The organism is Pusillimonas sp., from assembly GCF_029263785.1.
Classification (GTDB): domain Bacteria; phylum Pseudomonadota; class Gammaproteobacteria; order Burkholderiales; family Burkholderiaceae_B; genus Pusillimonas.
Genome location: NZ_JAJUFE010000007.1, coordinates 1 through 88,250 on the forward strand (window position 1 = coordinate 1; position 88,250 = coordinate 88,250).

An 88,250-nucleotide genomic window follows, 5' to 3' on the forward strand; every position below is an offset into this window, starting at 1 on the left:
CCTGGCCTGGCGCCTCGCCCAATGTGAGTGCAGGCGGTGCCGCCAACGGCCGTGGCGCAAGAAGAAGTGCAGCCCAAAGACCGACACCCACCGCAACTGCAAGCATGGCAGCGGCCTGAAGCAACCTTGGCCCCCGTTGGTACAGGAAGCTCGCGAAAGGAATTTTCTTTGAGACCATGGGCGACTATCTTAAAGGACATTGCCACAAGCTGAAAGTGCTTGTTGTACGGCGCCTCGGTCATATTCCTGTCCAAATCTTCAGTGAATATCGTAAATACCATTGACGTCGGCAATTGACGACAGGTAGCATGCATTCGACTTCATATGTATCCAATTCATTCTGCTGATTCACATATATTGGACATCGTTACATCCGCGTCCACGGTAATGCCCGAGCAACATGACAGGTAAAACGCAAACATCCAGAAGTACTCCACGCTCAACCGTCGAAGCCTCAGAATTTCGTGGTCATCCGCAACGTGGTTTTTCCCTGATTGAAATCATGGTGGTAGTCGTGATCATGGGCATCCTCGCCGCTCTGGTCGTGCCCAACGTCATGGACCGCCCGGATCAGGCCCGTGTCGTCGCTGCCAAACAGGATATCGGCGCCATCATGCAGGCACTCAAGTTGTATCGGCTGGACCACGGGCGCTATCCGTCCAACGAGCAGGGGCTTGGGGCCCTGACCGGCGGCCAGGGGAAGGGCACCTCGTATATGGACCGGCTCCCCGTCGACCCCTGGAACACTCCTTATCAGTATCTGAATCCGGGGGTGCATGGCGAAATCGACGTATTTTCGCTCGGCGCCGACCGGCAGCCTGGAGGCGAAGGTGTCGACGCCGACATTGGTTCCTGGACACGCTGACCCTGATCAGAAGGGGTTTACCTTGCTCGAGATGATGATCGTAGTGCTCATCATCGGCATTGCTACAACTTTGGCCAGCGTTTCGGCGTTTGGAAACAACACAGAAAAAGCCCTTCGGCAGGACGCCCAGAGGCTGGCACAGCTGTTTAGCGCGGCTCAGGTTGAAGCCAGGGCCAGCGGCCATGGCATTGTCTGGGAGCACGACCAGCAAGGCTACCGCTTCAGGCGGCTACCGCGCCGGATGATGTTGCCGGCACGGCTTGCTGCTCGGGCCCAGCAACCACAAGACGTCGCACTGGCTGGCGACTCCGTATTGCGGCCTCGCGAATGGTCCTCCAGAACTCCCGTTGAGGTCAGGGTCGAGCCGCAGGAAGTGCTAAGCTTCGGACCCGACTGGATCACCACTCCGGTCAATCTGGAACTTCGGACGGATGGCATTTCAATCCGCCTGCTCCGGCTGGGGAACGGCCGTTTCGTGGTACAGCAATGAAACGACACCAGCAGGGATTCACTCTTGTCGAAGTCCTCGTTGCCCTGGCTATCGCCGCTGTGGCACTGGCCGCTTGCGTGCGCGCGCTAGGCGTAGGGGCAAACGGAACCCGGGCGATGCAGGAAAGAAGCCTCGCCCAACAGGCAGCCGAGAACTTCATGGCCGAAAGTCGTCTGCAAGCTGTATTTCCAGCCACAGGCAGACGCACCGAAGCTTGCCCGCAGGGCCCTCTGGGATTTCGATGTGAACAAGTCGTACAGGCAACGCCCAACCCCGATTTTCGTCGCGTGACGATTCGGGTACGCCTCGGTAACGGACCAGTTCTGACTGAACTGGACGGCATCACTTCGAGGCTGCGATGAACACGACATTCCAGCGACAAGCAAGCGTCGAAACGTGCACCTCCTTTCGCGGTTCCAGACAGCAGTGTGCAGTGCAGGGCGATGCACCCGATCGGAATACCGTGCGTCAAACTAACGCTCGAGACAATACCGCTCAGCTTGGCTTCACGCTGATAGAAGTGCTGGTCGCCCTGACGCTGATGGCACTGGTCAGTCTTATTTCCTGGCAAGGTCTGGACGCGGTTCAACGTACCGGAGAGCGCCTGGATGAGCGCGGCGAAGAAACCCTGGCCCTGGTTCGTGCGCTGGGGCAGATTGAACGAGACCTGCTCTTGCATGCGGGTGAGGATGTGCTCGAACCCAGCCTGTCACCATTTCCCGGGGCTGATGACAACGATATAAAAGACGCTCGCGGGCGCTTGCCTGCGGGCATCCGCTGGGAGCCGGATCACGGTCTGTTCCTGGTGCGCTCGGCGGGCGACGGCCTTTGGCAGCGCTTGCGGTGGTATCTGGAAGACGGCCGATTAATGCGCGCTGCCGGCATTCCTTCCTATGTGCTTCCTTTACCTGAACCCAGCGCCCCGGTCGCTGTTCTGGAGCAGGTTCAGGGTCTTGGGGTAAGGATATGGATGCCTGGCGAAGGCTGGGTAGAACCACAAAACGAGGATGACGCCGGCACGGCGCCTCAGACACCCGCGCGACCCGGCGCCGCACAAGGAACGGCGGTCCAGGGGTTGGAAATCGCGCTATACCGACAGGGTGCTGCAAAAGACCCATACCGCAAAGTCGTGGTGTTGCCATGAGTTCACGCCTCACTCAACGCGGCATGGCAGTGATCGCTGCATTGCTGGTAGTGGTGGCGGCTTCGGCACTTGCCACATCAGTGATCGAACGCCAGGGGATCATGGCAAGTATCCTGATCTCTGAACGTGACCGGACCCAGGCGATCTGGCTGCTGAAGGGCGGACTGGACTGGTCACGGGTCATCCTCATGATGGACGCTCGCAGCAACCCGACCACCCGCCTGGATGGAATGTGGGCCTTGCCCGTTTTGGGTCTGCCCGTAGGGACTGCCGAAGACCCCGACCGCGCACTTTTTTCGGGTCAGATCGAAGATGAGCAAGCCAAGTTCAATATTTCAGAATTAGCCGAACGTGGGCGAATCGTTCCCGGCCAACTCGAAATGCTGGAGAATCTGCTGCGATGGCTAGATATCAATCCCGATCTGGCGCGAGCCATGGCTCACCGGGTTGCCCTGGCGCAGCCTGGCGAAAATGGCCTCCCCAAGGCAGTTGGATTGCGTAGCCTGGACGACTTGCGCGCATTGGAGGGGTTTTCGCAGACGATCATTGATGCGCTGCAGCCTTACATTACAGTGCTTCCGCCCGGTACCAAGATCAACGTCAATACGGCCTCCGCAGAGGTCCTGGCTGCAATCATCCCGGAAATTGGACTCGCAGGCGCACGAGAGCTGGTGGTGCAGCGTGATCGAGGCCTATGGTTTGTCAATCGTGGAGACTTCACGAACCGCGTCAGAACGACCACTGATGACGCCGCACAACGTATAAGCGTAAACAGCAATTGGTTTCGCGTCACGGGCGAGGTTACCGTAGGGGCTACCCTGGTCAGCCTGCGTGCTTTATTGCATCGCAGCAGCCAAGGCCTTGCTTCGGTCCGCTGGGTGACCTACTAATACTAATATGAAACAACATTTGCGCCTGGCCCTCCCGCCGCTCGATCAACTTGACTCCGAATCCCAAATCGCTTTCGTACTGGTCGATCGTCAGGGTCGCGTTGCCAGAGCAGGCGAACTTGCTCCCGCCCAACTGGCCGCACAATGCCCATCCGTTCCGGTCTACGCCGTACTGCATCCTGACGATGCAGTCGTCACACAAATTACAGTTCCGCCCGTATCATCTCAGCGTCTGAGTGCTGCGGTCCTGGGAAGCGTCGAACCCCTTGTGCTGTCAGACCTTGATCACCTATGTGTGGCACACAGCCCGCGCAACGAGCAGGGTGAAGTTACGGTAGCCTGGGCGACACGTCGCTCACTGGCGCAAGCCTGGTCAATGCTGTCCGGCGCAGGTCTTGACATCGCCGGAATCTATCCGCATCCGTTGGCTGTTCCTCAAACCGACGGACAACTGCAGAAGCCACTGGCCCTGCCCGCAGGACCACAGTGGCTGGCGCCACTGCCGTCCTGGTCTCTGGCCCACGATAGTCTGCGACCCGCGACGGCCAAAGGACGTTGGGGCAAAGCCGTCCGATGGGCCGGCTTTGCTGCAGTGGTCTGGATAGTGGGGTTGAACGTATACGCAGCCCGACTGCAAGGCGAAGTCAAGGCACTTGAGCACAGCCAGCAAGCCGCGGTGTTGCAGGCTTTCCCCGAGATTCCCATTGTCATTGACCCATTGCGGCAGGCACGAAATCAACTTGAGTCCTTGCGCCTGACGCAGGGCATCAGTGCCGACGATGACTTCATGCCTTTGGCTTTGGCAACCGCACAAGTACTCGAATTTGCCCAGAGCCACGTTCGCGCACTGCAATACGCCAATGGCGAGTTGATTCTTACACTTGCAGAAGGGTACGCTCCACCGGGAAACGAGGCAGCATTGGCTCAGGCTGCCGCCGCACAGCAGATAATGCTCGCGAAAGATGATGCGAGACCACATGTATGGCGTGCCAAAAGGGCAACCTCGATGTCGAATGGAGCTTCAGCCTCATGAACGCCCCGAACCCTTTTTCCGGAATAGGGCAGAGTGCCCGCATCAGGCTCGAGCCGATGGCCGGGCAAATCGCTGCCGCCTGGAAGCGTCTCAGCAATCGCGAAAGAAACCTGGTTCGCCTCGCATCGTGCGTCGGGGCCGTCGCCCTGATCTGGCTTGTGGGCCTGAAACCGGCGCTCGACGACGTTCAGAAGGCCAACGAGCGACTTCCTGTATTGCAGTCGCAATCCAGCCAGTTGGACGCCGTCATTCTCGAAGCGAAGACCCTGAACCGCAGTCGTTCAGGAACACTGACACCTTCAGAAACTGAAGAAGCGCTGCGCACCAGCCTGGTCACTGTAGGGCTGGACGGTCTGAGCGAAATCTCGGTCTCAGACGAGACCCCGGCCGGCTGGCAGATTCACTTCTCCAATGCACCGGCCAGTCGACTGATCCACTGGTTGGCCAGCCTGCCATATGTAGCACGGGTCAAGACGGTGAGTGTGGATCTGGCACGCAGCAATATTGATGGCCGCGAAAGACCCGGTCAGCTCAGCGGTACCGTCGTGCTTGCCATGCCGTCTACGGAGCCCCTATGACACGCGCTGCACGCACTACCGGGTATCTTGTGCTGATGGCCACGACGCTGGCAGCAGCGTTATGGGCATTGCCTGCCCGCTGGATGATGGCCTGGATTCCTGAAGCATCCCCGGTGAGAATCGTTGACGCATCCGGCACCATGTGGAACGCGAGTGCAACAGTGGCCATCGGAGTCGGTGGCCTGCGCCGTACACTTCCCGACCGGGTACATTGGAAACTGACATTCTCGGGCGGTCCGCAACTTGTCATTCGCCATCCTTGGCTTCAGGGTCCGCTCAAGCTTGCTCCCGGCTGGAGCGGCGTGCAATTGTCTGCCCAATCCTTGCAGCTTCCGGCAACCGCACTCACTGCTGTTCATGCCATATTCAACACACTTGATCCTGGCGGGATGCTTGTATTGTCGTGGCCCGACTTGACTATCGGACGTAGCGTTTCGGGTCAGGGCAACTCCCCGACGCTTCTGACAGGGCATTGGCGAAATGCTTCGTCTTCCTTAAGCCGCATCAAGCCCATGGGCGACTACACTCTGACGGTCAACAAGGATTCAGGCAGCACGATGGCGCTCGCACTACGCACCCGCAACGGTCCTTTGATGATGGAAGGATCTGGCGTCGCGTCGCATGCCGGGGCGCAATTCGACGGCAGGGCCTGGGTCGACGAATCGGCAAGCCAGGATACGCGCCAGGCATTGCAAGGCCTTCTGGCCGCCATCGGCCCCATCAATCCACGAGACGGCTCAGTTGCCATGAAAATCCGCTAGCCCCGCCACTGGACAAACCAAACCATGAAGACCCACCTGCAGCCATGACGATCTTCTTTCAAAACCACAGTCGCTTGTTCAACCTTCATCCGAAGCACAGGCTAAGGCCGGCTATGCTGGTGTTCGCCTTGGTGCTGGGTGGTTGCACTGCTACCGATACCCAACTGCAATCGGACCGATCGCCGCTGGTGGCGTATACAGCCGTAGGCAATGCCCCTCCCCAGGAAGCACGACGCTACGTCGATCAGCCTGGCACGCCTCAGCGTCCGCTCCCGCCCATTCAGGAAAGGCCGGCCTTCGATGATGAACCCGCCCAGCGTCCATCACTTGGAACTGCGGAGCAACGCACCACACTGAACTTCAACGAGGCCGACCTGCAAGGTGTCATACGTGCCCTGGCGCAGTTCACCGGACGGAATTTTGTTGTCGACCCCCGCGTAAAGGGACAGTTGACGCTGATATCAGACACCCCCGTCGACCCCGATACAGCGTACTCAATGCTGCTGGGCGCGCTGCGCATGCAAGGCTTTGCCGTCATCGATGTCGATGGCGTCAGTCGCGTCGTTCCGGAGGCAGACGCCAAGTTGCAGGGCGGCCCTGTCGTGTCGAGCGATCAGGCCGCCCGAGGCGGCGAGCTTGTCACCCGCGTGTTTCCACTGCGATACGAAAGCGCCGCAGCACTCGTGCCCATCTTGCGACCGATGGTGGCACCCAACAACACCATTGCTGCCCATGCCGGCAATAACACCTTGGTGATCACCGACTACGCCGACAACCTGGATCGCGTCGCGAACGTCATCGCCCGTATCGATACTCCCACGGCGATCAATACGGATGTCATTCCGATTCGATACGGTGTGGCACTGGACGTAGCCGCCCTGGCGCAGCAGATGTTGCAGGCACCAGGGGGTGCGGATACAGGTCAGCAAGGCACCACGATTGTGGCCGACCCACGAAGCAACTCAGTCCTGGTCCGTTCCAGTACCCCTGAACGACTCAAACTTGCACGCGATCTTGTTCGCCGTATAGACAGCCCTGAGTCACGTGCCGGCAACCTGCACGTGGTGTACTTGCGCAACGCGCAAGCCACTCAGTTGGCAGAAGTGCTTCGCGGCGCCCTGACAGGGCAGGGCGGATCCGGAGCGACATCGGGGTCATCGCTTCTTGACGGCACGCTGGACGAGGGTTCCATGCTTGAAGGTGCTTTCGCCGGCAGCCTGAATACCAGCACGTCGGGATCGACAGGGGCCGGCTCTGGGTCCCGTGGAAGCATGGGAACCGCCATGCCGGATTTCCGCGGAGGAAATCAGGCTGTGGCGTTCTCAGCCGGCGGAGCTACCGTTCAAGCTGACCCGACTACCAACACGCTTATTATCTCGGCGCCAGATCCGTTGTACCGCAGCCTTCGCGAGGTCATCGATCTCCTGGATCAGCGCCGAGCCCAGGTCCTGATCGAGAGTCTCATCGTTGAGGTCAATGCAGAAGACGCCGCAGAAATCGGAGTTCAATGGATGACGGGCGGCGACAGCATTGCCAACGGTGGCACCTCGTTCTTTGGTGGCGCGAACCTCGGGGGCACAGCTATCGCCAGCAATCTGTCCAGAAGCTACACGACCATCGACGCCCTGGGACCCGGCATGAGCCTAGGCGTGGTCAAGGGCACTGTGGACGTACTTGGACAACCTTTGCTGAATCTTGGTGTTCTGGCAAGAGCGATGCAAAGACAAGGGGGGGTCAACATTCTTTCGACGCCCAATCTGATGACCCTCGACAATGAACAGGCGAGCATCATCGTCGGTCGCACCGTACCATTCGTGACAGGCACCTATACCACTACAGGCGACGGCGCCAGCAATCCATTCCAGACAGTTCAACGTGAAGATGTAGGTCTGACATTGCGGATACGGCCGCAAATTTCAGAGGGCGGTACCGTCAAGCTGTCGCTATATCAAGAGGTCAGCAGCATCGACCCGAGCTCAGCCTTGCCCACCGCCGACTCCAGCGGCACCATCATCACCCGCAAGCGCGCACTCGAAACCAGCGTGCTGGTGGACGATGGCCAGATCATCGTTCTGGGTGGCCTGCTTGAAGACATTGTCGATGATTCCACTACATCTGTACCCTTGCTCGGTGACATCCCCGTATTGGGCAACCTGTTCAAGTACCAGAAGCGGGGACGCAGCAAGACGAACCTGATGGTTTTCCTGCGGCCCCACATCGTACGTACCCCTCAAGACAGCGCGAGCCTGACGCTTGATCGGTACAACTACATGCGTGCAGCGCAAGACAATTTGCCGGTACGCGCATCGTGGCTGGTGCCGGGCGCCGCGGCGGCCTCGTTGCCCGACATTCAACGTGACGCCGCCACCGGCCTGCTCGATTTGCGGAGCGCACCGCGAACCGAGCCCCGCGCCGATGGGCCTCAAGTGCAGCCCGTATCTGCACCCATGAGCGTACAACCGCTGGGAGACGGATCGCCATGATTTCGCGCCTGCCGTACGCCTGGGCTCGGGCCCAGCGCTGTCTGATCCAGACTGGCGCCGCGGGCGCGGCACTGACCATCTCCGAAAGGACCCCATCCTGGGCATTGGCCGAAATACGCCGTCGCCATGGTGCCTTGCCCGTTCGAACGGTCAGTGACGACGAGCTGGACACACTGCTGGCGGCTGCTTATGCACAAACCGGCGACGCAGCCGAGATCGTCGATGCTGCAGCAAATGAAATAGACCTTGATCGTCTCATGCAGGATATTCCCGAAGTTGAAGACCTGCTTGAAACCAGCGACGACGCACCTATCATCCGAATGATCAATGCATTGTTCACGCAAGCAGCACGGGACGGCGCCAGTGACATACATATCGAGCCATTCGAAACCCATTCGATAGTTCGCTATCGGGTAGACGGCACCTTGCGCGATATTGTCAATCCGCGCCGGGCCTTGCACAATGCACTGGTTTCCCGCATCAAGATCATGGCCAACCTCGACATCGCCGAAAAACGCCTTCCGCAAGACGGCAGAATTGCGCTGAGGGTAGGGGGGCGGCCTATAGATGTGCGGGTCTCGACCCTGCCTACCGGGCATGGAGAGCGGGCCGTGCTGCGTCTGCTGGACAAGCAGGCAGGACGACTCGAACTCGAACGATTGGGCATGGCTCCTGACGTCTTGCAAGGCCTCGACTCCCTGATCCGGCAACCCCACGGCATCTTCCTGGTAACAGGCCCAACCGGAAGTGGCAAGACCACCACCCTGTATGCGGCGCTGGGGCGCCTGGACGCTTCGACCACCAATATTCTGACAGTCGAAGACCCTATCGAGTATGACTTGCCAGGCATCGGCCAGACACAGGTCAATCCCAGAATTGATCTGACCTTTGCAAATGCATTGCGCGCCATCTTGCGCCAAGACCCCGATGTCATCATGATCGGCGAAATCCGCGATCTCGAAACCGCACAGATCGCGGTGCAGGCGTCGCTGACCGGCCACCTGGTTTTGGCTACTCTGCACACCAACGATGCGGTATCGGCCGTAACCCGCCTTATTGATATGGGTGTCGAACCGTTTTTGCTCGCCTCTACCTTGCGCGGAGCCCTTGCGCAACGTCTTGTTCGCAAGCTTTGCCCGCATTGCAAGACGCCCATGCCCGATGGTAGCTCGGCCTGGAAGCCTGGTGGCTGCCCGGCCTGCGGACACACGGGGTATAGCGGGCGAACCGGAGTACACGAGCTATTCGTCCTTGACGATACCCTGCGCGAAATGATTCACGCCGACAAGGGCGAGCAGGAATTGCGACGCGCCGCGCAGGCCGCCGGCATGCGCACGTTGAGCCAGGACGCCCAGCGTTGGGTGGGACAAGGCGTGACCTCGCGCGAAGAGGTAGCGCGCGTAACCCGCGACAGCTGACCGAGGTTGACACGCCATGCCTTCCTATCATTACGAAGCTGTCGATGCCACGGGGCGCAGTGACCAGGGCACCCTCGATGCCGACAGCGAACGCAGTGCCCGCCAGATCTTGCGTTCTCGCGGGCTGATACCACTTTCTGTAAAAGAGACGCGCAAGCGGGCAGGGCAGAGCTGGTCTGCCGGCTCCAAAATCAGCGACGCGGATCTGGGGTGGCTGACCCGACAGCTCGCCAGTTTGCTGGCTGCACGCTTGCCCCTGGAAGCGGCATTGCGCGCTACGCTTGAACAGGCCGAACGAAAACATGTCGCCCAGATCCTTGCCGCCGTTCGAGACGACGTCCGGGCCGGCCACCGGCTTGGCGACGCACTGGCCGCACATCCACGCGACTTCCCCGAAATTTACCGGGCCCTGGTCGACGCTGGAGAACAGTCTGGCGATCTTGCCCAGGTACTGGAAAAACTCGCTGATTACATCGAGTCCCGAGGAGCACTGCGAAACAAGGTACTGACAGCTTTCATTTACCCGATCATCGTTACCGTCGTCTCCATCGGCATTGTCATCTTCCTGCTGAGTTACGTGGTGCCCCAGGTGGTGGGCGCCTTCACCCAGGCTCACCAGACGCTGCCACTGCTCACGCGCATGATGCTGGCATCCAGCGATTTTGCCCGTGAATGGGGTTTATTGACCGTGGGGATTCTTGTGGCATTGTTCGCCCTGTGGCGACTGAGCCTGCGCAATCCCGCTGCACGTCTGGCCTGGCATGCCCGCGTTTTACGCCTGCCGGTATTCGGGCGTTACGCCCTGGGCGTTGACGTCGCCCGTTTCGCTGCGACCCTGGCCATCCTGACCGGCAGCAACGTTCCACTTCTTGACGCGCTGGACGCTTCACGACGCACACTGAACAATCGCAAACTGCAGGCGGCGGTAGATGAAGCCACCCATCGCGTTCGTGAGGGAAGTCCGCTGGCGCAGGCCCTTCAGGCACAGAAGGTCTTTCCCCCACTATTGATACACCTGGTGGGTAGTGGAGAGCGCACGGGCGAGCTGCCCGCCATGCTGGATCGTGCTGCCACTGTTCTGGCCACCGAACTGGAACGCCGTGCCATGACGATGACTGCCATACTTGAACCCCTGATGATCCTGGTCATGGGAGGCATCGTTCTGGTCATTGTGCTGGCAGTGATGATGCCCATCATCGAGATCAATCAGTTAGTGCAGTAAGCAGACAGGAAGTGCGCGGCGCGGGCGGGTGCGCGAAGCCTGATCCGTCGACCCCGCGTCCCGATCACTTCCTGGCGGCCAAGCCCAGGGCGATTCCAATACCTATTCCCATGCCAATGCCCAAACCAATATCGTCCTGTGCAACTCCGATGGCTGCGCCAATGGCAACGCCGATTGCTATCCATAAACTTGTCGACATGACTGTTATTTTTTGCTGAATGAACGCTTGGGACGGCAGCAAGCGGCGAACCTGCCTGTTTGCATAATGTGGTGCCGACGATGTGATATTGTTTGTCTGTCAACCTTTAACCACCACTTTTTACGGAGCCAGCCCATGAAAGGTTTTGTCGACGATATCGAAAAGCTGACAGTCGAAAACGATCTGTTTCGCAAAGTACTCTATACCGGTAAACACCTGCAGCTCGTGCTCATGACCCTTCAGCCGGGTGAAGAAATCGGCTCCGAAGTGCACGAAGGACACGACCAGTTTTTCCGCATTGAAGAAGGCAAGGGCGAAGTCGTGATAGACGGCAAAGCCACAGCCATCGAAGACGACGACGCCATCATCGTGCCGGCCGGTGCGGAACACAATGTCATCAATACCGGCTCCGAACCGCTGCGCCTGTATACGCTTTACGGTCCACCCGAGCATCGTGATGGTGTTGTTCATGCGACCAAGGCCGACGAAAAAGAAGAACATTTCGACGGCAAGACGACCGAATAGCAACGGTCCGGTCGGCGGCAACGAAAAGCGCACGCCGATTGAAAAGCCCACGCCCGCATTTGTGCGAATCGGCGTGGGCTTTTTTGCTTTTTTGATTTAAGTTTTGCTTTAAGGGTAGGCTCGATTCTGATTTGAAGGTAAAGCTCGAAGGGCTTGATGGAAGATGCAGATGAAATGGCTAGCCGCCATTCAAACAGACCAATCAAACAGGCCAATCTAAAAGAGGCCAATCTATGACTTTACATAATATACATTATGCGTCATTTGGCAATCGGGCCTTGGGGATTATCCTGGTCTTCGGCAGATCAAAAACGGCACGTACTACTTCTTCGATCAACCTTGCTAATGGGCTTCGCGCTCCCACAGCACGTCTGATCGTCCCGCCGCCTTGTTCAGGGCTCTGGCAAGCACGAACAAAAGATCGGACAGCCTGTTCAGGTACTGGACAAGCAACCGATCGGGTCTGTCCTGATCTTTGGTGAGATCTCCTGTCGCATCCACCAGAAGCGAAACCACCGACCTTTCCGCGCGCCTGCAGATGGTCCGGGCCATATGTGCCAGCGCCGCACTGCGCGTTCCACCGGGCAGGATGAATTCCTTGAGTGGGCCCAGCTCGGCGTTATACAAGGCCAGAGCCTTTTCAAGCGCCACTATTTGCTTTTCAGCCACTGCCGTGTGACCGGGAATGCACAGCTGCGCACCAACGTCGAACAGATCGTTCTGTACGCGACGCAATATCGCGTCAACTTCGGCCGGCAGTGACTCTGCACGCAGCAGACCCACCGCACTGTTAAGTTCGTCGACGTCGCCCATCGCCGCGACACGCGGCGCGTCCTTGCGGATGCGGCTGCCGTCGCCCAGGCCCGTGTCGCCACTATCACCGCCTCGGGTTGTGATAATTGTCAATCGAGTCGCCATTGTCCTGCCCGTAATCAAGATAATGGGCTCAGGATACCGCAGACTTTAAGGTGTTGCTGCAGGCATCCAATCAGCTCTGCAGCCCCGACATGATACGGACACCATTGGGCAGCGGGAAGGTTTGCTGAGATAATCCGCGTTTGGCCTGCTTCCTCGCCGGTACCGATAAAAAGCTTGTTCACGGCTAAAACCCTGTCCTCTCGATGCTTGTTGCCTCTGCAGTATTCGTACTTACACTTGTTCTCGTCATCTGGCAGCCAAGAGGGCTTGGCATAGGCTGGAGTGCGTCCATCGGCGCCGGACTCGCCCTGCTGACAGGCGTTGTGCAAATTCAGGACATTCCTGTAGTTTGGGACATTGTCTGGAACGCCACTGCCACCTTCGTGGCAATTATTGTGATCAGTCTGCTCCTGGATGAAGCCGGCTTTTTCAAATGGGCGGCCCTGCACGTGGGGCGTTGGGGGCGCGGCCGGGCCAGACGACTGTTCGTTGCCATAATCCTGCTGGGAGCATTCGTGTCAGCACTGTTCGCCAACGACGGAGCAGCGCTGATCCTGACCCCCATCGTCATGGCCATGCTGGTGAGATTGGGTATGACTCCGGCCGCCACACTGGCGTTCGTGATGGCCGCCGGCTTTATCGCCGATACCGCCAGCCTGCCCTTTATCGTGTCCAACCTCGTCAACATCGTGACGGCAGATTTCTTCGGGATAGGCTTCGGCCGCTACGCATCAGTGATGGTACCGGTCAACATCGTGTCTGTTGCTGCAACCTTGCTGGTTCTTGTTCTTTACTTTCGTTCAAGTTTGCCCGCCACGTACGACACGAAGCAACTGCGGCCACCAGCAGAAGCCATCCACGACGCCACAACATTTCGCGCAGGATGGATCACCCTGGGCTTGTTGCTGGCCGGCCTTTTCGGTCTGGAGCCGCTGGGCATTCCCGTAAGCGCTGTCGCCGCCGTCACCGCATTTTCACTTTGGATCGTAGCGCGCGCCAGCGGCATCATCGACACCAGAAAGGTCCTGCGCGAGGCCCCGTGGCAGATTGTGTTGTTCTCACTTGGCATGTACCTGGTGGTGTATGGCTTGCGCAATCAAGGATTGACCAACTACTTGGCGACTTTGCTCGACAGCTGCGCACAGTACGGACTTTGGGCCGCTACATTCGGCACGGGATTGCTGACCGCCCTCCTCTCCTCGGTCATGAACAATCTTCCCACTGTCCTTATCGGAGCCCTATCAATCGATGCGTCGGAAAGCCAGGGCGTGGTCCGTGAGGCCATGATTTATGCCAACGTAATCGGCAGCGATCTGGGACCAAAATTTACGCCCATTGGCAGCCTGGCCACCCTGCTCTGGCTTCATGTCCTGGCCGGCAAGGGAATGATGATTACCTGGGGATACTACTTCCGCGTCGGGGTTGTAGTGACGACACCCATCTTGCTGCTCACCCTGGCAGCGCTGGCTTTACGCCTGACACTCGGGGCCTGACCACCAAACCCCATACTGCACCACAATGAACGCCTATTGGCATCAGGAGTTCAGGCTACTATAGTGGACGCAGTCAGGACTTCAGGTCCGAGCCGTACGCCATAACCAGAAGGAGAACTCCATGAGCGATTCGAAAAAAACCATAACAGGCCATTCAACAACCGGAAGCGGCGCACCCGCGCCAAGCGATCGCAACACCTTGTCGGTAGGGCCGAACGGGCCGTTGCTGTTGCATGACGTCCATTTTCTGGAGCAGATGGCGCACTTCAATCGTGAAAAAGTTCCCGAGCGTCAGCCACACGCCAAGGGCGGCGGGGCGTTTGGCGTGTTTGAAACCACCGAAGACGTCTCGGCCTACACGCGTGCAGCGCTATTTCAAAAAGGTGTCAAAACCGAAATGCTCGCGCGTTTTTCCACAGTGGCCGGCGAAGCAGGCAGCCCTGACACGTGGCGGGACGTACGCGGCTTCTCGCTCAAGTTCTACACGACCGAGGGCAATTACGATCTGGTGGGCAACAACACCCCCATTTTTTTCGTGCGCGACCCCATGAAGTTTCCGCATTTCATTCGCAGTCAGAAGCGCTTGCCGGATTCGGGGCTTCGCGATAACCATATGCAATGGGATTTCTGGACCAGTAATCCGGAAACCGCGCACCAGGTCACCTACCTGATGGGCGAACGTGGCCTGCCGCGCACCTGGCGCCACATGAACGGTTATGGCTCCCACACCTATATGTGGATTAACGCCAAAGGTGAGAAGTTCTGGGTCAAGTACCATTTCCACACCCAACAGGGCATGGAGTTCTTCACGAACGAAGAAGCCGCACAGATGGCAGGAAAAGACGCCGACTTTCACCGCCGCGACCTGTTTGATGCCATTGCACGCGGCGAGCATCCAAAGTGGGTGCTATCCGTGCAGGTCATGCCCTATGCCGACGCCAAGACATACCGGATCAATCCGTTCGATCTTACAAAAACATGGTCGCACAAGGATTACCCGCTCATTCCCGTTGGCACAATGACGCTCAATCGCAACCCCGAGAACTTCTTTGCGCAGATCGAGCAGGCGGCTTTCTCGCCCGGTAACACTGTGCCGGGAATCGGCCTGTCACCCGACAAGATGCTGCTGGGTCGCGCCTTTGCCTATGCCGACGCCCAGCGCAACCGCATCGGCGCCAACTTCCACCAGCTGCCTGTCAACCAACCCAAGGTACCTGTCAACACGTATATGTTCGACGGACAAATGGCCTATCACCATAGCGGAAACGCCCCGGTGTATGCGCCGAACAGCCACGGCCGGCCCTGGGCGGACGACACGGGTGCCATGCCTGACGGATGGGAATCCGACGGCGAAATGGTACGTGCCGCCTACACCCTGCACGCCGAAGATGATGATTTCAGCCAGGCCGGTACGCTGGTGCGCGAAGTGTTCAACGACGATCAGCGCAGCAAACTTGTCGACCAGGTTGCCGGAAGCCTGTTGGGCGGTGTGCGCAGCCCTGTTCTTGAGCGCGCCATCGAATACTGGAAAAACATCGATGCCGATGTAGGACGACGCATCGAAGAACAGGTCTTTTCGGGACGCGGATCGGACCCTGCGGCCGGCATGGGCGACGCCTGAACCGGGTTTGGTGCGTTAATCTGTATCTGACTGATCTACTGCACGAGGGCCTTCAGCACGTTGGCCCCCGTGCGTTCTATATGCGAGCGCAGCAGCTCGCATGCGTCATCAGGCCGGCGCTCAAGAGTGGCCGAACAAATGTCCACATGCTCCTGACGTACGTCTCTGTCGATGGGATTTTCCGACAGGAATATCCGCCGATACCGGTCGTTCAGGTCGTGCAAGGTTTCGCAGAAGTGCAGTAACAAGGGCATGCTGCAGGCCGAAATCAGAGTGCGGTGAAACACAGTGTGGGCCTGTTCCCACTGGCTGACACCTTCCACACGCTCACGCTCTATCTTGTTCAGCCTGTGCAAGGACGCCAACACCTCTCCTTCCCAGGCGTCATCCCCTTTCTTGATGGCTTCACGCAAGGCGTAGCTTTCAAACTGCACGCGCAGGCGGATGACTTCGTCCAGATTATTTTCGGACACAGGCACCACGCGGTAGCCGCGTTGGTCCTCCATGGCTACGAATCCTTCAGCGCACAGGCGCGACAATGCTTCGCGCAAGGGGCTAAGGCTTACGCCGAACATCGACCTCAACTCGTCCAGTCGCAATTTGGCACCCGGAGCAAATTCGCCGTGCGCAATGCGCTCGCGCAACATGGCCGCAATGCTGCTGGCCAGGGTCGGAGTTGAGTCGGTCTTGGACATGAATAGTTAATTGATGAGTGACGCCACGGATTGACATGGATTATAAACCCCACTACATTAAATCGATATTAATGGCTGAAATCGAAATTTAAAAGGAATATCGATGGGAATCCAGGATACAGACCGCACTTTGCCGTCAAATCGCATGGTGTTCGAACTCCGACGCGACGAAGAGCGATATCGGCAATTCCAGCAAGACATCGAAGCCTCGATGGAACATTACGGCCTAAGCGAGGCCGAGCGCCAAGCCTGGCGAAATATGGACATATCAGGACTCGCGCGGCTGGGCGTGCATCCCTATTTCCTGCCCCAGATCAGCCGCCTGTTCAAAGGCGGCGGCTACAACCACAACAACAGCGACGCCGCCCGGCTCTACGCCGAAAAAATGGGTATCGTCTCGGAGGACAACTGAACATGGCAAAGCTCGTAGCAACTTTGGGCATCGCCCACGCGCCAGGCGTCACCGGCTGGATCGATCGGGCTCCCAAAGAGCAGCAAGAAGGCGTTTTGGCCGGATATCAGGAATTTCGGCGCCGCATGGAAGTTCTCAAGCCAGATGTCGTGATTGGCGTGGCCAACGATCATCTGCTGAATTTCCCCATGGAAAACGTCCCCGACTTCTGTGTCGGTATCGGCGATCACTGGAAAGGTCCGGCACCGTGGTTCAAGGACTGGCTGAACGTCCCCGATTACGAAATCAAGGGTCATCGCGAGCTGGGTCGCGCCCTGGTGCGCGAATCAGCCAAGGCTGGTACCAATCACGCCTTTGCCGAAGAACTGCTGTTCGACGACAACTGGTCGGTTCCGCTGAAGTTCCTTTTCCCGAAGTATGACGTGCGATTCGTGCCCATTCACATGAACTGCATCGTCCCGCCCCTGCCTACAGCAACACATTGCCTCGAGGTCGGCGCGCAGCTGGCACGCATCATCAAAAGCTTCCCAGGCGAAGAACGCGTCGTGTTGATGGCCACCGGCGGCCTGTCACACGATCCGGGTGGCCTCGATTACTTTACCGTCCACGAAGAATTCGACCGCTGGTTTATGGAGCTTCTCGAAACCGGAGACCTGGAAAAGGTCCGTAAAGAAGCCACCTTCGAAAAGATGCTCACCGGCGGTGACGGCGGCGCGGGCGAACTGCTGGCGTGGCTTGTTGCCATGGGCGCCGCAGCCGAGCAAGGCAATTCAAAGGCGGAAAGCGTTTTCTATGTGCCGTCGGTTCCGATGCGCTGCGGTATGGGTGGTTCGTACTGGGCTCTTCCGGAGGCTGCATGAACCCGGCGCAGACGACACTCGACGGAGCACTGAAAGAAGCCTTGCGTCCTGACGCATCGGCGTTGCTGGTCATCGACATGCAGAACGACTTCTGCGCACCCGGTGGCTACATTGATAAAGTCATGGGCAAGGATATCTCTGCGGTCGCCGGAATATGCGACAACCTGAAGCAGTTGGTGCAGACAGCCCGCTCGCGCAAGATCCCCGTCATCTGGATTGCCGCTGATTATTCTCACGACCGCATTCCGGCATCGATGCTGCGCAAACTCAGGCAACGCGGTGTTACCGCGGTATGCTGCGAGCCCGGCTCTTGGGGCGCCGACTGGTTCTGTGTCCGACCCGATGATGGCGAAACGGTCATCGTCAAACATAATTACAGCGGGTTCTCGGGCACAGATCTGGAATCCACCCTTCGCTCTCATAACGTCGAAACGCTGGTGCTCACTGGTGTACAAACGCAAATCTGCGTCGAATCCACCGCCCGCGAAGGCCATTCTCTGGGATACACCTGCGTCGTGCCCAAAGACGCCGTGGCGTCCCACACTCCTGATCTGCATGACGCCAGCCTGATGAACATGCAGTTTTTATTTGGCGAAGTCTGCGGCACGCAAGACATCCTGTCCGCGTGGTCCAGAACGCCCTCTTCCCTATCCACTAACTGAAAGAGCTTTACTGATGCTACCTAAACGAATCAATCTGGACGTTGTTCGCCAATCCATGGGCGAGTATGCGGACACCAAAAAGACTGCTGAAGAACGCGGCAAGATCTACGAAGACCTGCTGGGTTTCGTTCCACCGCGAATCGAAGCACGCGTGAACGTTACCGGCGCGCTTGACCCGAAAATGGTCGACCTGCAAGAGCAAATGCGCGAACACGCCATGTACCCCGAGAGCTTCGACGTCAAGACCACTCAGCTGATGTTGTTTGGCATGCTGCTGATTTCGCTTAGCGACGCTGCCGTTCTTCATGGCATTGCCGCCCGTCGGGCAGGCGCCACATGGAAAGAAATGCAGGATGTCGTCAATTTGACTTTCCTGTTCCGTGGTTTGTCGGCTGCCAACCGTGGCGCCGAAATTCTGGCCAACATTGCCGAGCGCGAAGCGGCACAAGAAAACAAATAAGTCGTCGCCGGTTTCAAGAACGTGGCGCTTTACGCGGCGGAGTATCTTCGCCACGTAAAGCGCCACTTCTATTTCGACACCGGCCAATCATGCGGCCATGAGATTCGGAAACTCAGTTTCCGGCCGCTGCATCATTGGAGTAGATCTTCACATATTCGAAGTCGCCCGGCTTGCTGTTGATGCCAACTCGCGGCGGGGCTATCCAGCTTGCATACTTTCCTGGCTCGTAGACCGGCTTCATCAGGGAGTTGATGAAATCGTGATCCGCTTCATTGCATAACCATTCGTCGCGACGCGCTTCGAATTCCTCTGCCGAGATCAGCTCACCGTCGGGAGTGATGCTGTGACCGGCGAACTCGCCAATCTTGCGGTTGAAGCCTTTATGGGGCTGCGTAAACCGGAAATTGATGCCGGCGTTGGCAATGATCTTGTTCCAGCGATCAATGCCGCCCTGACAATCCTTGATGTAATCATCCAGCAAACGACTGTTGATTGCGGCCAGCGCGGGCTGCTCTTCAGTGACGATCTCTCCACCGCGAACCGTCATCACCGGGTAGGTGTCGTTGGTCAGCACGTGATCATCATCGATACGGGTTTCTTCGTATCTGCCTTTCAGGCCGGCGCTATAAAGCTCGGCACCGTTGCTCGATATCTCGGAGCCAAACAGATCGCGTGTCACCGACATATGGAAGTTGGCCTTTCGTTGCAGGGTGGGCAGATCAATCACGCCCAGGGCGCGAATGGCATCAACGTCATAGGGGTCGGTGATACCCGCCGCGTTCATGGCCTTGACGGTGGCTTCGACGGTCCGCCCGACTCCGGTCTCGCCAACAAAAAGATGATGCGCTTCTTCGGTCAGCATGAATCGACAGCTGCGGGACAACGGGTCAAAACCTGATTGTGCCAAAGCCGCCAGCTGCATCTTGCCGTCTCTGTCGGTAAAGTAGGTAAACATGAAGAACGACAACCAGTCCGGGGTTCGCTCGTTGAATGCCCCGAGAATCCTGGGATTGTTCTTGTCCGCAGAACGACGCTCAAGCAAGGCCTTCGCTTCATCCCGCCCGTCGCGGCCGAAATACTTGACCAGCAGATACACCATGGCCCACAAGTGCCTGCCCTCTTCGACGTTTACCTGGAACAAGTTACGAAGATCATAAAGGGACGGTGCCGTTTGGCCGAGATAACGCTGCTGTTCAACGGAAGCAGGCTCGGTATCACCTTGCACCACGATCAGACGACGCAGTATCGAGCGATACTCGCCCGGAACCTCTTGCCACACGGGTTCACCCTTATGGCGTCCGAAGGCGATGGTCCTGCCCTCTTCCTTGGGCGCGAGCAGGATTCCCCAGCGATACTCGGGCATCTTGACGTGATCAAAGACCGCCCAGCCGCTTGGGTCTACACCGACGGCAGTGCGCAGGTATACCTCGGCGTCCTGAAATCCTTCAGGACCGGCCTCTTTCCACCAGTCAAGATAATCGGGTTGCCAGGATTCCAGGGCCCTTTGCAGTTGACGGTCGTTGCTCAGGTCGACGTTGTTGGGAATCTTGTCGTCGTAATTGACTTCCACATATCTGGTGCCGCGAATGGCTTCGCTTTCGCTCATGATGTTCTCCCGTGGGGGGTTCGTCACCCCGAAATACTTTCATCCTCTGCGGGTGGCCCCGCCCTTGGCTAAAACTGCAATTTGATGCATATTTCAGCCTGGATATGCATGATAGTGCTTTCAACAGAGCGAGCTTTGACAAAAATCAAACTTTTGATTCAAGGCTGTCAGCGAACCGGGAGCGTCTGATGGCCAGCGGGGGGTAAGAACACTGAAACAATGCCCCTTGCGCAATGCTCGTTTGAGTTATCTAGCGCGTCAGGGGATACCGTCTGGGGGTTCCAACTGGCAAAGTACCTGTCAGAGCCCCCCAGAGAACATGCTACACAGAGAATACTTCTACGCCGCAGCAGCCGGCCGCTCCCGCTCGAAATGACGATGATGCCCCAAGGCCGATACGAAGGTCTGGATTGCCTTGGCATCACTGTCTTGCGTGACGAAAATGCCCGGCAGTGCCTCGTCCTCAGCCGTAATCCCTGCCTTGCGCAACAGTTCTTCCGCATCTCGAGACACCCAAATCGTCTTGGAGTGAAAGAACTGATCAACCAGAAATTCACGCGCCTTGGGATCTGCGGCCAATAACTGCCCCGCCTTCTTTCCTCCAGGCACCACCATCCCGTCAAACAGAACACCGGGATGATTCTCCAGCGAAGCATCCGCATCGATGGCCTGCCCCGTCTCAGGAGCGACAGGTCCAATCCGAGGACCCACCAGACGGACTACGGCACCCTGCTCCTGCAGGCTACGTGTGACCTCCCAGACCATTTCACCATCCACGCCGTCTGCCACGAGCACAGCTACCTTCCGTGCCTGGATGCCCGCCTCGCCCGGCCGTGCCATCAATGACAGTGCCGGCGATACATCGACTTCGGCCTGGGGCGGCTCTGCCAGGGCGCGTGGCATCGGGTCGGGCAGTTCCATTCCCAATCCTTCGGCCACTTCGGCTGCCAGGCCCTCGGATGCATTGCGCAGCATGGACACCACGCGACGACGGACAGCGGGCACGGTGACCTTGCTCAATTCGAAGCGGAAGGCCTCGACAATATGGCGACGTTCGGCTTCCGACTGGCTGTTGTAAAACAGCGCAGCCTGCGCGAAATGCTCGGCAAATTTTTCCGGTTTGCCGCGTACTTCGTCCTGCTCCACCGGCTCGGGGAACGAGACAAAACCTGCTGCTCCGGCCTGGAAAGGACACCCGCCACCCAAGGAGTTTGGCTCGTAGGCCACGCGTCCGCGATGAATGGCCTGTCGATGCATTCCGTCGCGCTGATTGTTCTGGACGGGTGCCAAAGGCGCATTGATGGGCAATTCGTGGAAATTGGGTCCGCCCAGCCGGCTGATCTGGGTATCCACGTAGGAATGGATTCGACCTGCGAGCAAGGGGTCATTGGTGAAATCAATACCTGGCACCACATGCGCCGCGCAGAAAGCGACCTGTTCGGTTTCAGCGAAAAAATTATCCGGGTTGCGATTCAATACCATGCGGCCGACTGGCTTCAGGGGAACCAGCTCTTCAGGAATGATCTTGGTCGCGTCGAGCACATCAAAGCTGAAGCGCTCTGCATCGTCTTCGGAGAATGTTTGCACGCATAACTCCCATTCCGGATAGGCTCCCGCTTCGATGGCTTCCCAAAGATCACGTCGGTGAAAGTCGGGATCCGCGCCCGAGATCTTGACGGCCTCGTCCCATACCAGGGAGTGAGTCCCTTGTTTCGGATTCCAATGAAACTTCACAAACGTGGATTCGCCTTGCGCACTGACGAAGCGAAAGGTGTGCACGCCAAAGCCCTGCATGGTGCGATAGCTGCGAGGAATTGCCCGGTCCGACATCTGCCACATGAGCATATGCGTGGATTCCGGCATGAGCGACACGAAATCCCAGAACGTGTCATGCGCCGAAGCCGCTTGGGGCATGGCGTGATGGGGCTCGGGTTTTACGGCATGAACAAGGTCCGGAAACTTCATGGCATCCTGAATGAAGAACACAGGCATGTTGTTGCCCACCAGGTCCCAGATGCCTTCATCGGTATAAAACTTTACAGCAAAGCCACGGACATCGCGGGCGGTGTCCTTCGAGCCCCGCTCACCGGCCACAGTGGAAAACCGGACAAATACGGGTGTGATTTTTCCCGCCTCGGCAAACAGCGATGCACAGGTCAGATCACCCAGGGCTTCGTAGCATTCAAAATATCCGTGAGCACCCGATCCGCGGGCATGAACGACACGCTCGGGAATCCGTTCGTGATCGAAATGGGTGATCTTTTCACGAAGAATGAAGTCCTTCAGCAAGGCTGGCCCTCTCAAACCAGCCTTGAGCGAATTCTGGTTATCTGAAACCTTTACGCCCTGATTGGTGGTCAGGACTTGTCCGTCGGCATCGGCGCGCACGCGCGCCAAAGACCCGCCCACTGCGTTGACACCGGGGTTGGCGGGGCCATCCGTTTTCTCGCTGGCATTTTTTTCAGCCAGAGTGCTGCCCGTTGCATCTCGCGACGGGGGGTCGATGGCAGCACCAGCCGGCGGTGACAAGGCGTTGTCATGCCCGTGTTCGGCAGCTTTATTGGGGTTGTGCGGCATGCCGGACGCCAGTTGACCGACCGCCGCAGCCTTGGCCACGCCCTCCCCGGCCTGCGCAGCATTCGGGTCCGTGGCAGGACCGCTATCGGTCAGGTTATAACCAGTTTCCGCAGCCTGCGCGCCTTTTCCAGGCGTTGTCTTCTTGGCCATTTGCACTTCTCCTGATGTAGTGGATGCAGTGCGGCCAACGCCTCCATGGCAGTGATGCACACAGATTTGTTGGCCGCGAAGGACGCTTTGAAGAAGTGCCGCGTCGTGCTCTGACACTCAAGCCAGACAGTGCGGACCCATCGGCGCCCATTCTTGTTAGTGATTGCTGTCAAAGAAATCCTTGACCTCGCGTTCGGCTTCTTCCCGGGTTCTGCCGTAGCGTTCCTGGATCAAGCCCGCCAGTTGCTGGGCGTCGCCTTTCGTACGCGTGAGCTCATCGTCGGTCAGTTCCCCCCAGGCCGCTTTGGCCTTGCCGGAGAGTTGTTTCCATTGGCCTTCCAGTGTGTCTTTATTCATGATTGAACTCCTGTGAGAAAGTTTCGACGTATTGTCCTGACATGCCCAGATGCATGTGAGCGGATACATGTGCCGTGTTGAGATGGATGGTCCGGGCTTTCACCCTTCTCCGGCTCATGCATCCGCCGGTTGACTACAGCAAACGCCGTACCCGCGACCGCTTTGCAATGGCCAAGGTTGTTGGTAATCTGATATGCAGCGGCGGTGACTGAAGTCTCTCGTGCCGCTCGACCCGCATCCGCATCAGCCGCCAATAGCGGCCCCCTGCTTTTGGGAGTCCGAATGAAATACATTGATTATTACGATGTACTGGGCGTCCCTCGAGACGCATCGCAAGAAGACATAAAAAAAGCCTATCGGAAACTGGCACACCAGTACCATCCCGATGTCTCGAAAGATCCCGATGCGGAACGCAAATTCAAAGAGGTAGCCGAAGCGTACGCAACGCTCAAAGACCCCGAAAAACGCGCGGCTTTCGACAATCTTGGACGTCACCCCTCAGGAGAAGAGTTCGTACCGCCGCACCAGTGGCAGCAGCATTTCCAGGAAGGATCGGCCGATTTTTCGGATGTCGATCTGGCTGACCTGCTGGCCGCCTTTGCTGCCGCCCAGCGGGCCGACCGTCAAGAGCGCAGCCGCATGGCTGTAAACGGTCAAGACTTCGAAACCAGCATGCCGGTCACCCTGGAGCAGGCCTACTCGGGTGCCGAGGCGGATCTGACAATCTCCGTCCTCGAAGAAGACGAACGTGGCATGCCTCGGCGGGTACCCAAGACTTATCGCATTCGCATACCCAAAGGCGTTTCGGACGGACAGCGTTTGCGACTGCCCCAAAAAGGAGGCCCAGGGTTCAATGGGGGCCGGCCAGGCGATCTGTATGTCAGGATGCAGCTTCAGCCGCACCCAATTTTTCGGGCAAGCAATCGCGATCTGTATATCGATCTTCCGCTTGCCCCCTGGGAAGCCGCTCTGGGTGCAACGGTCGAGGTACCCACACTGGGCGGGCTGGTCGAACTTCGCATACCCGAAGGCACGGTGGCCGGCAGGAAGCTTCGACTTTCGGGTCGCGGCCTGCCCGATGCCTCAGGCAAACACGGCGATCTTTACGCCATTGCAAAAATAGACATCCCTTCAAAGCTCTCAGCGCGTGAGCGCGAACTGTTTCAACAGCTGGCTGCGGAATCCCGCTTTAATCCACGCTCGTTTCCGGAGGCACGCTCATGACCACTACGATTACTGAAAGCGTCTGGCTGAACACGTCGGACATTTGCTCGTTCGACCACGTCATCGAAGTGTCCGGACTAAGCGCCGACGAACTCCACGAACTGATCGACATGGGCATAATCCAGCCTTCGAGCTCCAAGGCCAATGCCCTGTTTTTCAGGATGGAATGCATAGTCATTGCGCGCAAGGCGCGGCAGCTGCGGGACGACTTCGAACTGGACACCCGTGGCTTGGCGCTGGCCCTCAGCCTGCTGCGCAAGATGGATGAGCTTGAATCCGAAATTGCACAACTTCGAGCGCGATTGATGCGATAGTGCGTGAAATTTTCAACTCAACGACGTGTCCAGCACCATCATCAGCACAAATCCCAGTATCAAACCGCCAGTGGCCCAGGCCTCATGACCTTGCCTGTGCGACTCAGGGATGATCTCGTGGCTGATGACAAATAGCATCGCGCCCGCCGCGGCTGCCAGGCCCCAGGGCAACAGTGCGCTGGATATGCCCAACACCATCACGCCCAACACTGCTGCCAGGGGCTCGATGAGTCCCGACAGCATGGCGATACAGGCCGAGAGACGCCGGCTATATCCAGCCGAGCACAATGCCAGCGCCACCACCATGCCTTCGGGTATATCCTGAATCGAAATGCCTGCCGCCAACGATTGGGCACCTACGGAATCAGTACCGGCGAAAGCTACCCCAATGGCGAGTCCTTCGGGGAAGTTATGCAGCATGATCGCCAGCGTAAACAGCCAGGCGCGGCGCATGGCGCGTTTGCGGCCCCCCTCCACACCCTTGACGAAATGCTCGTGAGGAGTCAGTTGGTCGATCAAAAACAATGCCCCTGCTCCCAGCAAGATGCCCAACCCGACCAGGCTGCTTCCTGCCCACGCGCTGGCACCCTGTTCTGCCGCAACGTGTAGCGCCGGCAATATGAGCGAGAAGCCACTGGCCGCCAACATGACGCCGGCACCGAAACCCATCATCGTATCGATGAAGCGCTGTGAGTAGGTCTGGGAGAACAGAAGTGGCAGGGTTCCCAGGGCAGTTGCCGCGGCCGCCGCCATGCCGCCCCACAGGGCACCGCGCATTGCCCAGTTCCCCGCCAGGATCTGCTGACAGACATGCAGGCCCAGCATGCACAGGACAAGCCCCATGACGACCCACAGCCATCGCGGGCCTCCAAAAGGAGACGTGCCGGCCTTTTGCTTGTCTCGGGTCAATGCAGCGGGTTCGTCCATTTTCATCCTGGGTTTTGCGTGAGCGCCTTTACAGGGGAGTTTCGTGTTCCTGGAGCATGCTTGAAAAAGCTCGGGCAGCCGGAGAGAGCGGACGCTGAGCACGCTTAAGCAGATATAGCGGCCTGCGAAAACTCTTTGCCCCGCCGATGTTCATGGTAGCCAGACGTCCCAAGGCGAGCAAGTCCTGCACGACAACCGCTGGCAGCATCGCCACCCCAAGGCCCTGCGAGACCGAGCGTGCAATACCCTCGTTGCTGCCAACTTCGATCAGATGGTTCCACTGCACTCCCTCGGCTTGCATGAGTCGTTCGGTGACCTCACGCGTGCCCGAGCCGGGCTCGCGGACCAGCCACCGTGCGGCCGAAAGCGTAACAGAATCCACAGCATCGACGCCTGCCAACGGGGTTTCGGGCCCAGTGACCAGCACGAGCGACTCTTCCCGCCAGTGCAAAGAGCTGACACCCGGGTCGGTCACCCCGCCCTCCACCACTGCTATATCGACTTCGCAGTCGAGCAGACCCTGACTGATGGCGGCGGTATTGCCTACTACCATCTGAAGCTCGATGTCCGGAAACCTGTTTGCGTACATGGCAAGGTGTGTGGGAAGCCAATAGCCTGCCACCGTAGTGCTAGCACCCACTGTCAGGGCGCCCTTTTTAATTCCGGTCCGGGCACCCAGATCATCAAGCGCAGCCCGCTCCAGCGCAAAGATTCCCCGGGCGTGTTCGTATAAGGCGCGGCCTGCCTCTGTCAGGCGTAAACCGCTCTTTGCACGCGCACCACCGCGTTCTATCAATGCCAGCCCCAGTTGACCTTCCAGTTCTCGGACGGCCTTCGACGCCGCAGACTGGCTGATGTGCAGGAGCTCTGCCCCGCGAGAAAAGCTGCCGCTTGTGGCAACCGTGAAAAAAATTCGAGTCAGATGAAGATTGAGTCGCATCACACACCCCATGAGTTTTACTCATGAAAATGGGAAAAATGGGTATTGGACTCATATTACTGGAAACTATAAGCTTACGCCCGAGAGTTTTACATATCCAAGGCCATTTCATGACGCAGTCGGCAGCAGCTTCACCACAACCCGCCCTCCTCAGCCAACCGGGTCTTGTTCCCGGACTTGTCCTTACCTTCGCACTTGCAGCCGGCAGCACAGGGTTGGCGAAATTGCCCTGGTTGTCGAGCGCGGGCTTGAGTGTGCTGACCTTGGCCATTATCCTGGGCATGCTCGTCGGGAACACAATCTTCCCTTCATTCGCGGATCGCGCCGATGCGGGCGTTGATTTTTCAAAGAACATCCTGTTGCGCACAGGCATTGTTTTCTTCGGCTTCCGCATCACGTTCCAGGATATTGCGCAAGTGGGTTGGGCCGGAGTTGTCATCGCTGCGCTTATCGTTGGTGGTACCTTCCTGTTGGCCGTAGTTCTGGGAACAAGGGTTTTCCGGCTGGATAAGCACACGGCAATGTTGATAGGTGCAGGAAGCGCCATATGCGGTGCTGCAGCCGTCATGGCTACTGAACCTGTGGTTAAAGGCAAACCGCAGCAGGTTACTGTTGCGGTCGCAACAGTGGTGATATTTGGCACATTGGCCATGTTTGCCTACCCGTTCCTTTTTTCGCTTTCAGGGCTCGACGATCTGGCATTCGGTGTCTATATTGGTTCCACCGTACATGAGGTTGCCCAGGTGGTCGCCGCCGGTGCAGCAGTCAGCGAACATGTAGCCGCGACGGCGGTAATCGAAAAAATGATTCGGGTCATGATGCTTGCCCCGTTCTTGCTGGTGTTATCGGTGATTGTGTCGCGCAATCAGTCCACGGCGTCGAATCGACGCATCGTCATCCCCTGGTTTGCCGTTCTTTTTATTGTTGCAGCCGGAGTCAATTCGTCGAATATTTTGCCTGCATCGCTGGTAGAAGGCATTTTGCACATAGACATGATGCTGCTGGCCATGGCCATGGCTGCACTGGGTCTGCGCACGCGATTCGCTTCATTGCGACAGGCAGGCCTGCGACCCATCCTGCTTGCAGCGACATTGTTTGCATTCCTGGTGGTCGGCGGCTTGGGGATCAACGTTGCGGTAAGTTCGCTGCTAGCCTGATTCCGGCTGCCTTTACGCAACTTTGAACATGTACCCCTGTTTGCGGAACTCTTCGAGCCGGTTATATAGGGTTTTGGGGCTGATTCCCAGGGCCATGGCGGTTCGACGCTTGTCGCCACCATAATAATCCAGGGTGGCCATGATTACGGCACGCTGTGCTGAATCAAGGGGTGTTCCAACCGAAATCTTGAGCAAGCCGTGCTTTACATCGGGCAGACGCGGCTGGACATTGGCGCTTAGCTGAGGTATCTCGACTTCGTCGTCGGCCAGGATAAATGCCCGCGTGACGGTGTTTTTCAACTCGCGGATGTTGCCCGGCCAGTGATAGCTTTCGAGCTGGAACAAGGCGTCGGGTGCAAATACCTTTTTTGTGCCTTCCTGCTCGTTAAGTTCGTTGAGAAAACGCTGCGCCAGGTAGGGAATATCGCTTTTACGTTCACGTAAAGCAGGTACGCGCACTGGAAATACCGCCAGACGATACAACAGGTCTGAACGGAAGGTATGGGCCTGGACGGCCGCCTTGGGATCACGGTTGGTGGCCGCGATAATGCGCACATTCACTTTTTTTTGCTCGGTACCGCCGACACTGAAATAGCTGCCGTTTTCGAGGACGCGCAGCAACTGGACCTGCACCGATAACGGCATTTCGGTAATTTCATCCAGAAACAGCGTGCCCATGTGAGCACGCCCGAAACAGCCTTCGGTACTGGTGACTGCTCCGGTGAAGCTTCCTTTCTCGTGGCCGAAAAGTTCACTTTCGGCCAACGATGGACTGATCGCGCCACAGTTGACCGCAACGAATGGCTGCTTGCGACGCGAGCTTCTGTCGTGAATGGCACGCGCCACAACCTCTTTACCGGTGCCGCTTTCACCTATGATCAAGACACTGGCAGAGGTGGGTGCCGCTTTGACAATTGCTCTGGCCAGCCGAAATGCTCCTGCAGAGTGACCGAGAAACCGTGAAGTTTTTATCATGAGTGAAGCCTGATTTCGAGCAAAAATGGAGCATTGTCGCCCCGCCTTCCGGTGGATGGTATGTCGAATGGTAAAACGTTACTGCTATTAAGAAAATAAGTATTAGTCAGGTAAACGTAACATTTCATACGTTACGAGTTGAATCCCGCCCAGCCCATGACAAGCCGAAGCAGGTGCGCCACGAGCGCAAGCGCTGCGACACCGATGGCCCAAAGAACTGCCATCCACCCCACGCGGCTGGCCCAGCGCCTTCTGCCACCCTGAAGATCGCCCATCAGTGATAGCCCTCGCCGTGCCTCACTTTGCCACGGAAGACATAATATGACCACCCGGTGTACATCAGGATAATGGGCATTATCAGCAGCGCCCCTACCAATGCAAAGCCCTGGCTTTGCGGCGGGCCGGAAGCATCCCAGATGCTGATGTCCGGCGGTATGATGCTGGGCCAGATACTGATGCCCAGTCCGCTATAGCCTAGAAATATCAATATCAGGGTAAGCACGAACGGCCCGGCGTGGGGTTTTTGGCCGAGCATTGCCAGCAAGTAGTATGCCGAGACGGCTACGAGTATGGGTACAGGTGCAAACCACAACAGATTCGGCATACTGAACCAGCGTTCACCAATTGCCGGATGCGCAACAGGCGTCCACAAGCTGATCACCACAATGACGCCGAGCAATGTAAAGGTCAAGGGCCGCGCCAGCGCGCGCATGCGGTCATAAAGCAGGCCTTCAGTCTTGAAGATCAGCCACGTGCAACCCAACAAGGCATACGCAACAATCAGACCCAGACCGGTAAAAATGGAAAATGGATGGATCCAGTCCAGCGCTCCACCGGCATACGCGCGGTCGACGACGGGCAAACCGTCGATATAGGCACCCAGCACCACGCCTTGAAAGAACGTCGCGCAAAAAGAGCCAAAAATAAAGGCCTTGTCCCACCAATGCCGTTTATCGGCACCTGCCTTGAATCGAAACTCGAAAGCAACTCCGCGAAAAATCAGCCCCAACAGCATGAAGATCAAGGGCAACATGAAGGCATGAAGGATGACGGCATACGCCAGAGGAAACGCCGCAAGCAGCCCCGCTCCCCCCAACACCAGCCAGGTTTCGTTACCGTCCCACACGGGGGCAACCGTGTTCATCATCACGTCGCGGTCGTGCTCATCGGGCATGAACGGAAATAATATGCCGATTCCAAGATCGAACCCGTCCATGATGACGTACATGAGGATTCCGAAAAGAATGATAATGGCCCACAAAAGTGGAAGATCGATACCCATCCTTATCCCCTTTCCTGGTTGGCCTTGCTGTGCTCGGCCGCGGAAAGCGGTCTGGCAGGCGTACGATGCTCTCCTGGCCCCCCTTCCTGCGGCTCATGCCTGAGCGGGCCGGTGCGTATCAGTCTCAGAATGTAGACAATACCCGCACCGAACAGAATGAAATACACGATAATGAACAGAACCAGCGTCAGGCCCACCTCGGCGGCATTATGAGGCGTGACGGCATCGGCCGTTCGCATCAGTCCATGAATAATCCAGGGCTGTCGCCCGATCTCGGTGGTATACCAGCCTGCGAGTATCGCCACCAGGCCGCTGGCACCCATGCAAAGCGCAAAGCGATGCAACCCCCGCTGCGCATATAAAGTGCCACGCCATCTGGCCACGGCACCCCACAGCGCCAGGGCGATCATCAACAATCCCAGCCCGACCATGATGCGGAACGTCCAGAACACGACTAATGAATTGGGGCGATCTTCGGGTGCGAACTCTTTCAGGCCCTTGAACTGACCACGCCAGCTATGCGTAAGGATCAGGCTTCCCAAATGCGGCACATTGACCGCGAACCGGGTGCGTTCCTCTTCCATGTCGGGCCAGCCAATCAAGGTCAGGGGTACCGCTTCGCCCGGCTTGTTTTCCCAATGCCCCTCGATGGCGGCTATCTTGGCCGGCTGGTGTTCAAGAGTATTCAGTCCGTGAAAATCTCCCACGACTGCCTGCAATGGCGCAACAAACAGCAGCATCCACATGGCCATCGAGAGCATCTTGCGTACAGCCGGATTGTCATTACCCCGCAACAAGTGCCATCCGGCGGACGCGGCGACCATTAAGGCCGTTGCCAGGTAGGCAGCTAGCGTCATGTGGATCAGCCGGTACGGAAAGGAGGGGTTGAGGATCACGGCGAACCAATCCACTGGTATTACCTGATTATTGACGATCTCGTAACCCTGCGGTGTGTGCATCCAGCTATTGGAAGCCAGGATCCACGTGGCTGATATCAGGGTACCCAGTGCCACCATTACGGTAGAGAAAAAATGCAGCCCGGGGCCCACCCGTTTCCAGCCGAATAACATTACGCCCAAAAAACCGGCTTCCAGAAAAAATGCGGTAAGAACCTCGTAAGCCAGGAGCGGGCCGGTTATGCTGCCGGCGAAATCAGAGAACGCGCTCCAGTTGGTTCCGAACTGATAGGCCATGACAACGCCCGAAACCACTCCCATACCGAAATTCACTGCGAAAATCTTGATCCAGAAATGATAAAGATCGCGATAAATGACGTTGGCAGTGCGCAACCAGCAGGCCTCGAGTACAGCAAGATAGCTGGCGAGCCCGATGGTGATGGCGGGAAAAATAATGTGGAACGAGATGGTGAAGCCAAATTGAATGCGGGACAACATCAAGGCATCGAGTTCCATTCCTGCGCTCCTGTAGGCGATAGAGACTGGTGTCAGTGCATGCTGGCAGGCCGACTGACTTACACACGCAAGACAACGTCGACAGCCAATCCCTGGGCCACACTATAGCGCCACTTTTCCTGGCAAACCAGACAACAGGCTCCTTTTGTAGATTTACTGGGCATTTGAGCGCCTCGGTCGCTCATGGGCATGTTGCTTGCCGCTGCACGTTGCAATGAAGGAGGCCATATGGCAGCAATGACGAACCTGGCCACGGTCGGAGGTCAACTGCGAGGCGCCGTCGCGTTCCCGCGGCGGCACGGCGCTACAGCACATGACCTCGCATCTCAGGATGCCCTGACCGAAAAGCTCGCCGCGATCCTCGGGCTTTCGTATTGGCAGAACTATCAGCCCGATGTTTCGGCAATCGTTAATGACGTTTATTACGTGCCTGCACACACACTGGTGCGATCCCGTTTACCTGAAGCCACCGACGCTTACATTCAAGCCATCGTGGATGACTTTCACTTGTTCGGAGGAGTCGTTCCTTACGAGTTCGTCGCTACAAAGTCGATCACGCACAGCCTGTTGCACGACGGCTCTGTGGCGCCTGAAGGATGGAGTCGGGAATTTGGTCGCGAAGTCGCTTCAGACACTCTGGCAGGCTTCACTGTCTTCACGATTTCCGAGGCGCGCATTGCGGGCGCACGGCTACTGGCACTAGGCCCGGCACGCATCAAGCCGGTTCAGGCCAGTGGAGGCCGTGGGCAGACCGTGGTGCACAATTTACGCCAGCTCGACGAGGCACTGGCGCAACAAGACGACAGTGAACTGGCACGGTGGGGATTGGTGCTGGAAGAGCACCTTAGCAATGTGGAAACCTTGAGCGTTGGCCAAGTTTGCATCGATGGGCTGACAACATCATATGTAGGTACACAATCACTGACGCCCGATAACGAAGAGCAGCTGGTTTATGGGGGGTCCACTCTGTTATGTGTACGCGGCAGCTATGACGAACTGTTGAAGCTTCGCTTGGCGCAACGGTATCGTCAGGCTGTATGCATGGCACGACATTACGATGCAGCCGCCCAACGCTGCTGGCCCGACCTGCTGGCATCCCGGCGCAACTACGACGTGGCTCTGGGAACGAACGCGCAGGGCCTGACCAGGATGGGCGTACTTGAACAAAGCTGGCGTGCCGGCGGGGCCAGCTTTGCAGAAGCGTGCGCATTGCAGGCCTTTCAAAACTCCGAACAACTGCTCGCCGTACAGGCTGCAACATTCGAGCGTTACGGCGCGTCTTTCGAGGCCCCCGCGCATGCACAGGTGGTCTACCGCGGCGATGACCCTGCCACAGGATTCATCACAAAATACGGCTTGATTGAACCCTATGGGAACCCTCAGTGAAACTGTCATGATCCCTGTCGAAGGACAGCAGATAGCAGGGACATTTCTTGAACCGTCCAACAAAGTCCCCGGAGTGCTCTTTGTCCATGGCTGGGGTGGCAGCCAGGATTTTGACCTGCGCCGGGCACGCGGGCTAGCCGGTCTGGGCTGTGTGTGCCTGACATTTGACCTGCGCGGGCACGCCGCCACACTGGAGCAGCAGCGAAGGGTTTCACGAGAGGACAACCTGCGGGACGTAATTGCCGCCTACGATCTGCTGGCCGCACACCCGGCCATCGACACTTCTGCCATCGCGGTTGTAGGCAGCAGCTACGGTGGTTATCTGGCCGCCATCCTGACCAGCCTGCGGTCGGTGAGGTGGCTGGCCTTGCACGTTCCCGCCTTATACCAGGACGACCAATGGAACTTGCCCAAGCGTCAGCTCAATCGCAAGAGCCTGGCCAAGTATCGGCTGGCCACAGTCGGTCCGAACGAGAATCGCGCCTTGGCTGCCTGCCGGCGATTCAAGGGTGATGTGCTGATTGTCGAAGCCGAACACGACGACTTCGTTCCCCATTCCACCATCATGAACTATCGGGCTGCTTTTCGGGAAGCACATTCGCTGACGCACCGCATGCTCGATGATGCGGACCATGGACTGACTCGCAAGGAGGCTCAGCGCTCGTACACGTCCATCTTGCTCAACTGGGCGACCGAAATGGTGGTCGGCGCACGCATTTCGTCGGGCCGGGTATGAAATTTGCCTGGTCAGGCGACATCAAGTCTGATGGAGCATTGCATGCCAGAAGGAACCGGGCAGACAGTCAAGGTATTGACCGTCAACGTACATAAGGGCTTTACCATATTCAACCGGCGCTTTGTCCTGAGCGAACTTCGCGATGCGATTCGCAGTACGGCTCCTGACATCATTTTTTTGCAGGAAGTTCTGGGTGAACACCACCGGCATGCTGCACGCCTTCATGGATGGCCCACCACTTCGCATTACGAGTATCTTGCCGACAGCATCTGGTCAGATTTCGCCTATGGGCGAAACGCCGTGTATCCGGCAGGCCATCATGGAAACGCGGTGCTTTCCAAATACCCTATCACCACCTACGATAATCACGACATCAGCGTCAGCCGTCATGAAGCCCGCGGACTATTGCACTGTGTCCTTGAGGCACCCGGAAATGGCTTGCGCCTGCATGCTGTGTGTGTGCATCTTGGCCTGCGCGAAACCCATCGCAGACGCCAACTGAGCAGCTTGTGCGAATTGGTGCGCAGCACCGTTCCCGAGGGCGAGCCGGTCATAGTTGCCGGCGATTTCAACGACTGGCGGCTAAAGGCAGGAAGACACCTGCGCGACTGCGGTCTTGTCGAGGTTTTCGCGCAGGCCGGTGGTCTGCCCATCCGCACCTTCCCGGCACGCTGCCCATTGTTGAGGCTCGACCGCATCTACGTCGGCAACGTGGCCGAGGCGCGTCCCGTCCCCATGGCGAGGCGTCCCTGGAACGGACTTTCAGATCATTTACCCCTGGTTGCGGAGGTGATCGTATGAACAGCCCATGGAGGGACGGCAACGAGTTTTTGCTGCTGGAAAATGGAGAAGCCTACTACCCGCGAGTCTTCGAGGCGATTGCCAGTGCCAGGACGGAAGTGCTCATAGAAACCTTCATACTTTTCGATGACAAGGTTGGTCGCGAACTGAGGAAAGTCGTCATTGACGCTGCGAACCGCGGCGTTCAGGTCGACATCACCGTCGATGGCTATGGCTCCGACACATTATCCGAAGAGTTCATAAAAGGCCTTGCAGACGCCGGGGTACGGTTGCATGTCTTCGATCCCCGGCCGCGCTTGCTGGGCGTACGGACCAACTTGTTCCGACGCATGCATCGCAAGATCGTCGCCATAGACGGCGAGATCTCCTTTATCGGAGGCATCAACTTTTCCATCGACCATCTTGCTGAATTTGGTCCTATGGCCAAGCAAGATTACGCCGTCGAGGTGCGTGGACCTCTGGCTACGGACATCGCCAACTTTGCACGCGGCATGTTGAAGGCGGCAAGGGTCGGGCGCCGCAGATGGCGTCGGCCGTCCCGTCTGGCTCCGCCAACCGGAGATGCCAGCGGGCGCCTGATCGTCCGGGATAACGATGCCAACCCGACAACCATCGAAAATGCGTATCGCGTAGCAATTCGTGCAGCGAGCACAGATGTCCTCATTGCCAATGCGTATTTCTTTCCCGGCTATCGTTTGCTGCGTGAGCTGGTCAATGCAGCGAAGCGTGGAGTAAAAGTGCGGCTGATCCTGCAAGGGGAGCCAGACATGCGTTTTGCTCAAAAGGCAGCCGAAATGCTTTATGACTACCTGGAATCGGCCGGAGTACAGATTTACGAGTATTGCGACCGCCCCCTGCACGGGAAAGTGGCTTGCATCGATGGTCAATGGTCAACTGTGGGGTCCAGCAATCTCGACCCTTTCAGCCTTGCCTTGAACCTCGAAGCCAATGTCATCATTCATGATCGGACCTTCAACAGGGTGCTTCGGGATAATCTCGAACAATTGATCGCGAATCACTGCCGCAGGATCGCAGAGCCCCGGGCTGAAAGAGGACGACTGCAGCGTCCATGGACCAGCGTTCTGGTGTTTCACTTTTTACGGCGGTTTCCAGCCTGGGCAGGCAGCCTGCCTGCTCATAAGCCACGGCTGGAAACAGTGAGTGTGGACACCATTACCGACGACGGCACCCAGGAGCCGGCATGACTTCACAATTTGCCCGAGCGACATTAAAACGGATTCGATGGCCGCTTGTTACCAAGGCTTTGACCGCCATCATGGTCGTTGCCGTCATCATCCTCCTGTTCAACCTGGCCCGTAAACTGGACTGGGGAGAAGTGTTGCAGTCAGCCCGCGGCATAGGCGCTCCCACGTTGGCACTCGCCATGGGCATAGCGATAGTTGGTCACCTGGTTTATACAACCTTCGACCTGCTGGCCAAGCGGTACGCCGGAACGCCGCTGCCCTTCTGGAAGGTAATGGGCATCTCGTCGCTCAGCTATGCCATGAACCTCAACCTGGGTGTACTGGTTGGAGGCGTAGCCATACGGTTCCGTCTGTATCATCGGCTTGGTGTTCGCGCGGCCATTGCAGGCAAAGTCGTTGCCTTCAGTACCCTGACCAACTGGATTGGATATGGGTGGCTGGCTGGCCTGCTTTTCATGATCGGTGCCGTACCTCTGCCTGGCAAATGGGATATTGGAAGTACCCTGCTGCAGCTCATAGGCCTGGGAATGGTTGCAGCAGTACTTGTATACCTGGCCATGTGTGCATTTTCGAAACGCCGGTCCTGGACGTTGCGGCGCCATCGTATCGAGCTGCCCCCTGTAAAGCTGGCTCTGGCGCAATGCGGTCTGGCCGCCGTCTCGTGGTCACTGATGGGCGCAATAATTTATATTCTTTTAGGGCAACAGGTTGAGTACACAGCCGTTCTGGGGGTTTTGCTTTTTTGCAGCATTGCGGCGGTGATTGCGCATATACCGGGAGGATTGGGCGTAACCGAAGCGATATTCGTCGGGGCGCTTGCAGGTACTATACCCGCCCACGAGGTTCTGGCTGCAGTACTGACCTATCGCATCGTCTATTGCATAGTACCCCTGACCCTCGCGTTGCCCGCCTATCTGATCACCGAAGCGCGCCTTCGCGGAACCAGACCGCAGCCCAAACGCGGAAAGTCGGTCAAGCGCAGCGACCTCGCCGAATCGCGGCAGATCGCTGCGCCCTCTCGCTAGTTTTGTCCGGGCATGAATGGAGATGAACATGACAACTCGCAAAACCCAGCCGGAGTCTGAAATCCAGCAAGACGATACGCGTCGAGAAGAGCAAAAGAGTCACGGCACGCAACAGAACCGAAGCAAGAAGGACGGTCACACCAGCCAGATCGGCTCCGGTCAGGATCAACAGAGCAATCGACCGCAGGGGCCGAAAGGGACGGGTCACTGACCGGAGGATATCCGTTGTTCTGAAGGCAGTTCGGCCGGCATGTTATTTGCTGGCCGATGGCAGATCTATCTTTTTAAGAGGACGAACTTATGGCTCGCGTCATCTGGAAAGGCGCCATTGCCTTCGGCTTGGTAAACGTCCCTATTGTTCTTCATGCCGCCACCCGCGTCACACGACTGGATTTCGACTGGATCGATAAGCGGGACAACGCCCCGGTCGGGTATCAACGCATCAACAAACGGACCGGCAAGCCCATCGACAGCGAACATATCGTCAAAGGCTACGAATACGAAAAAGGTGATTACGTCTTTCTGAGTGACGAAGATTTCAAGCGCGCGAATACGGCGGCCACCCAGTCCGTGGATGTGCTCAGCTTCGTCAAGGCCGATGAAGTTCCCCTTTACTATTTCGACACGCCCTACTACCTGGCTCCTGACAAGCGAGGCGCAAAGGGCTATGCTCTTTTTCGCGAGGTACTGAGGAAAAGCGGCCTGATCGCCCTCGCATCAGTAGTCTTGCACACGCGACAGTATCTCGCCGCAATTCTGCCTTTGGATGACGTCCTGATGCTTGTGACCATGCGGTATGCAGACGAGATCCGCGACGCCGGGGAGCTCGACATTCCGACGGGCAAGGAAAGCGCGCCAAGCGCTCGCGAAATGGAAATGGCGTCCCGTCTGCTCGAAGACATGACTGCCCCGTGGGACCCGGAACTATATCGCGATGAATATCGCGACGACCTGATTGCGACCATCGAGGAAAAGATCGAATCGGGACGCACCCATGCAGTGGACGAAACGGATTCCCCGCCCAGACGGCAATCCGGAAAAGTGATTGATCTCATGTCTATGCTGCAGCGCAGCATAGATGAACGCAAGGATTCATCCCGAAAATCAACGGGCACCGGAAAAAAATCCGAAAACCGGCCGGCACGAAAGACGAGCAAGACCGCAAGCAAAAAATCGGCGGCCAAAAAGTCGTCCTCCAGCCGGAAAACCGCATCGACTACAGCGCGCAAGAAAAAAAGCGCCTGACATAACGCCACCCGCCTCGCCACCCGCCCGGGTTGCGCAGCTGCACGTGTCGCGAGGAGTTTTTCTTGAAGCAAGCTTTGCAAACCTATCGCGAAAAGCGCGATTTTGACGTGACAGCGGAACCGAAGGGTGCTGCCCGTAAACAAAAAGGGTCGTCTCGTCCCAGCTACGTCATACAGCGCCACCAGGCGCGACGCCTCCACTACGATTTTCGTCTCGAAATAAATGGGGTGCTCGTCAGTTGGGCCGTCCCCAAAGGGCCCTCCCTCGACACCTCTGTCAAACGCCTGGCCGTTCACGTAGAAGATCATCCATTGGAATATGCAAAGTTCGAAGGAGAGATCCCGCGAGGGCAATACGGCGCGGGCCGGGTCGAAATCTGGGACAAGGGCCGCTGGACGCCCGAGTCCGATCCTGTCGAAGCGCTTGCAAAAGGACGACTCAAGTTTCAGCTGGACGGCGGCCTGCAAGGCCGCTGGCTGTTGGTTCGTACAGGCAAACAAAGCGAGCAATGGCTTCTGCGCAAGCTCGAAGACGAACATGCCGTACCGGGCCACGACGCCGAACGCGACGGAGACCCGGTTTCCATGGCGGCCACAAGCTCCGCGACGAAAGCGACCGCCAGGACTTCAAGGAAATCTGCCAGGAAATCAGCCGCGGGAAGGACACCTAAGCCGAAAGCAGAAGCGGAATCCAGGACGTCGAAAGCTTCCTTGCCTACAACCTTGGAGCCGCAACTGGCGACACTTGTTGACCGCCCCCCGGCAGGAAAAGGTTGGTCATACGAGGTCAAGTACGACGGCTATCGCATTGTCTGCCGCTTCGAACGCGGCAAGGTCAGCCTGTTGAGTCGCAATGGCAAGAGCTGGAACGCACGAATGAAGAATCTGGTCAAGGATTTGGCCGACCTGGACTTGGGAGAAGGCTGGATCGATGGCGAGGTCGTCTGTTTCGACGACCGGGGCATCAGCAACTTCCAGGCGTTACAGCAGGCGCTGGATGGAAACGCCAAAGATCTGGTTTTCGTGGCATTTGACCTCCCCTTCTGGAATGGCATCGACCTGCGCCAGTTCCCGCTATCCGAGCGTCAGCAACGGCTGGCAGACCTGCTTGAACCGGTGCCTGCCAACGCGCCGATCATGCTCACGCAGATGCTGGATGTTGCAAGCGATACTGAAGGAGAGTCCGCATGGACCGAAGCCTGTCGCCTGAGTCTTGAAGGCCTGATATGCAAGAAATCGGATTCGCCCTACGTTTCGGGCCGCAGCAAGACATGGTTGAAGCTCAAGTGCCGCCCACACCAGGAGTTCGTGGTGGGAGGCTACTCCGCGCCGTCCGGATCGCGCTCGCATTTTGGTTCCTTGCTGGTGGGATTGCGCGACGGCAAACGGCTGAGCTATGCGGGACGTGTTGGCACGGGTTTCAATCAGCAAGCCCTGGAACAGATGCATGACAAACTCAAGCCGCTTCACCGCAAAACCAGCCCTTTTACCGGCCCCGTCGAATCCAATGGGCGGTATGGAAGGGGGAACAACGACATTCAGTGGGTGACACCAAAGCTGATTGTGGAAGTAGACTACGCCGATCGCACAGACGACGGGCTTCTTCGGCAAGCATCCTTTCGGGGGCTGCGTGAAGATAAACCAGCCTCGGCAGTGACCGGCGAGGAAATGGCGTCCATCGAGACTGTTGAAGCCGATGCCAACGCAGACAAGCGCGTCGACGGCAAGAACTCAAGGGGCAAGTCGAAGGCGAGCCGCTCCGCAATGGGTGGCCCGGTTAGCGTCGAAGATGTAAAGGTCACTCATCCCGACCGCATCATCTACACAAAGCCGGATCGCAGCAAACTGGATCTTGTCACTTATTATGCCGAGGCTTGCGAATGGATACTGCCCCATCTGAAGAGTCGGCGCATTGCCCTGCTACGCTGCCCCCAAGGCACCAACCAGACCTGTTTTTTTCAGAAACACCTGCGTGGCAAGCTGCCCCCAGGTGTCGCTCTGGACGACGAACAAATCGTTGTCGAGAATGAACGGGGCCTGCTAGAACTCGTCCAGTACGGTGTCATCGAGTTTCACACCTGGGGCTCATCGCTGCCCAAGCCAGAAAACCCTGATCGCATTACGCTGGATCTGGATCCCGATCCCGACATTCCGTGGGCCGATGTTGTCGTTGCCGCTCGTCTGGTACAACGCCTCATGGAAGATGCCGGCCTGACGCCATTTCTCAAGACCACGGGTGGAAAAGGATTGCACTTGGTGGCTCCCATCAAGCCCTCCCATCCCTGGGACACCGTCAAGGAATTTTCGCGCGCATTGGCAGCCTATCTGGCCCGGGAAGCTCCCAACCAATTCACGGCCAGCGTTTCAAAGGCGAGGCGAAAAGGCGTGGTTTTCGTGGATTATCTGCGCAATGGCAGAGGCGCCACGGCAATCGCTGCCTTCTCGGCCCGAGCGCGCCAGGGCGCACCGGTATCCATGCCGGTAGCTTGGGAGGAGCTGGACCCAAAGAAGGATATGCGTGCGTCGTACTTCAACATACAGAACGCCCTGAAGCATCGCCGCATGCAGGGACTGGACCCCTGGCAAGCGTACGCTTCAAGCCAAAAAACGCTTCGTCTGGCTTTTCGCAAAGAGTTGAAAGGGTGACGATCCGCTCTGGGCATTGCAGCCCACTTGTCTCCAGTGTCCCCACCAACATGGAGCCGGCGGCCCGGCCCCCTTGCTGGCTCTCAGTCCGATTTTTCGCGATCTTCCATACCTCCGGGATCTCGCACGTCTTCGTCAGTGATGCCCGGAGGCAGGAGGTTCCAATCCGCCCCCTGCCTGTTGGGATCGGCGGGATGATTTCCGACCGTGCGCTTTTGATTGTTGGTTTCCTGCGCTTCTTGCCTATCTGGCTTGGCCAGCCTGTCGGGACTGCGCATGGACTCGGGTGACCCGCCGGAATTCGACGTACGCGACCCTTGTTCACGTGCCAGTTTTTCGCTGGCGGGCTTTTTTTCATTCAACTGGCGCTCGCCGGCATCAGAGTCTGGGTTGTGAATCGTCATGTTTACCTCCTGGAACTGTCGGAGGACATGCACTTGCCTAACAGCAGGCCGATGACGCCGGCGACACAAACCGCCTTCCAGGCATGTTCATGAACGCATTGATCGGTAGCGCGAGACACAGCGTGATAACTCTCTTTAAGGGAGTGACCGTAGTTTCCGGCTTCCTGGCGCGCCACGTCGAGCTGCTTCTTCAACCGCTCGCGAGCCGCCTCGACTTCTGATCCGCCATAACTAGCTGTAGTGCGGAGAAGTTCATCCGCGCTGCTGATCAGATCACGCAGATTGGCTACGACTTCATCGCGCTTTTCCAGGACGTCTTCGCGTTGTGGGTTTCGGGCCATGATTGCTCCTTGTTTGCCTGAACTGCCCGGTATGAGCAGCCATCAGGGTAAACAGCAGCAATCCGTATGCCGGTCGACAGAGATCCGGAACCGCTCGACTGGGAACTGTCGATTCCGGACGTGTAGCCCCGATCGGAATGCAGGAAAGGATCGGGCCTGCCCGCAAGGCAGACCTAAACCCGATCGCGCTGGTGAGGCGTAGTGAGATCCAGCTGCGGCCCTGCAGGTACGATGCCGGTGGGGTTGATCTGGGTATGGCTACGATAGTAATGGCCTTTGATGTGCCGCATGTTCACCGTGGGGGCCACACCCGGGTATTGGTAGAGCTCGCGCGTGTATCCCCACAATGCAGGAAAATCAACAATACGCTTGTAGTTACACTTGAAATGGCTGTAATAGACCGGATCAAAGCGCAACAAGGTGGTGAATAATCGCCAGTCAGCCTCGGTCAACGTGTTGCCTGCAAGATAACGCTGCTTCAATAACCGCCGTTCCACCTGTTCAAGTGCGTCGAAAAGCTCGTTGACCGCCTGCTCGTAGGCCTCCTGAGTTGTCGCAAATCCGGCTTTGTACACACCGTTATTGATCTTGTCGTAGACAAGCGCATTGATCTCGTCAATGTCGGCCCGTAGCGATTCCGGATAGTAATCACCGGGCGCTGCACCAATCGAGTCGAACGCACTGTTGAACATGCGTATGATTTCTGAAGACTCGTTACTGACTATGGTGCGACGCTGCGTATCCCATAGCACCGGAACCGTCACTCGCCCCGTGTAGGCGGGCTGCGCCAGGGTATAGAGCTGGTGAAGGAAACTTGCATGATTGACATGGTCGGGGATTACGCCCTCATCCGGGGTGAAGGTCCAGCCGTCGCGCCCCATCAGGGGGTTAACCACAGACAGGCCAATCATGGGATCGAGCTTTTTGATCGCACGGAAGATCAGGCAGCGATGCGCCCACGGACAAGCAAGCGAGACATACAGGTGATAACGGCCTGCCTCGGCCTTGAAGCCACTCTGGCCGGTAGGCCCGGCCGACCCGTCTGCCGTGATCCAATTGCGGAACTGCGCTTCGCTACGAACAAATCGCCCGCCCGTGCGTTTGGTGTCATACCATTGATCGGTCCATTGTCCATCTACCAGTAAGCCCATGGATCACCTATTGTCAGAAATATCGAAACCCGATAGCTCCTCGAGGATGGGGCAATCGGGACGGTCGTCGCCCTGGCAGCAATTTGCCAGAACCTGCAACTGGTCTCGAATGGACTGAAGTTTGGCGATGTCCTGGTCGAGCTCGGCAATGTACTGATGAGCCAGCCGCTTCACATCGTGGCTCTTCCGGTCTTTGTCCTTCCAGAGGCCAATCAGGGTTCGGATTCTATCCAGCGAAAAGCCAAGATCACGTGCCCGTTTGATAAAACGGAGTGTCTGAACCTCGGTTTCTCCGTATTGACGATAGCCCGAAGGAGACCTTTGGGCCGCCGGCATCAGACCCACGCTTTCATAGTAGCGTATCATTTTCGCCGTAACTCCCGAAGCCTCGGCTGCCTGTCCTATATTCATAAAAGCACCTCCGCTTCAATATTCCCGAGACATGAACTCTTCACTAACCTTACCACGAGGTAAAGGTTAATCTTGCGACCTCTTGCGCAAAGCCTGGAGAACTCTTTAAGGTGCGCCCGTTTTCGTATATAAAGCTGAATATGAAAAAGTTGGTATTTGCTCGCATTTCCATGCGCTGAAATCCAGCACACGATTATTCGAAAACTGTCCTCGGGAAGAGACATGAAAATAGCAACGTTAATCCTTGCGTTAGCCGGCATGACAGTGTTGACGGCATGCCAGACACCCTCCAACGGCCAGGCCCGAAACTCCGAATTCAACTGTATTGCCGGTACGGTAGGCGGCGCGATTGTCGGCGGCTTGCTCGGCAGCACTATCGGAGGTGGAACGGGTCGAACCGCCGCTACTGCGGTAGGAATCGGTGCGGGCGGTTATCTTGGAAATCGGATGGGATGCAAATAATGAAAAAGAGCCATTTACTGCCTTTGGCGCTTACGATGGGCATGTCGCTGGCGCTGGCTGGTACCGTACATGCCCAGGCCACCCCACAGGTCGAGCTGACACCAGAACACTTCAAGCAGCTTGATCGGAACGGAGACGGAGGCGTGAGCCGCGACGAATACGAAGCATTCATGCGCGAATCGTTCAACAAGCTGGATACCGACGGCAACAAGCGTCTGAGCAAGGCCGAAGCCAGTGCCGTCCTGAGCGCCGAGCAATTTGATGCGGTAGACGCGAACAACGATGGCGAACTTACGCTTGATGAATTCATAGCACATACCATGCGCGACTTCGACCGACATGATTATGACGGTGATGGCGTGCTTCAGCCCTAGCATGGCAACCTGACCGCGCCAAGGGGCGGCTCGCTGATTCCCAAGTAGAGGGCCGTCACCGGTGCCTTACCGGAGAATCAGCATGAGCCGCAAGAAAGCCTCTGAGTTTCACCCTGCCGTTCTGAAGCTGTTCGATCAATATGTTCATGGCACCCTGACTCGTCGAGGGTTCTTGAGGCAGGCCTCCCGCTACGCCGTAGGAGGAATCACGGCAACAGCGTTGCTGGACAGCCTGACCCCCAACTTTGCCTGGGCCATACAGGTAGAGGAGTCTGACAGCCGTATCCGTGCAAGCCGGGTCGAATACCCTTCGCCGAGCGGCAGCGCGACCATGCAGGGATATCTGGTTCTGCCCTCTGGGGGTGCCGAGAAGTTGCCGGCAGTCGTGGTGTATCACGAGAACCGTGGTCTGAACCCGTATATCGAGGACGTGGCCCGCCGACTCGCACTCGAAGGCTATATGGCATTTGCCCCGGATGCTCTGGCGCCTCACGGCGGCTACCCGGGCGACGAGGACAAAGCGCGGGCGATGTTCGCAGAGCTGGATCAGGGCAAGACGCACGAAGACCTGTTCGCTGCGGCAGATTTCATCAAGAATCATCCGCGGTGCAATGGACGCTACGGCGCCGTCGGTTTTTGTTATGGCGGCGGAGTGGTCAACAAGCTGGCCGCCCGCCACACCGATCTGGCGGCTGCCGTTCCCTTCTACGGTCCGGCACCCACCGCAAACGACGCACTCAAGGTTTCGTCACCGTTGCTGCTTCATTTTGCCGGCAACGATGACCGAGTCAATGCCGGCTGGCCAGCCTTTGAAGAAATTCTGAAAACAAACAATGTGGATTACCAGGCCTACTTTTACGATGGCACCCAGCATGGTTTCCACAACGACACGACGCCCAGGTATGACGAGGATGCGGCCAGGCTGGCCTGGCAACGAACGCTTGAGTTCTTCAAGAAACATCTGACGTCCTGATCGGGCATCAGGCAATCAGGGACGGCGATGCGCACCCGGCCTCAGGAGATCTGCTCGATAACAGGTTCAGGCGGCCCGGACCAGGTCAGACTATAGGCTGGGCCACGCCTGACATTACCTACCAGTGCGGGCCGGAAACAGGCCAGGTTCGTTCCGGCCGGGCGGCGTACGCTGGGATAGACCACGCCCATCGAGCCGGCGTCGAGCAGCCGCTGCGCAAGCTCTTGCGAAGTGACATAGCTGAAAGGATCGAGGCACCCGGCATAAAGCGGTGCGTCGCGCAGGTCGTGGAACTCGGCGCTGAAGTCGGCCAGCAGCGCCTGGTAGCTGACGCTATCGTGAAAATAGTCGATCTCGGCGTATTCGACCGTTTTATGAAACACGATTTCGGCCAACGCGGTTTGCACGTCGAAAGCGCAATACCAGGCGCCCCGTTCGCCGGTGTTGAAACGGCTGCCCTCGGGCCTGGGATACGTGAAGGCGGCGTTGACAATGCGAAAATTCGGCACGCCAAAGACGAGCTCATCTATTCCGATGCCGGCCAGGCCGCCGCGCTCGGCGCGCAAGCGCTGGTTGGTGGCGTTATCAAGAACAAACAGGTCAGCAAGATGATCGGCACTTTCGGACAAAGCGGCCAGAACCGAATCTTCCTGATCGGCAAAGCGGGACGGAAGCAGCCGGTAAGTATCGAGCTGGCGTACCAACGCTGTGGGCGGCAGCGCTGGCACGAGCTAAACACCTCCGCGCCTGGCGTCGAGCAACTGCCTGACGGCCTGCATGGCCAGCAGCCCCCCTTCCATCATGTAGGCCAGGGGCGTGCGCCCGCCAAACAACACATTGCGATTAGGCATGTGTACCCATTTGTCGGCGAGGTCGTCGCCATAAAGAATATGAAGGGATTTATAGATGCCCAGCAGGTACGAAATGCGCGTGAGCCTGTCGACTTCGAGGACTCGCTGAGGGTTTTTTTTCCACTCGTAATACGAGCTGCTGGAGACCCCGCCCAAAAGCACGCACGCGTCCTCGTCTCGCAGATTCCAGGCTTGTGCGAGCTTGAAAAAACCCTTTAAGGCGGAACCAGACAGACGCTGGCGCACAGACCTGGCGTTGAGGTCGACGATGGGCGCGGGCTCGAAGCGGCTATAGGGGTAAGCGAAGGCGGCTGTCATGGTTTTCTCCGGTTGCGGTTATTTTATCCTCCAAAACCGGAAAAATCCACCTTTTCAGTGGCTTATAGCTCAAGACAGCATCGGCCAGCACCAAGGTTCTGGAGTTCGATCTGATGCACCCATCACTTCGAGACTACGCCGCGGGCATCGACTCGAAGATCACCGAAGCAAACCAACATTGTGGTGCCGCCTTGGCCACCCGCTCTGCAAAGTGGCTACAGGATCTCGTCCACCGATTCAATCGGTCGGGCCAGACGCGTACCTTTTTCTGTGACTACAAAAGGCCGGTTGATAAGAATGGGGTTGGCTGCCATGGCGTCCAGCAGCTCTTCGTCGGTGGCGTCCTGCAAGCCCAGTTCGGAATACACCGCCTCTTTTGTACGAATGGCCTGACGTGGCGACAAACCCGCATCGCGAATCAATGTTGCAAGCTGATCGCGGGTCGGAGGTGTCTTGAGGTACTCAATGACTTCGGGCTGACGACCGGCGTCGATCAATTTTTGAAGCGTGTTGCGAGAGGTACTGCATCGCGGGTTGTGGTAGATGGTGGTCATTGCCTATGTACTCCGTATGAAAACCACTGCAAAGTATTGCAGTGATTCTATACGAGCAGGAATATTGCATTCTTGCGCCGCGCTGTAATACCCTATTTCGGTCCTGCGGACTTCAACAATTAAAGCTTAAAACAAATACACCGGAGACAAGAATGGAGCTGACGCTGTTGATCGAGCTGGCGCTGAACGGGCTCCAGTTCGGCCTCATGCTGTTCTTGCTGGCGGCGGGCCTGACGCTCGTCTTCGGCATCATGGATTTCATCAACCTTGCCCACGGTTCCCTTTACATGCTGGGCGCGTATTTCGCTGCGTCTTTTGTCATGGCTACCGATTCGTTCTGGCTGGGTTTGTTGCTGGCGGTGGCAGCAACCATGGTGGCGGGGGTCATCCTCGAAGTTCTGGTCTTTCGAAGGCTGTACCAGCGCAACCACATGTCCCAGGTGTTGGCCACCTTCGCACTGATACTGATTTTCAATGAAGGCGCACGTATGGTGTGGGGCGAACAGCCCCTGCGCCTCAACACCCCTGCCCTGCTCTCGGAGCCCGTCCAGATAATGCCGGGCTTTTATTACTCATCGTTCCGTCTGTTCATCATTGTCACGGGGCTGGCCGTTGCAGCGGCCCTATATGTGCTGGTTACCAAAACGCGGGTGGGCATGCGGGTTCGCGCCGGCGCCTCGAACCGCGAAATGGCAACCGCCATGGGCGTAAACATAAAAACCATATTCACATTGCTCTTTGCCTTCGGTGCCGCGCTGTGCGCCATTGCAGGTGCCTTGCTGGGAACGATATTGTCGGTTCAGGTAGGCATGGGCGAGAGCATATTGATACTGGCTTTCGTGGTGATTGTGGTGGGTGGAATCGGCTCCATTCGCGGTGCACTCATCGGCTCAATACTTGTCGGCTGCGTAGACACCATCAGCCGGACGCTGCTGCCTTCAATGTTGCACGCAGTCATGCCGCCAGCTGTGGCGTCAAGTCTGGGGCCGGCGCTGGCTTCAATACTGATCTATCTCCTTATGGCCGCAGTGCTGTTCTTCAAGCCAGAAGGCCTGTTCCCTGCCCGCAGCTAAGGAGCCACCATGCACAGTACTTTGCACCACCGTCTGTCAGGTCCCTGGATGGCTGTCCTGCTGGTCCTGCTTTTCGCCTTCCCACCCGTGGCCACATTCTTCGGCCAGGATTTCTACATCAGTTTTGGCTCTCGCCTGATCATCTTCGCCCTGGTTGCCTCCAGCCTCAATCTCATCCTGGGCTTTGGCGGCATGGTCAGTCTGGGTCATGCCGCCTATTTTGGGGCCGGGGCCTACGTGGTGGCCATACTCATGTATCACGACATTGCGTCGGCATGGATCAGCTGGCCCGCCGCCGTGTTATTGGGCGCAGCACTGGCCTTCCTGATCGGACTTGTCTGCCTGCGCACACGAGGCGTGTATTTCATCATGATCACCCTGGCCTTTGCGCAAATGACCTATTACATCTTTGTATCGCTACGAAGCTACGGGGGTGACGACGGGCTGGCCATTACAAGACGGTCTTCCTTCGTTCTGGATCTGGCTTCCGACACGGTCTTTTACTATGTCTGCCTGGTCCTGACGGTGCTGGTACTCTTTTTCATGCATCGCCTCATCAATGCCAGGTTCGGTCGCGTGTTGCAGGGCATACGCGAAAACGAAACACGCATGCTGGCCATTGGATACCCGGTGTTTCGTTACAAGCTGGTTGCCTTCGTGATAGCGGGCGCCATAGCCGCACTCGGAGGCGCACTGTTCGCCAACCAGAACTACATGGCCAGTCCCAGCCAATTGCACTGGATGCAATCGGGCACACTGATGGTCATGGTACTGGTGGGTGGGCTGGGATACTTCTTTGGCGGGGTCATCGGCGCCGTGACCTTGCTCTTGCTCGAAGAAATACTCATGGCGTACACCACCCACTGGGCCTTTTACCTTGGCTTCATCCTGCTGGCCATTGTGCTGTTCCTGCCCAACGGATTGGCCAGCCTTACCTTGCGCAGAACCGAAGGCGCTACCGGAGTCAGGTCATGACAGCACCACTACTCGAGTTACGTGGTCTGGTGCGTCGCTACGGCGGCATCCTGGCCACCGATCACCTCGACCTGACGGTTATCGAAGGCGAAACCCATGCCATCATCGGCCCGAACGGCGCCGGCAAGACCACCCTTATCCAGCAAATCTCCGGCGGCCTCAGCCCCGACGAGGGCAACATCATTTTTCAGGGCAAAGACATCACGCATCTTCCCATGAACCAGCGTGTTCATCGGGGCCTTGCACGCTCTTACCAAATTACCAACATCTTTCGTCAATGCACCGTCCTGGATAACCTTGCTTTGGCGGTTCAGGCAAGGTCGGGTTCCAGCATGCGGTTCTGGCGACCGGCAATGTCAGAATCTCGGGTCATTGACGAAGCGCGCGCCCTGGCCGATAAAATCGGTCTTGGCGGACGCCTTGACACCTTGTCGGGAAACCTGGCCCACGGGGAGCAGCGCCTGCTTGAAGTCGGGCTGGCCCTTGCAACACGTCCCCGTCTGTTGCTGCTCGATGAGCCCATGGCAGGCATGGGCCCCAAAGAGTCTCGCAGTCTGATGCCGCTCGTGCAATCGCTTAGCGAAGAACTGTCTGTACTGCTCGTCGAGCACGACATGGAGACCGTGTTCCAGTTGGCCGATCGCATCTCGGTACTGGTATCGGGCAGAGTCATCGCCACGGGCACCCCAGACGAAATTCGCCACAACGCCGAAGTACGCAAGGCCTATTTGGGCGATGAGGTCAGCGCATGAAACCTTTGCTCGAAGTCCACGCCATTGAAACCGCCTATGGCAGCAGCCAGATACTGTTTGGCATCGACCTGACCATCCAGGCGGGGCAGACAGCCACGCTGCTGGGACGTAACGGAATGGGGAAAACAACCACTGTGCGTTCCGTACTTGGTCTGACACCCATCCGTAGTGGGACAATCCGCTTCGACGGACACGACATCGGGCGCTGGAGCGCTGATCGCATTGCACGTCTTGGCGTTGCAGTAGTTCCCGAAGGCAGGCATATCTTCCCCAACCTGTCGGTCCGCGAAAATCTTGTCGCCTTTGCTTGCAACCGCAGTGGAACCGATCAACCCTGGACACTCGAACGCGTGTTTGCGCTGTTTCCGCGTTTGCGCGAACGCGCAAACAACATGGGCAATCAGCTTTCCGGAGGCGAACAGCAGATGCTGGCCATTGGGCGCGCCCTGATGACCAACCCAAAACTGCTTATTCTTGATGAAGCGACCGAAGGGCTGGCCCCCCTGATTCGCGAAGAGATCTGGCAATGCCTGAACCAGCTTCGCAATATGGGGCAAACAACCCTGGTCATAGACAAATACGTTCAAAGGCTTATCGAGCTGGCCGACCAGCACACCATCATCGAGCGCGGCCAGGTGGTATGGAACGGAAGCTCGGATACCTTGCGACAGTCGCCTGAAATCTGGGAACGCTACGTGGGCGTTTGACCCACACCAGCCAGGCAGGCCCGCCCCCCAGCAACTGCCATCCCTATGCCTGCAAGGTTTCCAGGGGCGTGCGCCCGTAACGCTCTCGATATCGGGTGCAGAAACGGCCCAGATGCGTGAAACCCCAGCGCAGTGCGACATCCGTCACTCGGGTACCCGGTGGTGCTTGCGTCAGGTCGATATGTGCTCGCTGCATGCGTTGCTCTCGCACGTAGGCCATCGGCGACAGGCCATGGTGCTCTTTGAACGCGGCACAAAGACCCCGCACGCTCGAGCCGCTGGCCTGAGCGATACGGCCAAGGTCGAGGGGGTCCTGCAAATGAGCGATGATGAATTCCTCGGCCAGCCTCACATTGCGGCGAGAGGCGCCACTACGCTTTTGCAACAGCTCGGAATAGTTATGTCGCTGACAGAGCAGCAAGTGCTGAATCAGGGTTTCTTCCTGTGCATGGACCCACTTGCCTGGCGGACGGTTCTCTGTAAGCTGGAACCAGCAGAGCAAGGCGCTGATCTGATGCTGCCACGAGCGTCCGTGCGGGGTATCCAGGGCGAACTCGGGGCAAAACTCTACCGGCTTGTCCAGCCGCGCTCCCAGGAGGTTGCTGCACGACGCCTCAATCCGCTCTCGCGGTATCTTGAGCAGTAGCTGCTCACAGCCCTCGCTCCAGTCCAGACGTATCGGAAGAGTGGGCGATATCAGCGCCCCCATACGCGAATCGGCAGCCACTATCGAATCGCCTACAGAGATCTGCGCCGAACCGTGCAGGGGCACCTGAAAAAGCAGGAAACGCCGTAGTTCGCCAGGTGCAATGTGAACGGCCGCGCCATAGCGCAGCAACAAAAGCGAGACCTCTCCCAATTGCAGACACCGTAAAAAGGAATCGACCTTGCCGGAGCGCCAGACCAGATCGTGTTCTTTCAGCGCGCCCGTAGTGGCCAGCTTGGCCTCTTGGGGGTCTGTGGATGCAAACAGGGGTGACGCATTGTACAGCGGAGTCAAGCCCGATTTAAACCAAGGTTCCATCGTACGGCCCTCATAAGCGGTAAATGCACAGGCAAATGTTGCACGAGCTGGCTCAAATTTGCCAGAAAAGGATAGCCGCGCCAATTCAACCTACACATCATATAAGGAAGCTCTGCACTTCGGAACTGCCTTAGATCAGGGCTTTCCACAGTACAACTGCATAAAAATACGGAGACAACGCATATGAAACCCGCCTCGTTCAAGCTTGGCCTGCTCGCTGCTGCGTGTGCAGCCGCACTAACCCTCTCGCCGGCCCATGCCGCGGATTCCATCAAGGTAGGCTTCCTGTCGACTCTTTCGGGACCGGGCGGCGCCCTGGGAATCGATATCCGCGACGGCTTTCAACTGGCACTAAAGCATGCCGGGGGCAAGCTTGGCGACCTGGACACCGAAGTCATCGTCGTCGACGATCAACAAAAGGCCGATATTGGCCGGCAGGCTACCGACCGGCTTATCAAGCGTGACCGCGTCGACGTCATGACCGGAATGGTGTTTTCAAATGTCCTTTTACCACTGATGCCCAGCATCCTGTCCAGTGACACGATCTATATCTCGACCAACACTGGTCCGGCCGATTACGCCGGCAAGGACTGCAATCCGAATTTCTTTGTGGTCTCTTGGCAAAACGAAGACATTCCCGCAGCCATGGGCAGATATGTCACCGAACAAAAGCACAAGAGCGTTTTCCTGATTGCACCCAATTACCCTGGGGGACGCGAGTCTATCGGTGGTTTCAAGCGTCTGTACAAAGGCGAGATCGCTGACGAAGTCTACGTCAAGCTTGGCCAGCTTGATTTTTCGGCAGAGCTTGCCCAGGCTCGCGCATCGGGTGCCGATTCCGTGTTCTTCTTCCTTCCCGGGGGCATGGGAATCAGCTTCATCAAGCAGCTCGAAAGCTCCGGCCTATCCAAGAACATGAAGATCTATATGCCGGGATTCTCGGGCGACCAGGACACCATCAAGGCTGTCGGTGACCCCATGGTGGGCACCTTCAACTCTTCGCAATGGTCACCTGATCTGGACAACCCGCAGAACAAGAAGTTTGTGGCCGATTTCGAAAAGGAATACGGACGCATCCCCACGCTGTACGCGTCGCAGGGCTACGACGCCGCCATGTTGCTCGATGCAGCCGTACGAGATGTCAAGGGCAAGATCGAAGACAAAGACGCGTTCCGCCAGGCACTGCGAGCCGCAAATTTCAAATCGGTGCGCGGCGATTTCAAGTTCAACACCAATCAGTACCCCATCCAGGATTACTACCTGCGAGAAGTCATCAAGGACGACCAGGGCCGCATCACCAACAAAGTCGTAAGCACCATTCTGGAGGACTATCAAGACCCGTTCGCCGCCGAATGCAAGATGGGTCAGTCATAGGCAGTCAAAAGCAGGAGCATCACCATGTCGTACAGCAACGAACGCATCGCCGAACTCGTCCGGCCCGACAGCGTCCACAAGTCGGTCTACACTGACCCCGAGCTGTTCGAGCTGGAAATGGACCGGATCTATGGTCGTGCCTGGATTTACGCAGGGCATGAAAGCCAGGTGCCGAATGTGGGCGATTATCACACTACCCTCATCGGCAACCAGGATGTCATCATGGTACGTGGCACCGACAACAAGGTCCATGTGCTTTACAACCGCTGCCCGCACAAAGGTGCCATGCTTGTGGCGCGCGGAAGTGGCAACGCGGGCAAGTTCTTCAGATGTCCGTACCATGCCTGGACATTCAAGCTTGATGGCAACCACCTTGCTGCGCCAATCCGCCGGGGTTTCGAAGGGACCACCTTTGATCCGGCCTCACCCGAGTTCTCGATGCGGCCGCTTGCCCGTGTCGAAAGCTACCGTGGGTTCGTGTTTGTCAGCCAGGCCGCCGAGGGCCCCGCCCTGCTTGATTTCCTCGGCGGGGTGCGTTCTTCCATCGACAACCTTTGCGATCGCTCACCCTTGGGCGAAGTCGAAGTGGCCGGCGGGTCGTTCAAGGTCATGCAACCTTCCAACTGGAAGGTCTTCTACGAAAACCTGCACGACACCATGCATGCCAATGTCACGCACGAATCATCGTATTCGTCGGCCCGCAAGCAAGCCGAAGCGTTTGACAAGATGCCCCTTGAGCTGCACATCATGGATGGCAACGGCGAACCCTACGAATTCTGGGAAAAGCTCTCGCTGGTCGCATTTGATTACGGCCATGGCTATATGGAAGGCATTTTCAACCCGGGCGCCATCGATACCGATCCCGTCACGCGAGCCCATTACGAATCTCTGGTCGAGGCATACGGCAAGGAGCGCGCGCTGGCCATCCTCGGAGAAAACCGCCACAACACCATCATCTATGGCAGCGGATCCCCGCACACCGTCTTTCAGCAGTTCAGGGTCATCCGCCCCATTGCAGTAGACCGTACCATGGTCGAGATCCAGGTCTTCAAGTTGAAAGGTGCTCCGGAAGCAATCTTCAAGCGGGGCCTCATGTACGCCAATCTGATCAATTCGCCTTCGTCCAACGTCATGCCCGACGACCTCGAGCTGTATGGTCGTTGCCAGCAGGGAAACACCACACATGGTGGGGACTGGGTAAGCCAGCACCGCTATGCAGGTACCGACAGGCCGATTGAAGGTGGCATGACCTCCATCAACGGCACCAGCGAATTACCGATGCGCAACCAGTTCAAGGCCTGGAAGCAATACATGCTTGGCCAGGTCTGATCCGATTGCAGCAAGGAGTATTTCATTATGCTATTTGATATCGATCTTGACGTTTCTGCGGTCCCGGCCAAGGACGTTACCGTTCCGCTCGAAACCTATCATCGCATCCAGCAATTCATCTACCACGAGGCGCGCCTGCTGGACGAGCGCCAGTGGCAGGCCTGGCTCGATCTCTGGACCGATGACGGCATGTACTGGATTCCCCAGCAACATGACCAGAACAGCCCTTTTGACCACATTTCGCTGTGCTGGGATAACGGCATGTTGCGGGAGTTGCGCCTGCGTACCCTGGACCATCCGCGCAATTGGGCGCAGCAGCCCATCACTCATGCTACCCGCGTGGTCGGCAACGTCATGGTAGACGGCACCGATCCAGACGGCTGCCTTATCGTTCGCTCCGCCTTTCATATGACCGAGTGGCGCAAGGATCAACCACGGCATATGGCCGGGTCTTACATCCATAAACTGGTAACCCACGAAGACAGTTGGCGCATCAGGCTGAAGCAGGTGAACCTCGTCAACTGCGATGCGGTCCATAGTGCCATTCAGGTCTACATATGACCGAGGCACACTACGGGGACACCGCCGTATTGGCCCTGCATTATCAAAACGATGTGCTTCATCCCGAAGGCGTCATTCGTGTCGGCATCGATGCAAACAGCCCTGAACGGGACCGGCTAATCGCTACTGCCGAAGCCCTGCTCGAGCGGGCCCGGTCACGAGAAATGCCAATTGTGCACGTTCGGGTCGCCTACCGGCCAGACGGTGCCGACATCATCCGCAATGCACCCATATTTCGCAATGTCGCTGCCCAGGGAGCAGTACAGGACGGCACCTGGGGTGCCGAGTTTTATTCCAGTCTTGCGCCCCATTACACCAGCCAACGTGAATTTGTTGTCAAGCACTCGCGCATCAATGCTTTTTTTGGGTCGCAACTGGAAGAAATCCTGCGGGTATTGGGTGTTTCCCGCTTGCTCGTAGCCGGGGTGGCCACGCATTCGGTCGTCGAAAGCACGGTTCGGCATGCCGTGGATATGGGCTTCGAGGTCGACGTCGCTGCCGACGCCTGCTCTGCGGCCGATCTTTCCGTACACCGCGCGTCCTTGCACAGCATGAGCCTGATTGCGCGCATCCTGAGCTCCGCCGACCTGGCGCAGGCCTATCCAACGGAATGAAACCTCGTTAACCCGTATTAATTCAACAAGCTGCCAGGCATACTCATGACCGACTCCCGCCCTCTCGTTGATCTGACAGGCAAAACCGCCATCATTACCGGAAGTACACAAGGTCTGGGCGCAGATATTGCCAGAGTATTGGCCCGCTGCGGAGCCGCGGTAACCATCGTGGGGCGCAACGCCGACAAGGGCAATGAACTCGTGGAATCGCTGCACATCCAGGGGGCCAAGGCCCTGTACAGCTGCACCGATATCCAGCAAGACGAAGACATCGACGCCTGCCTGCGAAAGACGCTGGAAACTTTCGGACGTCTCGATATCCTCGTCAACAACGCATGCATCTACGAAGATGCCGGCCTCGCATCCACGCGCGAGCAGTGGCACCACACCTTGGGGGTCAACCTGATCTCTGCAGCCATCTTCACGCAAAAAGCCTGTGCGCTGATGAAGCCGGGCAGCGTGGTCATCAACCTGGGAAGTACCGGGGGCAAGTTCGGCGCAGCGGGTCGAGCCCTATATCCCGCGTCAAAAGCCGCCATGCTCCAATTCACCAAAAACCTCGCTGTCACGCTCGCACCCGACGGCATCCGCGCTGTGGCGGTGTCCCCGGCATGGACATGGTCGCCCTCTGTAGAGCGGCTCAGCCAGGGCTCCCGCCCGGATGCCGATCGAGTAGGCGCAGCGCTCCACCCTTTGGGGCGGGTCGGACATGGAAGCGAAATAGGCAATGCCGTTGCTTTCCTTGCCAGCGATGCTGCCTCGTGGATCACCGGAGTCGATATTCCGGTCGATGGCGGCTTCTCGATTCTGGGACCCGACCAGGGACAACCACCCCGGCTATGGTTCGAACGCATTCTCAAGCAACAAAACTAGCTTATTGGGGTCACATTGCCCCCAGCCCACGCCGCTGGTAAAGTAAATAGTCGGCTCCCGTATGCGCAACGCCTGTTGCGCTTGGGCCTTTAAAGTTTTTTTGCGTGTGGGCATCATGAATTCGCTACATTCTTTTCAGGCCAGGTCGATTACCGGCGAACCCGTCGATCTTTCCAGCTATGCTGGCCAGGTTGCTTTAATTGTCAATGTAGCTTCCAAATGCGGCTATACCCCTCAATACGAAGGCCTTGAGGCGCTTTATCGCGACTACAAGGACCGCGGCTTTACCGTCTTGGCGTTTCCATGCAACCAGTTTGGCAACCAGGAACCCGGTAACAGTGTCGACATCCTCACCTTCTGCTCTACCGTCTATAAAGCCAGTTTTCCATTGTTCGAAAAAATCGAGGTAAACGGCCCGCATGCTCACCCGCTTTATAACTGGCTCAAAGAAGAAAAAAGCGGGGTGCTTGGTACCAAAGCGATCAAATGGAACTTCACAAAATTCCTGGTGGGTCGCGACGGCCAGGTCATAGAACGCTATGGCTCATCCACCACTCCCGACGAAATTCGCGCCGACATCGAAAAAGCGTTGGCTTAACCTTCAAGGAAACTCATGATCGATCTGTATTACTGGACCACCCCCAACGGACACAAAATCACCCTATTCCTTGAAGAAACCGGCTTGCAGTACAAGCTCATTCCGGTAAATATCGGCAAGGGCGACCAGTTCAAGCCAGAGTTTCTGAAAATCGCCCCCAATAACCGCATCCCGGCCATGGTCGACCACGATCCCGCGGGCGGCGGCGAACCCATTTCGGTTTTTGAGTCTGGCGCCATGCTGCTGTATCTGGCCGAAAAGACCGGGCGTTTTCTGCCGACAGACCTCCGTGGACGCACCGAGGTCTTGCAGTGGCTGTTCTGGCAGATGGGGGGCCTTGGCCCAATGGCCGGACAAAACCATCACTTCAATGGTTATGCGCCCGAAAAGATCCAGTACGCCATCGACCGATACGTGGGCGAGACAGGCCGCTTGTATGGCGTCCTGAACAAGCGCCTGGCCGATCGCGAATTTGTTGCGGGCACCGAATACTCTATCGCGGACATGGCCTGCTATCCGTGGATCGTATCGCACGAAAAACAAAGTCAGGATCTCAACGACTTCCCTAATCTGAAACGCTGGTTTGACACCATCGCCCAGCGCCCGGCAACCATCCGTGCGTATGAAATGGCCAAGACCATCAACAGCGGTCCCACCGTGCACGACGAAGAAGCCAGACGCATCCTGTTCGGCCAAAACGCCCAGACCGTCAGATAAGTACCCAGGCGCACACGATGAAAGAAATTCTCGCTACACGCCGCGCTGCAGGCCAAAGCCTGCATCCTGCCGCTAGCCGCGCGTCGCGCATCAGTATCCTGTTGGCGCTGTCGGCCGTACTGGCAGCCTGTGCCGGCGGCCCCCGCGACAATATCACCTTGATTCCGGCCGACCAGATCGAGCAGGAAAGCAGCAAGGACGGCCTTTTCACCCAGCCAATCAAGTACAAGCGCAGCAAGCCGGATTGCAAGGGTGAATGCCCACAAATCGAGGTGGATTCACTGGTTTTTCCGGGAGTACCTATCCTGACGGAACTGGTTGATCATGCTTTGGCCGTAATGACCGGCGTCAGCACCGACCATCCCCAGCCTTATGACACCATCGCCGAATACGAGGAATATTTCTGGAAAACCGCAGCGCCCCGCGACTCTACCGTATTCTCGGCGAAAGCCCGGTATCGCAGTCGCCTGCTGACTGTCATCGAGCTTAACACCTGGCAGTACTATACGGGGGCTGCTCACGGCATTTCGGCCACCCAGTTTCTAAACTGGGACAACGCTAACGGAAAGGTTCTTGGCATGGCTGACATCCTGCGACCGGGGGCCTACGACAAGTACGAACAGGCCTTGCGCGCTGCCCACAAGAGGTGGCTCGCCGGAAATCCCGATGCACAAAACGACCCCGTGGCGTATGACAGATTATGGCCATTTCAGGTAAGCGAAAACTTTGCACTGACCGACACGGGTCTGGTCGTCAAGTATGACTCGTACCAGTTGGCCCCATACTCACATGGGCAACCCGAACTGACGATTCCGTACAGCGAACTGCAAGACATCCTGAACCCGCGCTTTCTCCCCGGGTAACCAAAACTTCAATAGCCGGAATCCTCTCTTTCGAAACGGTCAAGATCGAAGTAACGCGAAGTTGAGCCGGCTTCTTCGCCCTGACCTTGCGCCGTAGAGGAGCTGTCCGGCGAAGGCTCAGCACGTTGCACAGCCTCGGGGACAGGATCTTTGCTGGTATCCAGGGTCTGCACATGACCGGGGTCAGAGGGCAGCGCTTGTGAACCCGATGCCGCCCGTGCAGCCCGGCTCTTCAGCACACGATCAGACAGATCATCCAGTTTTGCTGCCAGCTGGTTATGGTTCTTGCGTCGTGCCCAAAGAGCTGCATCTTCTCCACGCAAATTGCGTGCGGTGACGTCAGCCCCTGCCGCCAACAGTACACGGACGACGTCTTCACTACCCGCATAGGCTGCCATCATCAACGGTGAAGTGCCGTCAGGCGACGGCGCGTTGACCAGTGCCTTGTGTGAAAGAAGCAATTTGACTGTCTCGAGATGCCCTTTTGAAGCCGCGTAATGCAACGGCGTCCAGCCCAGCCGATTGACCTTCGCTCCTTTTGCAATCAGATCAGAGGCTCTTTTGGTTTCGCCTATGACTGCCAGGTACATCAGGGGCGTCTCGTCGTGACCATTGACGGCGTTGACATCGATCTGTCGATGCCTCACAAGCAGATCGTACACCTTCCATGCGCCTTCCTGGATGGCAAGCATCAGGGAGGGTTGGCCGTCCTTGTTTACCGCATTCGGGTCGTCGCCCAACGCCAGTTGGGTCCGAATCTGCTCCACCCGATCATTCGCAATGTCGACCCACCAATCCTTGGACACAGAGGCCGAAGCCACTTGAAAGGAGGCTGTCAACATGATGGCGGCAAACAAGGCACGAATAAACTTATTCATTGTTGTAAATCAATGAGTTAGAAAAGATTTCTAATTTAGATTATTTAAATTAAATTATTAAATAATCCACGTTAAATTAACTTCTTATCTTATTGAAAAGACTAAAAAAATTGTCTTTCGTTCGCTCTGCGATTTCTGCAACTGAAACGCCGCGCAACTCGGCAATTTTCTCGGCAACGTGTATGACCTTGGAGGGATCGTTAACTTTACCCCGAAACGGTACCGGAGCCAGGAAGGGAGAATCTGTTTCGATCAATAGCCGGTCCAGAGGTATTCGCGTGGCAACATCCTGCAGTTCTTGCGCCTTCTTGAATGTGACAATGCCAGACATGGATATATAGAAATTCATGTCCATCGCAGCTTCGGCGACTTCCCACGATTCGGTAAAGCAATGCATGACGCCGCCAAATTCGTCCGCCCCCTCTTCACGCATGATCCTTAGCGTGTCTTCGCTGGCTGACCTGGTATGAATGATAAGTGGCAAGCCGCTTTGACGGCTGGCCCGAATATGAACACGAAAACGCTCGCGTTGCCAGTCGAGAGGTTCAGAAAGCCGAAAATAATCCAGTCCCGTTTCGCCAATGGCCACAACTTTGGGATGTTCGGCCATTTCCGCCAGCTTCTCTGCGCTTGGAACGGGAGTGTCTTCGTAGTCCGGGTGGACGCCGACAGAAGCATACAAATTAGGGTGCGGAGCCACAAGCTCCATCAGACCCGGCCATTGCGGCATGTTTACACTGACCACCAGCGCATGGCTCACCTGATTTTGCTGCATGCGCGCCAGGATATCAGGCAGGTTCTGTGCCAGCTCAGGAAAATCAAGGTGACAATGTGAATCAACAAACATGTTCAAGCTACTTCATCAAATCAGGTGGGGCTGCAATCGTGAGCGACGCGTTGCAGCACAGTGTGGGTAAACAGCTTCGCACTTAATGGATGGCCGGCTACAGCACGCTGGGAACTCAGCCATTTTGCGGCTTCGGATAACCTTGAAGCGGATGCTCGGCGGGCAATCTTCTGAATCCTGGCCTGTTGGCCAGGGAAATACCGGACCGGTCCCTCGACAGCGGATAGAGACAGATCAACCATCATTCGTTGCAGAAAATCAATCCACAACGTTGGCGGCTGCTGTTCGAGCAAATCAGCCAGCGGTCCGATCTGAGGGCTCCGTCCACTAGCCAATACTTCCAGAAAGCGCTCCATCCATTCGGGGCACGCCTGAGTATTTGAATGGAAGCGTTCCAGCGCCAAGAGCGGCGCCCCGCCCGCCACCGCCAGCCACTGAGACGGGTCGGACAGCCCCTGCTCTTTCAACCAGGGCAGGCATTGAACAGGGTCGGGAATGGGCAATGGCAATCGACGGCAGCGCGAAACCAGCGTGGGCAGTATGCGGTCCGGGGCATCCGCCGTCAGCAAAAAGACCGTATGAGCGGGAGGCTCTTCCAGCACTTTCAAAAGTGCATTGGCAGAAATAAGGTTTAAAGACTCGGCCGGATACAGTACTGCCACGCGCCATCCGCCCCGGTGAGTGGCTGTATTGAACCAGTTGTGCAGTGCACGCAGCTGTTCAACGCGTATATCTTTTGAAGGCGCCGCTTTGGAAGACACTGCTTCGGTCGACTCTGCCACGGGGTCATCGCCCTCTGCTGCAGCTATCGCGTCAGGACGGATCCGGCGCAGGTCAGGATGGTTTCCTGATGCAACCCAGGCGCAAGCCGGGCAGTTGCCACAGGCCAGACCATCGATGGGAGCTTCACACAGCAAACTGGCGGCTGCGGCCAGGGCAAACCGGCGTTTTCCTATGCCGGCCAGGCCATGGATCAGCCAGGCATGTGCAAAACGATCCCGCTTCGACAGCCATTGGCGCGCAATAGTTTGCTGCCACGGCAGAAAACCGGCGGCTGAGCTCATGCCGTGCCCTCCAGCCGCCCCTTTCGCCACGCATGCTCCAGCTCTTCGGCTTGGGAAAACAGTTCGGCACGTACATGTTCAATCGCGCGGCTGGAATCGAGAATGCGGAATCGTTCGGGCTGCTGCCGCGCGCGCTCGTGGTATGCCGCGCGCGTGCGCTCAAAGAAATCGGCGCCTTCCTGTTCGAAGCGGTCTAGTTCCCGGCTGCGCGACAGCCGTTCACGTGCCACATCAAGAGGCACATCAAACAACCACGTTCGGTCCGGCTGAAGGTCGGGATGCAGCCACGCCTCAAGTGCCTCGACCTTATGTGTTCCCAGTTGCCTGCCTCCGCCCTGATAGGCGTAAGTTGCATCGGTAAAGCGATCACAGACCACCCACTTGCCGGCGGCCAGCGCGGGCTCAATTACCGTACGCAGGTGTTCACAACGCGATGCGAACATCAGCAGCGTTTCGGTTTCGAGCTGCATGGTTTGAGTAAGAACAATGTGTCGCAAGGTTTCGCCCAGTTCGGTACCACCGGGCTCTCGCGTGCAGACAACATCAAGCCCCCGTCCACGAAGATGGTTTACCAGACCTTCGACGTGGGTGCTTTTGCCTGCGCCGTCCAGCCCTTCAAGCGTCACGAAGCAGCCTCGTTGCGGAGCCATCAACGTCGTCCCAATATATATTTAGCGACGGCGCGATTGTGCGCCACCAGGGTTTCTGAGAACTCGCTCGTACCGTCCCCGCGCGACACAAAATAAAGATATTTGTGCTTTTCGGGGTGGAGAACAGCATGCAAGGAAGCCAGGCCGCTACTGGCGATGGGGGTCGGGGGCAGGCCGCCCCGTGTATACGTGTTCCAGGGCGTATCGGTTTGCAGATCGCGCTTTCGGATGCGTCCCGTGTAGGCGTCGCCCATGCCGTAGATTACTGTGGGGTCAGTCTGCAACGGCATTCGAATGCGAAGCCTGTTGATAAAGACACCGGCCACCCTGGCCCGATCAGCGCTATGACCGGTTTCTTTCTCGACAATCGACGCCAGAATCAATGCTTCATAGGGACTGGACAAGGGCAAATCTGCCTCGCGGTCAGCCCAGAGTTTTTCGAGCTGCTGCATTTGAGCGTGATACGCTCGCCGCAATATGTCGTAATCGCTGGTACCCGGCGTGAATACATAGGTGTCCGGATAGAAAAGACCCTCGGGATGCGACTGTTCAGCCCCCAGGCGCTGAAGAAGCTCTTCGTCGGACACGCCGTCGAGCGTTTGCCTGACATTGGAATCGGCGCGCAAGGCATCGCGGATCTGACGGTATGTCCACCCTTCGACAAGGGTCAGTCGCGTAAGCGTCATGTCGCCCTGCGCCATACGCTCAAGAAGTTGCCATGCGGTATCGCCCTTTTTGGCTTCGTAGGCACCCGCCTTGATCTGCCGGTCGAGTTTTGAAAAACGCGCCAAGGCGACAAAGGCCCGGTTATCGATCTGGATGCCTGCCTCGTTCATGGCCCGCGCAACGCTGTGCAGGGAACTGCCGGGTTCGACGAGATAGTCGACCCGATCAGCGTTCATGGGCACCGCCCGCTGCATCGCCCAATACCAGGCCCCCGCGCCGGCTGCAACAGCACCCAGAGCGACGATCAACACACTGTATAAGAGGAATAAACCAAATCTGATTTTCATGAACCTTAAAGTGTAGCCTAAGCCTCGGGCCGAGAGCCTGTCCGGGCCGCTTCTGGTTTGCCGTATGATAAACGGTAGTGTTCTCGAATTTTTGCCTTCTCTGCTTTAAGACTTGTGGCTTCTATGAATAATTCCCCTGCTTTCGCCCTTCTTCTTGACGATCTTGCCGTACTGCGGGCGTCGGGAGCCGATGCAGCTGACTTCCTGCACGGGCAACTCACCCAGGATATTGCCGGCCTGCCGCCCGGCCGCGCCCGCCTGGCGGCTTACTGCACGCCCAAGGGACGTGTACTGGCCACCCTGATCATCCTGCGGGATCCGGACAATGAAGAAAGCCTGCTCGCCCTGGTCAAGGCCGATATTGCGGCCCCCCTCGTCAAGCGGCTGTCGATGTTTGTCTTGCGCGCCAAAGCCAAACTCGAAGTATCCGACCTGAAAGTACTGGGCATCAGCACTGCACCGAAAAATTCAGATAGTACGGTTTCATTGACACCGCCTGCCAACGGCGCCACGTGGTCTGTCGTAAAAGACGCCCAGGGCATCTGGATCAACGCGCCCGCAGCCGATGCCTCTGAACAGCGCTGGTGGTTGATTACCCCTGGACACGACCCGGTTCCCGCGTCCTCGTCCCAACAGGATGCCTGGAAAGCGGCCGACATCGAAGCGGGTCTGCCCTGGATCGAAACCGCCACCCAGGATGTTTTTATCCCTCAAACGCTCAATCTCGACCTGATTGACGGAGTCAACTTCACCAAAGGTTGCTACCCCGGTCAGGAAGTGGTGGCTCGCAGCCACTATCGCGGAATCGTGAAACGCCGCATGGCCTACGGAGTCGCCGACACGACGGATGAAATACCAGTGGCCGGCACCGATATTTATGATGCCGAACGCCCCGAGTCGCCCAGCGGCCGCGTCATCAACGCCGCGGCACGCGCAGGGCAGACCCACCTGCTGCTGGAAGTGCATCTGTCTGACATGAGTACCGCTCAATATCGTCTTGGCTCTGCCGAGGGCACGCCCATCGCCCTGCATCCGTTGCCATACGCCATTGAGCATATCCAGGAAACCTGAGGATCCGGGCTTGCCGGCTCATCCGGGCCTGCCCGTTCCTTACCGCTAAGTAGCGCTGCCTGTATGCTCGGTCTTCCCGGAGCGCGTCGCCGACAGCCCCTGCCGGCGCGCCTGCCGGGGGCTGTCTTTTTCAAGATTTGCAAGCGGGTGCTCCAGGTGGGCCGGCCAAGCCGGCTCAAAAAACTGCTCAACCCATTTACGGTCTGTCTCCTGGATTGAGGCGGGGTTCCAGGCCGGCGTCATGTCCTTGTCGATCAGTAAGGCACGAATCCCTTCCTTGAAATCAGCGCTCGCCGCCCGCTGGATCATCGCCGTGTATTCCATCTGAAACACCTGCGCCAGCGACATTCGCCGTGCCCGTTTCTGCAGCTCAAAGCTCAGGCGCGCCGAGCCGGGCGAGCCGTGAACAAAGGTTTGGGCCGCCCTGGCCAGCCAGGGATCAGAGGAATCGCACCATGCGGCCAAGCCGGCGCAAATGGCTTCAAGGTCCGGGCCGTCGCATTGTTCAGCGATACGTTCATAATGCTTTTGCAAGGGGCCGGGTGCGCCAATATCGGAAACAGACATCGACCGCAAAAGCTTGTCGAGCAGTACATCGTTTTCATGCCGGTCATCCGACCACTCTGTCTGACAAAGTGCCTGGGTAACGGCGGGCCAACCGGCCGAATACAGGCAGTAGTCAATCAGCCCTAGATGGCGACAGTCAGCTGCACCGAGCTGGGCACCGGTCAGGGCCAGAAACATGCCGATGCCGGCCGGCAGGCGTTCCAGCATCCAAGTGCCACCGACATCCGGAAACACCCCGATCGTGATTTCAGGCATGGCAAAGCGTGTTGTCTCGGTGCCGACACGATGACTGGCCCCCATCATCAACCCCACACCTCCGCCCATGACAATCCCGCTACCCCAACACAGGACAGGCTTGGAATACCGGTGTATCAGGTAATCGAGCCGGTACTCCACTGCAAAAAATTCGCGCGCATACTCGTTGCTCCAGGGATCCCCTGGCACCGCCTCCTGCATGGAGGCGTACAAGCGGTGCAGGTCTCCACCAGCACAGAAAGCCTTGTCACCTTTGCTGGTAAGTACGACCAGGGCTATGGAGTCGTCGACTTCCCACTGCCGGAGCTGTTGATCCAGTGCCCGGCTCATTTCAAGAGATAGGCCGTTCAGAATCTGGGGCCGGTTCAACACCGCCACCCCAACCTTGCGGCCATCGGCAGCATCCAGAATTTCAAACAATATGTCAGCGTTCATGCAGTCTCCGAAAACTCCATCCATGGCCCTGCACGGGTCAGTGCCCGAGCCGCCTTGCGGATCGATCAGCTTGATATCCCGTTACGCACACGACGAGGGCGAAAGGCGCCCTTTGTCGCCGCCGCCTTGCGATGCGCGGCGCGGCGTCTGCGCGACTCCATGGGATCATAGGTCAAGGGGCGATAAATCTCGATGCGGTCACCTTCGGACAAGATCTCGTCCCGGCGACAGCGACGTCCGAATATTCCGACAGCAGGACTTGTTTCGGCGATCTTCGGAAACGCCTTGTCAAAACCGCTAAGCCTGATGGCCGTCCCCACATCGGTACCATCGGGCACCGTCAGCGCTACCTGCCAGCATCCCTCTGGCCGGGCATACATCACAGACACGTTCAGGCAGCCACCAGTCCGTCGTTCGACGCAGGACGCTGCCGGCGCATCATCCAGCAACGATAGCGCAGTTGGTTCAGTCGTCATAACATGCCTGGGCCCGCTGGGTGAACGAATCTATAAAGCTTGTGGCAATGCGATTGAACACAGGCCCCACCACCATTTCAAGAGCGCGATTGGAAAAGGCGTATTCCATCGTGAAAAGGACCTTGCAGGCGTCGGGGGCCAGCTCCTGAAACCTCCAGGTTCCCGTCAAGGCCGAAAACGGACCATCAACCAGATGGATCGTGATCGTTTCCGGATACTGGTGTTCGTTGCGCGTGGTAAACGTTTGCTTGATACCCGCAATACTGATGGTGACGGAGGCCTGCATGCCATGTTCATCGCGGTGCTGAACATGCGCGCCGCCGCACCACGGCATGAATTCAGGATATTTGTCGACGTCGGCCACCAGATCAAACATTTGTTCTCTGCTGTATGGGACCAGAACGGAGCGTTGGACTGTATGCATCGAATTCCGTAAATGTATAGAATGTAATGATTTTACCTTCTACGCAGATACCCTTTGATTCATGAGCATTGTCGACAACCGCAAGGCAACCCACGATTACTTCATCGAAGACCGTTTCGAAGCCGGTCTTGTGCTTGAAGGCTGGGAGGTCAAGGCTATCCGTGCCGGCCATGTGCAGATCAAGGAAAGCTACATCATCGTGCGCGATGGCGAAGTTTTTGTTGTAGGCATGCACATCAGCCCGCTGCCTACGGCATCTACGCACATCCATCCAAACTCCACCCGGACGCGCAAACTTTTACTGCGTGCCGACGAAATCAAAAAGCTTATCGGCAAGGTCGAACAGCGCGGATACACGCTGGTTCCGCTCAACCTTCATTACAAGAATGGTCGCATCAAGATGGACTTCGGCCTGGGACGCGGCAAAAAACTGCACGACAAGCGTGACACCGCAAGAGACAAGGACTGGCAACGCGAAAAAGAGCGCCTGCTCAAGCACGATACCCGCAACAAGTAAATCTTGCCGGGTCACATACTCAGGCGTACCGATAACGAAACAGCTGCGCTATGCGAACGCAAATCCTTCCAGTTCGAGCAGGGCCACTTTGCGTGAGAGTCCGCCGGTGTACCCGGTAAGCGTCCTGTTCGAACCGATGATGCGATGGCATGGTACGACAATCGACACCGGGTTTCGCCCTACCGCCGTGCCCACAGCCCTTCCGTGACTCGGACCCAGTCCGGCCATGGCGGCAAGTTCGCCATACGACGCCAATGCGCCGTATGGCACCTGGCACAAGGCTTTCCATACCTGTACCTGAAACTCGGTACCCAACAGATTCAAGGGCAAGTCAAAGCCAGTACGCTTTCCAGAAAAATATTCGGCGAGCTGCGCCTGGGCGAGCGTGAACAGACGCTGGACTTCGACGGGCGTATCTTCCTGTAGCCATTGGGGCTCGCAGTACTGCCGCCCGGGCGAGACCGCGGTGCCGGTGAGTTTCGTTCCGGAATTTGAAGGCCGCTGTGACACATTTCCTTCGCTTTGGGCGCCCGACGAAGCAGAATCGCCTGCGAACAGCGTCATTTGGGCTTGCCCTTCTCCCATGCGCCGAATGGGTCGAAGAGCACGCAGCGCAGCGTCACTGGTCTGCAGCGACTCGGAAACCGGTGCCTCGGAGCCCACAGGTACCCCTTGGGGTATCGAAGGACAATCCTTCTGATCGAAAAAGTACAGCCCGGACAAGCCCTTCTCATCACCACATATCAACATAGGACCAAAGGGTGAATCAATGCGTGCGTGATTCATGGCTGGCAGACGAGTGAACACTCAATGTAGTTTAACGCGTGGCGCACTTCGTTTGAGCAAGAGTCGCCCTATGGCCATGACACTGGTACGCACCAGGCCCAACACCGCCAGATGATGCATCAGGTGCAGGCTCATGTACATGACCCGCGCCACAAGCCCTTCCACAAACCAGCTCTTGCCCGAGAGCACCCCCATGAGACTGCCCACGCCGCGGGTATGTCCCACCGCAACCAGCGAACCGTAATCCTTGAACCGGAAGGGTTCGGCCGGCACTTCGGCTCCTCGAATACGCGCGCCCAGAACCGGCATGAGGTACTTGGCCTGTTGATGCGCAACCTGGGCGCGGGCTGGCAAATATTCGCCCTCTTTGCTCCAGGGCACCTGGGCGCAGTCTCCCAGAGCGAAAATGTTGGGGTCATCCGTGCGCAGGCGACGGTCAACAATAATCTGGTTGAGGTGATTGACTTCGAGACCCAGCGTGGCCAGGAATGACGGTGCCTCGATGCCGGCAGCCCACACGCAGATATCGCAGGGATACTGGCCGCCATTCGAGTCGGTAAGCGATTTTTCCTGCACCGACGCTACACGGACGGACGTACGCACCTCGATACCGCGTTGTCGCAGCAGGCGCTCAGCAGCAGCGGACATTTTCGGAGGCAGGGCAGACAATATGCGATCTGCACCTTCGAGCAAGATAATCTGCACCCCGTGCACCGGATCAAAGCGGTCCAGACCGTAATAGCGAATGTTGTGGCTCGCTTCGACCAATTCTGCCGCAAGCTCAACGCCAGTCGCTCCACCACCTACGATTGCGATTCTCAACGGGTCTGGAGGCTCGGGGCTGTTATTGGCGATAACCAGCTTGCGCAAAAACAATTTGCGAAAGCGTTCGGCCTGCTGGGTTGAATCCAGAGCTACGGCGAACTCCGAGGCGCCAGGCGTACCGAAAAAGTTTGAGCGGCTTCCTACCGCAATTACCAGTGTGTCGTACGACACCTGACGAGCCGGGAAGATCACATGATTGTCGTCCACGACGGGATTCAAACGAATCAGACGCGCGTCGCGGTCCATGCCCGACATCTCGCCGTAGATAAAGGTGAAGCCGTTGTCCTTCGCCATCATGGCGTAAGACAATCCCTCTCGATGAATATCAAGCGTACCCGCTGCCACTTCGTGGAGCGAGGGCTTCCAGATATGGTCGGACGCATTGTCGACCAGAAAGATGTGTTCAGGGCCGAACTGACGCCCCAGTTTGGAGGCCAGTTCAAGGCCTCCTGCGCCGCCACCAACAATAACCACTTTGTGTGCCTGTTCGTCCATGCATCTTCCTTTCGGGATGATTCGGTCAGCGCACACTCACGATGATGCCATGAGCGACGCGGAGGGACCCAGTGGAAATGCGGAGGCAACTCCAGCAGCAAGATCGCGCCATGCCCCGGCCTGTGCCGGAGCATGGCGCGCGCACTACTTAATTAGCGCTGGAGGCCATGCTGCCGCTTTTGGCCAGCCTTTGCCAGGTTTCAACCACCGTATCGGGGTTGAGCGACATCGACAATATGCCTTCGTCGCGAAGCCACTCGGCCAGATCAGGATGATCGCTGGGGCCCTGACCGCAAATGCCAACATATTTGCCGGCAGCCAGACATGCCTTGATGGCGCGGTTCAGCATGAACTTGACTGCTTCGTCGCGTTCGTCGAAGTCGGCGGCAAGCAGCTCCATGCCCGAATCACGATCGAGGCCCAGTGTGAGCTGGGTCATGTCGTTTGAACCGATGGAGAAACCATCGAAATGCTGCAGGAACTTATCGGCCAGAAGCGCGTTGGACGGCACTTCGCACATCATGATCAGGCGCAGACCGTTTTCGCCGCGTGCCAGCCCATTGCGTGCCAGCAGATCGACCACACGCTCGGCCTGCGATACTGTACGCACGAACGGCACCATGATCTCGACGTTGGTCAGGCCCATTTCGTCGCGCACCTTCTTGAGCGCTTCGCATTCCATGCGGAAGCATTCTTCGAACTCGGCCGACAGGTAACGCGATGCACCGCGGAAGCCCAGCATCGGGTTCTCTTCTTCGGGCTCGTAGCGCGAGCCGCCAACGAGCTTGCGATATTCGTTGGACTTGAAGTCGGACAAACGAACAATGACCGGCTTCGGGTAGAAGGCCGCTGCAATGGTGGCCACACCCTCGGCAAGCTTCTCGACAAAGAAAGCGCGTGGGCTTGCGTAACCACGGGCCGCCGATTCCACCGCTTTTTTGAGCTCGCTGTCGACATTGGGGTAGTCGAGAACGGCCTTCGGGTGGACATTGATGTTGTTGTTGATGATGAATTCGAGACGAGCCAGGCCTACGCCGGCGTTCGGGATCTGCGAGAAGTCGAACGCCAGTTGCGGGTTGCCCACGTTCATCATGACCTTGAGGCCGATGTCGGGCATTTCGCCCCAGCGCACTTCTTCGATTTCGGTTTCGATCAGGCCGTCGTAAATTCGGCCTTCGTCGCCTTCAGCGCACGATACGGTAACTTCCTTGCCGTCTTCGAGCACATCGGTGGCATTTGCGCATCCGACCACAGCCGGAATGCCCAGCTCGCGTGCGATGATGGCGGCGTGACAAGTACGGCCGCCACGGTTCGTGACAATCGCCGAGGCCAGCTTCATCACCGGCTCCCAGTTTGGATCGGTCATGTCAGTAACCAGGATGTCACCGGCCTTGACCTGATCCATCTGCGAGATATCGCCCACAATGCGAACCTTGCCGGAGCCGATCTTTTGACCGATTGCACGACCGGTAACAAGGATCTCGCCGGTCGCTTTCAGGCGATAGCGTTCCTGGACGTCTTGCGGCCCCTGTTGCGACTTGACCGTTTCGGGGCGAGCCTGAAGGATATAGATCTTGCCGTCAACACCATCGCGGCCCCACTCGATATCCATCGGCCGCTTGTAGTGCTGCTCGATAATGACGGCATAGCGCGCCAGTTCGATGACCTCGTCATCGGTAAGCGAATAGCGGTTGCGCTCGGAAACGGGCACATCTACCGTACGCACGCCTTCGCCGGCGCTGCGGTCGGGGTTGAACTCCATCTTGATAAGCTTGGAGCCGATGCGACGGCTGATAATAGGGTAATGGCCTGCTGCCAGCGTAGGCTTGAATACGTAGAACTCGTCAGGGTTGACAGCGCCCTGCACCACGGTTTCGCCCAGACCGTAAGACGACGTGATGAACACCACATCGTTGAAGCCCGATTCGGTATCCAGGGTAAACATCACCCCGGCGCTACCTTTGTCGGAACGCACCATGCGCTGGATACCGGCTGACAGCGCGACCTCGGCGTGTGCATAACCCTTGTGTACGCGATACGAAATGGCACGGTCGTTGTACAGCGAAGCGAAAACCTGACGCACCTTGTCGAGCACATCATCGATGCCGACAACGTTCAGGAAGGTTTCCTGCTGGCCTGCAAACGATGCATCGGGAAGGTCTTCGGCAGTGGCGGACGAACGCACGGCAAAAGAGCCCTTGCCGTCGGCGTCGAGCTTGGCGAATGCCTCTCGGATGGCTTTTTCGAGAGCTTCAGGGAATGGAGTTTCGACGATCCACTGACGGATCTGGGAACCGGCTTCGGCAAGTTCGCGGACATCGTCAGGGTTGAGCGTGGAAAGACGTTGGGCAATACGCTCGTCGAGCCCTGTGGACTTCAGAAACTCGCGAAAGGCGTCAGCCGTGGTGGCAAAGCCACCGGGAACCCGCACCCCGGCTCCCGCCAGCTGGCTGATCATTTCGCCCAGGGAAGCGTTTTTGCCCCCCACCGAGTCAACATCCGTCATGCGGAGCTGCTCGAACGATACTACGTAAGACATAAAGTCACCTTTAACACTATAGAAGAAAGCTTGTTTGGCAAGAGCACACACAGCCGGCAGATGTGACCTACAATCTATGCTCTGGCCAAACAGGCTTGGCGGCCAAAAAGCCGCGCAAGGTTCGATTGTACTCGTTTCCCCACCCATTCTGCCGCCTTCCCCCCTCATGACATCCACACCCATCGAGCACACCGTTTTCATCGTCTCCGACAGCACGGGCATCACTGCCGAAACCTTCTCACATGCCGTCCTGTCGCAATTCGAACAAGTCAAATTCACACCCGTGCGGATTCCCTTTATCGATGGGATCGAAAAGGCCACCGAAGCCGCCAATCGCATCAATCGATGCGCCGAAAAAGAACAGCGTCCACCACTGGTTTTCAGCACCCTGGTCAACCCCGACATCGCCTACGTCATCCGCCAGTCCAACTGCACCTTCCTCGACCTGTTCGGCACCTTTGTCAAGCCTATCGAAGAGGCGCTCGACATGAAATCGAGCCACTCTATCGGCCGCTCCCATATGGGAGGCCTTTCGCCCCAATATCACAACCGTATCGAGGCCATCAACTTCAGCCTCGCACACGACGACGGACAGTTTGTTCACGGGCTTGAACAGGCCGACGTCATCCTGGTGGGCGTTTCCCGCTGCGGAAAAACCCCCACCAGCCTGTATCTGGCCATGCAGTATGCGGTCAAAGCCGCCAATTTCCCCCTGATTCCCGAAGATTTCGAGCGTGGCACCCTGCCCGCCACCCTTGCTCCATACCGCGGCAAACTCTTTGGCCTGTCCATCCAGCCCGAACGGCTCGCCGAAGTGCGCAACGAACGCCGGCCCGGCAGCCAGTACGCCTCGCTTCAGCAATGCCGCTACGAAGTCGCCGAAGCCGAACGCCTGATGCGCATGGAAAACATCCCCTGCCTGTCCACAACTACCCGGTCAATCGAAGAAATTTCCACCAAAATCCTGGAAGAAATCGGCCTCAATCGCCGCAGTTATTGATAAGAACGGTTGATCGGACCTTAATCCGCAAACGGTAACTACTGCGGGTGCCGTAATGCTGCGGGTGTCGTAATGGGTCATACCACGCTCGAATGTAAGCCGTTGGAGGCAAGCACGGGTGCGGCGAACGTTCATACCGCACCGTTTCCTTGCGGTCAGAGCGGGGGAAGTCGGCGACAGCCTGTCCGAATCCCGAAGCGCGTAGCGCTGAGGTTGAGTTCTGCCGCCGCCTGCTCTGGCCGCAAGGAAACGAGTAGCCCGAAGGGCTGCGGGATGCGTTTGACGAGCCCGTGCTTGCCTTCAGCGGCGCTTTAGAACCCCCCTGCACCACTGCCAGTGAGAGCCGCAAGCACGCATCCAGGCACGAGCCGTACTAGAGCGCCAGTAACCGCTGCCGCCGATGCTCAAACAAGCAAACCGCCGCCGCAGCCGCCACATTCAGCGACTCCACTTCCCGCACCTGAGGAATGAAAACACGCCGATCCGCCAGTTTCAGCAGATCCGCCGAGACACCCTGCCCTTCATTACCCATCAGCCAGGCACACTCCACCGGCAACGCCACCTCGTACAGCGACACCGCATCATCCAGCGCCGTGGCAATCAAGGGTACAACCAGCTTCTGTCGCAACGCCAGAAGATCAAGATCCTCGTACAGGCCCATCACAAAATGCGCACCCTGCCCACTGCGAAGCACCTTGGGAGTCCAGGCTCCCGCACAGCCCCTGGAAAGAAACGCCTGATCGATTCCCGCAGCGGCTGCAGTGCGCAACAAGGTTCCCAGGTTACCCGGATCCTGGACCCGGTCCAGCCAGAGACTCATGCCGCCAATCTGCGCTGGCAGCTTCGGATCCCGAACCTCGACCAGAAAATACACCCCCTGGTTTTCCGGCACCTGAGAAAGTCGCCGGGCCAGCGACGGCTCACAGCCCGCCACCCGATCCGAAGGCAAGCGATCGAGCAGCTCGGCCACTTGCGGGTCACGCTGCAAACGTTCCAGATCGAACAGGGCATAGACAGGCAAACCCCGATGTCGCAGCCATTCCTGGCACAGGTGAACGCCTTCGAGAAGCGTCTGATCCTTGCGTCGTCCCGTCGCCAGACGCGCGAATTGCTTGAAGCGAGGATTCTCGCGCGACGTGATCTGCTTCACCGTCGGCTCCTACGTGCTTTGTTCAAACACCAGATGCGTGACATGCACCTGGGCAACCTGGCCCTCGACGTCTTGAGCCGAGCAATGCCTGACGGGTGCGAAACTGCGACGATGTGCGGGGCATGGACCGTGCGCCCTGAGCCTTTCCAGGTGAATCGCCGTGGCGTAGCCCTTGTGACGATCAAACTCATATTGCGGGTACTGTTCATGCAGTTGCAGGCAATCCGCATCGCGCGCAGTCTTGGCGAGAATCGACGCCGCCGATATAGCCGGCACCAGCGCGTCACCCTGCACCACCGCCTGAGCCGAGCAAGCCAGTCCTTTGGGCACCATATTGCCGTCCACCAGCGCCTGCACGGGTTTGATGGACAATCCCGCGCAGGCGCGGCGCATGGCCAGCATCGTCGCCTGCAAAATATTGAGCGTGTCGATCTCGTGAACACTTGCACTTGCAATGCACCACGCCAGCGACCGTTCACGTATCAGGGCTGCGAGTTCCTCACGCCGCTGTGCACACAGTTTCTTGGAATCGTCCAGCCCCTTGACAGGACGGGTCGGATCGAGAATTACCGCCGCAGCATAAACCGGACCGGCCAGAGGTCCGCGCCCTGCTTCATCTATGCCTGCCAGATGCAGGATTGGGGGCATGTCGCCGAACATGTCAGTCTGCACCGTGCTCATCTCCACCTTATTGACAAGCTAAACATTACGCAGCGCCTCGTTCAGAATTGCCTGGGCCGCCAAGCCCGGCGTGTCGCGCAGCAGCGTCTTATGCATCTCGGTAAAGCGAGCCGCTGTCTGTCTGGCGTAATCCGCGTCAGTCAACGACTTCCAGGTTGCCGCAGCGAGTTTCTCGGGGGTGGCATCGTCTTGCAGCAGCTCCGGTACCGCGAAATCGTTCAGAAGCACATTGGGAAGCCCGACCCACGGTACCAGCGGACGCGACTGTCCCGACTTCCAGGCCATGATACGCCGCATCGCCGCAGACAGCACATAAGAAATCACCATCGGTCGCTTGAACAGCGCCGCCTCCAGGGTCGCAGTGCCGCTGGCCACCAGAACCGCGTCAGCAGCTTCCAGCGCATCCCAAGCTGCCGGCCTTGATCCCGACACCGCCTTGTCAAGCATCAGTAGTCCGTCTACCGGATACTCGCGCAAAATGGCTTCAAACTGAGCGCGCCGTTGCGCATTCACCATGGGAACCAGTATTCGCAGCTGCGGTTCCTGCTGGCGAAGCAAACGGACCGCCTGCAAAAACCGGGGCGCCAAGAGCTTGATTTCCGATGCCCGGCTACCCGGCATGACGGCCAGCACACGCTCGCCAGGATGCAAACCCAGCTGGCCGCGTACGCCGTCCCGGTCAGGGACCATGGGGATGATTTGAGCCAGTGGGTGGCCCACATACGTTACCGGCACCCCTTCGCTCTGATACAGAGCCTCTTCAAACGGAAACAGCACCAGCATGTGGGACACCGCCGATCGAATCTTGTGAATGCGCTCGTAGCGCCAGGCCCAGATGGAAGGCCCGACGAAATGCACAGTGGGAACGCCGGCGTCCCGCAACTGTTGCTCAAGTCGAAGATTGAAGTCGGGTGCGTCAATACCCACAAACACATCGGGCTTGTCGCGCATCCAGCGTCGCTTGACGTCACCGTAAGTTCGCAACAGGCCGGGGAGTCGCTTCAGGGCGTCGACGTAGCCAAAAACAGTCAGGGCATCCATCGAGTGCCACATGTTCAGGCCTTGCCCGGCCATTGCCGGTCCGCCAATCCCTTCGCAGACACTACCCGGAGCCAGTTCGCTCAGGCCACGCATCACTCGCGCCGCCAAGAGGTCGCCTGAGGGCTCACCGGCCACCATGGCGATACGCGGACTCATGCCCGGGCGATGCCTCGAGTCGAAGCATTGAGAAAATCGACCATGACCTGCAAGGCATCCCTGGATTCCGGCTTCTGTGCCTGCAGGGCGCTGATCTGTTCAGCCGCCTCTTCGATCTTGAGATTGCGCCGATAAAGAATTTTGTAGGCTTCTTTCAGTGCTGAAATGGATTCCGGGCTGAAACCGCGTCGACTCAGGCCTTCGCTGTTGACCCCCACCGGACGAAAGGGATCCCCCGCCCCGATCACGTAGGGAGGAATATCCTGCCGGATGGAACTTGTGCCGCCAATCATGCAATGGGCACCAATACGCACAAACTGATGAACTGCCGTCGAACCGCCAAGAATTGCCCAGTCGTCGATATGAATATGTCCGGCCAACTGAACATTGTTGGCAATGACTGTATGACTGGCAACCTGGCAGTCGTGCGCAATATGCACGTACGCCATGATCCAGTTGTCGTTACCTACGCGAGTCACGCCAACGTCTTGTGCTGTGCCCGTGTTGATCGTGACGTACTCGCGTACCATGTTCCCGTCACCGATCTCGAGCTTGGTGGGCTCGCCGTTGTACTTTTTGTCCTGAGGCATTCCACCAATCGAACAAAACCGGTAGAAAACGTTGTCCCTGCCTATGGTGGTGTGCCCATCGATGATGCAATGCGGTCCAACCTGTGTTCCCGCCCCGATGCGCACGCCGGGCCCCACGATGCTGTACGCACCGACGGTAACGTCTTCAGCCAGTTCGGCCTCCGGCGCGATAATGGCGGTGGGATGGATACGCCCGGTCATCAATCCTCCAGCGCGCGAATGGCGCACATCAGCTTCGCTGCCGCCACTTCCTGGCCATCAACAGTGGCTCGAGCACTGTACTTGCACATGGTACGGCTCAGGCGATCGGCGGAAACTTCGAGTCGCAACTGGTCGCCCGGCACTACTGGCCTGCGGAACCTTGCGCCATCTACACCAACCAGGTAGTAGGCGATCTTGCGATCGGCGGGATTGACCGTGGAATCGCCCTCGAAAGAGAAAAGTGCAGCGGCCTGAGCCATGGCTTCTATGATCAGGACGCCAGGCATGACAGGATGATGCGGGAAGTGCCCCTCGAAGAACGGTTCGTTCATTGAAACGTTCTTGATGGCGACAATGCTTTTGCCGGCCTCCATTTCAATGACTCGGTCGATCAACAGCATCGGATAGCGATGCGGCAGCCGTTCCATGATTTCTTTGATGTTCAGTTCCATTTGTTTCTATCCTACCGGCGTCATTCGCGCATGCGCCTTTGTCAATTGCTATCTTGTTTTTCGAGGGCTCTCAAGCGTCGCCTGAGTTGCGACAGTTGCCCCAGCGCCGCCGCGTTGCGCTGCCAGCCGGCATGCTCATCAAAAGGATAGACTCCCGTGTAGCGTCCTGGCTTGTCGATATTTGAAGTGATGGCCGTACCGCCCGAGACGTGGACATCGTCGCCCAGCACGATATGCCCCGAAATCATGGAAGCACCACCTATGGTGCAGCGCGCGCCGATAGTAGTGGAACCCGCAATACCTACACACGCCGCCATGGCGGTGTGCTTTCCGATACGCACGTTATGCGCCACCATGATCTGGTTATCGAGTTTGACTCCGTCGGCGATGACCGTATCTTCGAGTGCGCCACGATCGATGGTGGTGTTGGCACCAATCTCGACATCATTCCCCACGGATACGCCACCCAACTGGGCGATTTTAGCCCAGGCACCCGGTTCGCTACCCGGATGCGGCGCAAAGCCGAATCCGTCTGCGCCCAGCACCGCGCCACTGTGCAAGATGGCCCGATCGCCAATATGTACACCGTGGTACAGCGTGACTCTGGCGTGCAAAAGACCGTCAGATCCGATAGAAGAACCTGCCCCCACAACGCAACCCGGCCCGATACGCGTGCCCTTGCCAATGCTGGCGCCGTCTTCAATCACACAGTACGGACCAATGCTGACGCCCTCGGCTATCTGGGCAGACTCTGCAATGACCGCAGTGGGATGAATTCCTTTGGGCAGACCCTGGATACGGTGCTGGTCAAACCACTGAGCCAGCAAGGCGTACATCAGATACGGCTGACTGCAAAGCACGACCCTGAATGGCACCGGCTTAGCTTCGAGGGATTCCCAGGCTTCGGGAGTCAGGATGACCGCGGCCGCGCGACAATGCTTCAGTTGGTCCTGAAGGCGTGGATTCGCCAGAAAGCTGATCTCGCTTGGCCCTGCGCTAAGTAAAGAGCCCAGGCCCTGGATACGGGGCATGGGCTGGTCGGATTCGACGATGCGAGTATCCAGGCCGGTAAGGTTGGCTGCCTGCAACAGCCCGGGCAACGTAGGCGCCGCTTCTGGCGCTAACAATACCGGCATGTTTATTAGCCGCCAAGGGCTTTCATGACCTGGTCGGTAATGTCTACACGTGGACTGACAGTGACCGCATCCTGGATGATAAGGTCGTAGCCTTGTTGTTCGGCGATCTGCTTGATGGCGGCGTCGGCCTTTTCAACAATGGCGGAGAACTCTTCGTTACGGCGACGATTGAAATCTTCTTGAAATTCGCGACGCTTGCGTTGGAGGTCGGAGTCAAGGTCAGCCAATTGACGTTGACGCTTGATGCGCTCTGACTCGGAGAGCACAGGTGCGTCCTTATCGTATTTTTGAGCCTGATTTCGCAGGTTGTTGGCCAGCGATTGCAGCTCTTCATCACGCCGCTTGAATTCGGACTCGATTTTTGCCTGTGCCGCCTTGGCAGGCTTTGAGTCGCGCAAGATGCGTTCGGTACTGACAAAACCAATTTTTGTGGGTTGTGTTTGAGCCTGTACTGCAGGCGCGCCCACCACAGACACTGCGCCCAACGCAGCCGCCAACACCAAGGCGCGGTTGCCTGCTGCAATACGGCTGGCAAAACGGCCGGCTACAGCAGAAAGCTTCAATGTGAAATCAGACTTCATGAAAATCTACCTTGCGAAGGAGCAGTATGAATAAAAGACTAATTGTGCCATTAAAAGAGGAACATTAGAAACCCGTTCCGATCTGGAACTGGAAGGCCTGTTTGTCGTCGCCCTCCTTGGCATTGAGTGCCCGGCCAAAGGAAAGTTCAAGCGGTCCCATCGGTGACTGCCAGGACAAACCTACACCAGCCGAATAACGCCAGCCGCATGGGTCTTGCACATGATGCTGGAAGCCGTCCATACACGTCATGCCGGAACCCGCAGCGACCTGGCCCACATCGGTAAACAGGAACCAACGCAATGTACGGTCGCGGGTAGCACCGGGGAACGGCAGGTACAGCTGGACGTTACCGACAATGCGGCGTGCACCACCAAGGTAGTCGCCGGTGCGGGTATCGCGTGGGCCAAGCGAGGCGCCCTCGTAGCCCCGAACCGAACCGATGCCGCCGGCATATACGTTCTTGATGACCGGGAACGCCTTGCCGCCATACGTTCTGCCCCAGTCGACCTGACCATTGAAGGCAAGCGTAAAGCTGCGACCCAGCGGGAAATAATGCTGATGCTGCGCGTGGAACATGTAATAGCGCAGGTCCATGGTAGAGAAGTCGGCAGCCAGACGGCTGTAACTGCCCCTGTTGGGTGCAATGGCGCTATCGCGGGTGTCTTTGGCCCAGCCTACGTTGAAGATGACCGCGTTGGTGGTACGGCCGTATTCGTTGACATAGTCCGTATAGGCCTGAGGCGCGTTGTAAAGATCGAGCTGGTTGCGTTCGAACGTCACACCGGTAAAGATGCGGTCGTATTCCGAAATTGGCACGCCAAAGTTCAAGCCGCCGCCCAGTGCTGTGACGCGGTAATCACCTTCACCAAAATCGCTGGATGAACGGATCTGGTACGGTGTGGTGCGCCGATAGTACAGCGATGTGGTCTTGCTGATGCCGTCAATCGTCCAGTAGGGATCGGTATGGGCGATGACCGCTGAACGGTTGGTCTTGCTGGTGTTGACCTGCAGCGACAAACTGTTGCCGCTACCGAAGATATTGTCCTGGCTGATACCGGCCGACAGGATCACCTTGTCGGTCGAGCCATAGCCCACACCCAGGTTGATCATGCCGGTGGGCTTTTCCTTGACGTCGACGTTGATGTCGACCTGATCCGGCGAGCCAGGCACGGGCTCGGTCTCGACGTTGACCTCGTTGAAGTAGCCCAGGCGGTCGATACGATCTCGCGACATCTTGATGTCGTTGGCGTCGTACCACGACGCCTCCATCTGGCGCATTTCACGACGGATGACCTCGTCACGCGTACGCGTGTTTCCACCAATCTGGATACGGCGCACGTAAACGCGACGGCCTGGGTCAACATAGAATGTAAGGTCGGCTTCGTGGGCATCGCGATCAAGCACCGGATTGGGGTTTACGTTCGCAAATGCATAACCCAGGGTGCCCAGATAATCGGTAATGGCTTTGGCAGTTTCGTTAGTGGTCGCGGCCGAGAAGGTAGCGCCCTCCTTGACCTTGATCAGTTTGCGCAGTTCTTCATCAAGCCCAAGAAGCTCGCCGGCGAGCTTCACGCTGCGCACCGTATAGGGTTCGCCTTCGTGCACGGTAAACGTGATGAAAATGCCCGTGCGATCAGGGGAAATAGATACCTGTGGCGGTTCGGACGAAAACTCCAGGTAGCCACGGTCGAGATAGAACGAACGAATGCGCTCGATATCGCCTTCGAGCTTTTCTCGCGAGTATTTGTCAGTACCGGTGTACCAGGTCATGAAGCCCGAAGTGGTCAGCTCGAGCTCATCGCGCAGCCGACCCGACGAAAAGGCTTCGTTACCCACGAAGTTGATTTCCTTGATCTTGGCCAGGTCGCCTTCAAAAATGTCAAAACTGATACCGACCCGGTTGCGAGGCAAGGGGGTAATGATGGGGTTGATCTCGACACCATACTTGCCCTTGGCCAGGTACTGCTGCTTGAGCTCGAATTCGGCGCGCTCGAGCATTGCCTGATCGAACACACGGCCCGGACCAAACCCCACGGAAGCAAGCGACTTGTTGAGCGCTTCGGCATCGAATTCGCGCATGCCATTGAACGTGACCGAGGCAATGGTGGGACGTTCTTTGACATTGATGACCAGGACGTTGTTGTCGGTATCGATGCTGACGTCGCTAAAGAACCCTGTGGCATACAGCCTTTGAATCGCTTCGCTGGCCTGCTCTTCGGTAAATTGCTCACCAACCTTGACCGGCAGGTAACTGAACACGGCCCCCGCATCTACACGCTGGATTCCGTTTACACGAATATCTTGCACGACGAAGGGCGTGAAGGCGCTCGCCAGGGTTGGCGACAGGCAGGCCGCCAGGATCAGCGGCAAGACACGACGGCTATATTTTGTTTTCCGACGAAACGACATCCTGGTGGATCCTTAGTAGATCAAATTGGGGAAAGATTGTAAGGCAGAACCCGCCCAATGTGCGGATCTGAGCACTCACTAACTGAAAAGTCGGGTGAAATCATTAAAGAACGCGAGTCCCATCAGGGCAGCGAGCAGCCCTAGACCAACCCTTTGCCCGGTTTCCAGCCATGCATCCGGCAGCGGCTTGCCTCGTAACATTTCGATGATGTAATACATGAGATGGCCGCCATCCAGCATGGGAATCGGGAGCAAATTCAACACGCCGATACTAACACTGATCAGGGCCAGAAATCCGATATAGGCGGCAAGCCCAATGCGTGCGGTCTGGCCGGCGTAATCGGCAATGGTGACGGGCCCGCTGATATTGCGTACCGAGACATCGCCGGTGATCATCCGACCCATCATCTTCAGCGAGAACCATACGGTATCAATGGTTCGTGCCACGCCGCGCGAAACGCTTTCGACCGGACCGTATCGCACGTTGACCATAGGAAAGTCGGCGCCCAGCATCACACCAATGCGTCCTACCTTCTGGCCAGACGCATCGACCTGTTCTTGTGGCACCAACTCGACCGTCACAGGTGTTTCCGACCGAAGAACCGTCAGGGAGACGGGCTCATTGGCCCTGCCCTGAACGAATTCAACAAACTCGGCAGCAGAAGGTTCGTACAAGGGCCCCGCGGCCAGAATGACATCACCGGGCTGAAGACCCGCCAGCTGGGCAGCGCCGCCGGCCACGATTTCACGAACCATTGGCCGCGGCGTCGCCAACGCAAGCCCTGCCTCTTTCATGAGGTCGGCCGAATCCGGCTCGATGGCCAGGGCTTCCACCACCAGCGTATGGTCACGCCCGACTCCCGCCTCGTCTTCCACCCGCAGCGCGATCGATCCACCCGATGTCAGTGAGTCGAGAAGTTCCCACCGAGCCTCGCCCCACGACCGAACCGATGTGCCATTGACGCCGACAATTCGATCGCCGGCCTGTATGCCGGCAGCCGCTGCAGGCGTTCCCGATGGCGGTGCAGCCAGAACCGCTGCCGGCTCCTGCGTTCCCACCAGGTTCAATATTGCATATAGAACTGCTGCCAGCAGCAGGTTCGCCACGGGGCCTGCAGCCACGATAGCGAAGCGCCTGGCCACTGGTTGCCGGTTGAACGCTTCGGATGCATCGGATGCGTCGGCCCGCTGGGGCTCATCGAGCATCTTTACATAGCCGCCCAGAGGGATGGCAGATAACGCCCATTCGGTACCTTGACGGTCTGTGCGCCTGAACAGAACCCGCCCGAACCCTATCGAAAAACGAAGCACCCTGACGCCACAGCGACGAGCGACCCAGTAGTGCCCGAGTTCGTGAAACGTAATGAGCAACCCCAGTGCGATGATGAAGGCGACCAGAGTAAAAAGCATGATGGGTGTGTTTCGCCTTTAAGTTATTGACAAAGCTGCTGTGCGTGCTGGCGCGCACTTGCGTCCAGTTCCAGTACCGCCTCGAGCGAATCGGGGGAACGGGCCGCCGATCCGGACATGCGATCCAGACACTCTTCGATGACCCGCGCGATGCCGGTAAATGGAATACGGTTGTTCAAGAAATGCTCGACGGCAATTTCGTTGGCGGCATTCAATACGATACACGCTTCCTGGCCGGCCTCAAGTGCCTGAAACGACAATTTCAAGCACGGAAAACGACGAAAATCAGGCGGCTCGAAGTCGAGCCGGCCGATCATGGCCAGATCCAGCGGACCCACTCCGCTTTCGATGCGATCAGGGAAACCCAGGCCATATGCGATGGGAGTCCGCATGTCTGGCTGGCCCAGCTGTGCAAGAATCGATCCGTCTTCGTATTCAACCATCGAGTGGATCATGCTTTGCGGATGGATGACCACCTGAATCTGCTCCGGCGGCATGGAAAACAGCCAGTGTGCCTCGATGACTTCCAGGCCTTTGTTCAGCATGGTGGCAGAGTCCACAGAAATCTTGCGCCCCATGCTCCAGTTCGGATGCGCGCAGGCTTGTTCCGGCGTGACACCCTCAAGGCTTGCAATGTCTACCGTTCGGAACGGCCCCCCCGATGCTGTCAGCAAGAGGCGTCGCACCCCCCGAGCCGGCATTGCCGACGACAAGGTGGCCCCCGCATGGGGCAGACACTGGAAAATGGCGTTATGTTCGCTGTCGATGGGCAGTAACTCTGCACCGTTTTGTCGCACGGCAGCCATGAAAAGGCTGCCGGCGGCCACAAGCGCCTCTTTGTTCGCCAGCAGCACTCGTTTGCCCGCACGCGCGGCGGCCAGCGCCGACGGCAAACCGGCTGCACCCACAATGGCCGCCATGACGGTATCCACGTCGGGGTCGGCGGCACATGCCTCAAGTGCCTGGGCACCCACCCGTATCTCGGGGGCCGGTCGCTGCGCCGGCCAGGCGGCAAGAAAACGCTGACGGGCTGCGTCATCCGGCACGGCGACGACACGCGCCCCGCTCGACATCGCCTGCTGTGCAAGCTGCTCCATTCTGCTGTGGGCGGTCAGGGCATGAACCTGCAGGGTATCGGCATGGCGCGATACAACATCCAATGTGCTGCAACCAATGGAACCGGTAGATCCCAATATGCAAAGACGCTGAGGCTTCATGCTGCCAGACTCACCAGCAAAAAGGCGGCAGGCGCCACCGGCAACAAGGCGTCGATGCGGTCATAGACACCGCCATGTCCGGGCAAGAGCGCACTGGAATCCTTGCGGCCGGCACGGCGCTTCAACAGGGATTCAAACAGATCGCCAATGATGGAAAGTGCAGCCAGCAAGGCGGCGAACACCATGGCACCGGCCATTGACCAGCCCTGCACAAGCACGGCACCGAAGCTGCCGGGCCATTGACTCGAGACTGCGACCCAGACGACCGCAGCTACGACACCGGCGATGGCCCCTTCCCAGCTTTTCCCGGGGCTGACTCGCGGCGCCAGTTTTCTTCGTCCGAAGGCTTTGCCCGCAAAATAGGCGCCGATATCGGCAAACCAGATTATTGCCATCAGGGAAACCAGGAACCACGCGCCAAAGACAAGATAAAACTGTACCAATGCCGCCCATGCGGTCCACACGGCGAATATGGCAAAAATGCGCAGGGCACTACTTGCTGCGGGGGCATCAGTGCGCCCTTGAACAACAAGCGCGGTGGCGGCAACGATCCAGATCAACACAACCACGGGCGTAAGCCAACTGGTGCTGACATAACTGACCCACGACGCCCACTGTGTGGACAGGCCGCCCTGAATCCAGCCCGTGGCGCAAAAAAGCATGACGCCACCCAATACCACGGCAATGATGACCGCGATGGTTTCGTTGCCGGAGCTAACCGTAAGCCTCAACCACTCCCAAAGTGCGCAGGCGGCAGCCAGAGTCAGCAGCGCAACAAGAGGCCAGGGATTGGGGACAGCCAGCGCACCCAATAGAACCGCCAAAAGTACTACTGCGGTGATCACACGTTGCGCCAGCATGGCAAAGACTCCTTATCTGGTCTTGTCGGCGAGCTGCTCGCTGGTCCGCCCAAAACGACGTTCTCGCGTGCGATACCACTTGAAAGCCGCATCAAGTTCTTTCGCTCCGAATTCGGGCCAGTAATCTTCGGTGAAATACAGCTCGGTATAAGCCAGCTGCCAAACGAGGAAATTGGAAATGCGCTGCTCGCCACCAGTGCGGATGAACAAGTCGGGCTCGGGGGCCCATGCCATCGACAAATGCTTTGCCAGATCTTGTTCCACCAGGGATTCGGGCGAGTCTGCCAGATCGGGACGCTCGCGCAGCAGGGCTCGCATGGCCTGAAGGATATCCCAGCGGCCGCCATAGTTGGCCGCGATGGTCAGATGCAGGAGGTCGTTGCCACGGGTGCGCTCTTCAGCAGCCTGGATGAGATCGCGCAAATGAGGTTCGAAGGCGGAAAGATCACCCACCACCCGCAATCGTACCCCCTGCTGCTCGAGCTTGACGACCTCTTTTTCCAGGGTCTGCACAAACAGGCGCATCAAGAGCGAGACTTCTTCCTGGGGACGGCGCCAGTTCTCGGAGCTGAACGCAAAAAGGGTCAGGTATTTGACCCCGCGGCGGCCACAGGCTTCAACGACACGCCGTACAGCCTGTACGCCACGGGCGTGTCCCGCTGTCCGCGGCAACATCCGCCGCGTGGCCCAGCGCCCGTTCCCATCCATGATGATGGCCAGATGACGTGGCACTTCGGAACTTTCAGGGATGGAAACGGTTGAACTGGTAAACATAGTGTTGAACGATCAGGCCCGCGTCTTAAACGGTCATGATCTCGGCTTCTTTCTGAGCGATCAGTTTGTCAATCTCGCCGACGTATTTGTCGGTAAGTTTCTGGATGTCATCCTGTGTGCGACGTTCTTCGTCTTCGGAAATCTCTTTGTCCTTGACCATCTTTTTGAGACTGTCATTGGCATCGCGGCGAACGTTACGCACGGCGACCTTGGCGTCCTCGCCCTCGGCGCGAACCACCTTGGTAAGGTCGCGGCGACGCTCTTCGGTAAGGGGCGGCATCGGAACGCGAATATTGTCGCCCATCGAAACCGGGTTCAGACCAAGGTCGGAATCACGAATCGCCTTTTCGATCGGACCAACCATGTTCTTTTCATAAGGTTGCACGCTCAGGGTGCGTGCGTCGATCACGTTGACGTTAGCGACCTGACCCACCGGTACCGGCGAGCCGTAATACTCGACCTGCACATGATCGAGAATGCCGGCATGGGCACGGCCCGTGCGGATCTTGGCCAAACTGGTCTTAAGTGCGTCCAGGCTTTTTGCCATACGGCCTTCGGCGGACTTCCTGACCTCGGATGTGCTCATTTCTTTTTCCTTTATCAAACGTGGACCAGGGTGCCCTCGTCCTCGCCAAGCACCACGCGCCGCAAGGCGCCAGGCTTGTTGATGGAAAACACCTTGATCGGCAACTTCTGGTCGCGGCACAGCGCAAATGCCGTGGCGTCCATAACTTCAAGTCGGCGCACGATGACTTCATCGAAGCTGATGCGTGCGTAGCGCGTTGCTGAAGGGTCCTTGTTGGGATCGGCAGTATAAATACCGTCTACCTTGGTTGCCTTCAGAACAATCTCGGCACCGATTTCGGCACCCCGCAGGGCGGCGGCAGTATCGGTGGTGAAGAATGGATTACCTGTACCAGCAGCAAAAACCACCACTTTACCTTCTTCGAGATAACGTAGCGCCTTGGGCCGGATATAGGGTTCGACAACCTGATCGAGGTTTAGGGCGGACTGAACACGTGTATCGACGCCACGATGCTTGAGTGCATCCTGCAGGGCAAGCGCGTTCATGACCGTGGCCATCATGCCCATATAATCAGCCGTGGCACGGTCCATGCCCTGGGCACCTGGCGCGACGCCACGAAAGATATTGCCTCCGCCGATGACAATTGCCAGTTCCACCCCCAACGCGGCTACTTCGGCAATTTCTTCGGTCATGCGAAGAATGGTACTTCGATTGATCCCAAAAGCGTCTTCTCCCATCAGCGCCTCGCCGGAAAGTTTGAGAAGAACACGTTTGTATGATCTGGTGGTCATAGAAGGCAATCCCGAGAAGACGTTCCAACGAAAGTGTATGCCAGATTAGCGACCGAATGCGCCAAAATTAAACAACGAGAAGCCGCCGGGCGTCTGGCGAGGCATGAAACCTGCGCCCAGCGTGGCGCGCGGGCGGCGCTCCAGGAGCGCACGCCCGCGCGATCAGGCCAAAAAAGGATTAGCTGTTGCCCGCGGCTGCCGCGACTTCAGCGGCGAAATCCTCGGACTTCTTCTCGATGCCTTCGCCCACGACAAACAAGCTGAAACGCTTGATCGAGGCGTTGTTTTCCTTGAGCATCTGCTGAACGCTCTGCTTATCGTTCTTGACGAAGGGCTGCGAAAGCAGCGTGACTTCCTTGAGGTACTTCTGCACCGAGCCCTCGACCATTTTCTCGACGATCTCGGCAGGCTTGCCGGATTCGGCCGCCTTCTGCGCAGCGACCGAGCGTTCGGCCTCGATCAGCTCGGCCGGCACGCCGGCTGCGTCCAAAGCGCGTGGCTTGGTGGCAGCAATATGCATGGCAAGGTCTTTACCGACTTCGTCGGCTCCGTCGAATTCGACCAATACGCCGATACGGCCACCGTGCACGTAGCTGGCAAGCTTGTTGGCGGTTTCGAAGCGCTCGAAGCGACGGATCGAGATGTTTTCACCAATCTTGCCAACCAGGGCCGAACGAGTGCTTTCGACTGTACCGTCAGCAAACGGCAGTTCGGACAACGCAGCCACGTCAGCAGGATTCTTGTCTGCAACCAGCTCGGCAACCTGCGCGACAAAGTTGATGAAATCGTCATTCTTGGCAACGAAATCGGTCTCGCAGTTGACTTCAACAACTGCGCCCTGCTTGCCGTCGGCAGCAATGTGCAGCCCGATGAGGCCTTCTGCGGTAACGCGGCTGGCAGCCTTGCTGGCCTTGCTGCCCAGCTTGACACGGAGCAGCTCTTCGGCACGCGCCATGTCGCCGTCGGCTTCTGCCAACGCTTTCTTGCATTCCATCATGGGCGCGTCGGTTTTCTCGCGCAGTTCTTTGACCATCGAGGCGGTAATTTGAGCCACAGTAATCTCCTGTTCTTTGAAACGGACCCCGGCACGCCGGGGCGGGGGCAGACAAGCACTACGGCCACCAGGGCGCCAGATAGCGGCGCGCATCAGGAGCGACCGAGCCGAACAGCACAAGCCAATCTGCGTCGACCACCGCCCCACCACCCTTCGGGCAGACGGGACGGCTGGAAACGGGCGCAAGTCGTGCGCCCAGGCAAAGAATTACTCTTCGCTATCGTCCTGAACTTCGACGAACTCTTCGTCGCCTTCGGCGATCTCTTCAACCAGACCGTTAAGGGCCTGATTGCGACCTTCGAGTACAGCGTCGGCCATACCCTTGACGTACAGAGCGATAGCCTTGCCCGAGTCATCGTTACCCGGAATGACATGCTCGATGCCTTCGGGCGAATGGTTGGTATCAACCACGGCCACAACGGGAATACCCAGCGACCGGGCTTCGGCTACGGCGATCTTGTGATAGCCGACGTCGACCACGAACAAGGCGTCGGGCAGATTGTTCATGTCCTTGATGCCGCCGATGGACTTATTAAGCTTGTCGAGCTCACGTTCGAACATCAGCGCTTCTTTCTTGGTCATGTGCTCGGTGGCGCCTTCGGCCTGCTGAGCTTCCATTTCCTTCAGACGCTTGACCGAGCTTTTTACGGTCTTGAAGTTGGTCATCATGCCACCCAGCCAACGGCTGTCCACATACGGCATGCCGCAACGTGCAGCTTCTTCGGCGATGACTTCGCGAGCAGCGCGCTTGGTGCCCACAAACAGGACGGTACCGCCACGAGCAGCCAGCTGGCGCATGAACTTGGCAGCTTCCTGGAATTTGACGACAGTGTGTTCGAGGTTGATGATATGAATTTTGTTACGCTGGCCAAAGATGTACGGTGCCATCTTGGGATTCCAGTAACGTGTCTGGTGACCAAAATGGACACCGGCTTCCAGCATTTCTCGCATCAAGGACATAATGTTCTCCGAGGGTTAGGTCTTGTACGCGGTCGTGCATCCGGGTATTGAATTATTCCGGACACCCTTGTGTCGCCGCGCACGCGATTTTTGCCACAATAGCTTTTGCCATCATGGCAAAGGGTTGGCGCTTCAGAACTGCTTCAAAACGGCTTCTATACTGCTTCAAAACGTTCGACGCCCTAAGTAAAGGTAAAGCCCTTAAGCTTTCGCCCTTAAGCTTTCCTTTTAGCCTTAAGCCTTTTTAGCCTTAAGCCTTTTTAGCCTTCAGCCTTTAAACCGCAAGTCTTTTAAGCTAAGCAAAAGGATCAAGACCCTAAGTAAAGGCTCTAAGTAAAGGGCTAAAGCGCAAAATCAAAGAAAGCCTATAATTCTACTATCTTTAAGTTATACAGTTCAAGTTGATATGATCCCCCTCGTTAC

At 57.6% G+C, this 88,250-nt stretch carries 94 protein-coding genes; 47 read left to right on the forward strand and 47 right to left on the reverse strand.

Features of this window, described 5'->3' with window-relative positions; all coding sequences use genetic code 11:
* Positions 1–400: 400 nt before the first annotated feature.
* The 11 genes from gspG to gspF all read left to right on the forward strand — a co-directional run bounded on the left by gspG (position 401) and on the right by gspF (position 10,884).
* Positions 401–865 carry a type II secretion system major pseudopilin GspG gene (gene gspG / locus Q1J88_RS03490; protein ID WP_301116104.1) on the forward strand — a complete coding sequence of 155 codons (465 nt, stop codon included), beginning with the start codon at positions 401–403 and terminating at the stop codon, positions 863–865.
* The gene (gene gspH / locus Q1J88_RS03495; RefSeq protein ID WP_301116105.1) at positions 831–1,355 is read left to right on the forward strand and encodes a type II secretion system minor pseudopilin GspH; all 525 of its coding nucleotides are present in this window, start codon (positions 831–833) and stop codon (positions 1,353–1,355) included. Before gspG ends, gspH begins: the two co-directional genes overlap by 35 nt.
* A complete protein-coding gene (gene gspI / locus Q1J88_RS03500) occupies positions 1,352–1,717 on the forward strand; it encodes a type II secretion system minor pseudopilin GspI (protein WP_301116107.1) in 366 nt (121 codons plus the stop codon). The genes gspH and gspI overlap by 4 nt, the downstream gene beginning before the upstream one ends.
* A 101-nt stretch (positions 1,718–1,818) precedes the next feature.
* Positions 1,819–2,499 carry a prepilin-type N-terminal cleavage/methylation domain-containing protein gene (locus tag Q1J88_RS03505; protein ID WP_301116108.1) on the forward strand — a complete coding sequence of 227 codons (681 nt, stop codon included), beginning with the start codon at positions 1,819–1,821 and terminating at the stop codon, positions 2,497–2,499.
* A complete protein-coding gene (gspK, locus tag Q1J88_RS03510; RefSeq protein ID WP_301116109.1) occupies positions 2,496–3,389 on the forward strand; it encodes a type II secretion system minor pseudopilin GspK in 894 nt (297 codons plus the stop codon). The genes Q1J88_RS03505 and gspK overlap by 4 nt, the downstream gene beginning before the upstream one ends.
* 7 nt (positions 3,390–3,396) lie before the next feature.
* Complete coding sequence (gene gspL, locus Q1J88_RS03515; RefSeq protein ID WP_301116110.1) at positions 3,397–4,422, forward strand: type II secretion system protein GspL; 1,026 nt, start codon at positions 3,397–3,399, stop codon at positions 4,420–4,422.
* A complete protein-coding gene (gspM, locus tag Q1J88_RS03520) occupies positions 4,419–5,000 on the forward strand; it encodes a type II secretion system protein GspM (RefSeq protein WP_301116111.1) in 582 nt (193 codons plus the stop codon). The genes gspL and gspM overlap by 4 nt, the downstream gene beginning before the upstream one ends.
* Positions 4,997–5,761 (forward strand): general secretion pathway protein GspN, encoded by a 765-nt coding sequence (locus Q1J88_RS03525; protein WP_301116112.1) that lies wholly within the window; start codon positions 4,997–4,999, stop codon positions 5,759–5,761. The genes gspM and Q1J88_RS03525 overlap by 4 nt, the downstream gene beginning before the upstream one ends.
* Before the next feature lie 113 nt (positions 5,762–5,874).
* Positions 5,875–8,244, forward strand: coding sequence for a type II secretion system secretin GspD (gene gspD, locus Q1J88_RS03530; protein WP_301116113.1), 2,370 nt, complete (start codon positions 5,875–5,877; stop codon positions 8,242–8,244).
* Entirely contained in the window at positions 8,241–9,662 is a 1,422-nt protein-coding gene (gspE, locus tag Q1J88_RS03535; RefSeq protein WP_301116114.1) for a type II secretion system ATPase GspE, read from the forward strand. Before gspD ends, gspE begins: the two co-directional genes overlap by 4 nt.
* Positions 9,663–9,678: 16 nt before the next feature.
* Complete coding sequence (gspF, locus tag Q1J88_RS03540; protein ID WP_301116115.1) at positions 9,679–10,884, forward strand: type II secretion system inner membrane protein GspF; 1,206 nt, start codon at positions 9,679–9,681, stop codon at positions 10,882–10,884.
* A 64-nt stretch (positions 10,885–10,948) separates the two neighbouring features.
* Here gspF and Q1J88_RS03545 read toward each other — a convergent pair whose 3' ends face one another.
* Positions 10,949–11,083 (reverse strand): hypothetical protein, encoded by a 135-nt coding sequence (locus Q1J88_RS03545; protein WP_301116116.1) that lies wholly within the window; start codon positions 11,081–11,083, stop codon positions 10,949–10,951.
* 135 nt (positions 11,084–11,218) lie between these two features.
* Between Q1J88_RS03545 and Q1J88_RS03550 the strand changes: the two genes are divergently transcribed.
* Positions 11,219–11,608 (forward strand): cupin domain-containing protein, encoded by a 390-nt coding sequence (locus Q1J88_RS03550; RefSeq protein ID WP_301116117.1) that lies wholly within the window; start codon positions 11,219–11,221, stop codon positions 11,606–11,608.
* A gap of 342 nt (positions 11,609–11,950) precedes the next feature.
* Here the strand turns inward: Q1J88_RS03550 and Q1J88_RS03555 are convergent, their stop codons facing one another.
* Positions 11,951–12,526 (reverse strand): cob(I)yrinic acid a,c-diamide adenosyltransferase, encoded by a 576-nt coding sequence (locus Q1J88_RS03555; protein ID WP_301116118.1) that lies wholly within the window; start codon positions 12,524–12,526, stop codon positions 11,951–11,953.
* A 203-nt stretch (positions 12,527–12,729) separates the two neighbouring features.
* Here Q1J88_RS03555 and Q1J88_RS03560 point away from each other — a divergent pair, with 203 nt between their 5' ends.
* Positions 12,730–14,019, forward strand: coding sequence for an arsenic transporter (locus Q1J88_RS03560; protein ID WP_301116119.1), 1,290 nt, complete (start codon positions 12,730–12,732; stop codon positions 14,017–14,019).
* Between the two features lie 121 nt (positions 14,020–14,140).
* Positions 14,141–15,640 (forward strand): catalase, encoded by a 1,500-nt coding sequence (locus Q1J88_RS03565; RefSeq protein ID WP_301116121.1) that lies wholly within the window; start codon positions 14,141–14,143, stop codon positions 15,638–15,640.
* 35 nt (positions 15,641–15,675) lie between these two features.
* On the opposite strand, the gene Q1J88_RS03570 is transcribed toward Q1J88_RS03565, so the two are convergent.
* Positions 15,676–16,335 carry a GntR family transcriptional regulator gene (locus Q1J88_RS03570; RefSeq protein WP_301116122.1) on the reverse strand — a complete coding sequence of 220 codons (660 nt, stop codon included), beginning with the start codon at positions 16,333–16,335 and terminating at the stop codon, positions 15,676–15,678.
* Positions 16,336–16,438: 103 nt separating this feature from the next.
* Here Q1J88_RS03570 and Q1J88_RS03575 point away from each other — a divergent pair, with 103 nt between their 5' ends.
* From Q1J88_RS03575 to Q1J88_RS03590, 4 genes are read left to right on the forward strand one after another with little or no spacing between them, the layout of a single operon-like run.
* Positions 16,439–16,747, forward strand: coding sequence for a hypothetical protein (locus Q1J88_RS03575; RefSeq protein WP_301116123.1), 309 nt, complete (start codon positions 16,439–16,441; stop codon positions 16,745–16,747).
* A 2-nt stretch (positions 16,748–16,749) separates the two neighbouring features.
* Complete coding sequence (locus Q1J88_RS03580; protein ID WP_301116124.1) at positions 16,750–17,607, forward strand: hypothetical protein; 858 nt, start codon at positions 16,750–16,752, stop codon at positions 17,605–17,607.
* A complete protein-coding gene (locus Q1J88_RS03585; RefSeq protein ID WP_301116125.1) occupies positions 17,604–18,269 on the forward strand; it encodes an isochorismatase family cysteine hydrolase in 666 nt (221 codons plus the stop codon). Before Q1J88_RS03580 ends, Q1J88_RS03585 begins: the two co-directional genes overlap by 4 nt.
* Before the next feature lie 13 nt (positions 18,270–18,282).
* Complete coding sequence (locus tag Q1J88_RS03590) at positions 18,283–18,729, forward strand: carboxymuconolactone decarboxylase family protein (RefSeq protein ID WP_301116126.1); 447 nt, start codon at positions 18,283–18,285, stop codon at positions 18,727–18,729.
* A 112-nt stretch (positions 18,730–18,841) separates the two neighbouring features.
* On the opposite strand, the gene boxB is transcribed toward Q1J88_RS03590, so the two are convergent.
* From boxB to Q1J88_RS03605, 3 genes are all read right to left on the reverse strand, one after another.
* Positions 18,842–20,335, reverse strand: coding sequence for a benzoyl-CoA 2,3-epoxidase subunit BoxB (gene boxB, locus Q1J88_RS03595; RefSeq protein ID WP_301116127.1), 1,494 nt, complete (start codon positions 20,333–20,335; stop codon positions 18,842–18,844).
* A gap of 339 nt (positions 20,336–20,674) precedes the next feature.
* Positions 20,675–23,062, reverse strand: a complete 2,388-nt coding sequence (locus Q1J88_RS03600; protein ID WP_301116128.1) for a catalase — start codon at positions 23,060–23,062, stop codon at positions 20,675–20,677.
* 156 nt (positions 23,063–23,218) lie between these two features.
* The gene (locus tag Q1J88_RS03605) at positions 23,219–23,419 is read right to left on the reverse strand and encodes a CsbD family protein (protein WP_301116129.1); all 201 of its coding nucleotides are present in this window, start codon (positions 23,417–23,419) and stop codon (positions 23,219–23,221) included.
* 282 nt (positions 23,420–23,701) lie between these two features.
* Between Q1J88_RS03605 and Q1J88_RS03610 the strand changes: the two genes are divergently transcribed.
* Together Q1J88_RS03610 and Q1J88_RS03615 are read left to right on the forward strand one after the other, a co-directional pair.
* Positions 23,702–24,643 (forward strand): DnaJ C-terminal domain-containing protein, encoded by a 942-nt coding sequence (locus Q1J88_RS03610; RefSeq protein ID WP_301116130.1) that lies wholly within the window; start codon positions 23,702–23,704, stop codon positions 24,641–24,643.
* On the forward strand, positions 24,640–24,957 hold the full coding sequence (locus Q1J88_RS03615; protein ID WP_301116131.1) for a chaperone modulator CbpM: 318 nt from the start codon (positions 24,640–24,642) through the stop codon (positions 24,955–24,957). The genes Q1J88_RS03610 and Q1J88_RS03615 overlap by 4 nt, the downstream gene beginning before the upstream one ends.
* A gap of 12 nt (positions 24,958–24,969) precedes the next feature.
* Here Q1J88_RS03615 and Q1J88_RS03620 read toward each other — a convergent pair whose 3' ends face one another.
* Positions 24,970–25,782, reverse strand: coding sequence for a ZIP family metal transporter (locus Q1J88_RS03620; RefSeq protein WP_301116217.1), 813 nt, complete (start codon positions 25,780–25,782; stop codon positions 24,970–24,972).
* A 130-nt stretch (positions 25,783–25,912) separates the two neighbouring features.
* Entirely contained in the window at positions 25,913–26,824 is a 912-nt protein-coding gene (locus tag Q1J88_RS03625; RefSeq protein ID WP_301116132.1) for a LysR family transcriptional regulator, read from the reverse strand.
* Positions 26,825–26,934: 110 nt separating this feature from the next.
* Between Q1J88_RS03625 and Q1J88_RS03630 the strand changes: the two genes are divergently transcribed.
* On the forward strand, positions 26,935–27,981 hold the full coding sequence (locus Q1J88_RS03630; protein ID WP_301116133.1) for a YeiH family protein: 1,047 nt from the start codon (positions 26,935–26,937) through the stop codon (positions 27,979–27,981).
* Between the two features lie 12 nt (positions 27,982–27,993).
* Here the strand turns inward: Q1J88_RS03630 and Q1J88_RS03635 are convergent, their stop codons facing one another.
* From Q1J88_RS03635 to Q1J88_RS03650, 4 genes are all read right to left on the reverse strand, one after another.
* The gene (locus tag Q1J88_RS03635) at positions 27,994–28,956 is read right to left on the reverse strand and encodes a sigma-54 dependent transcriptional regulator (RefSeq protein ID WP_301116134.1); all 963 of its coding nucleotides are present in this window, start codon (positions 28,954–28,956) and stop codon (positions 27,994–27,996) included.
* Positions 28,957–29,087: 131 nt separating this feature from the next.
* Positions 29,088–29,231: a DUF2474 family protein gene (locus tag Q1J88_RS03640; RefSeq protein WP_301116135.1), complete on the reverse strand. Its 144-nt coding sequence runs from the start codon at positions 29,229–29,231 to the stop codon at positions 29,088–29,090.
* Positions 29,231–30,238: a cytochrome d ubiquinol oxidase subunit II gene (gene cydB / locus Q1J88_RS03645; protein ID WP_301116136.1), complete on the reverse strand. Its 1,008-nt coding sequence runs from the start codon at positions 30,236–30,238 to the stop codon at positions 29,231–29,233. The genes Q1J88_RS03640 and cydB overlap by 1 nt, the downstream gene beginning before the upstream one ends.
* Before the next feature lie 2 nt (positions 30,239–30,240).
* Positions 30,241–31,650: a cytochrome ubiquinol oxidase subunit I gene (locus Q1J88_RS03650; protein WP_301116137.1), complete on the reverse strand. Its 1,410-nt coding sequence runs from the start codon at positions 31,648–31,650 to the stop codon at positions 30,241–30,243.
* 228 nt (positions 31,651–31,878) lie between these two features.
* Between Q1J88_RS03650 and Q1J88_RS03655 the strand changes: the two genes are divergently transcribed.
* From Q1J88_RS03655 to ligD, 8 genes are all read left to right on the forward strand, one after another.
* The gene (locus tag Q1J88_RS03655; RefSeq protein WP_301116138.1) at positions 31,879–33,036 is read left to right on the forward strand and encodes a DUF3182 family protein; all 1,158 of its coding nucleotides are present in this window, start codon (positions 31,879–31,881) and stop codon (positions 33,034–33,036) included.
* Positions 33,020–33,772, forward strand: a complete 753-nt coding sequence (locus Q1J88_RS03660) for an alpha/beta fold hydrolase (protein WP_301116139.1) — start codon at positions 33,020–33,022, stop codon at positions 33,770–33,772. The genes Q1J88_RS03655 and Q1J88_RS03660 overlap by 17 nt, the downstream gene beginning before the upstream one ends.
* Before the next feature lie 42 nt (positions 33,773–33,814).
* Entirely contained in the window at positions 33,815–34,573 is a 759-nt protein-coding gene (locus tag Q1J88_RS03665; protein ID WP_301116140.1) for an endonuclease/exonuclease/phosphatase family protein, read from the forward strand.
* Positions 34,570–35,778: a cardiolipin synthase ClsB gene (clsB, locus tag Q1J88_RS03670; RefSeq protein WP_301116141.1), complete on the forward strand. Its 1,209-nt coding sequence runs from the start codon at positions 34,570–34,572 to the stop codon at positions 35,776–35,778. The genes Q1J88_RS03665 and clsB overlap by 4 nt, the downstream gene beginning before the upstream one ends.
* Positions 35,775–36,803, forward strand: coding sequence for a lysylphosphatidylglycerol synthase domain-containing protein (locus tag Q1J88_RS03675; protein WP_301116142.1), 1,029 nt, complete (start codon positions 35,775–35,777; stop codon positions 36,801–36,803). The genes clsB and Q1J88_RS03675 overlap by 4 nt, the downstream gene beginning before the upstream one ends.
* 28 nt (positions 36,804–36,831) lie before the next feature.
* Positions 36,832–37,014, forward strand: coding sequence for a hypothetical protein (locus tag Q1J88_RS03680; RefSeq protein ID WP_301116143.1), 183 nt, complete (start codon positions 36,832–36,834; stop codon positions 37,012–37,014).
* An 89-nt stretch (positions 37,015–37,103) separates the two neighbouring features.
* A complete protein-coding gene (locus Q1J88_RS03685) occupies positions 37,104–38,048 on the forward strand; it encodes a Ku protein (RefSeq protein WP_301116144.1) in 945 nt (314 codons plus the stop codon).
* A 65-nt stretch (positions 38,049–38,113) separates the two neighbouring features.
* Positions 38,114–40,696, forward strand: coding sequence for a DNA ligase D (ligD, locus tag Q1J88_RS03690; protein ID WP_301116145.1), 2,583 nt, complete (start codon positions 38,114–38,116; stop codon positions 40,694–40,696).
* Positions 40,697–40,779: 83 nt separating this feature from the next.
* On the opposite strand, the gene Q1J88_RS03695 is transcribed toward ligD, so the two are convergent.
* From Q1J88_RS03695 to cueR, 4 genes are all read right to left on the reverse strand, one after another.
* A complete protein-coding gene (locus Q1J88_RS03695) occupies positions 40,780–41,100 on the reverse strand; it encodes a hypothetical protein (RefSeq protein ID WP_301116146.1) in 321 nt (106 codons plus the stop codon).
* A 2-nt stretch (positions 41,101–41,102) separates the two neighbouring features.
* Positions 41,103–41,441 carry a DUF883 family protein gene (locus tag Q1J88_RS03700; protein ID WP_301116147.1) on the reverse strand — a complete coding sequence of 113 codons (339 nt, stop codon included), beginning with the start codon at positions 41,439–41,441 and terminating at the stop codon, positions 41,103–41,105.
* Between the two features lie 173 nt (positions 41,442–41,614).
* Positions 41,615–42,592, reverse strand: coding sequence for a glutathione S-transferase family protein (locus Q1J88_RS03705; protein WP_301116148.1), 978 nt, complete (start codon positions 42,590–42,592; stop codon positions 41,615–41,617).
* 3 nt (positions 42,593–42,595) lie between these two features.
* Positions 42,596–43,003 (reverse strand): Cu(I)-responsive transcriptional regulator, encoded by a 408-nt coding sequence (gene cueR / locus Q1J88_RS03710; protein ID WP_301116149.1) that lies wholly within the window; start codon positions 43,001–43,003, stop codon positions 42,596–42,598.
* 222 nt (positions 43,004–43,225) lie between these two features.
* Between cueR and Q1J88_RS03715 the strand changes: the two genes are divergently transcribed.
* The 3 genes from Q1J88_RS03715 to Q1J88_RS03725 all read left to right on the forward strand — a co-directional run bounded on the left by Q1J88_RS03715 (position 43,226) and on the right by Q1J88_RS03725 (position 44,812).
* Complete coding sequence (locus Q1J88_RS03715; protein ID WP_301116150.1) at positions 43,226–43,465, forward strand: glycine zipper 2TM domain-containing protein; 240 nt, start codon at positions 43,226–43,228, stop codon at positions 43,463–43,465.
* On the forward strand, positions 43,465–43,839 hold the full coding sequence (locus Q1J88_RS03720; RefSeq protein WP_301116151.1) for an EF-hand domain-containing protein: 375 nt from the start codon (positions 43,465–43,467) through the stop codon (positions 43,837–43,839). The genes Q1J88_RS03715 and Q1J88_RS03720 overlap by 1 nt, the downstream gene beginning before the upstream one ends.
* A gap of 82 nt (positions 43,840–43,921) precedes the next feature.
* Entirely contained in the window at positions 43,922–44,812 is an 891-nt protein-coding gene (locus tag Q1J88_RS03725) for a dienelactone hydrolase family protein (RefSeq protein ID WP_301116153.1), read from the forward strand.
* Positions 44,813–44,853: 41 nt separating this feature from the next.
* Here Q1J88_RS03725 and Q1J88_RS03730 read toward each other — a convergent pair whose 3' ends face one another.
* The 3 genes from Q1J88_RS03730 to arsC all read right to left on the reverse strand — a co-directional run bounded on the left by Q1J88_RS03730 (position 44,854) and on the right by arsC (position 46,535).
* Entirely contained in the window at positions 44,854–45,540 is a 687-nt protein-coding gene (locus tag Q1J88_RS03730; protein ID WP_301116154.1) for an RES family NAD+ phosphorylase, read from the reverse strand.
* Positions 45,541–45,543: 3 nt separating this feature from the next.
* The gene (locus tag Q1J88_RS03735; protein ID WP_301116155.1) at positions 45,544–45,981 is read right to left on the reverse strand and encodes an MbcA/ParS/Xre antitoxin family protein; all 438 of its coding nucleotides are present in this window, start codon (positions 45,979–45,981) and stop codon (positions 45,544–45,546) included.
* A gap of 215 nt (positions 45,982–46,196) precedes the next feature.
* A complete protein-coding gene (arsC, locus tag Q1J88_RS03740; RefSeq protein ID WP_301116157.1) occupies positions 46,197–46,535 on the reverse strand; it encodes an arsenate reductase (glutaredoxin) in 339 nt (112 codons plus the stop codon).
* Between the two features lie 152 nt (positions 46,536–46,687).
* Between arsC and Q1J88_RS03745 the strand changes: the two genes are divergently transcribed.
* From Q1J88_RS03745 to Q1J88_RS03760, 4 genes are read left to right on the forward strand one after another with little or no spacing between them, the layout of a single operon-like run.
* Entirely contained in the window at positions 46,688–47,608 is a 921-nt protein-coding gene (locus Q1J88_RS03745; RefSeq protein ID WP_301116159.1) for a branched-chain amino acid ABC transporter permease, read from the forward strand.
* A gap of 9 nt (positions 47,609–47,617) precedes the next feature.
* Positions 47,618–48,583: a branched-chain amino acid ABC transporter permease gene (locus Q1J88_RS03750; protein WP_301116161.1), complete on the forward strand. Its 966-nt coding sequence runs from the start codon at positions 47,618–47,620 to the stop codon at positions 48,581–48,583.
* Positions 48,580–49,335 carry an ABC transporter ATP-binding protein gene (locus tag Q1J88_RS03755; RefSeq protein ID WP_301116163.1) on the forward strand — a complete coding sequence of 252 codons (756 nt, stop codon included), beginning with the start codon at positions 48,580–48,582 and terminating at the stop codon, positions 49,333–49,335. Before Q1J88_RS03750 ends, Q1J88_RS03755 begins: the two co-directional genes overlap by 4 nt.
* The gene (locus tag Q1J88_RS03760) at positions 49,332–50,042 is read left to right on the forward strand and encodes an ABC transporter ATP-binding protein (protein WP_301116164.1); all 711 of its coding nucleotides are present in this window, start codon (positions 49,332–49,334) and stop codon (positions 50,040–50,042) included. Before Q1J88_RS03755 ends, Q1J88_RS03760 begins: the two co-directional genes overlap by 4 nt.
* A 43-nt stretch (positions 50,043–50,085) precedes the next feature.
* Here the strand turns inward: Q1J88_RS03760 and Q1J88_RS03765 are convergent, their stop codons facing one another.
* Positions 50,086–51,066 carry an AraC family transcriptional regulator gene (locus tag Q1J88_RS03765; RefSeq protein WP_301116165.1) on the reverse strand — a complete coding sequence of 327 codons (981 nt, stop codon included), beginning with the start codon at positions 51,064–51,066 and terminating at the stop codon, positions 50,086–50,088.
* Positions 51,067–51,249: 183 nt separating this feature from the next.
* Here Q1J88_RS03765 and Q1J88_RS03770 point away from each other — a divergent pair, with 183 nt between their 5' ends.
* The 8 genes from Q1J88_RS03770 to Q1J88_RS03805 all read left to right on the forward strand — a co-directional run bounded on the left by Q1J88_RS03770 (position 51,250) and on the right by Q1J88_RS03805 (position 57,995).
* A complete protein-coding gene (locus Q1J88_RS03770; RefSeq protein WP_301116166.1) occupies positions 51,250–52,440 on the forward strand; it encodes an ABC transporter substrate-binding protein in 1,191 nt (396 codons plus the stop codon).
* A gap of 24 nt (positions 52,441–52,464) precedes the next feature.
* Positions 52,465–53,769, forward strand: a complete 1,305-nt coding sequence (locus tag Q1J88_RS03775) for an aromatic ring-hydroxylating dioxygenase subunit alpha (RefSeq protein WP_301116167.1) — start codon at positions 52,465–52,467, stop codon at positions 53,767–53,769.
* 27 nt (positions 53,770–53,796) lie between these two features.
* Positions 53,797–54,330 carry an aromatic-ring-hydroxylating dioxygenase subunit beta gene (locus tag Q1J88_RS03780; RefSeq protein WP_301116168.1) on the forward strand — a complete coding sequence of 178 codons (534 nt, stop codon included), beginning with the start codon at positions 53,797–53,799 and terminating at the stop codon, positions 54,328–54,330.
* The gene (locus tag Q1J88_RS03785) at positions 54,327–54,944 is read left to right on the forward strand and encodes a cysteine hydrolase (protein WP_301116169.1); all 618 of its coding nucleotides are present in this window, start codon (positions 54,327–54,329) and stop codon (positions 54,942–54,944) included. The genes Q1J88_RS03780 and Q1J88_RS03785 overlap by 4 nt, the downstream gene beginning before the upstream one ends.
* 45 nt (positions 54,945–54,989) lie before the next feature.
* Complete coding sequence (locus Q1J88_RS03790; RefSeq protein WP_301116170.1) at positions 54,990–55,817, forward strand: SDR family oxidoreductase; 828 nt, start codon at positions 54,990–54,992, stop codon at positions 55,815–55,817.
* A 115-nt stretch (positions 55,818–55,932) separates the two neighbouring features.
* Positions 55,933–56,415, forward strand: a complete 483-nt coding sequence (locus Q1J88_RS03795; RefSeq protein ID WP_301116171.1) for a glutathione peroxidase — start codon at positions 55,933–55,935, stop codon at positions 56,413–56,415.
* A gap of 15 nt (positions 56,416–56,430) precedes the next feature.
* Complete coding sequence (locus tag Q1J88_RS03800) at positions 56,431–57,132, forward strand: glutathione binding-like protein (protein WP_301116172.1); 702 nt, start codon at positions 56,431–56,433, stop codon at positions 57,130–57,132.
* 17 nt (positions 57,133–57,149) lie between these two features.
* Entirely contained in the window at positions 57,150–57,995 is an 846-nt protein-coding gene (locus tag Q1J88_RS03805; RefSeq protein WP_301116173.1) for an RsiV family protein, read from the forward strand.
* A gap of 8 nt (positions 57,996–58,003) precedes the next feature.
* Here Q1J88_RS03805 and Q1J88_RS03810 read toward each other — a convergent pair whose 3' ends face one another.
* The 5 genes from Q1J88_RS03810 to mltG form a co-directional block, all read right to left on the reverse strand.
* Positions 58,004–58,873, reverse strand: coding sequence for an ankyrin repeat domain-containing protein (locus Q1J88_RS03810; protein WP_301116174.1), 870 nt, complete (start codon positions 58,871–58,873; stop codon positions 58,004–58,006).
* A gap of 76 nt (positions 58,874–58,949) precedes the next feature.
* Positions 58,950–59,720, reverse strand: a complete 771-nt coding sequence (locus Q1J88_RS03815) for a TatD family hydrolase (protein ID WP_301116175.1) — start codon at positions 59,718–59,720, stop codon at positions 58,950–58,952.
* Between the two features lie 20 nt (positions 59,721–59,740).
* Complete coding sequence (gene holB / locus Q1J88_RS03820; protein ID WP_301116177.1) at positions 59,741–60,784, reverse strand: DNA polymerase III subunit delta'; 1,044 nt, start codon at positions 60,782–60,784, stop codon at positions 59,741–59,743.
* The gene (tmk, locus tag Q1J88_RS03825) at positions 60,781–61,434 is read right to left on the reverse strand and encodes a dTMP kinase (RefSeq protein WP_301116179.1); all 654 of its coding nucleotides are present in this window, start codon (positions 61,432–61,434) and stop codon (positions 60,781–60,783) included. Before tmk ends, holB begins: the two co-directional genes overlap by 4 nt.
* Positions 61,434–62,447 (reverse strand): endolytic transglycosylase MltG, encoded by a 1,014-nt coding sequence (gene mltG / locus Q1J88_RS03830; RefSeq protein WP_301116180.1) that lies wholly within the window; start codon positions 62,445–62,447, stop codon positions 61,434–61,436. Before mltG ends, tmk begins: the two co-directional genes overlap by 1 nt.
* A gap of 123 nt (positions 62,448–62,570) precedes the next feature.
* On the opposite strand from mltG, the gene Q1J88_RS03835 reads away from it, so the two are divergent.
* Complete coding sequence (locus tag Q1J88_RS03835) at positions 62,571–63,518, forward strand: folate-binding protein (protein WP_301116181.1); 948 nt, start codon at positions 62,571–62,573, stop codon at positions 63,516–63,518.
* 45 nt (positions 63,519–63,563) lie between these two features.
* Here the strand turns inward: Q1J88_RS03835 and Q1J88_RS03840 are convergent, their stop codons facing one another.
* From Q1J88_RS03840 to Q1J88_RS03850, 3 genes are all read right to left on the reverse strand, one after another.
* Positions 63,564–64,775 (reverse strand): enoyl-CoA hydratase/isomerase family protein, encoded by a 1,212-nt coding sequence (locus Q1J88_RS03840; protein WP_301116182.1) that lies wholly within the window; start codon positions 64,773–64,775, stop codon positions 63,564–63,566.
* A 65-nt stretch (positions 64,776–64,840) separates the two neighbouring features.
* Positions 64,841–65,251 carry an RnfH family protein gene (locus Q1J88_RS03845; protein WP_301116183.1) on the reverse strand — a complete coding sequence of 137 codons (411 nt, stop codon included), beginning with the start codon at positions 65,249–65,251 and terminating at the stop codon, positions 64,841–64,843.
* Positions 65,241–65,675 (reverse strand): type II toxin-antitoxin system RatA family toxin, encoded by a 435-nt coding sequence (locus Q1J88_RS03850; RefSeq protein ID WP_301116184.1) that lies wholly within the window; start codon positions 65,673–65,675, stop codon positions 65,241–65,243. The genes Q1J88_RS03845 and Q1J88_RS03850 overlap by 11 nt, the downstream gene beginning before the upstream one ends.
* A gap of 61 nt (positions 65,676–65,736) precedes the next feature.
* On the opposite strand from Q1J88_RS03850, the gene smpB reads away from it, so the two are divergent.
* Positions 65,737–66,192 carry an SsrA-binding protein SmpB gene (gene smpB, locus Q1J88_RS03855; RefSeq protein WP_301116185.1) on the forward strand — a complete coding sequence of 152 codons (456 nt, stop codon included), beginning with the start codon at positions 65,737–65,739 and terminating at the stop codon, positions 66,190–66,192.
* 48 nt (positions 66,193–66,240) lie between these two features.
* Here smpB and Q1J88_RS03860 read toward each other — a convergent pair whose 3' ends face one another.
* The 3 genes from Q1J88_RS03860 to ppsA form a co-directional block, all read right to left on the reverse strand.
* Positions 66,241–66,978: a methylated-DNA--[protein]-cysteine S-methyltransferase gene (locus Q1J88_RS03860; RefSeq protein ID WP_301116186.1), complete on the reverse strand. Its 738-nt coding sequence runs from the start codon at positions 66,976–66,978 to the stop codon at positions 66,241–66,243.
* A gap of 21 nt (positions 66,979–66,999) precedes the next feature.
* Positions 67,000–68,298, reverse strand: coding sequence for an NAD(P)/FAD-dependent oxidoreductase (locus Q1J88_RS03865; protein ID WP_301116187.1), 1,299 nt, complete (start codon positions 68,296–68,298; stop codon positions 67,000–67,002).
* 148 nt (positions 68,299–68,446) lie between these two features.
* Positions 68,447–70,837: a phosphoenolpyruvate synthase gene (gene ppsA, locus Q1J88_RS03870; RefSeq protein WP_301116188.1), complete on the reverse strand. Its 2,391-nt coding sequence runs from the start codon at positions 70,835–70,837 to the stop codon at positions 68,447–68,449.
* 166 nt (positions 70,838–71,003) lie between these two features.
* Between ppsA and Q1J88_RS03875 the strand changes: the two genes are divergently transcribed.
* Complete coding sequence (locus Q1J88_RS03875) at positions 71,004–71,837, forward strand: pyruvate, water dikinase regulatory protein (protein ID WP_301116189.1); 834 nt, start codon at positions 71,004–71,006, stop codon at positions 71,835–71,837.
* Between the two features lie 373 nt (positions 71,838–72,210).
* Here Q1J88_RS03875 and Q1J88_RS03880 read toward each other — a convergent pair whose 3' ends face one another.
* From Q1J88_RS03880 to rpsB, 16 genes are all read right to left on the reverse strand, one after another.
* A complete protein-coding gene (locus Q1J88_RS03880; protein WP_301116190.1) occupies positions 72,211–72,987 on the reverse strand; it encodes an RNA methyltransferase in 777 nt (258 codons plus the stop codon).
* Between the two features lie 9 nt (positions 72,988–72,996).
* Complete coding sequence (gene rnhB, locus Q1J88_RS03885) at positions 72,997–73,668, reverse strand: ribonuclease HII (protein WP_301116191.1); 672 nt, start codon at positions 73,666–73,668, stop codon at positions 72,997–72,999.
* Positions 73,669–73,686: 18 nt separating this feature from the next.
* Complete coding sequence (gene lpxB, locus Q1J88_RS03890) at positions 73,687–74,865, reverse strand: lipid-A-disaccharide synthase (protein WP_301116192.1); 1,179 nt, start codon at positions 74,863–74,865, stop codon at positions 73,687–73,689.
* On the reverse strand, positions 74,862–75,656 hold the full coding sequence (lpxA, locus tag Q1J88_RS03895; protein ID WP_301116193.1) for an acyl-ACP--UDP-N-acetylglucosamine O-acyltransferase: 795 nt from the start codon (positions 75,654–75,656) through the stop codon (positions 74,862–74,864). Before lpxA ends, lpxB begins: the two co-directional genes overlap by 4 nt.
* A complete protein-coding gene (gene fabZ, locus Q1J88_RS03900; RefSeq protein ID WP_301116194.1) occupies positions 75,656–76,108 on the reverse strand; it encodes a 3-hydroxyacyl-ACP dehydratase FabZ in 453 nt (150 codons plus the stop codon). Before fabZ ends, lpxA begins: the two co-directional genes overlap by 1 nt.
* Positions 76,109–76,149: 41 nt before the next feature.
* A complete protein-coding gene (lpxD, locus tag Q1J88_RS03905) occupies positions 76,150–77,244 on the reverse strand; it encodes a UDP-3-O-(3-hydroxymyristoyl)glucosamine N-acyltransferase (RefSeq protein ID WP_301116195.1) in 1,095 nt (364 codons plus the stop codon).
* A gap of 5 nt (positions 77,245–77,249) precedes the next feature.
* Complete coding sequence (locus tag Q1J88_RS03910; RefSeq protein WP_301116196.1) at positions 77,250–77,825, reverse strand: OmpH family outer membrane protein; 576 nt, start codon at positions 77,823–77,825, stop codon at positions 77,250–77,252.
* A gap of 64 nt (positions 77,826–77,889) precedes the next feature.
* Positions 77,890–80,235 (reverse strand): outer membrane protein assembly factor BamA, encoded by a 2,346-nt coding sequence (gene bamA / locus Q1J88_RS03915; protein ID WP_301116198.1) that lies wholly within the window; start codon positions 80,233–80,235, stop codon positions 77,890–77,892.
* Between the two features lie 78 nt (positions 80,236–80,313).
* Positions 80,314–81,645, reverse strand: coding sequence for an RIP metalloprotease RseP (rseP, locus tag Q1J88_RS03920; protein ID WP_301116200.1), 1,332 nt, complete (start codon positions 81,643–81,645; stop codon positions 80,314–80,316).
* A gap of 23 nt (positions 81,646–81,668) precedes the next feature.
* Complete coding sequence (gene ispC / locus Q1J88_RS03925; protein WP_301116202.1) at positions 81,669–82,862, reverse strand: 1-deoxy-D-xylulose-5-phosphate reductoisomerase; 1,194 nt, start codon at positions 82,860–82,862, stop codon at positions 81,669–81,671.
* The gene (locus Q1J88_RS03930) at positions 82,859–83,722 is read right to left on the reverse strand and encodes a phosphatidate cytidylyltransferase (protein ID WP_301116204.1); all 864 of its coding nucleotides are present in this window, start codon (positions 83,720–83,722) and stop codon (positions 82,859–82,861) included. The genes ispC and Q1J88_RS03930 overlap by 4 nt, the downstream gene beginning before the upstream one ends.
* A gap of 12 nt (positions 83,723–83,734) precedes the next feature.
* Entirely contained in the window at positions 83,735–84,496 is a 762-nt protein-coding gene (gene uppS / locus Q1J88_RS03935) for a polyprenyl diphosphate synthase (RefSeq protein ID WP_301116206.1), read from the reverse strand.
* 25 nt (positions 84,497–84,521) lie between these two features.
* Positions 84,522–85,082: a ribosome recycling factor gene (frr, locus tag Q1J88_RS03940; protein ID WP_301116208.1), complete on the reverse strand. Its 561-nt coding sequence runs from the start codon at positions 85,080–85,082 to the stop codon at positions 84,522–84,524.
* Positions 85,083–85,096: 14 nt separating this feature from the next.
* Positions 85,097–85,813 (reverse strand): UMP kinase, encoded by a 717-nt coding sequence (pyrH, locus tag Q1J88_RS03945; protein WP_301116210.1) that lies wholly within the window; start codon positions 85,811–85,813, stop codon positions 85,097–85,099.
* A 178-nt stretch (positions 85,814–85,991) separates the two neighbouring features.
* Positions 85,992–86,867: a translation elongation factor Ts gene (tsf, locus tag Q1J88_RS03950; RefSeq protein ID WP_301116212.1), complete on the reverse strand. Its 876-nt coding sequence runs from the start codon at positions 86,865–86,867 to the stop codon at positions 85,992–85,994.
* A 207-nt stretch (positions 86,868–87,074) separates the two neighbouring features.
* Positions 87,075–87,827, reverse strand: coding sequence for a 30S ribosomal protein S2 (gene rpsB / locus Q1J88_RS03955; protein WP_301116215.1), 753 nt, complete (start codon positions 87,825–87,827; stop codon positions 87,075–87,077).
* Between the last annotated feature and the right edge of the window lie 423 nt (positions 87,828–88,250).

What these genes read in the sequence shown, in the direction of transcription:
- gspG (WP_301116104.1), top strand. Translation starts at nt 401, where the DNA reads ATGACAGGTAAAACGCAAACATCCAGAAGTACTCCACGCTCAACCGTC.
- gspI (WP_301116107.1), top strand. Translation starts at nt 1,352, where the DNA reads ATGAAACGACACCAGCAGGGATTCACTCTTGTCGAAGTCCTCGTTGCC.
- gspK (WP_301116109.1), top strand. Translation starts at nt 2,496, where the DNA reads ATGAGTTCACGCCTCACTCAACGCGGCATGGCAGTGATCGCTGCATTG.
- gspL (WP_301116110.1), top strand. Translation starts at nt 3,397, where the DNA reads ATGAAACAACATTTGCGCCTGGCCCTCCCGCCGCTCGATCAACTTGAC.
- gspM (WP_301116111.1), top strand. Translation starts at nt 4,419, where the DNA reads ATGAACGCCCCGAACCCTTTTTCCGGAATAGGGCAGAGTGCCCGCATC.
- Q1J88_RS03525 (WP_301116112.1), top strand. Translation starts at nt 4,997, where the DNA reads ATGACACGCGCTGCACGCACTACCGGGTATCTTGTGCTGATGGCCACG.
- gspD (WP_301116113.1), top strand. Translation starts at nt 5,875, where the DNA reads ATGCTGGTGTTCGCCTTGGTGCTGGGTGGTTGCACTGCTACCGATACC.
- gspE (WP_301116114.1), top strand. Translation starts at nt 8,241, where the DNA reads ATGATTTCGCGCCTGCCGTACGCCTGGGCTCGGGCCCAGCGCTGTCTG.
- gspF (WP_301116115.1), top strand. Translation starts at nt 9,679, where the DNA reads ATGCCTTCCTATCATTACGAAGCTGTCGATGCCACGGGGCGCAGTGAC.
- Q1J88_RS03545 (WP_301116116.1), bottom strand. Translation starts at nt 11,083, where the DNA reads ATGTCGACAAGTTTATGGATAGCAATCGGCGTTGCCATTGGCGCAGCC.
- Q1J88_RS03550 (WP_301116117.1), top strand. Translation starts at nt 11,219, where the DNA reads ATGAAAGGTTTTGTCGACGATATCGAAAAGCTGACAGTCGAAAACGAT.
- Q1J88_RS03555 (WP_301116118.1), bottom strand. Translation starts at nt 12,526, where the DNA reads ATGGCGACTCGATTGACAATTATCACAACCCGAGGCGGTGATAGTGGC.
- Q1J88_RS03560 (WP_301116119.1), top strand. Translation starts at nt 12,730, where the DNA reads ATGCTTGTTGCCTCTGCAGTATTCGTACTTACACTTGTTCTCGTCATC.
- Q1J88_RS03565 (WP_301116121.1), top strand. Translation starts at nt 14,141, where the DNA reads ATGAGCGATTCGAAAAAAACCATAACAGGCCATTCAACAACCGGAAGC.
- Q1J88_RS03570 (WP_301116122.1), bottom strand. Translation starts at nt 16,335, where the DNA reads ATGTCCAAGACCGACTCAACTCCGACCCTGGCCAGCAGCATTGCGGCC.
- Q1J88_RS03575 (WP_301116123.1), top strand. Translation starts at nt 16,439, where the DNA reads ATGGGAATCCAGGATACAGACCGCACTTTGCCGTCAAATCGCATGGTG.
- Q1J88_RS03580 (WP_301116124.1), top strand. Translation starts at nt 16,750, where the DNA reads ATGGCAAAGCTCGTAGCAACTTTGGGCATCGCCCACGCGCCAGGCGTC.
- Q1J88_RS03585 (WP_301116125.1), top strand. Translation starts at nt 17,604, where the DNA reads ATGAACCCGGCGCAGACGACACTCGACGGAGCACTGAAAGAAGCCTTG.
- Q1J88_RS03590 (WP_301116126.1), top strand. Translation starts at nt 18,283, where the DNA reads ATGCTACCTAAACGAATCAATCTGGACGTTGTTCGCCAATCCATGGGC.
- boxB (WP_301116127.1), bottom strand. Translation starts at nt 20,335, where the DNA reads ATGAGCGAAAGCGAAGCCATTCGCGGCACCAGATATGTGGAAGTCAAT.
- Q1J88_RS03600 (WP_301116128.1), bottom strand. Translation starts at nt 23,062, where the DNA reads ATGGCCAAGAAGACAACGCCTGGAAAAGGCGCGCAGGCTGCGGAAACT.
- Q1J88_RS03605 (WP_301116129.1), bottom strand. Translation starts at nt 23,419, where the DNA reads ATGAATAAAGACACACTGGAAGGCCAATGGAAACAACTCTCCGGCAAG.
- Q1J88_RS03610 (WP_301116130.1), top strand. Translation starts at nt 23,702, where the DNA reads ATGAAATACATTGATTATTACGATGTACTGGGCGTCCCTCGAGACGCA.
- Q1J88_RS03615 (WP_301116131.1), top strand. Translation starts at nt 24,640, where the DNA reads ATGACCACTACGATTACTGAAAGCGTCTGGCTGAACACGTCGGACATT.
- Q1J88_RS03620 (WP_301116217.1), bottom strand. Translation starts at nt 25,782, where the DNA reads ATGCTGGGCCTGCATGTCTGTCAGCAGATCCTGGCGGGGAACTGGGCA.
- Q1J88_RS03625 (WP_301116132.1), bottom strand. Translation starts at nt 26,824, where the DNA reads ATGCGACTCAATCTTCATCTGACTCGAATTTTTTTCACGGTTGCCACA.
- Q1J88_RS03630 (WP_301116133.1), top strand. Translation starts at nt 26,935, where the DNA reads ATGACGCAGTCGGCAGCAGCTTCACCACAACCCGCCCTCCTCAGCCAA.
- Q1J88_RS03635 (WP_301116134.1), bottom strand. Translation starts at nt 28,956, where the DNA reads ATGATAAAAACTTCACGGTTTCTCGGTCACTCTGCAGGAGCATTTCGG.
- Q1J88_RS03640 (WP_301116135.1), bottom strand. Translation starts at nt 29,231, where the DNA reads ATGGGCGATCTTCAGGGTGGCAGAAGGCGCTGGGCCAGCCGCGTGGGG.
- cydB (WP_301116136.1), bottom strand. Translation starts at nt 30,238, where the DNA reads ATGGGTATCGATCTTCCACTTTTGTGGGCCATTATCATTCTTTTCGGA.
- Q1J88_RS03650 (WP_301116137.1), bottom strand. Translation starts at nt 31,650, where the DNA reads ATGGAACTCGATGCCTTGATGTTGTCCCGCATTCAATTTGGCTTCACC.
- Q1J88_RS03655 (WP_301116138.1), top strand. Translation starts at nt 31,879, where the DNA reads ATGGCAGCAATGACGAACCTGGCCACGGTCGGAGGTCAACTGCGAGGC.
- Q1J88_RS03660 (WP_301116139.1), top strand. Translation starts at nt 33,020, where the DNA reads ATGGGAACCCTCAGTGAAACTGTCATGATCCCTGTCGAAGGACAGCAG.
- Q1J88_RS03665 (WP_301116140.1), top strand. Translation starts at nt 33,815, where the DNA reads ATGCCAGAAGGAACCGGGCAGACAGTCAAGGTATTGACCGTCAACGTA.
- clsB (WP_301116141.1), top strand. Translation starts at nt 34,570, where the DNA reads ATGAACAGCCCATGGAGGGACGGCAACGAGTTTTTGCTGCTGGAAAAT.
- Q1J88_RS03675 (WP_301116142.1), top strand. Translation starts at nt 35,775, where the DNA reads ATGACTTCACAATTTGCCCGAGCGACATTAAAACGGATTCGATGGCCG.
- Q1J88_RS03680 (WP_301116143.1), top strand. Translation starts at nt 36,832, where the DNA reads ATGACAACTCGCAAAACCCAGCCGGAGTCTGAAATCCAGCAAGACGAT.
- Q1J88_RS03685 (WP_301116144.1), top strand. Translation starts at nt 37,104, where the DNA reads ATGGCTCGCGTCATCTGGAAAGGCGCCATTGCCTTCGGCTTGGTAAAC.
- Q1J88_RS03695 (WP_301116146.1), bottom strand. Translation starts at nt 41,100, where the DNA reads ATGACGATTCACAACCCAGACTCTGATGCCGGCGAGCGCCAGTTGAAT.
- Q1J88_RS03700 (WP_301116147.1), bottom strand. Translation starts at nt 41,441, where the DNA reads ATGGCCCGAAACCCACAACGCGAAGACGTCCTGGAAAAGCGCGATGAA.
- Q1J88_RS03705 (WP_301116148.1), bottom strand. Translation starts at nt 42,592, where the DNA reads ATGGGCTTACTGGTAGATGGACAATGGACCGATCAATGGTATGACACC.
- cueR (WP_301116149.1), bottom strand. Translation starts at nt 43,003, where the DNA reads ATGAATATAGGACAGGCAGCCGAGGCTTCGGGAGTTACGGCGAAAATG.
- Q1J88_RS03715 (WP_301116150.1), top strand. Translation starts at nt 43,226, where the DNA reads ATGAAAATAGCAACGTTAATCCTTGCGTTAGCCGGCATGACAGTGTTG.
- Q1J88_RS03720 (WP_301116151.1), top strand. Translation starts at nt 43,465, where the DNA reads ATGAAAAAGAGCCATTTACTGCCTTTGGCGCTTACGATGGGCATGTCG.
- Q1J88_RS03725 (WP_301116153.1), top strand. Translation starts at nt 43,922, where the DNA reads ATGAGCCGCAAGAAAGCCTCTGAGTTTCACCCTGCCGTTCTGAAGCTG.
- Q1J88_RS03735 (WP_301116155.1), bottom strand. Translation starts at nt 45,981, where the DNA reads ATGACAGCCGCCTTCGCTTACCCCTATAGCCGCTTCGAGCCCGCGCCC.
- arsC (WP_301116157.1), bottom strand. Translation starts at nt 46,535, where the DNA reads ATGACCACCATCTACCACAACCCGCGATGCAGTACCTCTCGCAACACG.
- Q1J88_RS03745 (WP_301116159.1), top strand. Translation starts at nt 46,688, where the DNA reads ATGGAGCTGACGCTGTTGATCGAGCTGGCGCTGAACGGGCTCCAGTTC.
- Q1J88_RS03750 (WP_301116161.1), top strand. Translation starts at nt 47,618, where the DNA reads ATGCACAGTACTTTGCACCACCGTCTGTCAGGTCCCTGGATGGCTGTC.
- Q1J88_RS03755 (WP_301116163.1), top strand. Translation starts at nt 48,580, where the DNA reads ATGACAGCACCACTACTCGAGTTACGTGGTCTGGTGCGTCGCTACGGC.
- Q1J88_RS03760 (WP_301116164.1), top strand. Translation starts at nt 49,332, where the DNA reads ATGAAACCTTTGCTCGAAGTCCACGCCATTGAAACCGCCTATGGCAGC.
- Q1J88_RS03765 (WP_301116165.1), bottom strand. Translation starts at nt 51,066, where the DNA reads ATGGAACCTTGGTTTAAATCGGGCTTGACTCCGCTGTACAATGCGTCA.
- Q1J88_RS03770 (WP_301116166.1), top strand. Translation starts at nt 51,250, where the DNA reads ATGAAACCCGCCTCGTTCAAGCTTGGCCTGCTCGCTGCTGCGTGTGCA.
- Q1J88_RS03775 (WP_301116167.1), top strand. Translation starts at nt 52,465, where the DNA reads ATGTCGTACAGCAACGAACGCATCGCCGAACTCGTCCGGCCCGACAGC.
- Q1J88_RS03780 (WP_301116168.1), top strand. Translation starts at nt 53,797, where the DNA reads ATGCTATTTGATATCGATCTTGACGTTTCTGCGGTCCCGGCCAAGGAC.
- Q1J88_RS03785 (WP_301116169.1), top strand. Translation starts at nt 54,327, where the DNA reads ATGACCGAGGCACACTACGGGGACACCGCCGTATTGGCCCTGCATTAT.
- Q1J88_RS03790 (WP_301116170.1), top strand. Translation starts at nt 54,990, where the DNA reads ATGACCGACTCCCGCCCTCTCGTTGATCTGACAGGCAAAACCGCCATC.
- Q1J88_RS03795 (WP_301116171.1), top strand. Translation starts at nt 55,933, where the DNA reads ATGAATTCGCTACATTCTTTTCAGGCCAGGTCGATTACCGGCGAACCC.
- Q1J88_RS03800 (WP_301116172.1), top strand. Translation starts at nt 56,431, where the DNA reads ATGATCGATCTGTATTACTGGACCACCCCCAACGGACACAAAATCACC.
- Q1J88_RS03805 (WP_301116173.1), top strand. Translation starts at nt 57,150, where the DNA reads ATGAAAGAAATTCTCGCTACACGCCGCGCTGCAGGCCAAAGCCTGCAT.
- Q1J88_RS03810 (WP_301116174.1), bottom strand. Translation starts at nt 58,873, where the DNA reads ATGAATAAGTTTATTCGTGCCTTGTTTGCCGCCATCATGTTGACAGCC.
- Q1J88_RS03815 (WP_301116175.1), bottom strand. Translation starts at nt 59,720, where the DNA reads ATGTTTGTTGATTCACATTGTCACCTTGATTTTCCTGAGCTGGCACAG.
- holB (WP_301116177.1), bottom strand. Translation starts at nt 60,784, where the DNA reads ATGAGCTCAGCCGCCGGTTTTCTGCCGTGGCAGCAAACTATTGCGCGC.
- tmk (WP_301116179.1), bottom strand. Translation starts at nt 61,434, where the DNA reads ATGGCTCCGCAACGAGGCTGCTTCGTGACGCTTGAAGGGCTGGACGGC.
- mltG (WP_301116180.1), bottom strand. Translation starts at nt 62,447, where the DNA reads ATGAAAATCAGATTTGGTTTATTCCTCTTATACAGTGTGTTGATCGTC.
- Q1J88_RS03835 (WP_301116181.1), top strand. Translation starts at nt 62,571, where the DNA reads ATGAATAATTCCCCTGCTTTCGCCCTTCTTCTTGACGATCTTGCCGTA.
- Q1J88_RS03840 (WP_301116182.1), bottom strand. Translation starts at nt 64,775, where the DNA reads ATGAACGCTGACATATTGTTTGAAATTCTGGATGCTGCCGATGGCCGC.
- Q1J88_RS03845 (WP_301116183.1), bottom strand. Translation starts at nt 65,251, where the DNA reads ATGACGACTGAACCAACTGCGCTATCGTTGCTGGATGATGCGCCGGCA.
- Q1J88_RS03850 (WP_301116184.1), bottom strand. Translation starts at nt 65,675, where the DNA reads ATGCATACAGTCCAACGCTCCGTTCTGGTCCCATACAGCAGAGAACAA.
- smpB (WP_301116185.1), top strand. Translation starts at nt 65,737, where the DNA reads ATGAGCATTGTCGACAACCGCAAGGCAACCCACGATTACTTCATCGAA.
- Q1J88_RS03860 (WP_301116186.1), bottom strand. Translation starts at nt 66,978, where the DNA reads ATGAATCACGCACGCATTGATTCACCCTTTGGTCCTATGTTGATATGT.
- Q1J88_RS03865 (WP_301116187.1), bottom strand. Translation starts at nt 68,298, where the DNA reads ATGGACGAACAGGCACACAAAGTGGTTATTGTTGGTGGCGGCGCAGGA.
- ppsA (WP_301116188.1), bottom strand. Translation starts at nt 70,837, where the DNA reads ATGTCTTACGTAGTATCGTTCGAGCAGCTCCGCATGACGGATGTTGAC.
- Q1J88_RS03875 (WP_301116189.1), top strand. Translation starts at nt 71,004, where the DNA reads ATGACATCCACACCCATCGAGCACACCGTTTTCATCGTCTCCGACAGC.
- rnhB (WP_301116191.1), bottom strand. Translation starts at nt 73,668, where the DNA reads ATGAGCACGGTGCAGACTGACATGTTCGGCGACATGCCCCCAATCCTG.
- lpxB (WP_301116192.1), bottom strand. Translation starts at nt 74,865, where the DNA reads ATGAGTCCGCGTATCGCCATGGTGGCCGGTGAGCCCTCAGGCGACCTC.
- lpxA (WP_301116193.1), bottom strand. Translation starts at nt 75,656, where the DNA reads ATGACCGGGCGTATCCATCCCACCGCCATTATCGCGCCGGAGGCCGAA.
- fabZ (WP_301116194.1), bottom strand. Translation starts at nt 76,108, where the DNA reads ATGGAACTGAACATCAAAGAAATCATGGAACGGCTGCCGCATCGCTAT.
- lpxD (WP_301116195.1), bottom strand. Translation starts at nt 77,244, where the DNA reads ATGCCGGTATTGTTAGCGCCAGAAGCGGCGCCTACGTTGCCCGGGCTG.
- Q1J88_RS03910 (WP_301116196.1), bottom strand. Translation starts at nt 77,825, where the DNA reads ATGAAGTCTGATTTCACATTGAAGCTTTCTGCTGTAGCCGGCCGTTTT.
- bamA (WP_301116198.1), bottom strand. Translation starts at nt 80,235, where the DNA reads ATGTCGTTTCGTCGGAAAACAAAATATAGCCGTCGTGTCTTGCCGCTG.
- rseP (WP_301116200.1), bottom strand. Translation starts at nt 81,645, where the DNA reads ATGCTTTTTACTCTGGTCGCCTTCATCATCGCACTGGGGTTGCTCATT.
- ispC (WP_301116202.1), bottom strand. Translation starts at nt 82,862, where the DNA reads ATGAAGCCTCAGCGTCTTTGCATATTGGGATCTACCGGTTCCATTGGT.
- Q1J88_RS03930 (WP_301116204.1), bottom strand. Translation starts at nt 83,722, where the DNA reads ATGCTGGCGCAACGTGTGATCACCGCAGTAGTACTTTTGGCGGTTCTA.
- uppS (WP_301116206.1), bottom strand. Translation starts at nt 84,496, where the DNA reads ATGTTTACCAGTTCAACCGTTTCCATCCCTGAAAGTTCCGAAGTGCCA.
- frr (WP_301116208.1), bottom strand. Translation starts at nt 85,082, where the DNA reads ATGAGCACATCCGAGGTCAGGAAGTCCGCCGAAGGCCGTATGGCAAAA.
- pyrH (WP_301116210.1), bottom strand. Translation starts at nt 85,813, where the DNA reads ATGACCACCAGATCATACAAACGTGTTCTTCTCAAACTTTCCGGCGAG.
- rpsB (WP_301116215.1), bottom strand. Translation starts at nt 87,827, where the DNA reads ATGTCCTTGATGCGAGAAATGCTGGAAGCCGGTGTCCATTTTGGTCAC.